The sequence below is a fragment of the Streptomyces sp. NPDC101191 genome (assembly GCF_044767915.1).
GTDB lineage: Bacteria > Actinomycetota > Actinomycetes > Streptomycetales > Streptomycetaceae > Streptomyces.
Genome location: NZ_JBIWOU010000002.1, coordinates 1,191,725 through 1,303,213 on the forward strand (window position 1 = coordinate 1,191,725; position 111,489 = coordinate 1,303,213).

At 73.7% G+C, this 111,489-nt stretch carries 103 protein-coding genes, 2 pseudogenes and 1 riboswitch (1 of these 106 running past the window's edge); of the genes and pseudogenes, 60 read left to right on the forward strand and 45 right to left on the reverse strand.

Features of this window, described 5'->3' with window-relative positions; genetic code table 11:
* The first annotated feature begins 75 nt into the window (after positions 1–75).
* Positions 76–1,176: an NAD(P)-binding domain-containing protein gene (locus ACIRQF_RS12200; protein ID WP_404091393.1), complete on the forward strand. Its 1,101-nt coding sequence runs from the start codon at positions 76–78 to the stop codon at positions 1,174–1,176.
* On the opposite strand, the gene mltG is transcribed toward ACIRQF_RS12200, so the two are convergent.
* Positions 1,142–2,002 carry an endolytic transglycosylase MltG gene (gene mltG / locus ACIRQF_RS12205; protein ID WP_404091395.1) on the reverse strand — a complete coding sequence of 287 codons (861 nt, stop codon included), beginning with the start codon at positions 2,000–2,002 and terminating at the stop codon, positions 1,142–1,144. The two genes, ACIRQF_RS12200 and mltG, sit on opposite strands and share 35 nt — an antisense overlap.
* A gap of 287 nt (positions 2,003–2,289) precedes the next feature.
* Entirely contained in the window at positions 2,290–4,125 is a 1,836-nt protein-coding gene (locus tag ACIRQF_RS12210; RefSeq protein ID WP_389753156.1) for an ABC transporter ATP-binding protein, read from the reverse strand.
* 92 nt (positions 4,126–4,217) lie between these two features.
* Between ACIRQF_RS12210 and ACIRQF_RS12215 the strand changes: the two genes are divergently transcribed.
* Together ACIRQF_RS12215 and ACIRQF_RS12220 are read left to right on the forward strand one after the other, a co-directional pair.
* Positions 4,218–4,679, forward strand: coding sequence for a MarR family winged helix-turn-helix transcriptional regulator (locus ACIRQF_RS12215; protein ID WP_376631656.1), 462 nt, complete (start codon positions 4,218–4,220; stop codon positions 4,677–4,679).
* A 52-nt stretch (positions 4,680–4,731) separates the two neighbouring features.
* Positions 4,732–7,656, forward strand: a complete 2,925-nt coding sequence (locus ACIRQF_RS12220) for an FAD-binding and (Fe-S)-binding domain-containing protein (protein ID WP_404091399.1) — start codon at positions 4,732–4,734, stop codon at positions 7,654–7,656.
* 75 nt (positions 7,657–7,731) lie between these two features.
* On the opposite strand, the gene ACIRQF_RS12225 is transcribed toward ACIRQF_RS12220, so the two are convergent.
* Positions 7,732–9,333: a peptide-N4-asparagine amidase gene (locus ACIRQF_RS12225; protein ID WP_404091402.1), complete on the reverse strand. Its 1,602-nt coding sequence runs from the start codon at positions 9,331–9,333 to the stop codon at positions 7,732–7,734.
* 196 nt (positions 9,334–9,529) lie between these two features.
* Here ACIRQF_RS12225 and ACIRQF_RS12230 point away from each other — a divergent pair.
* A pseudogene (locus ACIRQF_RS12230) lies at positions 9,530–11,299 on the forward strand (ABC transporter transmembrane domain-containing protein); the annotation flags it as partial.
* Positions 11,300–11,631: 332 nt separating this feature from the next.
* Positions 11,632–13,413, forward strand: a complete 1,782-nt coding sequence (locus ACIRQF_RS12235; RefSeq protein WP_404091404.1) for an ABC transporter ATP-binding protein — start codon at positions 11,632–11,634, stop codon at positions 13,411–13,413.
* A gap of 112 nt (positions 13,414–13,525) precedes the next feature.
* On the opposite strand, the gene ACIRQF_RS12240 is transcribed toward ACIRQF_RS12235, so the two are convergent.
* Positions 13,526–13,660 carry a hypothetical protein gene (locus tag ACIRQF_RS12240; RefSeq protein ID WP_404091407.1) on the reverse strand — a complete coding sequence of 45 codons (135 nt, stop codon included), beginning with the start codon at positions 13,658–13,660 and terminating at the stop codon, positions 13,526–13,528.
* A 95-nt stretch (positions 13,661–13,755) separates the two neighbouring features.
* Entirely contained in the window at positions 13,756–14,547 is a 792-nt protein-coding gene (locus tag ACIRQF_RS12245) for a metal-dependent hydrolase (protein ID WP_382479054.1), read from the reverse strand.
* A gap of 95 nt (positions 14,548–14,642) precedes the next feature.
* Here ACIRQF_RS12245 and ACIRQF_RS12250 point away from each other — a divergent pair, with 95 nt between their 5' ends.
* A complete protein-coding gene (locus tag ACIRQF_RS12250; RefSeq protein ID WP_404091410.1) occupies positions 14,643–17,216 on the forward strand; it encodes a DEAD/DEAH box helicase in 2,574 nt (857 codons plus the stop codon).
* 27 nt (positions 17,217–17,243) lie between these two features.
* A complete protein-coding gene (locus ACIRQF_RS12255; protein WP_404091413.1) occupies positions 17,244–18,107 on the forward strand; it encodes an acyl-CoA thioesterase in 864 nt (287 codons plus the stop codon).
* Positions 18,108–18,186: 79 nt separating this feature from the next.
* On the opposite strand, the gene ACIRQF_RS12260 is transcribed toward ACIRQF_RS12255, so the two are convergent.
* A complete protein-coding gene (locus ACIRQF_RS12260; RefSeq protein WP_376631672.1) occupies positions 18,187–18,405 on the reverse strand; it encodes a DUF6011 domain-containing protein in 219 nt (72 codons plus the stop codon).
* Between the two features lie 36 nt (positions 18,406–18,441).
* On the opposite strand from ACIRQF_RS12260, the gene ACIRQF_RS12265 reads away from it, so the two are divergent.
* The 5 genes from ACIRQF_RS12265 (at position 18,442) to ACIRQF_RS12285 (ending at position 23,891) form a co-directional block, all read left to right on the forward strand.
* Positions 18,442–18,924, forward strand: coding sequence for a glutathione peroxidase (locus ACIRQF_RS12265; protein WP_376631673.1), 483 nt, complete (start codon positions 18,442–18,444; stop codon positions 18,922–18,924).
* Complete coding sequence (locus ACIRQF_RS12270) at positions 18,917–19,690, forward strand: putative protein N(5)-glutamine methyltransferase (RefSeq protein WP_404091418.1); 774 nt, start codon at positions 18,917–18,919, stop codon at positions 19,688–19,690. The genes ACIRQF_RS12265 and ACIRQF_RS12270 overlap by 8 nt, the downstream gene beginning before the upstream one ends.
* Positions 19,691–20,028: 338 nt before the next feature.
* Entirely contained in the window at positions 20,029–20,700 is a 672-nt protein-coding gene (locus ACIRQF_RS12275) for a winged helix-turn-helix domain-containing protein (protein WP_404091421.1), read from the forward strand.
* Positions 20,701–20,750: 50 nt separating this feature from the next.
* Complete coding sequence (locus tag ACIRQF_RS12280; protein ID WP_404091424.1) at positions 20,751–22,013, forward strand: sensor histidine kinase; 1,263 nt, start codon at positions 20,751–20,753, stop codon at positions 22,011–22,013.
* 207 nt (positions 22,014–22,220) lie between these two features.
* Entirely contained in the window at positions 22,221–23,891 is a 1,671-nt protein-coding gene (locus tag ACIRQF_RS12285; RefSeq protein WP_404091426.1) for an alpha/beta hydrolase, read from the forward strand.
* A 42-nt stretch (positions 23,892–23,933) separates the two neighbouring features.
* On the opposite strand, the gene ACIRQF_RS12290 is transcribed toward ACIRQF_RS12285, so the two are convergent.
* Entirely contained in the window at positions 23,934–25,304 is a 1,371-nt protein-coding gene (locus ACIRQF_RS12290; RefSeq protein ID WP_404091429.1) for a cytochrome P450, read from the reverse strand.
* A gap of 212 nt (positions 25,305–25,516) precedes the next feature.
* On the opposite strand from ACIRQF_RS12290, the gene ACIRQF_RS12295 reads away from it, so the two are divergent.
* Entirely contained in the window at positions 25,517–25,984 is a 468-nt protein-coding gene (locus tag ACIRQF_RS12295) for a VOC family protein (protein ID WP_404091432.1), read from the forward strand.
* Positions 25,985–26,076: 92 nt separating this feature from the next.
* Here ACIRQF_RS12295 and ACIRQF_RS12300 read toward each other — a convergent pair whose 3' ends face one another.
* On the reverse strand, positions 26,077–27,309 hold the full coding sequence (locus ACIRQF_RS12300; protein WP_389752882.1) for an acyl-CoA dehydrogenase family protein: 1,233 nt from the start codon (positions 27,307–27,309) through the stop codon (positions 26,077–26,079).
* A 175-nt stretch (positions 27,310–27,484) separates the two neighbouring features.
* Here ACIRQF_RS12300 and ACIRQF_RS12305 point away from each other — a divergent pair, with 175 nt between their 5' ends.
* Positions 27,485–28,135, forward strand: a complete 651-nt coding sequence (locus tag ACIRQF_RS12305; RefSeq protein WP_376631688.1) for a TetR family transcriptional regulator — start codon at positions 27,485–27,487, stop codon at positions 28,133–28,135.
* A gap of 112 nt (positions 28,136–28,247) precedes the next feature.
* Here ACIRQF_RS12305 and def read toward each other — a convergent pair whose 3' ends face one another.
* Positions 28,248–28,808: a peptide deformylase gene (def, locus tag ACIRQF_RS12310; protein ID WP_404091436.1), complete on the reverse strand. Its 561-nt coding sequence runs from the start codon at positions 28,806–28,808 to the stop codon at positions 28,248–28,250.
* Between the two features lie 113 nt (positions 28,809–28,921).
* On the opposite strand from def, the gene ACIRQF_RS12315 reads away from it, so the two are divergent.
* The 5 genes from ACIRQF_RS12315 (at position 28,922) to ACIRQF_RS12335 (ending at position 33,501) form a co-directional block, all read left to right on the forward strand.
* On the forward strand, positions 28,922–30,163 hold the full coding sequence (locus ACIRQF_RS12315) for a MurT ligase domain-containing protein (protein WP_376631692.1): 1,242 nt from the start codon (positions 28,922–28,924) through the stop codon (positions 30,161–30,163).
* A 32-nt stretch (positions 30,164–30,195) separates the two neighbouring features.
* A complete protein-coding gene (locus tag ACIRQF_RS12320) occupies positions 30,196–30,924 on the forward strand; it encodes a type 1 glutamine amidotransferase (RefSeq protein WP_376631693.1) in 729 nt (242 codons plus the stop codon).
* A 176-nt stretch (positions 30,925–31,100) separates the two neighbouring features.
* Positions 31,101–32,126: a 6-phosphofructokinase gene (locus tag ACIRQF_RS12325; RefSeq protein WP_376631695.1), complete on the forward strand. Its 1,026-nt coding sequence runs from the start codon at positions 31,101–31,103 to the stop codon at positions 32,124–32,126.
* Between the two features lie 113 nt (positions 32,127–32,239).
* Positions 32,240–33,190 carry a cytochrome c oxidase assembly protein gene (locus tag ACIRQF_RS12330; RefSeq protein ID WP_376631696.1) on the forward strand — a complete coding sequence of 317 codons (951 nt, stop codon included), beginning with the start codon at positions 32,240–32,242 and terminating at the stop codon, positions 33,188–33,190.
* Positions 33,191–33,291: 101 nt separating this feature from the next.
* On the forward strand, positions 33,292–33,501 hold the full coding sequence (locus ACIRQF_RS12335) for a hypothetical protein (protein ID WP_404091817.1): 210 nt from the start codon (positions 33,292–33,294) through the stop codon (positions 33,499–33,501).
* 88 nt (positions 33,502–33,589) lie between these two features.
* Here the strand turns inward: ACIRQF_RS12335 and ACIRQF_RS12340 are convergent, their stop codons facing one another.
* Entirely contained in the window at positions 33,590–34,612 is a 1,023-nt protein-coding gene (locus ACIRQF_RS12340) for a DUF3048 domain-containing protein (RefSeq protein WP_404091441.1), read from the reverse strand.
* 84 nt (positions 34,613–34,696) lie between these two features.
* Here ACIRQF_RS12340 and ACIRQF_RS12345 point away from each other — a divergent pair, with 84 nt between their 5' ends.
* Both ACIRQF_RS12345 and ACIRQF_RS12350 read left to right on the forward strand, forming a co-directional pair.
* Positions 34,697–35,410, forward strand: a complete 714-nt coding sequence (locus ACIRQF_RS12345; protein WP_404091444.1) for a lysophospholipid acyltransferase family protein — start codon at positions 34,697–34,699, stop codon at positions 35,408–35,410.
* A gap of 64 nt (positions 35,411–35,474) precedes the next feature.
* Complete coding sequence (locus ACIRQF_RS12350; protein ID WP_376631702.1) at positions 35,475–36,512, forward strand: NAD-dependent epimerase/dehydratase family protein; 1,038 nt, start codon at positions 35,475–35,477, stop codon at positions 36,510–36,512.
* Positions 36,513–36,573: 61 nt separating this feature from the next.
* Here ACIRQF_RS12350 and ACIRQF_RS12355 read toward each other — a convergent pair whose 3' ends face one another.
* The 8 genes from ACIRQF_RS12355 to ACIRQF_RS12390 all read right to left on the reverse strand — a co-directional run bounded on the left by ACIRQF_RS12355 (position 36,574) and on the right by ACIRQF_RS12390 (position 43,597).
* A complete protein-coding gene (locus ACIRQF_RS12355) occupies positions 36,574–38,151 on the reverse strand; it encodes an alpha/beta hydrolase (protein WP_404091448.1) in 1,578 nt (525 codons plus the stop codon).
* 157 nt (positions 38,152–38,308) lie between these two features.
* Positions 38,309–39,055, reverse strand: a complete 747-nt coding sequence (locus tag ACIRQF_RS12360; protein ID WP_404091790.1) for an urease accessory protein UreD — start codon at positions 39,053–39,055, stop codon at positions 38,309–38,311.
* A gap of 14 nt (positions 39,056–39,069) precedes the next feature.
* Positions 39,070–39,747, reverse strand: a complete 678-nt coding sequence (gene ureG, locus ACIRQF_RS12365) for an urease accessory protein UreG (protein ID WP_404091450.1) — start codon at positions 39,745–39,747, stop codon at positions 39,070–39,072.
* Positions 39,748–39,772: 25 nt separating this feature from the next.
* Positions 39,773–40,450, reverse strand: coding sequence for an urease accessory protein UreF (locus ACIRQF_RS12370; protein WP_404091453.1), 678 nt, complete (start codon positions 40,448–40,450; stop codon positions 39,773–39,775).
* A 17-nt stretch (positions 40,451–40,467) separates the two neighbouring features.
* The gene (locus ACIRQF_RS12375) at positions 40,468–42,189 is read right to left on the reverse strand and encodes an urease subunit alpha (RefSeq protein WP_404091456.1); all 1,722 of its coding nucleotides are present in this window, start codon (positions 42,187–42,189) and stop codon (positions 40,468–40,470) included.
* On the reverse strand, positions 42,182–42,520 hold the full coding sequence (locus tag ACIRQF_RS12380; RefSeq protein WP_376631712.1) for an urease subunit beta: 339 nt from the start codon (positions 42,518–42,520) through the stop codon (positions 42,182–42,184). Before ACIRQF_RS12380 ends, ACIRQF_RS12375 begins: the two co-directional genes overlap by 8 nt.
* A 16-nt stretch (positions 42,521–42,536) precedes the next feature.
* The gene (locus ACIRQF_RS12385; RefSeq protein WP_376631714.1) at positions 42,537–42,839 is read right to left on the reverse strand and encodes an urease subunit gamma; all 303 of its coding nucleotides are present in this window, start codon (positions 42,837–42,839) and stop codon (positions 42,537–42,539) included.
* Between the two features lie 137 nt (positions 42,840–42,976).
* Positions 42,977–43,597: a TetR/AcrR family transcriptional regulator gene (locus tag ACIRQF_RS12390; RefSeq protein WP_376631716.1), complete on the reverse strand. Its 621-nt coding sequence runs from the start codon at positions 43,595–43,597 to the stop codon at positions 42,977–42,979.
* A gap of 118 nt (positions 43,598–43,715) precedes the next feature.
* Between ACIRQF_RS12390 and ACIRQF_RS12395 the strand changes: the two genes are divergently transcribed.
* Positions 43,716–44,708, forward strand: a complete 993-nt coding sequence (locus ACIRQF_RS12395) for an ABC transporter permease (RefSeq protein WP_404091461.1) — start codon at positions 43,716–43,718, stop codon at positions 44,706–44,708.
* A 394-nt stretch (positions 44,709–45,102) separates the two neighbouring features.
* On the opposite strand, the gene ACIRQF_RS12400 is transcribed toward ACIRQF_RS12395, so the two are convergent.
* Entirely contained in the window at positions 45,103–45,387 is a 285-nt protein-coding gene (locus tag ACIRQF_RS12400; RefSeq protein ID WP_376631720.1) for a type II toxin-antitoxin system Phd/YefM family antitoxin, read from the reverse strand.
* A 52-nt stretch (positions 45,388–45,439) separates the two neighbouring features.
* On the opposite strand from ACIRQF_RS12400, the gene ACIRQF_RS12405 reads away from it, so the two are divergent.
* From ACIRQF_RS12405 to ACIRQF_RS12415, 3 genes are all read left to right on the forward strand, one after another.
* Complete coding sequence (locus tag ACIRQF_RS12405) at positions 45,440–46,063, forward strand: ATP-dependent Clp protease proteolytic subunit (RefSeq protein ID WP_404091463.1); 624 nt, start codon at positions 45,440–45,442, stop codon at positions 46,061–46,063.
* A gap of 7 nt (positions 46,064–46,070) precedes the next feature.
* Positions 46,071–46,376: a hypothetical protein gene (locus ACIRQF_RS12410; protein WP_404091466.1), complete on the forward strand. Its 306-nt coding sequence runs from the start codon at positions 46,071–46,073 to the stop codon at positions 46,374–46,376.
* 315 nt (positions 46,377–46,691) lie between these two features.
* Positions 46,692–46,889: riboswitch (cyclic di-AMP (ydaO/yuaA leader) on the forward strand.
* Between the two features lie 3 nt (positions 46,890–46,892).
* Positions 46,893–47,369 (forward strand): C40 family peptidase, encoded by a 477-nt coding sequence (locus ACIRQF_RS12415; RefSeq protein WP_376631726.1) that lies wholly within the window; start codon positions 46,893–46,895, stop codon positions 47,367–47,369.
* A gap of 356 nt (positions 47,370–47,725) precedes the next feature.
* On the opposite strand, the gene ACIRQF_RS12420 is transcribed toward ACIRQF_RS12415, so the two are convergent.
* On the reverse strand, positions 47,726–48,163 hold the full coding sequence (locus tag ACIRQF_RS12420; protein ID WP_376631727.1) for an ATP-binding protein: 438 nt from the start codon (positions 48,161–48,163) through the stop codon (positions 47,726–47,728).
* 194 nt (positions 48,164–48,357) lie between these two features.
* On the opposite strand from ACIRQF_RS12420, the gene ACIRQF_RS12425 reads away from it, so the two are divergent.
* Together ACIRQF_RS12425 and ACIRQF_RS12430 are read left to right on the forward strand one after the other, a co-directional pair.
* Positions 48,358–48,771, forward strand: a complete 414-nt coding sequence (locus ACIRQF_RS12425; protein WP_376631729.1) for a VOC family protein — start codon at positions 48,358–48,360, stop codon at positions 48,769–48,771.
* A gap of 66 nt (positions 48,772–48,837) precedes the next feature.
* Entirely contained in the window at positions 48,838–49,074 is a 237-nt protein-coding gene (locus ACIRQF_RS12430; RefSeq protein WP_376631731.1) for a hypothetical protein, read from the forward strand.
* Here the strand turns inward: ACIRQF_RS12430 and ACIRQF_RS12435 are convergent.
* The gene (locus ACIRQF_RS12435; protein WP_404091472.1) at positions 49,071–49,943 is read right to left on the reverse strand and encodes a DUF817 domain-containing protein; all 873 of its coding nucleotides are present in this window, start codon (positions 49,941–49,943) and stop codon (positions 49,071–49,073) included. The genes ACIRQF_RS12430 and ACIRQF_RS12435 overlap by 4 nt on opposite strands.
* Positions 49,944–50,045: 102 nt before the next feature.
* The gene (locus tag ACIRQF_RS12440; protein ID WP_404091475.1) at positions 50,046–51,257 is read right to left on the reverse strand and encodes an 8-amino-7-oxononanoate synthase; all 1,212 of its coding nucleotides are present in this window, start codon (positions 51,255–51,257) and stop codon (positions 50,046–50,048) included.
* A gap of 142 nt (positions 51,258–51,399) precedes the next feature.
* On the opposite strand from ACIRQF_RS12440, the gene bioB reads away from it, so the two are divergent.
* The 11 genes from bioB (at position 51,400) to mug (ending at position 62,548) form a co-directional block, all read left to right on the forward strand.
* Positions 51,400–52,650: a biotin synthase BioB gene (gene bioB / locus ACIRQF_RS12445; RefSeq protein ID WP_376631736.1), complete on the forward strand. Its 1,251-nt coding sequence runs from the start codon at positions 51,400–51,402 to the stop codon at positions 52,648–52,650.
* Complete coding sequence (locus ACIRQF_RS12450; protein WP_376631738.1) at positions 52,643–53,923, forward strand: adenosylmethionine--8-amino-7-oxononanoate transaminase; 1,281 nt, start codon at positions 52,643–52,645, stop codon at positions 53,921–53,923. Before bioB ends, ACIRQF_RS12450 begins: the two co-directional genes overlap by 8 nt.
* Positions 53,924–54,143: 220 nt before the next feature.
* Complete coding sequence (gene bioD / locus ACIRQF_RS12455; RefSeq protein ID WP_404091479.1) at positions 54,144–54,866, forward strand: dethiobiotin synthase; 723 nt, start codon at positions 54,144–54,146, stop codon at positions 54,864–54,866.
* A 252-nt stretch (positions 54,867–55,118) separates the two neighbouring features.
* Entirely contained in the window at positions 55,119–55,463 is a 345-nt protein-coding gene (locus tag ACIRQF_RS12460) for a VOC family protein (protein WP_403522368.1), read from the forward strand.
* A 40-nt stretch (positions 55,464–55,503) separates the two neighbouring features.
* A complete protein-coding gene (locus ACIRQF_RS12465) occupies positions 55,504–56,394 on the forward strand; it encodes a TIGR03621 family F420-dependent LLM class oxidoreductase (protein ID WP_382479092.1) in 891 nt (296 codons plus the stop codon).
* A gap of 43 nt (positions 56,395–56,437) precedes the next feature.
* Complete coding sequence (locus ACIRQF_RS12470; RefSeq protein WP_376631746.1) at positions 56,438–56,896, forward strand: GNAT family N-acetyltransferase; 459 nt, start codon at positions 56,438–56,440, stop codon at positions 56,894–56,896.
* A 172-nt stretch (positions 56,897–57,068) separates the two neighbouring features.
* Complete coding sequence (locus tag ACIRQF_RS12475; RefSeq protein WP_376631747.1) at positions 57,069–58,400, forward strand: hemolysin family protein; 1,332 nt, start codon at positions 57,069–57,071, stop codon at positions 58,398–58,400.
* Entirely contained in the window at positions 58,397–59,413 is a 1,017-nt protein-coding gene (locus ACIRQF_RS12480; RefSeq protein ID WP_403522375.1) for a hemolysin family protein, read from the forward strand. Before ACIRQF_RS12475 ends, ACIRQF_RS12480 begins: the two co-directional genes overlap by 4 nt.
* Positions 59,414–59,657: 244 nt before the next feature.
* Positions 59,658–60,440, forward strand: coding sequence for an SGNH/GDSL hydrolase family protein (locus tag ACIRQF_RS12485; RefSeq protein ID WP_389752850.1), 783 nt, complete (start codon positions 59,658–59,660; stop codon positions 60,438–60,440).
* 90 nt (positions 60,441–60,530) lie between these two features.
* Entirely contained in the window at positions 60,531–61,970 is a 1,440-nt protein-coding gene (gene purB / locus ACIRQF_RS12490) for an adenylosuccinate lyase (protein WP_382479140.1), read from the forward strand.
* Positions 61,967–62,548 carry a G/U mismatch-specific DNA glycosylase gene (gene mug / locus ACIRQF_RS12495; RefSeq protein WP_389752909.1) on the forward strand — a complete coding sequence of 194 codons (582 nt, stop codon included), beginning with the start codon at positions 61,967–61,969 and terminating at the stop codon, positions 62,546–62,548. The genes purB and mug overlap by 4 nt, the downstream gene beginning before the upstream one ends.
* Before the next feature lie 14 nt (positions 62,549–62,562).
* Here the strand turns inward: mug and ACIRQF_RS12500 are convergent, their stop codons facing one another.
* Positions 62,563–63,000: a hypothetical protein gene (locus ACIRQF_RS12500; protein WP_376631755.1), complete on the reverse strand. Its 438-nt coding sequence runs from the start codon at positions 62,998–63,000 to the stop codon at positions 62,563–62,565.
* Between the two features lie 179 nt (positions 63,001–63,179).
* On the opposite strand from ACIRQF_RS12500, the gene ACIRQF_RS12505 reads away from it, so the two are divergent.
* A complete protein-coding gene (locus tag ACIRQF_RS12505) occupies positions 63,180–64,337 on the forward strand; it encodes an ROK family protein (protein ID WP_376631757.1) in 1,158 nt (385 codons plus the stop codon).
* Between the two features lie 87 nt (positions 64,338–64,424).
* On the opposite strand, the gene ACIRQF_RS12510 is transcribed toward ACIRQF_RS12505, so the two are convergent.
* Both ACIRQF_RS12510 and sigJ read right to left on the reverse strand, forming a co-directional pair.
* Positions 64,425–65,165: a GntR family transcriptional regulator gene (locus tag ACIRQF_RS12510; protein ID WP_376631759.1), complete on the reverse strand. Its 741-nt coding sequence runs from the start codon at positions 65,163–65,165 to the stop codon at positions 64,425–64,427.
* A gap of 254 nt (positions 65,166–65,419) precedes the next feature.
* Positions 65,420–66,313 (reverse strand): RNA polymerase sigma factor SigJ, encoded by an 894-nt coding sequence (gene sigJ / locus ACIRQF_RS12515; RefSeq protein WP_404091490.1) that lies wholly within the window; start codon positions 66,311–66,313, stop codon positions 65,420–65,422.
* A gap of 127 nt (positions 66,314–66,440) precedes the next feature.
* On the opposite strand from sigJ, the gene ACIRQF_RS12520 reads away from it, so the two are divergent.
* Positions 66,441–67,274, forward strand: coding sequence for an alpha/beta fold hydrolase (locus tag ACIRQF_RS12520; protein ID WP_389752842.1), 834 nt, complete (start codon positions 66,441–66,443; stop codon positions 67,272–67,274).
* Between the two features lie 99 nt (positions 67,275–67,373).
* On the opposite strand, the pseudogene ACIRQF_RS12525 reads toward ACIRQF_RS12520, so the two are convergent.
* A pseudogene (locus ACIRQF_RS12525) lies at positions 67,374–68,351 on the reverse strand (DMT family transporter); the annotation flags it as partial.
* 20 nt (positions 68,352–68,371) lie between these two features.
* On the opposite strand from ACIRQF_RS12525, the gene ACIRQF_RS12530 reads away from it, so the two are divergent.
* From ACIRQF_RS12530 to ACIRQF_RS12560, 7 genes are all read left to right on the forward strand, one after another.
* Entirely contained in the window at positions 68,372–69,772 is a 1,401-nt protein-coding gene (locus ACIRQF_RS12530) for a PLP-dependent aminotransferase family protein (RefSeq protein ID WP_404091494.1), read from the forward strand.
* A 213-nt stretch (positions 69,773–69,985) separates the two neighbouring features.
* Positions 69,986–71,581 (forward strand): alkaline phosphatase D family protein, encoded by a 1,596-nt coding sequence (locus tag ACIRQF_RS12535; protein WP_404091496.1) that lies wholly within the window; start codon positions 69,986–69,988, stop codon positions 71,579–71,581.
* Positions 71,582–71,662: 81 nt separating this feature from the next.
* Positions 71,663–73,078: an SWIM zinc finger family protein gene (locus ACIRQF_RS12540; RefSeq protein ID WP_404091499.1), complete on the forward strand. Its 1,416-nt coding sequence runs from the start codon at positions 71,663–71,665 to the stop codon at positions 73,076–73,078.
* On the forward strand, positions 73,075–75,921 hold the full coding sequence (locus tag ACIRQF_RS12545) for a DUF6493 family protein (RefSeq protein WP_404091502.1): 2,847 nt from the start codon (positions 73,075–73,077) through the stop codon (positions 75,919–75,921). Before ACIRQF_RS12540 ends, ACIRQF_RS12545 begins: the two co-directional genes overlap by 4 nt.
* An 85-nt stretch (positions 75,922–76,006) precedes the next feature.
* On the forward strand, positions 76,007–77,428 hold the full coding sequence (locus ACIRQF_RS12550; protein ID WP_404091794.1) for a GNAT family N-acetyltransferase: 1,422 nt from the start codon (positions 76,007–76,009) through the stop codon (positions 77,426–77,428).
* A gap of 680 nt (positions 77,429–78,108) precedes the next feature.
* Positions 78,109–79,836 (forward strand): DUF885 domain-containing protein, encoded by a 1,728-nt coding sequence (locus tag ACIRQF_RS12555; RefSeq protein WP_376631772.1) that lies wholly within the window; start codon positions 78,109–78,111, stop codon positions 79,834–79,836.
* A gap of 123 nt (positions 79,837–79,959) precedes the next feature.
* Complete coding sequence (locus ACIRQF_RS12560) at positions 79,960–80,409, forward strand: Lrp/AsnC family transcriptional regulator (RefSeq protein ID WP_376631774.1); 450 nt, start codon at positions 79,960–79,962, stop codon at positions 80,407–80,409.
* On the opposite strand, the gene ACIRQF_RS12565 is transcribed toward ACIRQF_RS12560, so the two are convergent.
* From ACIRQF_RS12565 to ACIRQF_RS12575, 3 genes are read right to left on the reverse strand one after another with little or no spacing between them, the layout of a single operon-like run.
* Positions 80,399–83,452 (reverse strand): AAA family ATPase, encoded by a 3,054-nt coding sequence (locus ACIRQF_RS12565; RefSeq protein WP_404091505.1) that lies wholly within the window; start codon positions 83,450–83,452, stop codon positions 80,399–80,401. The two genes, ACIRQF_RS12560 and ACIRQF_RS12565, sit on opposite strands and share 11 nt — an antisense overlap.
* Positions 83,449–84,621 carry an exonuclease SbcCD subunit D gene (locus ACIRQF_RS12570; protein WP_404091508.1) on the reverse strand — a complete coding sequence of 391 codons (1,173 nt, stop codon included), beginning with the start codon at positions 84,619–84,621 and terminating at the stop codon, positions 83,449–83,451. The genes ACIRQF_RS12565 and ACIRQF_RS12570 overlap by 4 nt, the downstream gene beginning before the upstream one ends.
* A gap of 54 nt (positions 84,622–84,675) precedes the next feature.
* Positions 84,676–85,302 (reverse strand): YigZ family protein, encoded by a 627-nt coding sequence (locus tag ACIRQF_RS12575; protein WP_389752826.1) that lies wholly within the window; start codon positions 85,300–85,302, stop codon positions 84,676–84,678.
* Between the two features lie 153 nt (positions 85,303–85,455).
* Here ACIRQF_RS12575 and ACIRQF_RS12580 point away from each other — a divergent pair, with 153 nt between their 5' ends.
* Complete coding sequence (locus tag ACIRQF_RS12580; RefSeq protein WP_382482282.1) at positions 85,456–85,884, forward strand: CoA-binding protein; 429 nt, start codon at positions 85,456–85,458, stop codon at positions 85,882–85,884.
* Here the strand turns inward: ACIRQF_RS12580 and ACIRQF_RS12585 are convergent.
* Complete coding sequence (locus ACIRQF_RS12585) at positions 85,877–86,467, reverse strand: YbaK/EbsC family protein (RefSeq protein ID WP_404091513.1); 591 nt, start codon at positions 86,465–86,467, stop codon at positions 85,877–85,879. The genes ACIRQF_RS12580 and ACIRQF_RS12585 overlap by 8 nt on opposite strands.
* A 198-nt stretch (positions 86,468–86,665) precedes the next feature.
* Complete coding sequence (locus ACIRQF_RS12590) at positions 86,666–87,238, reverse strand: helix-turn-helix domain-containing protein (protein ID WP_376631786.1); 573 nt, start codon at positions 87,236–87,238, stop codon at positions 86,666–86,668.
* Between the two features lie 104 nt (positions 87,239–87,342).
* Here ACIRQF_RS12590 and ACIRQF_RS12595 point away from each other — a divergent pair, with 104 nt between their 5' ends.
* Complete coding sequence (locus ACIRQF_RS12595) at positions 87,343–88,212, forward strand: EamA family transporter (RefSeq protein ID WP_382482426.1); 870 nt, start codon at positions 87,343–87,345, stop codon at positions 88,210–88,212.
* A 200-nt stretch (positions 88,213–88,412) separates the two neighbouring features.
* Here ACIRQF_RS12595 and ACIRQF_RS12600 read toward each other — a convergent pair whose 3' ends face one another.
* Positions 88,413–89,213 (reverse strand): acyltransferase, encoded by an 801-nt coding sequence (locus tag ACIRQF_RS12600; protein ID WP_382482286.1) that lies wholly within the window; start codon positions 89,211–89,213, stop codon positions 88,413–88,415.
* Positions 89,214–89,326: 113 nt separating this feature from the next.
* On the opposite strand from ACIRQF_RS12600, the gene ACIRQF_RS12605 reads away from it, so the two are divergent.
* A complete protein-coding gene (locus ACIRQF_RS12605; RefSeq protein ID WP_376631790.1) occupies positions 89,327–89,866 on the forward strand; it encodes a gamma carbonic anhydrase family protein in 540 nt (179 codons plus the stop codon).
* 78 nt (positions 89,867–89,944) lie between these two features.
* On the opposite strand, the gene ACIRQF_RS12610 is transcribed toward ACIRQF_RS12605, so the two are convergent.
* The 3 genes from ACIRQF_RS12610 to ACIRQF_RS12620 all read right to left on the reverse strand — a co-directional run bounded on the left by ACIRQF_RS12610 (position 89,945) and on the right by ACIRQF_RS12620 (position 93,797).
* Entirely contained in the window at positions 89,945–90,616 is a 672-nt protein-coding gene (locus ACIRQF_RS12610) for a DedA family protein (protein WP_403522410.1), read from the reverse strand.
* A 65-nt stretch (positions 90,617–90,681) separates the two neighbouring features.
* Complete coding sequence (locus ACIRQF_RS12615) at positions 90,682–93,216, reverse strand: glycoside hydrolase family 3 C-terminal domain-containing protein (protein ID WP_404091518.1); 2,535 nt, start codon at positions 93,214–93,216, stop codon at positions 90,682–90,684.
* A 143-nt stretch (positions 93,217–93,359) separates the two neighbouring features.
* Complete coding sequence (locus ACIRQF_RS12620) at positions 93,360–93,797, reverse strand: DUF4442 domain-containing protein (RefSeq protein WP_382482428.1); 438 nt, start codon at positions 93,795–93,797, stop codon at positions 93,360–93,362.
* 109 nt (positions 93,798–93,906) lie between these two features.
* Between ACIRQF_RS12620 and ACIRQF_RS12625 the strand changes: the two genes are divergently transcribed.
* Both ACIRQF_RS12625 and ACIRQF_RS12630 read left to right on the forward strand, forming a co-directional pair.
* Complete coding sequence (locus ACIRQF_RS12625) at positions 93,907–94,983, forward strand: hypothetical protein (protein ID WP_376631796.1); 1,077 nt, start codon at positions 93,907–93,909, stop codon at positions 94,981–94,983.
* A complete protein-coding gene (locus tag ACIRQF_RS12630; RefSeq protein WP_404091798.1) occupies positions 94,980–96,413 on the forward strand; it encodes an MFS transporter in 1,434 nt (477 codons plus the stop codon). The genes ACIRQF_RS12625 and ACIRQF_RS12630 overlap by 4 nt, the downstream gene beginning before the upstream one ends.
* Here ACIRQF_RS12630 and ACIRQF_RS12635 read toward each other — a convergent pair.
* From ACIRQF_RS12635 to ACIRQF_RS12650, 4 genes are all read right to left on the reverse strand, one after another.
* The gene (locus ACIRQF_RS12635; RefSeq protein WP_376631798.1) at positions 96,375–97,220 is read right to left on the reverse strand and encodes a spermidine synthase; all 846 of its coding nucleotides are present in this window, start codon (positions 97,218–97,220) and stop codon (positions 96,375–96,377) included. The two genes, ACIRQF_RS12630 and ACIRQF_RS12635, sit on opposite strands and share 39 nt — an antisense overlap.
* Positions 97,221–97,224: 4 nt before the next feature.
* Positions 97,225–97,425, reverse strand: coding sequence for a hypothetical protein (locus tag ACIRQF_RS12640; protein WP_404091523.1), 201 nt, complete (start codon positions 97,423–97,425; stop codon positions 97,225–97,227).
* A 259-nt stretch (positions 97,426–97,684) separates the two neighbouring features.
* A complete protein-coding gene (tuf, locus tag ACIRQF_RS12645) occupies positions 97,685–98,863 on the reverse strand; it encodes an elongation factor Tu (protein ID WP_404091526.1) in 1,179 nt (392 codons plus the stop codon).
* A 260-nt stretch (positions 98,864–99,123) separates the two neighbouring features.
* Positions 99,124–99,834, reverse strand: a complete 711-nt coding sequence (locus ACIRQF_RS12650) for a DNA alkylation repair protein (protein ID WP_404091529.1) — start codon at positions 99,832–99,834, stop codon at positions 99,124–99,126.
* A gap of 291 nt (positions 99,835–100,125) precedes the next feature.
* Between ACIRQF_RS12650 and ACIRQF_RS12655 the strand changes: the two genes are divergently transcribed.
* The gene (locus ACIRQF_RS12655; protein WP_376631804.1) at positions 100,126–100,845 is read left to right on the forward strand and encodes a TVP38/TMEM64 family protein; all 720 of its coding nucleotides are present in this window, start codon (positions 100,126–100,128) and stop codon (positions 100,843–100,845) included.
* An 83-nt stretch (positions 100,846–100,928) separates the two neighbouring features.
* Here ACIRQF_RS12655 and ACIRQF_RS12660 read toward each other — a convergent pair whose 3' ends face one another.
* A complete protein-coding gene (locus ACIRQF_RS12660) occupies positions 100,929–102,098 on the reverse strand; it encodes a thiolase family protein (RefSeq protein WP_404091532.1) in 1,170 nt (389 codons plus the stop codon).
* A gap of 112 nt (positions 102,099–102,210) precedes the next feature.
* On the opposite strand from ACIRQF_RS12660, the gene ACIRQF_RS12665 reads away from it, so the two are divergent.
* From ACIRQF_RS12665 to lnt, 4 genes are all read left to right on the forward strand, one after another.
* Positions 102,211–102,672, forward strand: coding sequence for a winged helix-turn-helix transcriptional regulator (locus tag ACIRQF_RS12665; protein WP_404091535.1), 462 nt, complete (start codon positions 102,211–102,213; stop codon positions 102,670–102,672).
* Between the two features lie 112 nt (positions 102,673–102,784).
* On the forward strand, positions 102,785–103,660 hold the full coding sequence (locus tag ACIRQF_RS12670; protein WP_376631809.1) for an undecaprenyl-diphosphate phosphatase: 876 nt from the start codon (positions 102,785–102,787) through the stop codon (positions 103,658–103,660).
* A gap of 88 nt (positions 103,661–103,748) precedes the next feature.
* A complete protein-coding gene (locus ACIRQF_RS12675) occupies positions 103,749–104,186 on the forward strand; it encodes a nuclear transport factor 2 family protein (protein WP_404091538.1) in 438 nt (145 codons plus the stop codon).
* A 65-nt stretch (positions 104,187–104,251) separates the two neighbouring features.
* Positions 104,252–105,823 (forward strand): apolipoprotein N-acyltransferase, encoded by a 1,572-nt coding sequence (lnt, locus tag ACIRQF_RS12680; protein ID WP_404091541.1) that lies wholly within the window; start codon positions 104,252–104,254, stop codon positions 105,821–105,823.
* On the opposite strand, the gene ACIRQF_RS12685 is transcribed toward lnt, so the two are convergent.
* A complete protein-coding gene (locus ACIRQF_RS12685; protein ID WP_389752804.1) occupies positions 105,747–106,652 on the reverse strand; it encodes a Gfo/Idh/MocA family protein in 906 nt (301 codons plus the stop codon). The two genes, lnt and ACIRQF_RS12685, sit on opposite strands and share 77 nt — an antisense overlap.
* Before the next feature lie 40 nt (positions 106,653–106,692).
* Positions 106,693–107,877, reverse strand: a complete 1,185-nt coding sequence (locus ACIRQF_RS12690; RefSeq protein ID WP_404091544.1) for an FAD-dependent monooxygenase — start codon at positions 107,875–107,877, stop codon at positions 106,693–106,695.
* 120 nt (positions 107,878–107,997) lie between these two features.
* Here ACIRQF_RS12690 and ACIRQF_RS12695 point away from each other — a divergent pair, with 120 nt between their 5' ends.
* The 3 genes from ACIRQF_RS12695 (at position 107,998) to ACIRQF_RS12705 (ending at position 109,746) form a co-directional block, all read left to right on the forward strand.
* On the forward strand, positions 107,998–108,603 hold the full coding sequence (locus tag ACIRQF_RS12695) for a TetR/AcrR family transcriptional regulator (protein ID WP_389752800.1): 606 nt from the start codon (positions 107,998–108,000) through the stop codon (positions 108,601–108,603).
* Between the two features lie 52 nt (positions 108,604–108,655).
* Positions 108,656–109,183, forward strand: coding sequence for a DinB family protein (locus ACIRQF_RS12700; protein ID WP_382482319.1), 528 nt, complete (start codon positions 108,656–108,658; stop codon positions 109,181–109,183).
* Positions 109,184–109,293: 110 nt separating this feature from the next.
* Positions 109,294–109,746: a hypothetical protein gene (locus tag ACIRQF_RS12705; protein WP_382482321.1), complete on the forward strand. Its 453-nt coding sequence runs from the start codon at positions 109,294–109,296 to the stop codon at positions 109,744–109,746.
* On the opposite strand, the gene ACIRQF_RS12710 is transcribed toward ACIRQF_RS12705, so the two are convergent.
* The 3 genes from ACIRQF_RS12710 to ACIRQF_RS12720 form a co-directional block, all read right to left on the reverse strand.
* The gene (locus tag ACIRQF_RS12710) at positions 109,734–110,177 is read right to left on the reverse strand and encodes a hypothetical protein (RefSeq protein ID WP_376632011.1); all 444 of its coding nucleotides are present in this window, start codon (positions 110,175–110,177) and stop codon (positions 109,734–109,736) included. The two genes, ACIRQF_RS12705 and ACIRQF_RS12710, sit on opposite strands and share 13 nt — an antisense overlap.
* A gap of 120 nt (positions 110,178–110,297) precedes the next feature.
* Entirely contained in the window at positions 110,298–110,981 is a 684-nt protein-coding gene (gene ung / locus ACIRQF_RS12715; RefSeq protein ID WP_376631820.1) for a uracil-DNA glycosylase, read from the reverse strand.
* Between the two features lie 93 nt (positions 110,982–111,074).
* A protein-coding gene (locus ACIRQF_RS12720) for an ABC transporter substrate-binding protein (protein ID WP_404091548.1) crosses the window boundary here: on the reverse strand, positions 111,075–111,489 show its final stretch. Its footprint extends 1,166 nt past the window's final position; only the last 415 of its 1,581 coding nucleotides appear in the window; its start codon lies beyond the right edge, outside the window — the gene reads right to left on this strand; it ends in the stop codon at positions 111,075–111,077.

Sequence of the window (111,489 nt, forward strand, 5' to 3'; positions counted from 1 at the left end):
GGGGGCGGGGCTCGAGGCCGACCGCCGGCCCGGCCGGCCGGGAAGATCCCCGCTCCGCCCACGGTTGGTGGAATCGTGAACGATTTCGGGGTACACGCGGCACGCGACGTGGACGTGGTGGTCATCGGTGCCGGACAGGCCGGGCTCTCCGCCGCGTACCACCTCCGGCGGAGCGGCTTCGAACCCGAGCGGGACTTCGTCGTGCTCGATCACGCCCCGCGGCCGGGCGGCGCCTGGCAGTTCCGGTGGGCGTCGCTCACGTACGGCAAGGTGCACGGGATCCACGCCCTGCCCGGCAAGGAACTGGTCGGGGCCGACCCCGCGCGGCCGTCCTCCGAGGTGATCGGTGACTACTTCGCCGACTACGAGGAGACCTTCGGCCTGCGGGTGCACCGGCCCGTCGACGTGACGGCGGTGCGCGAGGGCGAGGGCGGGCGGCTGCTCGTGGAGACCTCGGAGGGCGCGTACGCGGCGCGGGCGCTCGTGAACGCGACCGGGACCTGGGACCGGCCGTTCTGGCCGCGGTACCCGGGGCAGGAGACCTTCCGGGGGCGTCAGCTGCACACCGCCGGGTACCCGGGGCCCGAGGCCTTCGCGGGGCAGCGGGTGATCGTGGTCGGCGGCGGGGCCTCCGGGACCCAGCATCTGATGGAGATCGCGGACCGTGCCGCCGCGACGACCTGGGTCACGCGGCGCGAGCCCGTCTGGCGCGAGGGCCCGTTCGGCGAGGTCCAGGGGCGGGCGGCCGTGGCGCTCGTGGAGGAGCGGGTGCGGCAGGGGCTGCCTCCGCAGAGCGTGGTGTCGGTCACCGGGCTGCCGCTGAACGACGCCGTCCGCGCCGCCCGGGCGAGCGGGGTCCTGGACCGGCTCCCGATGTTCGACCGGATCACGCCGACCGGGGTGGCCTGGGACGACGGCCGGACCGTCGACGCGGACGTGATCCTGTGGGCGACGGGGTTCCGCGCCGCGATCGACCACCTCGCCCCGCTGCGGCTGCGCGAGCAGGGCGGCGGCATCCAGGTGGAAGGCACCCGGGCGGTGCGGGATCCGCGGGTCCATCTCGTCGGATACGGGCCCTCCGCCTCGACCATCGGTGCCAACCGGGCCGGCCGCGCGGCGGCCACCGAGATCCGCGATCTGCTCAGGAACTCGCCCCGGCCCGTCGCTGCTCGTTGAACTCGGCGACATTGGCCTGGTGTTCGGCGTAGTTCGCGGTGAAGCGGGTGTCGCCCTGCCGGACGGTGACGAAGTAGAGCCAGTCGCCCGGGGCGGGGGCGACGGCCGCGGCCATGGCCTCGTCGCCGGGGTTCCCGATGGGTGACGGGGGCAGCCCCGTGCGCTCGTAGGTGTTGTACGGGCTGTCGATGCGGGTGTCGGAGTGACTGGTGTCGACGGTGTCGCGGCCGAGGGCGTAGTTGATGGTCGAGTCCATCTGGAGCGGCATCCCCCGGGCCAGCCGGTTGTAGACGACGCGCGCCACCTTGCCCATGTCGGCGGCGGTGTCGGCCTCCGCCTGGACGATGCTGGCGACGATGACGGTCTGGTGGACGCTCAGCCCGTGGCTGCGGGCGCCTTCGGCGATGCGCGCCGTGCCGAAGCGCTTCCCCGCGGTGTCGACCATGTACCGCAGCAGCCCCTCGGCGGTGGTGGCCCTGCCGACCGGGTAGGTGGCCGGGAAGAGATACCCCTCCGGGTTGCCGCCGGCGGCCGCGGGGAGGGCGAGGTTCGTGGCGGGAGTCTGGGCGGCCTTTTGGGCGGTGCCGGCCGCCAGACCGAGTGAGCGGTCGACGGCCGCGTACACCTGTCCCCCGCGCCAGCCCTCGGGGATGAGGAGGGTGCGCTCCTTCTCGGGGGCCGGCTTCTCCGGTCCGCCGATCAGCAGCAGGGGAACGGCGACCGCGGCGGCCGCCGCCAGGACGGCGCCCACGAGGACGACGAGCTTGCCGCGCCGGGTGAGGCGGGGCCGGCGGCGGTGTTCGGGCTGCCAGGACCGGTACGTCATGGGCGCACGCTAACCCGGCGCAGTCGCGAAATCGCGGAGCGCACACGCGGCGGCGCCGTCGGTCCCCTGGGACGGGGGACCGACGGCGCCGGTGCACTGCGATCGTCAGACGAGCCAGCCCAGGAAGTGGAGGACGCCGGCGAGCAGGTTGGTGATGACGTTCATGGTGGTGCTTCTCCTCGTGCAGAGCTTTCTGTGGGACTGCGCAGTCGCGGTCTGCAGCCCGTCGCTTGCGCACCGTCATCATCAGCCGCCACACGGGAGCCGGGCAACGAAAACCGGCACGATCACACGTTCTGGGGAACAACCGCTCCCGCGTTCGTGTGTTCGTCCCGGCGCACCAGCGCCGCGTACCGCCCGTCGAGGGCGAGCAGCTCCTCGTGGGTGCCACGCTCGGCGATCCGGCCGGCCTCCAGGACGACGATCTGGTCGGCGTCGCGGACGGTGGAGAGCCGGTGGGCGATGGTGAGCGTGGTGCGTCCGGCGGAGAGCGCGTCGATGGCCTGCTGCACGGCGTGCTCGGTGCGCACGTCGAGGGCGCTGGTCGCCTCGTCGAGGATGAGCACCGGCGGGTCGCGCAGGATGGTGCGGGCGATCGCGAGGCGCTGCTTCTCGCCGCCCGAGAAGCGGTAGCCGCGCTCGCCGACGAGGGTGTCGTAGCCGTCGGGCAGCGAGGCGATGTGGTCGTGGATCTGGGCGGCGCGCGCGGCGGCCTCGATCTCCTCGTCGGTGGCGTCGGGCTTGGCGAAGCGCAGGTTGTCCGCCACGGAGGCGTGGAAGAGGTAGGTCTCCTGGGAGACCACGCCGACGGCGCGGGCGAGGCTGTCGAAGTCGAGGTCGCGCACGTCGACCCCGTCGAGGGTGACCCGGCCCTCGGTGACGTCGTAGAGCCGGGGCACGAGATAGCTGAGGGTGGACTTGCCGGATCCGGTCGGACCGACGACGGCGAGGCTGCCGCCTGCCGGGACGGTCAGGTCGACGCCGTCGAGGGTGGGGCGGCCCTCGCCCTCGGGGTCGTAGCGGAAGCCGACCTTCTCGAAGACGACCTCGCCGGCGGCCTTCGGCAGCCGGACGGGCTCGTCGGGCTCGGTGATGTCGACGGGCAGGTCGAGGTATTCGAAGATCCGCTGGAAGAGGGCGAGCGAGGTCTGGATCTGCACACCGGTCGACAGCAGGCTGACGGTGGGCCGGAAGAGGCCCTGCTGCAGGGAGACGAAGGCGACCAGGGTGCCGAGGGAGATGGCGGGGCCGCCGGCCTGGAGGGCGAGGCCCGCGGCCCAGTAGAGCAGGGCGGGCATGGCGGCCATGACGATGCCGATGGTGGACATCCGCCACCGTCCGGCCATGGAGGAGCGCACTTCGAGGTCGACGAGGCGCTCGGACTCCTCGGCGAAGGACCGGGTGAGGGAGTCGGCGCGGCCCATGGTGCGGCCGAGCAGGATGCCGCTGACGGACAGCGACTCGGTGACGGTGGCCGCCATGGCTGCCATCTGCTTCTGGCGCCGGGTGGTGATGCGCTTGCGCTCGCGGCCGACCCGGCGGCTGACCCAGACGAACAGCGGCAGCAGGAGCAGCGAGACCAGCGTGAGCCGCCAGTCGAGCGCGAGCATCGCGACGACGCTGGCGACGACGGCGGTCAGATTGGAGACCAGGGAGGTGGCGGTCGAGGTGACCGTGGCCTGCATGCCGCCGATGTCGTTGGCGATGCGGGACTGGACCTCGCCCGTGCGGGTGCGGGTGAAGAAGGCCAGCGGCATCCGCTGCAGCTGCGCGTAGACCGCGGTGCGCAGGTCGTGCATGACGCGCTGGCCGACGGTCGTGGAGATGAGCGTCTGGAGGACGCCGAAGACTCCGGAGACCACGGCGGTGACGATCATGCCGAGGGCGAGCAGGCTGAGCAGCCCGGTGCGGCCCTGCGGGATCGCGGTGTCGAGGATCTCCCGGAGGAGGAAGGGCGAGGCGACCGAGACCAGCGACGACGCCGCGACGAGCAGGCCGACGAGGGCGAGGCGGCCCCGGTAGGGGCGGAAGAGGTTCAGGATGCGCCGCAGCTGGGCGGGCTCCTCGGGGCGGGTGCGGTCACGGGCGGAGGGCGTCCACGTGGACTCGTCGTGCGGGTGCATGGGCTCCTACGAGGGTTCGCGGGTGTGGCGATGAGAGCATAGCTCATTGTTACCTATACTCACAATGAACATGGTCCTGATATTGTTCCGTCATGAACACCCCGGCCGTTCCCGGCAGCCCCGACCCCGACGGTCTCCTCGCCGAGCAGCTGCTCCGCCTCACCCGCCGGCTGCACCGCATCCAGAAGCGGCACCTGGAGCCGGTCGGCATCACGCCGGCGCAGTCCCGGCTGCTGCGCACGGTCGCGCACTGTCCGGAACCGCCCCGGATGGCCGACCTCGCCGCCCGGCTCGAAGTGGTCCCCCGCGCCGTCACCACGCTCGTCGACGGACTGGAGGCGGCCGGCCGGGTCCGCCGGGCGCCCGACCCGACCAACCGGCGGGTGGTGCGCATCGAGCTCACCGACACCGGCCGCGACACGCTGAGGGAGCTCCGCAGCGCGCGCCGTGCCGCCGCAGAGGACATGCTGGCCCCACTGACCGTCGAACAGCGTGAGGTGCTCGGAGGTCTGCTGTCCGCTCTGGTCGACCACGACCCGGAGCGCGTCTGCTGAGACCGGGCAGCTCGGACCGGGGCACGCCGCACACCGGAGGGGAGCCCTGGCCATGCCCGTACGGGAGCCGAATCCGCAGATCCTGCGCGCCGGTGGGAAGCGGCGACCCGCGCCCGACCGGGTGCCCGACCTGCAGGCCCGGGGCACCCCGAAGCCGCTGCGGGAGGAGCTGGTCGCCGTCCTCGGCCCGGACAAGGTGCTGTCCAGGGTCTCCGACCTGGTCCGCTACGCCTCCGACGCGAGCCCCTACCGCTTCGTGCCGCAGGTCGTGGTGGTGGCCGAGGACATCGACGACGTGTCCGCGGTCCTCTCGTACGCCCACGGCAAGGGCCGCGAGGTGGTGTTCCGGGCCGCCGGGACCAGCCTCAACGGGCAGGCGCAGGGCGAGGACATCCTGGTCGACGTGCGCCGCCACTGGGCGGGCGTCGAGGTCCTGGACGACGGGGCCCGCGCCAGGATCCGGCCGGGCACGACCGTCGTCCGCGCCAACGCGGCGCTCGCGCCGTACGGCCGGGTACTCGGCCCCGACCCGGCGAGCGCCATCGCCTGCACGATCGGCGGCGTGGTCGCCAACAACGCCTCAGGCATGACCGCGGGCACCACCCGCAACTCCTACCGCACGCTCGCCTCACTCACCTTCGTCCTGCCGAGCGGCACCGTCGTCGACACCGCGGACCCGGACGCCGACGTCGAACTGGCCCGCGCGGAGCCGCGGCTGTGCGCCGGGCTCCTGGCGCTGAAGGCCGAGATCGAGGCGGACCGGGAGCTGACGGCCCGGATCCGCGCCAAGTACGCGATCAAGAACACCAACGGCTACCGACTCGACGCCTTCCTCGACGGACGCACCCCGGTGGAGATCCTGCGCGGCCTGATGGTGGGCTCCGAGGGCACGTTCGGCTTCATCTCCGAGACCGTCTTCGACACCGTGCCCCTGGGCCGGCGGGTCTCCACGGCACTGCTCTTCTTCCCCTCCCTGCCCGCCGCCGCGGCCGCCGTGCCCGGCTTCAACGAGGCCGGCGCGCTGGCGGTCGAGCTCATGGACGGCAACACGCTCCGGGCCTCGGTCAGCGTGCCCGGCGTGCCCGCCGACTGGGCGGAGCTGCCCAAGGAGACGGCCGCCCTGCTCGTGGAGTTCCGGGCACCGGACGAGACCACGCAGGAGGCGTACGAGAAGGAGGCGGCCCGGGTCATGGAGGGCCTGGACCTCGTCGCGCCGGTCGCCTCCGTACGCAACGCCTTCACCCGCGACCCGAAGACGGTCGCCGGCTACTGGAAGGCCCGCAAGGCCTTCGTGACGGCGGTCGGCGGCGCGCGCCCGCCGGGCACGACCCTCATCACCGAGGACTTCGCCGTGCCGCCGGCGCTGCTCGCCGAGGCCTGCGCCGAACTGCTCGACCTCCAGGACCGGCACGGCTTCGACGCCGCCGTCGCCGGTCACGCCGCCCACGGCAACCTGCACTTCCTGCTCGCCTTCGACGCGGCCGACCCGGGTGACGTCGAGCGGTACGCGACGTTCATGGACGAGTTCTGCAAGCTGACCGTGGAGCGCTTCGACGGATCGCTCAAGGCCGAGCACGCGACCGGTCGCAACATCGCGCCCTTCCTGGAGCTGGAGTGGGGGCCGAAGGCGACCGAACTGATGTGGCGCACCAAGGAGGTCATCGATCCCGACGGGGTGCTCGCGCCCCGGATCGTCCTGGACCGCGACCCGCAGGCCCACCTGCGCGGCCTCAAGACCATTCCCACGGTGGAGCCGATCGCCGACCCGTGCATCGAGTGCGGCTTCTGCGAACCGACCTGCCCCAGCCGCGACCTGACCACCACACCGCGCCAACGCATCGCGCTGCGGCGGGAGATGATGCGGCAGGCCGACGGCGCCCCGGTCGAGACGCGGCTCCTGGAGTCGTACGGCTACGACGCCGTCGACACCTGCGCCGGCGACTCCACGTGCGGGCTGGACTGCCCGGTCGGCATCGACACGGGCGCCCTGATGAAGGAGTTCCGGCACCAGCGGCACTCTCCGCGCGAGGAGCGGATCGCCACCCTCGCCGCCAGGAACTTCCGGACCGTCGAGGCCTCCGCACGGCTCGCGCTGGGCGCCGGGGCGCGGCTCGGCGACGGGCTCATGGAGTCGGTGACCGGACTCGCCCGCAAGGTCGTGCGCTCCGGCCTCGTCCCGGAGTGGCTGCCCGAGATCCCCGGGCCCGCGAGCCGCCGCCTCCCCCGCACCCACCGGCCGGCCGCGGTCGCCGTCTACTACCCGTCCTGCGTGAACCGGATCTTCGGCAATCCCGCCGGCCTCGACGACCTGTCGCTCCCCGAGGCCGTGGTGGCCCTCTCCGCGCGTGCCGGGCGGCCGGTGTGGATCCCGGGCGACGTCGCGGGCACGTGCTGCGCGACGATCTGGCACTCCAAGGGGTACGAGCGGGGCAACGAGGTGATGGCCAACCGGATCGTCGAGGCCGCCTGGGGATGGACCGCGGGCGGGCGGCTGCCGCTGGTCGTCGACGCCTCCTCGTGCACCCTGGGCATCGCGCGGGACGTGGTGCCCTGGCTGACCGACGACAACCGGGAGTTGCACGCCGAACTGACCGTGCTCGACTCGCTCGTGTGGGCCGCGGACGAACTGCTGCCCCGCCTGGACGTACGCCACCGGGTGGCCGCGGCGGTCGTCCATCCGACGTGTTCCATGCGGCACTTGGGCGACGAGGACAGCCTGCTCGCCCTCGCCGAGGCCTGCGCCGAGGAGGTGGTCGTCCCGTCCGACGCGGGCTGCTGCGCCTTCGCCGGCGACCGGGGCATGCTGCACCCGGAACTGACCGCGTCCGCCACGGCGCGGGAGGCCGCCGAGGTCACCGCCCGGCCCTTCGACGCGCATCTCTCGGCCAACCGCATGTGCGAGATCGGCATGGACCGCGCCACCGGTCGCACGTACTACTCGGCCCTGCTGGAACTGGAGCGCGCGACAAGGCCGTAGCGGGAGGTGTGCCGGCCGGGGCAACCGTGCGGCGCCCGGGCCGGCCCAGGCACGGACACCGCACGGTTCACGGGGTCAGCAGCGCCGCAGGTCCTCGACGAGGGTGCCCTGGACGGTCTTCAGCGAACGGTCGTAGCAGCCGTCGGATCCGTACGCGCGATAGCGCTCGGTGCTGGTGCCGATCGCGTGGCGCTGCTCGCGCGGCACGCCGAGGGTGAAGGAGGCGTCGCCGGTGTAGGTGTCGTCGAGGCGGGACCAGGACAGGCGCCGGCCGTCGCGGACGACGTCCACGGAGGAGCGGTCGCCGACGGTGAGGACGGTCCTCAGCCGGTTGCCCGCGTCCACGGTGATCTCGCCGTCCATGGTGTAGCGGCGGTGGGTGCGGGTCGCGGTCCTGCCGGCGGTCACCGTCTCGTCGTCGGTCCAGTACGCGGTGAGGGCGTCCGGGTTCTCGTCGGCGCCCCAGCGGTGGCTGGAGAGGTGGTCGACGGTGCGGGTGACGGTGGTGACGACCCGGCCGTGCGAGGTGTTCAGGTGGCCGGAGACGGTGAGCGTGTGCCCGCCCGTGGTGTCGAGCCGGTCGGGCGAACCGGGCGTGTGGACCGTGGAGTTGCGCGGGGTCCCGGCCTCGTGGCGGTCGACGGCGCCGGTGACGACCTGACGGCCCGCGTCCTGCCAGAGGAGCACGTTGGCGGGGACGCTCCATCCGGACCGGCCGGCCGGGACGCCGCCCACGGAGACCTCGACGCGGTGCGCGCGCCCGTCGTTGAGGACACCCGCGAACGGGGTGAGGTCATAGACGATCGGCTGGACGTCGAAGGCGCGCGGAGCGGGGGTCACGTACCAGAGGAAGGGGTTCGACCAGCCGCCGGTCCACACGTGCGGGAAGGGGGCGGCGATGCCCGCGAGCTGTCCGTCGACGGATATCCGCACCTCGCGGTACGGGCCGTCGGTGGCCTTGCACGAGTAGGGCGCGGCGTCGGGGACGGTGAGGTACCAGAACTCCTCGCAGCCACCGCCCGAACCGGTGGCGTACACCTCGGCGAGGATCCGCTCGGTGTTGCGCGGGGTGGTGAGGGTCGCGTCGTCGAGCGGCAGGACCCGGTCGGGGGTCCCGGCGGCGGGCCGCACCGCGCCCTGGGCGGTGTGGAAGGTGAGGGTGACGCGGACGTCGAGGACCCCGGTGTACGTCTCGTCGACGACGTTGCCGATGAGCATCTCGACGGACTGCGGGCGGCTGAGCGTGTCGCGGTAGCGGGTGACGTCCTTCTCGACCGACCAGGCGATGCCTTCGGGCGAGGGTTCGGGGGTGGAGGTGCGGAGGATCTCGACGCCGCCGACGGTGAGGTAGCCGAGGCGGTCGTACTGACGCCCCTTCACCTTGCCCTCCAGGCGCAGGACCACCTTGTTCCAGCGGGTGCCGCACTCCTTGGGAGGCGCGTAACTCCCCTTGTACGGGGTGAAGTCGCGGAACTGGACCTGAGCGAGGGTCACTTCGCAGCTGCGGGTGCCGGGGGTGGCGACCGGTGGTGCTGCGGTGACCGGGTCGTGCCAGTCGGTGGTGAACTCGGCCGGCGGGGTGGGGGCCTCGTCCGCGTGGGCCGCCGGGGCGGCGAGCAGCAGTCCGGCGGCCAGGGTGAGGCCGCCGATCACGCTCATGATCTTCCGTTGTCTCATGGGTCGTGAGTGAAGCGCGGGGCGGCTGACGCGGTCCAGAGGGCCTGGGCCCGGCTTGGCGGGATCTGTTCCCGGTTGCCGGAAATCCCGTGCGCCGGAAAATCGATTGCCGACGACGGCCCGGCGGGGCGAGCCTGGACCGGTTCGAGACATCACCGGACCGGTCCGGGACATCGGCCGAAAGCGCTGGGACAGCATGCAGATTCGCGATCTTCCGTTCGCCGACCCGGGAGACCCGGACGTACGCTCGGGCCCCCGGTTCCTGCTCTGGCTCGGCCGGTCACAGCTGGGCGGCCAGGTGAAGTGCCTGCTGTGGGGCCTGCTGCTGCAACTGGGCATCGCCGGGCTGCCGCTGGGCGTCGGCGTCGCCGTACAGGCGGTCGTGGACCACGACGCGGGCCGGCTCGGTCTCGGCATCGGGCTGCTCGTCGCCTTCGGTCTGGCCATCGCGGCCGGCGACATGATGGTCCACCGGGTGGCCGTCACCAACTGGATCACCGCGGCCGCACGCGTCCAGCAGCTGCTCGCGCGCAAGACCGCCGAGCTCGGTTCCGTTCTGACCCGGCGGGTCGCGGCCGGTGAGGTCGTGGCCGTGTCGACCTCCGACGTGGAGAAGATCGGCTGGTTCGTCGAGGCGGCCTCCCGCTTCGCGTCCGCCGCCGTCGCGCTGGTGCTGGTCTGCGTCGGGCTCGTGCTCTACCAGCCGGAACTCGGCCTGGTCGTCGCACTCGCCGCCCCCGTCCTCGCCCTCGCCGCCCTGCCACTGCTCCCCCGCGCCACCCGCCGGGCCGACGCCCAGCGCGAGAAGGCCGGCCGGGCCACCGAACTGGCCTCCGACACCGTCGCCGGACTGCGCGTCCTGCGCGGCATCGGCGGCGAGGAGCTGTTCCTCGGGCGCTACCGGGCCGCCTCCCAGGAGGTGCGCCGGGCGGCCGTGCACAGCGCCCGGATGTGGGCCCTCATCGCGGCGGTCCAGGTGCTGCTGCCGGGCGTGCTGCTCGTCGGCGTGATCGTCTACGGCGCCCGGCTCGCGCTCGACGGACGCGTCTCGGTCGGCGAACTCGTCACGGTCTACGGCGCGGTGGCGCTCACCCATCACCCGTTGCGCACGTTCGAGGAGATCGCCATGGCGTACTCCTTCTCGCGCCCGTCCGCCCGGCGCGCCGCCCGGGTGCTCGCCCTGTCCCGTACGACGAGTCCGGCGGCCGGGGCTCCCCGGGAGGTGCCGGACGGCGACCTGTACGACCCGGTGACCGGGGTGCGCGCGCCCGCCGGCGGCTTCACCGCGGTGGTCTGCGGCGACCCGGACGCGGCCGGTCGGCTCGCCGACCGGCTCGGCGGGCACCCGCCGGAGCCCGGTGAGGACCACTCCTCGGTGCTCGTGGGCGACGTGGCCCTCGACGAGCTGGCGCTCGACACCGCACGAGCCGCGGTCCTCGTCCAGGACAAGGACCCGGTGCTGCTCTCCGGCACCCTCGCGGAGCTGCTCGACGTGCCGGCCTCCGGGAAGGTGGCGGCGGCCGAGGCACTGGAGGCGGCCCGGTGCGGGGACGTGCTCGACGCCCTCGCGCAGGCCTCGGTGGACACCGGTGGCGACCCGATGCGGACCCGGATCACCGAGCGCGGCCGGTCGCTGTCCGGCGGCCAGCGCCAGCGGCTCGCCCTCGCCCGCTCCCTGGTCACCGACCCCGGGGTGCTGGTCCTGGACGAGCCCACCTCGGCGGTCGACTCGCACACCGAAGCACGCGTGGCGGCCGGGATCAGGCGCCTGCGGGCCGGCCGGACGACCGTCGTCCTCACCTCCTCGCCGCTGCTGCTCGACCTGGCCGACCGGGTCGTCCTCGTCGACGGCGGCAAGGCGGTCGCCGTCGGCACCCATCGCGAGCTGCTGGCAGGCGAGCCCCGCTACCGTGCCGTCGTCACCCGCGAGACGCAGGACGAACTCGCGCGCGGGGCGGAGAGCGAGCCCACGCGCGGGACGGAGGACGAACCGGCCCGGGGGACGAAGGCCGACCCCGCCCCCGGGTCGGGGGACGAACCGACCCGGGGAACGGGGGACGAACCGACCGGCGGGACGGAGGCCGAACCGACCCCCGGGACGGAGGCCGACCCCGCCCCCGGGCGGGAGGCCGGTGTCGCCCCCGGGCGGGAGGCCGGTGTCGCCCCGGCGCCGGAGGGCGAGGTCGTGCGCCGGACCGACGAGAAGAGCGCTCGCGGGGCGGACGTCACGAAACCCGGCCTCGACGCCGAGTGGCGCGAGCTGGAGGAACGCGAGGACGAGCTGGAAGGAGAGACCGCATGATCGCCGTGACGCCGCCGTCGTACGACCCGGCGGCCCCCCGGTCGGCGACGACGCTGCCGGTCGGCGGCGCCGGCACGGTCCGGCGGTACGTCCGGGACCTGCTGCGCCGTCACCGGGGCGCGTTCGCGGCCCTCGTCGCGGTCAACGCGATCGCCGTGACGGCCTCGATGGCGGGCCCGTATCTGCTCGGCTCCGTCGTCGACGCGCTCACGGACGGCGCCCGGGAGCTCCACCTGGAGCGCACGGCCGCCCTGTTCGCCGTCGCCCTGCTGATCCAGACGCTCTTCACCCGCATGGTCCGGCTGCGCGGCGCGATGCTCGGCGAGGAGATGCTGGCCGACCTGCGCGAGGACTTCCTCGTGCGCTCGGTGGCGCTGCCGCCGGGCGTCCTGGAGCGGGCCGGGACCGGCGACCTGCTGTCCCGGATCACGACGGACGTCGACCGGCTGGCCAACGCGATGCGCGAGGCCGTCCCGCAGCTCGTCATCGGCGTGGTGTGGGCCGGGCTGCTGATCGGCGGCGTCGCGGTGACCGCGCCCCCGCTGGCGGTGGCGCTCCTGTGCGCCGCGCCCCTGCTGATCGTCGGCTGCCGCTGGTACTTCCGGCGCGCCCCCGCCGCCTACCGCTCGGAGGCCGCCGGGTACGCGGCGGTGGCCGCGTCCCTGGCGGAGACCGTGGACGCGGGCCGCACCGTGGAGGCGCACCGCCTCGGACGGCGCCGGATCGAGCTGTCGGACCGGCGGGTGCGCGAGTGGACCGCCTGGGAGCGGTACACCCTGTATCTGCGCTCGGTGCTGTTCCCGGTCGTCACCCTCACCCACACGCTCGTGATCACCGCGGTCCTGCTGGTGGGCGGGGTGTGCGTGTTCCGCGGCTGGATGGACGTGGGCCAGCTGACCACCGGCGCCCTGCTCGCCCAGATGCTCGTCGACCCGATCGGGATCATCCTGCGCTGGTACGACGAACTGCAGGTCGCCCAGGTGTCGCTGGCCCGGCTGGTGGGCGTCCGGGAGATCGAGCCGGAGGCCGGGGACGGCACCGTACGGCCCGAGGGGCGGGCGGTCCGCGCCGACGAGGTGCACTTCGGCTACCGGGAGGGCGTCGACGTGCTGCACCGCGTGTCGATGGACGTCGCCCCGGGCACCCGGCTCGCCCTGGTGGGCCCGTCCGGCGCCGGGAAGTCGACCCTCGGCCGGCTGCTCGCGGGCATCTACGCCCCGCGCACCGGCACGGTCACCCTCGGCTCGGCCGAGCTGGCGCGGATGCCCGCCGAGCGCGTCCGCGAGCACGTGGCGCTGGTCAACCAGGAGCACCATGTCTTCGTCGGCTCGCTCCGCGACAACCTGCTGCTCGCCCGGGCCGGCGCCGGGGACGCCGAGCTGTGGGCGGCCCTGGCGGCGGTCGACGCGGAGGGCTGGGCCCGCGCCCTCGACGGAGGCCTGGACACCGAGGTCGGCTCGGGCGGCCACGTGCTCACCCCGGCGCAGGCGCAGCAGGTGGCCCTGGCCCGGCTCGTCCTGGCCGACCCGCACACGCTGGTCCTCGACGAGGCGACCTCGCTGCTCGACCCGCGCGCGGCCCGGCACCTGGAACGCTCCCTGGCCCGTGTCCTGGACGGCCGCACGGTCGTCGCCATCGCCCACCGGCTGCACACGGCCCACGACGCCGACCTCATCGCGGTGGTCGAGGACGGCCGCATCAGCGAACTGGGCAGCCACGACGCGCTCGTGGCGGCGGACGGGGCGTACGCGGCGCTGTGGCGGTCCTGGCACGGGTAGGCGACACCGGCCGCCCCGGCCCGCCGCGGGGCTCGGCGTCGACCCGAGGGCCGCGGCGCGCCGGGGCGGGCCGCGGGTCGGCCCGGGGTACGCGAGTCCGGCGCGCGGCGGGTCACCACTCGGTGACGACGACCCGGTGCTCGGGGGCGACGGCGGTGACAAGGCCCAGTCGCAGCCGTATCCCCGTGTCCGCCAAGGCGTCGGAGAGCTGCGGGGCCCCGATCTCCAGGCGTGTGACGTGGGTCATGGATCAGCGGACGGCGGTGGACCCGAGCCCCGTCCTCCGCGTCCCAAGCCCCGCCGGCAGCTACCGGAACCCGCGTCCCCAGCCCCGGCCGGCAGCTACAGGAACCCGAGCGCCGAGGCCCCGCCCACCCCGCCGAGCAGCATGAACGCCGGCATCAGGACCTTCAGCTCGACCCAGCTGCCCGCGCGGAAACGCAGGCCCTTCGGCGGCCCGACCGGGTACCAGCGCTTGCGGCCGACCGGGATGGGCCACAGGATCGGGCAGCCCGAGACGGTCAGGGCGTCGCCGATGTCGTGGACGAGTGCGCCCAGGACGATGGGCAGTCCGAGCCACAGGTACTCCTGGCCGGGCTCGGTGAAGAGCCAGCCGGCACCCTGGCCCGGCTGGTCGAGGACACCCGCCAGGATCCACGCGCTGGTTGCGCCGAGCAGCCACACCAGGACGTCGCTGGACATCCGGGCGGCGCGCCACAGCAGGCCCTCGACCGCGAGGACCAGGTGGACGAAGAGGATCGCGAGGACCGCCCAGCGGCCGCCGGTCACGGCGGCGACGGAGCAGCCGGCGCCGATCAGGACCGCCCACAGCCAGGTGTGGGTGAGGGTGCGGTGGCCGCCGGAGCGGCGCGGGTCCTGCGAGGAGCGGGTCGCCTTGTAGACGGCGTACGACAGCTTGTCGACGATCTCGCAGAGGCCCCGCGAGACCGGTCCGAAGGCTCGCGAGATGGTGGCCGACTTGTGGTCCAGGTCGGGGGCGAGCGCCGCGCCCGCGCAGATGAGCGCGCCAACGACCAGAACCGGCCACGGCATGGGGTGGTCGAAGGCTGCCGCGGCCGCTCCGACGCCCAGCCAGGCCGCCGCTCCGGACAGCGAGTGCGCCGGTCCCATCATGGTCGTTCCCGCCCCGTTCCTCTTGCGCCGGCGCCCAGTTGACGCCCGGTCGGCCGACCGGTCGCGCGACCGGTCGACGGGCCAGCCTATCCTCCGTGATCTTCGATCCGATGGCCGGTTCCCTCATCCGTGCGGAATCCAGGCAAGATGGGGACGTGACCCTTATCGATCAGCTGCCGCCGACCGCCGACCCCGACGCCCTCTTCGAGGCCTTCTCCTCATGGGCGGAGGACCGGGGCATCACGCTCTACCCGGCCCAGGAGGAGGCGCTGATCGAGGTGGTCTCGGGGGCGAACGTCATCCTGTCGACCCCGACCGGCTCGGGAAAGTCGCTGGTCGCGGCGGGTGCGCACTTCACGGCGCTGGCCAATGACCAGGTCACGTTCTACACGGCGCCGATCAAGGCGCTGGTGTCGGAGAAGTTCTTCGACCTGTGCAAGATCTTCGGCACCGAGAACGTCGGCATGCTCACCGGCGACGCGTCCGTGAACGCGGACGCTCCGGTCATCTGCTGCACGGCCGAGGTGCTCGCCTCGATCGCGCTGCGCGACGGCCGTAACGCCGACATCGGCCAGGTCGTGATGGACGAGTTCCACTTCTACGCGGAGCAGGACCGCGGCTGGGCCTGGCAGATCCCGCTCCTTGAGCTGCCGCAGGCACAGTTCGTCCTCATGTCGGCCACGCTCGGCGACGTCTCGATGTTCGAGCAGGACCTGACCCGGCGGACCGGGCGCCCGACCTCGGTGGTCCGCTCGGCGACCCGGCCGGTCCCGCTGTCGTACGAGTACCGGCTCACCCCGATCACGGACACCCTGACCGAGCTCCTGGAGACGAAGCAGGCGCCCGTCTACATCGTCCACTTCACGCAGGCGCAGGCGGTGGAACGCGCCCAGTCGCTGATGAGCATCAACATGTGCTCGCGCGAGGAGAAGGACGCCATCGCCGAGATGATCGGCAACTTCCGCTTCACCACGAAGTTCGGCAAGAACCTCTCCCGCTACGTCCGGCACGGCATCGGCGTGCACCACGCGGGCATGCTGCCGAAGTACCGGCGTCTGGTGGAGAAGCTGGCGCAGGCCGGCCTGCTGAAGGTCATCTGCGGTACGGACACCCTCGGTGTGGGCGTCAACGTGCCGATCCGCACGGTGCTCTTCACCGCGCTCACGAAGTACGACGGCAACCGGGTGCGCACGCTGCGGGCGCGGGAGTTCCACCAGATCGCGGGCCGGGCCGGCCGGGCCGGCTTCGACACCGCGGGCCTTGTGGTGGCGCAGGCGCCCGAGCACGTCATCGAGAACGAGAAGGCGCTCGCCAAGGCCGGCGACGATCCGAAGAAGCGCCGCAAGGTGGTCCGGAAGAAGGCCCCGGAGGGCTTCGTCGGCTGGACCGAGACCAGCTTCGAGAAGCTGATCGCCGCCGAGCCGGAGCCGCTGACCTCCCGCTTCCGGGTCACCCACACCATGCTGCTCTCGGTGATCGCCCGCCCCGGCAACGCCTTCGAGGCGATGCGCAAGCTCCTGGAGGACAACCACGAGCCGCGCCGGAACCAGCTCAAGCACATCCGCCGGGCCATCGCGATCTACCGTTCGCTGCTGGACGGCGGGGTCGTGGAACAGCTGGACACCCCGGACGCCGAGGGCCGCACGATCCGCCTGACGGTCGACCTGCAGCAGGACTTCGCGCTCAACCAGCCCCTGTCGACGTTCGCGCTCGCCGCCTTCGACCTGCTCGACCCGCAGTCCCCGTCGTACGCGCTCGACATGGTGTCGGTCGTCGAGTCGACGCTCGACGACCCGCGGCAGATCCTGCACGCCCAGCAGAACAAGGCGCGCGGCGAGGCGGTCGGCGCGATGAAGGCCGACGGCGTCGAGTACGAGGAGCGCATGGAGCGGCTCCAGGAGATCTCGTACCCGAAGCCGCTCGAAGAGCTGCTGTGGCACGCGTACAACGTCTACCGCACGTCGCACCCGTGGGTCGGCGACCACCCTGTGTCGCCGAAGTCCGTCATCCGCGACATGTACGAACGGGCCCTGACCTTCACCGAGTTCACCTCCTTCTACGAGCTGGCGCGTACCGAGGGGATCGTCCTGCGGTACCTCGCGAGCGCCTACAAGACGCTCGACCACACCATCCCGGACGACCTGAAGACGGAGGACCTGGAGGACCTGATCGCCTGGCTGGGCGAGATGGTGCGGCAGGTCGACTCCTCGCTGCTCGACGAGTGGGAGCAGCTGGCCAATCCGGAGGTGGAGTCCGCGGAGGAGGCCCAGGAGAAGGCCGACCAGGTCAAGCCGGTCACCGCGAACGCCCGCGCCTTCCGAGTGCTGGTGCGCAACGCGATGTTCCGCCGGGTGGAGCTGGCGGCGCTGGACAACGTGGACGAGCTCGGCGGGATGGACGCGGAGTCCGGCTGGGACGCGGACGCGTGGGGCGAGGCGATGGACGCGTACTGGGACGAGTACGACGACCTCGGGACGGGTCCGGACGCGCGCGGACCGAAGCTGCTGTCCATCGAGGAGGACCCGGCGCACGGCGTCTGGCGCGTACGGCAGACCTTCGCCGACCCGAACGGCGACCATGACTGGGGCATCAGCGCGGAGGTGGACCTGGCGGCCTCCGACGAGGAGGGCCGGGCGGTCGTCCGCGTGACCTCCGTCGGACAGCTGTAGCGCCACAGGCGCCTGGAGAGGAGCACGGTGACGAACCCCGCCGAGAGACTCGTGGATCTGCTCGATCTGGAGCGGATCGAGGTGAACATCTTCCGCGGCCGCAGCCCACAGGAGTCGTTGCAGCGCGTCTTCGGCGGACAGGTCGCCGGTCAGGCGCTGGTGGCGGCCGGCCGCACCGTGGACGACGAGCGCCCGGTGCACTCGCTGCACGCGTACTTCCTGCGCCCGGGCCGGCCCGGGGTACCGATCGTCTACCAGGTGGAGCGGGTGCGCGACGGGCGCTCGTTCACCACCCGCAGGGTCACCGCGGTGCAGGACGGCCGGACGATCTTCAATCTGACGGCCTCCTTCCACCTCCGCGAGGAGGGCGCCTTCGAGCACCAGCTGCCGCCCCGGCACCTGGTGGACCCGGAGAGCCTGCCGAAGCTCGCGGACGAGGTCCGCGACCACCTCGGGGACCTTCCGGAGGCGCTGGAGCGGATGGCACGGCGCATGCCCTTCGACATCCGCTACGTGGACCGCCTGCGCTGGACGAAGGAGGAGGTCACGGACGCGGACCCGCGCAGCGCGGTGTGGATGCGCGCGGTCGGCCCGCTGGGCGACGACCCCCTGGTGCACACCTGCGCCCTCACCTACGCCTCGGACATGACGCTGCTCGACGCGGTCCGGATCCCGGTCGAACCGCTGTGGGGCCCCCGCGGCTTCGACATGGCGTCCCTGGACCACGCGATGTGGTTCCACCGCCCCTTCCGCGCCGACGAGTGGTTCCTCTACGACCAGGAGTCCCCGGTCGCGACGGGGGGCCGGGGCCTCGCGCGCGGCCGGATCTACGACCTGGAGGGGCGGCTGCTGGTGTCGGTGGTCCAGGAGGGACTGTTCCGGAAGCTCTAGGACGCCGGGAAGGGCGCTGGGGACGCCGGGCAGGGTGCCGTGCGCCGGGCCGGGATTCCTCGACGCCGGGCCGGGACTCCTAGACGCCCGGCAGGGTGTCCTGCTCGACCTCGTGCCGCCGGGTCCGGATCTCCGGGCCCGGCGGGTGCAGTTTGGCATCGCAGGACGGGCCGAGGCCGGTGCGACGGGACGAGGCGCCGGTCAGCGGGCGGCCGCACAGCCGGCACCGCACCGGGTGCGGTCCGGTCCGCTCCCCCGGTGCGGAATCGATGTCGATTGCCAGCGGTTCATCTCCCATGCTGAGATCAAACCTCATTCCGACGAGGAGCAGTACATGAGCCTGTACGACATTCCGCTGAAGACCCTGGGCGGCGACCCCCTCTCGCTGGCCGACTACCGGGACCGCGCGGTCCTGGTAGTGAACGTGGCCTCGAAGTGCGGTCTCACCCCGCAGTACGCCGGTCTGGAGCGGCTGCAGAAGGAGTACGGGGAGCGCGGCCTCACCGTGCTCGGCGTGCCCTGCAACCAGTTCGCGGGCCAGGAGCCGGGCAGCGCCGAGGAGATCGAGACCTTCTGCTCGACGACGTACGGCGTGAGCTTCCCGCTTCTGGAGAAGACGGACGTCAACGGCGACGGGCGCCACCCGCTGTACGCCGAGCTGACCAAGGTCGCGGACGCCGAGGGCGAGGCCGGCGACGTGCAGTGGAACTTCGAGAAGTTCCTGGTCGGCCGGGACGGCGCGGTCACCCGCTTCCGTCCGCGCACCGAGCCGGAGGCCCCGGAGGTCGTCGCCGCGATCGAGGCCCAGCTTGCCTGACCCGGGGGTGGTGGAGCGGCTGCGGGCCGCGGGCTGTGTCTTCGCCGAGGAAGAGGCGGAGCTGCTGCACGCGGCGGCGGCCGGTCCGGCCGAGCTCGACGCGATGGTCGAGCGGCGGGCCGCGGGCCTGCCCCTCGAGCACGTCGTGGGCTGGGCCGAGTTCGGGGGGTTGCGGATCGAGGTCGACGCCGGGGTGTTCGTACCGCGTCGGCGTACGGAGTTCCTGGTCGCCCAGGCGGTGTCCCTGGCCCGGCCGGGGGCTGTCTGCGTGGATCTGTGCTGCGGCTCCGGCGCCGCGGGCGCGGTGCTGCTCGCTTCCGTCGAGGGCGTGGAGGTGTACGCCTCCGACATCGAGCCGGCGGCGGTGCGCTGCGCCCGCCGCAACGTGGAGCCGCGCGGCGGCCGCGTGTACGAGGGAGACCTCTTCGCGCCGCTGCCGGCGGGACTCCGGGGCCGGATCGAGGTCCTGGTAGCCAACGTCCCCTACGTCCCGAGCGCGGACGTGGCACTGCTGCCGGCCGAGGCCCGCGAGCACGAGCCGCTGGTCGCCCTGGACGGCGGCACGGACGGCCTGGACGTCCTGCGCCGGGTCGCGGCCGGGGCCGTGGAGTGGCTGGCCCCGGGCGGGCACCTCCTGGTGGAGACCAGCGAGCGCCAGACCGCCCGGGCGGTCGCCGCGGTCACCGAACGCGGACTGACGGCCAGGGTCCTGGAGGACGAAGAGCTGTACGCGACGGTGATCGTGGCGGCGCGCGGCGCGGTCTAGGGGTCCGTCCGGTCCCATGCGCCGTACGGACCCCTGGCGCCCGTGCGCCGTACGGACCCTGGCGCCCATGCGCCGTGCGGACCCGGGCGCCCCTCCGCGCCCCCTCGCCCCACCGGCGAGTCGGGCTCGGCGGCGCTGGTCAGGGCGCGGCCGAGGAGGTCGAGCAGGCGCTCCTCGTGCCGCTTCGTCCCGGAGGCGCTGCAGGCGTCGGCGTAGGACAGCGGGAGGCCGTGGGCGGTGCGCCACGATTTCGGCCATCCCTCCGGCGGCGTCTCCCCGGTCCGACGGTTCGATCCCGCCGAGATCCCCCGTGGAGGACACCGCCTAAGGTGTCCGGCGTGCGTGTACTGCTCGTCGAGGACGACGAAGACCTCCGGTTCGGTGTGGCCGCCGCCCTGCGGGCCGCCGGGCTCGCCGTCGACGAGGCGGCGGACCTGCCGCAGGCGGACGAGGCGCTGTTCGTCACCGCGTACGCCTGCGCCGTCTTCGACCGGATGCTGCCGTCCGGCGACGCCGCCGCCTACGTCGAGGGCCTGCGGCGCGCCGGGCGCGACGTGCCCGTGCTGTTCCTGACCGCGCGCGACACCGTGGCCGACCGGGTGGCGGGCTTCGCGAGCGGCGGTGACGACTACCTGGTCAAGCCCTTCGCGGTGCCCGAGCTGGTCGCCCGGGTGCGCAGCCTGTGCCGCCGCGCCGCGGTGGTGCGGCCGCCGGTGCACGTGGTCGGCGACCTGGAGATCGACACGGCGCGCCGGCAGGTTCGCCGCAGCGGCGTGCTGCTGACGCCGACGAGCAGGGAGTTCGCGGTCCTGGAGGCCCTGGCGGCCCGGGCCGACCAGGCGGTCCCCCGCGCCGAGCTCATCGAGAGCTGCTGGGACGAGATGGCCGAGCCGCAGTCCAACGTCCTGGAAGTCCTCGTCTCCCAGCTCCGCCGCAAGCTGGGCGACCCGCCGCTGATCCACACGGTGCGCGGGGTCGGCTACCGGCTCGCGCCCGACGCCGCCCGGTGAGCCGCGTCCTCTCGCGCCGGTCGCGGCCGCTGACGCCGACGGAGCGGGTGATGCGCCTGCGGCGCAGGATCAGCCTGCTGTTCGCGCTGACCAGCGCCGTGGGGCTGATCGCGATGGCGGTGCTCGCCGTGCGCAGCGACAGCGGGCGCTGGCGGGAGCAGCTCGACCACACGATGGACGCCGACAGCAGCTGGGCGCTCGGGCTCCTGGAGACCGACGCGGACGGGCGTCTGGACACGGCCGTCCTCGCGGACACCATGGACGTCGACTGCCCGCCGCTGACCGTTCTGCTCGTCGACGGCGCCGCCCCCGGCGACCTGGCCGTCCAGCACGCCCCGGCGAAACCCTGTCTGGTCGTGAGCCGCGACGTCGTGCTGGAGGCCGGCCGGGCGGCGGTGCGGGCCGAGGAGCCGCGCGGCTTCGACCGGCGCACCGCGACCGGCGCACCGGTCCGGGTCTTCGCGCTGCCCTTCTACGCCGCCGAGGCCGCGGACGACGAAGGGCCTCAGGGCGTGCTGGTGACGACGGCCGACGCGAGCGCCCCGCAGGACGACCACCGGCGCCTGGTGTGGCTGGTGACGGGCGGCTGCGCCGTGCTCGTGCTGCTGTCCGCGGGCGTCGGGCACGCCCTCTCGGGGCGGGCGGTCCGGCCCGCGCTCACCGCTCTGGGCCAGCAGGAGGCCTTCCTCGCGGACGCGGCGCACGACCTGCGCACCCCGGCCGCCGCACTGCGCACCCTCGCCGAGACGGCGCTGCGCGGTGAGACGGACGGCGCGGACGTGCACCGGCGCACCCTGCGGCTCGCGGAGGGCATGGGGCGGCTCGTCGACGGGCTGCTCACGCGGGCCCGTCTGATGTCAGGGACGGCTGCCCCGGACCGTCGGCCGCTGCGCCTCGACCAGCTGGTGGAGGCGGTCGCCGAGGAGGCCGGCGAGAGCACCGCGGAGGCGCATCGGATGCGGGTCGACGCCGAGGAGACGGTCGTGTCCGCCGACCCCGACCTGCTGCGCCGGGCCGTGGGCAACCTCCTGGGCAACGCGCTCACGCACGGGCACGCGCCGGGAGCCTTGGCGGATGTCCTCGTCACGGTCACCCGCGACGGCACGGTGACGGTCGAGGACGCCGGGCCCGGGCTTCCCCCGGAGGTCGCGGGGGCGCTCTTCGAACGCTTCCGCAGCGGCTCGGGCTCCACCGGCCTCGGCCTCTCCATCGCCTCCTGGGTCGCCCACGCGCATGGCGGCACCCTCACAGCGGGATGCTCGGAGCACGGCGGGGCGCGGTTCGTGCTGCGGCTGCCGGCGCGGGAGGGCTGACGGCAGCACGCGGTGCCCCGACCCGGGTCACCCGCCGGGCCCCAGGCCGCGGTCAGGCGCCAGGAGCCACCGCGGGCCCGTGCCCCAGCCCGAGCCCGGCGCCGTCCCGTGCCCCGGCCCCGCCGCGGTGCCGCGCACCCGCTTCAGCAAATCCTCAGCATCGGCACGTGATCCTTTCCCCGACCGACCGTCCCAGGGGAGCTTCTCGTGATCCGCGCCACCGCCCGCCGCCGCCGTCCGGCCCTCGTCCTCGCCCTCGCCGTCCTCGGTGCCACCTCCCTGACCGCCTGCACGGCCGGCCCGGCGCCCGACCCGGACCGGCCGGGGGGCGCGTCCGCCGGCGCCGACCCGGCCGGCCGGCCGGAACTGCGCCGGTTCTACGGGCAGAAGCTCGCCTGGCGGCCCTGCGGCGACCTCAGGTGCGCCTCGCTCACCGTGCCCATGGACTACTCCCGCCCCGGCAACGGCAAGACCTTCGTCCTCCCCGTGGCCAAGGCCGCCACGGCCACGGCGGACCGGCGGCTGGGCTCGCTCGTCTACAACCCCGGGGGTCCCGGCGAGCGGGGCGTCCAGGCCCTCCGGGACGGCCTGGCCGACGACCTCGGCCGGGGTGTGCGCGAGCGCTTCGACGTGGTCGCCTTCGATCCGCGCGGGGTCGGGGAGAGCAGGCCGGCGCTCACGTGCGCCGCCCCGGGGCGGTCGGAGGAGGACTCGGCGGCGCCGGCCGCCGCCGTTCCGCTCCACCCGCGTACCGCGGCCGAACGCGCCGCCGCCCTCGCCGACGCGCGGGCGACGGCCGAGGCCTGCCGCGAGGCCAGCGGTCCGCTGCTCCCGCACGTGGGCACCGCCGACGCGGCCAGGGACCTGGACGTGCTGCGGGCGGCGCTGGGCGAGCGGCGTCTGACGTACGTCGGCTGGTCGTACGGCACGAGTCTGGGCACCTCGTACGCCGAGCAGTTCCCGCACCGGGTGCGGGCGATGGTCCTGGACGGGGCCGTCGACCCGGCGCTCGACTGGCGGCAGCGGATGCTGAACCAGGCGAAGGGCTTCCGGGACGCCGTCGACACGTACGCACGCACCTGTGCCGACGTGGTCGGCAAGGGCTGTCCCGGAACCGGCCCCGAGGAGATACGCGGGCTGATCGACCGGCTCGTGGAGCGGACGCAGCACGAACCGCTGCCCGTCCAGGGCTCCGGGGACGGAATCGACGCGGCCGGGGTGATCTCGGCGCTCAGCATGGCCATGTACACGCCGGAGGCGCAGTGGGAGGGCCTGTCCGCGGCCCTGCGCGCCGCGGACGGGGGCGACGGCACGAAGCTGGCGGCCCTGGCCACGGAGGGGGACGAGGGGGACGAGGAGGACGAGGAGCTGCCGGACGGTGCCGGGACCTCCGACCCGTCCGACGCGTCCGGGACGTCCGACGGCTCGGCGGACTCCCGGGACGCCGCCCCCGACGTGCCCGAGGACAACTCCGAGGCCGCCCTGATCGCCGTCAACTGCCTCGACGTCCCGCACCCGCGCGACGAACGGGCCTACTGGGACGCCCTCGACCCCGCCGAGCGTGCCGCCGGGGTCTACGGCAGCACCGGGCTGACCGGCGAACTGGTCTGCAAGGACTGGCCCGCCGGTCCGGACCGCCCGCACCGGGTGAACGCCGCCGGCGTCCCGCCGGTGCTCGTGGTCGGCACGGCGGGCGACCCGGCGACGCCGTACCAGGAAGCGGTGAGCCTGGCCCGGCAGTTCCCGGGCGGCATGCTGCTGTCCTTCCGGGCGCCGGGCCACACCGGGTACGGCCGCGACGCCTGTGTCGACAGGAAGGTCGAGGACTATCTGATCGCCCTCACGAAGGTCCGTCCCGGTACGACGTGCACGCCGTGACGAGGCTCCTTCGCAGACTCCGTGGGTCCCTGCCCGGCAGCCTCAGCGGGCCCGGGGCCTGATGCGGCAGCGGGCCGGGCCGAGGGCCTGGAGGGTGATCGCGGAGCCGAGCGGCACCTGGGTGTCGATCGCCTCCAGTTCGTAGTCCCGGAGGACCATCGCGAGGGCGATCACGGACTCCAGCATCGAGAAGTGCTGCCCGATGCAGGCCCGCGGGCCGCCGCCGAACGGGAACCAGGCGTAGCGGGGGCGGGCGGCCTCGGCCTCGGGGGTGAACCGGTCCGGGTCGAAGCGCTCCGGGTCGTCCCAGTAGCGGGGATGCCGGTGGGTGACCCACGACGAGACGATCACGTCGGCCCCGGCGGGGATGGCGTATCCGTCGATCTCGGTGGCCTCGACGGCCCGCCGTCCGATGGCCGGGGCGGCCGGGAAGAGCCGCATGGCCTCCTTCAGGACCCGGGTCAGGTACGGCAGCGCGTCGAGGTCCGCGGCGTCGGGCGTGCGGCCGGCGAGGACGCGGTCCACCTCCTCGTGGGCGCGCTTCTGCTCCTCGGGGTGGCGGGCGAGCAGGTGCAGTGCGAAGCCGAGCGAGGTGGCGGTGGTCTCGTGGCCGGCGAGGAGGAACACCAGGACCTGCTCCCGGAGTTCGGCCGCGTCGAAGCCGCCGTCCTCGTCGCTTCCGGCGGCGACCAGGAGGGTCAGCAGGTCCCTTTCCGCTCGGGCACTTCCGGCCGTGCGCCGCTCGGCGATGATGCGGTCGCAGACGGCGTAGAGCTCCTCGTGGGCGGCGGCGGCCCGGCGGTTGCCGGGGGTGGGCCAGTCGCGCGGGAACTTGCGGGGCGAGTAGCCGCGGCGGGAGACGTAGGCGCCCATCACGGGGAAGCAGCGCTCGACGATGCCGACGGCGGCCTCGACGTCGGTGCCGAAGAGGATGCGGGCGACCGCGCGCAGGGCGAGCCCGGTCATCTCGTGGACGACGTCGACGGACTCCTTGCCGCCGGCCCGCCAGGTGTCGGTGAGCCGGGTGACCTCGGCGGCGATGGCGGAGGCGTACGTGTCGACGCTGCGACGCGTGAACAGCGGCTGGACGAGACGCCGTTGGCGCAGGTAGTCGTCGTCCTGGCTGGTGAGCAGTCCGTTGCCGAAGGACTCGCGGATCTCCTGGTAGAAGGCGTTGTCCTTGCGGAAGTTGGCGGCGTCACCGGCCAGGACCTGCTGGGCGCCCTCGGCGGAGAACACGCAGTGGACGGTGGCCCGGGCGCCGGGCGGCCCGGCGCTGATCCGGACCACGTCGCCGTGGTCGCGGCGGGCCTTGAGGAAGGTGCCGAGCGCGTCGTTCTTGAGGTCGAGCAGTGAGCCGAGCAGCGGGATTCCGGTGAGTTCGGGTATCGCCCGCGCGGTGGTCGTCGCCATCGTGCCGTTCCCCCCTGAGAGCTTCGGTGGCGTGGTCGGTGCTCGTGACCGGAGCGTCCGGCCGACGGGTCTCCCGGTCGACGGGCCTTCCGGTAGGCGAGCCTCCGGTCGAATCGCGTGATCGATTCTTGTGATCGATTCTGCCGCACGAGGTGACCGGCCGGTAGTCTGCGCGGCGGGCCGTTGTCAGTGGTCTCTGGAACGCTTTCCCCATGGACGCACCCGAGATGACCCTGCAGCTCACCGTCGACTGCGCCGAGCCTCAGCGCCTGGTCGCCTTCTGGACCGAGGCCCTGCGGTACGTGCCGGAGCCGCCGCCGGAGGGCCACGCGAGCTGGAACGCGTACTGGCGGACGGTCGGCGTCCCCGAGGAGGAGCTCGGGGACGGTGCCGAGGCGCTGCCGGAGTCGATCGTCGATCCGCGGGGCACGGGCCCCCGGGTCTGGTTCCAGCGGGTCCCGGAGCCGAAGACGGTCAAGAACCGGCTGCATCTGGACCTGAAGATCGGCGGCGGGCGCACCGTCCCGCTCGCCGTGCGCCGCGAGCGGGTGGACGCCGAGGTGGCGCGGCTGACCGCGCTCGGCGCGTCCGTGCTGTACACGATGGACGAGCCGGACGGGATGGACCACTACGCGGTGGTGCTCCAGGACCCGGAGGGCAACGAGTTCTGCGTCGTCTGACCCTCCCGGCCCGGGCTCCCGGGGCCTGGACTCCCCGGGGGCGGGGCCGCCGGCACCGCGAGCCGGCGGCCGTGGACCGCCGGGCCGGCGCGTCAGCGGATCGGCATGCCCGAAAGCGTGCGGGCGATGACGAGGCGCTGGATCTCGCTCGTGCCCTCGAAGATCGTGTAGATCGCGGCGTCACGGTGCATCCGCTCGACCGGGTACTCACGGGTGTAGCCGTTGCCGCCGAGGATCTGGATGGCCTGGGCCGTGACCTTCTTGGCGACCTCGCTCGCGTACAGCTTGGACATCGAGCCCTCGGCGGAGGTGAAGGGCTTGCCGGCGGTCGCCATCCAGGAGGCGCGCCAGACCAGCAGGCGGGCCGCGTCGATCTGGGTGCGCATGTCGGCCAGCTGGAAGGCCACGCCCTGGTTGTCGATGATCGGGCGGCCGAACTGCTCGCGGGTCCTGGCGTAGTCGAGGGCGACCTCGTACGCGGCGCGGGCGGTGCCGACGGCCATGGCGCCGACGGCGGGGCGGGAGGCCTCGAAGGTGGCCATGGCGGCGTTCTTCACGCGCTCGCCGCTGCCGGCCTGCCTGGCCTTCTCGCGGGCCCGGGCGAGGCGCTCGTCGAGCTTCTCCTTGCCTCCGAGGAGGCAGTGCCCGGGGACGCGGACGTTCTCGAGGACGACCTCGGCGGTGTGGGAGGCGCGGATGCCGTGCTTCTGGAACTTCTGGCCCTGGGAGAGACCGGGGGTGTTCGGCGGCACGATGAAGGAGGCGTGGCCCTTGGAGCCGAGTTCCGGGTCGACGACCGCGACGACGACGTGGACGTTGGCGATGCCGCCGTTGGTCGCCCAGGTCTTCGTGCCGTTGATCACCCACTCGTCCTTGGCCTCGTCGTAGACGGCGCGGGTACGCATGGAGGCCACGTCGGAGCCGGCGTCCGGCTCGGAGGAGCAGAAGGCGGCGACCTTGACGTCGGCGGCGTCGCCGTACATCTGCGGCACCCACGTCCCGATCTGCTCCTCGGTACCGTTGGCGAGGACGCCGACGGCGGCGAGGCCGGTGCCCACGATGGAGAGGGCGATGCCGGCGTCGCCCCAGAAGAGCTCCTCCATGGCCATCGGGATGCCGAGGCCGGTCGGGTCGAAGAACTGCTGGGCGTAGAAGTCGAGGGAGTAGATTCCGAGCTTGGCCGCCTCCTGGATGATCGGCCAGGGGGTCTCCTCACGCTCGTCCCACTCGGCCGCCGCGGGGCGCATCACGTCTGCGGCGAAGCCGTGGAGCCAGTCGCGCACCTGCTTCTGGTCGTCGTTGAGTTCGAGCGTGAACTCGGCCATGGTCCCTCCCGGCGGTATGTTACTTGCGGTAACAGTAGTCTGTTACCGACCGGTAGGGGCTGTCAACCAGCAGCGGAGCGCTTCCCGGCGAGCGCAGCCCGAACGGCACCGAGTGCCGTTCGGGTGTTACGTTGCGGACAGCCTCAGGAATTCGTACGGGCGGGGAGAGACTCTTATGGACACCACACACCGGACCACCACCGACCAGCAGAAGCCGGCCGACCAACGGCGCCGGGAGCTGCTGGAGGCGGCGGACCGCGTGGTGCTCCGCGACGGGCCGAAGGCCTCCATGAACGCGATCGCGGCCGAGGCCGGGATCACCAAGCCGATCCTCTACCGCCACTTCGGCGACAAGGGCGGCCTCTACCGGGCCCTCGCCACCCGTCACACCGACGCCCTGCTCTCGGCGCTCCGGGCCGCGCTCGACGCGCCGGCCGAGCGGCGGCAGCGGGTCGAGTCCACCCTGGACACCTACCTGGCCTCGATCGAGGCCATGCCGCAGGTCTACCGCTTCCTCATGCACCCGGCCGAGGAGTCCCACCAGTCGGAGCAGGGCTTCGACGTGGGCCGCCACTCCGCACCGCTGCTCCGCCGCATGGGCGAGGAGCTCGGCCAGGTCATCGCGGAGCGGGTCGACCTCGGCGCGGGCAGCGAGGCGCAGGCCCGTATCTGGGGTCACGGGATCGTCGGCATGATGCATGCCGCGGGCGACTGGTGGCTGGGCGAACGCCCGTGCTCCCGCGCAGAGTTGGTACGGAGCCTCGCAGATCTTCTGTGGGGCCGGCTGGCGGCGGCGGGTGACCGGGCGGACGGGCCGGGGTTCTGACCCGGGCGGCGGGCGGAGGACCGCGCCCCCTCCCCCGGACGTCGCCCCGGAGGCCCCCCGGACGGAGCCCACGCGCTCCGTCCCGTCACGCCGGCGCGGCCGGGCCGGCGCCTCAGCCCTCCAGTGCGGCCACGCCCCCGCCCCACGGCTCCTTTCGGATCGCCCGCAGCAGGCGGCGCCGGAACCGTCCCGTGACGTGGTCCGCGTACACCCCGCCCTCCAGGTGGTCGCACTCGTGCTGGAGGCACCGGGCGAAGAAGCCCGTGCCCTCGACGCGGACCGGGGTGCCGTCGAGGCGGACGCCCTCGACGACCGCGCGGTCGTGGCGCGGGGTCGGGGCCTCCAGGCCGGGCAGGGAGAGACAGCCCTCGGGGCCGCGGAAGACGTCGCCGTCGGCCTCGACCAGCCGAGGGTTCACCACGTGGCCCAGGTGCCGCACGTCCTCGTCGTCCGGGCAGTCGTAGACGAAGACGCGCAGCCCGACCCCCACCTGGTTCGCGGCGAGGCCCACGCCGTTCGCCGCGTACATCGTCGCGAACATGTCCTCGACGAGGCGGGCCAGCCCGGGGCCGAAGTCGGTGACGGGCTCGCAGGGGGTGTGCAGCACCGGATCGCCGAGCAGGGTCATCGCTCGGACATGGCCGGAACTGCCGGGGATCAGGCGGTTTCGCATGGGCGCAAGGGTACGTTCAGGGGTCAGCCCGTCTCGCCACGGTGCCGCGGTTCGGGCTGCTGGCCGGATCTCGATAGGCTGAGGCCGGACCGACGCAAGGAGGAACAAGGACGATGTCAGGCAGCAACTCGGAGCCGCTGACGCCGCGCGCCAAGCTGGCCGTGACGGCGGGCAAGGCCGCAGCCGCGGTGTCGCGGGCAGCGGGACGCGGCAGCGGATCGGTGATCGGCGGCCGGGTCGCGCTCAAGCTCGACCCCGATCTGCTGGGGCGGCTCGCGCAGCACCTGGACGTGGTCCTCGTGTCGGCGACCAACGGAAAGACCACCACGACCCGGCTGATCGCCGAGGCCCTGCGGGCCAGCGGTCCGGTCGTGTCGAACGCGCTCGGCGCGAACATGCCCGCGGGCATCACCTCCGCCCTGGCCGGCGGATCGGACGCCAAGTTCGGCGTCATCGAGGTGGACGAGAAGTACCTGGCGGGCGTCGCCCGGGACACCACCCCGAAGGCGATCGCGCTGCTCAACCTGTCGCGCGACCAGCTCGACCGCGCGGCCGAGACCCGGATGCTGGCCGAGAAGTGGCGCGAGGGCCTCAACGGCACCAAGGCCGTGGTCATCGCCAACGCGGACGACCCGCTGATCGTCTGGGCCGCGTCCTCCTCCCCCAACGTGGTGTGGGTCGCGGTCGGCCAGGAGTGGAAGGACGACGCCTGGTCCTGCCCCGCCTGCGGCGGTGTGCTGCAGCGCCCCGGCGACGACTGGTTCTGCGGCGAGTGCGGCTTCCGCCGCCCCGCGCCGAGCTGGGCGCTCAACGGCGACCACGTGCTCGACCCGCACGGTTCGGCCTGGCCGATCCACCTCCAGCTCCCCGGGCGCGCCAACAAGGCGAACGCCGCCACCTCGGCCGCGGTCGCCGCGGTCTTCGGGGTGCCGCCGCAGGTCGCCCTGGAGCGCATGTACCAGGTGCAGGCCGTCGCCGGCCGCTACGACGTGGTCTCCTTCCAGGGCCGTGACCTGCGGCTCCTGCTGGCGAAGAACCCGGCGGGCTGGCTCGAAACGTTTTCCCTGATCGACCAGCCGCCGACGCCGGTGATCCTCTCGGTCAACGCGCGCGGCGCCGACGGCACGGACACGTCCTGGCTGTGGGACGTCGACTACGGCCGCCTGGCCGGCCACCCGATCATGGTGATCGGCGACCGCAAGCTGGACCTCGCGGTCCGCCTGGAGGTCGCGGGTGTGGACTTCCGCGTCTGCGAGACGCTCGACGAGGCCGTCACGGTGGCCCCGCCCGGGCAGATCGAGCTGATCGCGAACTACACCGCGTTCCAGGACGTCCGCCGCCGCGTCGGCAACTGACCGCGCCTCGACCCCGCAGAAGGACTTGCAGCATGAGTGACAGCAGCCTGCGTCTGGTCTGGGTCTACCCCGACCTGCTCAGCACCTACGGCGACCAGGGCAACGTCCTCGTCGTCGAGCGCCGCGCCCACCAGCGCGGACTCAGCGTCGAGCGCGTCGACGTGCGCAGCGACCAGCCCGTCCCGACCTCCGGCGACATCTACCTGATCGGCGGTGGCGAGGACCGGCCGCAGCGGCTCGCGGCCGAGCGGCTGAACCGCGACGGCGGCCTGAGCCGGGCCGCGGCCAACGGCGCGATCATCTTCTCGGTGTGCGCCGGTTACCAGATCCTGGGCCACGAGTTCGTCAACGACGTCGGCGAGCGCCAGCCGGGCCTCGGCCTGCTCGACGTGACGACGGTCCGCGGCGAGGGTGCCCGCTGCGTCGGCGACGTGCTCGGCGACATCGACCCCCAGCTGGGCCTGCCCCAGCTCACCGGGTTCGAGAACCACCAGGGCGTCACGCACCTCGGCCCGACCGCCCGCCCGTTCGCCCGGACCGTGTTCGGCAACGGCAACGGCACCGGCGACGGCACCGAGGGCGCGTACAACGACACCGTGTTCGGCACGTACATGCACGGCCCGGTCATGGCGCGGAACCCGCAGATCGCGGACCTGCTCCTGAAGCTGGCGCTCGACGTGAACGCGCTGCCCCCCACGGACGACCGCTGGTACGAGGCGCTGCGCAACGAGCGCATCGCCGCCGCCACGCAGCCGTCCTGACGGCTCGGCAGACTGCACGTCTGAGCACCCTGGCGCACATGGGATTCGTAAGTGAATACGGTGTCCAATCTGCGGACATTCGGTTCGGCCCCGCCACTCGGCACCGATAGGGTGGCGGGGATCCAGCCGGACGACGTGGTCCGGGAGTCGGCCCACGTTGCAAAGGTTTTTGGGCTATGCGCATTGGTGTGCTCACCTCCGGCGGAGACTGCCCCGGTCTGAACGCCGTCATCCGTTCCGTCGTGCACCGCGCCGTCGTCGACCACGGTGACGAGGTCATCGGCTTCCTCGACGGCTGGAAGGGTCTCCTGGAGGCCGACTACCGCAAGCTGGACCTGGACGCCGTGAACGGCATCCTGGCCCGCGGCGGCACCATCCTCGGCTCCTCCCGGGTCCAGCCCGCCCATCTGGTCGACGGCGTCGAGCGGGCCAGGGGCCACGTGGCCGACCTGGGCCTCGACGCGATCATCCCGATCGGCGGCGAGGGCACCCTGAAGGCCGCGAACCTGCTGTCGGAGGCGGGCCTGCCGATCGTCGGCGTGCCGAAGACCATCGACAACGACATCGCCTCGACCGATGTCACCTTCGGCTTCGACACCGCCGTCACCGTGGCGACCGAGGCCCTGGACCGGCTGAAGACCACCGCCGAGTCCCACCAGCGCGTCCTGATCGTCGAGGTCATGGGCCGGCACACCGGCTGGATCGCGCTGCACTCCGGCATGGCGGCCGGCGCCCACGCCATCGTCGTGCCGGAACGCCCCTTCGACATGGACGAGCTGGCGGCCCGGGTCGGCGCGCGCTTCGAGGACGGCAAGCGCTTCGCGATCGTCGTGGTCGCCGAGGGCGCGAAGCCGCGCGAGGGCTCGATGGACTTCAAGACCGCCGGCACGGACATCTACGGCCACGAGCGCTTCACCGGCGTGGCCAACCAGCTCTCCGTCGAGCTGGAGCGACGCCTCGGCAAGGAGGCCCGCCCGGTGATCCTCGGTCACGTCCAGCGCGGCGGCACCCCGACCGCGTACGACCGCGTCCTCGCGACCCGCTTCGGCTGGCACGCGGTGGAGGCGGCGCACCGCGGCGAGTTCGGGATGCTGACGGCGCTGCGCGGCACCGACATCGTGCTCGTCCCGCTGGCGCAGGCCGTGGAGACCCTGAAGACGGTCCCCGAGGACCGCTACGCCGAGGCCGAGAACGTGCTCTGACCGCCTTCCCGCGCGGGCCTGGCGCCACGAACCGCCCCCGGTCGCGATCGCGACCGGGGGCGGTTCTAGTCTGGTGCGGACAACAAGCGCGAATCGGGCTCCAGGAGTAATACATGGATCACAGCGGGCACGGCATGACGATGGACATGCCGCCGTTCACGCTGGGGCGGGCCCTGGAGTTCTCCCCCGACCTGTTCTTCCTCTTCGGCTGTCTCGCCGCCCTCGGCCTGTACGGCTGGGGCGTGGCGCGGCTGCGCCGCCGCGGGGACGCGTGGCCGGTGAGCCGGACGGTGTTCTTCGCGGTGGGTGTGCTGACGATCGCACTCGTCATGTGCACCCGGCTCAACGACTACGGCATGGTCATGTTCAGCGTGCACATGGTGCAGCACATGGTGATCTCCATGCTGTCGCCGATCCTGCTGCTGCTCGGCGCGCCCGTGACGCTGGCACTGCGGGCACTGCCGGTGGCCGGGCGCGGCTCGACGGGCCCGCGCGAGCTGCTGCTCAAGCTGCTGCACAGCAGGTACATGCGGATCGTCACGCATCCGGCGTTCACGATCTCCATGTTCATCGCGAGCCTGTACGCGCTCTACTTCACGTCGCTCTTCGACTTCCTGATGGGTTCGCAGGCGGGTCACGTCGCGATGATGGTGCACTTCCTCATGGTGGGCCTGGTCTTCTTCTGGCCGATCATGGGCGTCGACCCGGGACCGCACCGGCCGGGCTACGTGATGCGGATGCTGGAGCTCTTCGCGGGCATGCCGTTCCACGCCTTCTTCGGCATCGCGATGATGATGGCGACCGAGCCGCTGGTGAAGGTGTACGAGAACCCGCCGGCCTCGCTCGGCATCGACGCGCTGACCGACCAGCACGCCGCGGGCGGCATCGCGTGGGCGTTCAGCGAGATCCCGTCGGTGCTGGTGCTGATCGCGCTGGTCTACCAGTGGTACCACTCCGAGCAGCGCCAGGCGGTCCGCAAGGACCGGGCCGCGGACCGGGACGGCGACAAGGAGCTGGAGGCGTACAACGCGTACCTCGCCTCGCTCCAGGGCCGCGGACGGTAACCCTCCGTACCGGCGCACAACGGCGCGTCGCAGGTCTGGCGCGCGCGCCCCTTCCGGGGTCACGATGGCAAGGTCGTCATGACTTCGAGGAGGGCGGAGCGATGATGTCCGGTCCCACGAAGACGATGGGTGTGATCACCCTCGCCGCGCTCGTGCTGATCACGACCTACACGGTGGCGCTCGGCAGCAGCGGCTGGCTCTGGTTCGGCTGGGTGGTGCTCAGTGTGGCCACCATCGGGATGGCGGCCGCCGACGCCGGCGAGCCGTACGCCCGGTCGGCGCGGCCCGATCGCCCCGGCCGTCGGCCCTGAACCGCGCCGGGTCCCGGTGAGGAGCGGGGTCCTGGCTCGGTGTCTCATCCGGTCCCGGTGAGGAGCGGGGGCCTGGCTCGGACCGGTCTCATCCGGTCCCGGTGAGGAGCACCCACACCTTGCCGGGCGCGAAGGACAGCGGCGCGCCCGCCGGGGTGGTGAAGGTGGTGCCGGAGTCGGCGTCCGGCCGGTTCCAGCGGGCCTCGTGGACCCTCCCGTCACGCAGCACCTCCGCGCGCCCGGAGCCGGTCGTGACGGTGTACGGCGACACGGCGCCGAGGAAGTCGTGGAAGCGGGAGGGCCGTACCGAGACGTGCTGCACCACGACGGTGGCCGGCTTCAGCGGCCCGTCGGGCCGGCCGTCCATGGCCACGCGCCAGGCGTGCTCCGCGGGCACCCAGGTGAAGGTGTAGCGGGCGGCGGGGAAGCGCACGGTCCGGCTGTTGAGGGGGGTGCCGTCCCCCGGCGCGGGGCCGAAGCGGAAGCCGATGTCCTTGGCGTGCGTGGCACCGGGTGCGGTCGCGAGCGCGCGGACGGGCTTCAGGTAGAGGTTGTGCGGGGGGGCCCGGCCGGGGTCGCGGACGAAGGCGCCCGGGGCACTGCTCTCGCTGGCGAGGTGGAGCGGGGCGGCCCGCAGCAGCGGGGTGAGGGCGGTCTGGGCGCCGGAGTAGGCCAGGACCGGGCGCCCGAACTGGCGGAGCAGGGCGAGGTCGGACTCGCGGGCGCTGCGGACCGGGCCGACCCGCGCCGGCAGGTGGGACGAGTACACGGCCATGAGCCGGGTCTGGCCGGACTCGACCTGTTCGACGTAGACGAGGTCGGCGTCGGCGAGGCCGGTGTGCGGCCGGGCCGGCGGCACGTTGTCGATCTTGACGGCGAGGACCGGCGCGGAGCGGGCCGGCAGTCCGGTGAGCGGGGAGATCCCGGCACCGGGCGGCGAGGTGACGGGCGGCGGAGTGGCCGGGGGCGGGGTGACGGGCGCGGGCGTCGGCGTCGGGGCCGGCTCCGACGGGCCCGAGCCGGAGCAGCCGTGGAGGCCGGCGGCCGCCACGGCGCACAGTACGGCGGTGGCGACGACGCCGGGACGCCTGTGCCCGCGCGCGCCTGTCATCGGACCCGTTCCCTCCCCACCAGTGGACCACGGGGGCGCCCTTGGTTACAAAGGGAGCTGCCGCTGAGTGAACGGGGGTTGTCGGTGTTCTACTACGTCCTGAAGCACGTCCTGCTCGGGCCGCTCCTCAAGTTGCTGTTCCGGCCGCGGGTGGAGGGCCTGGAGCACGTTCCCGAGGAGGGCGCGGCGATCGTCGCCGGGAACCATCTGTCCTTCTCCGACCACTTCCTGATGCCCGTGGTGCTGAGCCGCCGCATCACCTTCCTCGCCAAGCAGGAGTACTTCACCGGTCCCGGTCTGAAGGGGCGGCTGACCGCGGGGTTCTTCCGCAGCGCGGGCCAGATTCCGGTGGACCGCTCGGGCAAGGAGGCGGGGCAGGCCGCGATCCGCGAGGGGCTCGGCGTGCTCGGCCGGGGCGAGTTGCTGGGGATCTACCCGGAGGGCACCCGCTCGCACGACGGACGCCTGTACAAGGGCAAGGTCGGGGTCGCGGTGATGGCGCTCACGGCGGGCGTGAAGGTGGTGCCGTGCGCGATGGTCGGCACCTTCGAGATCCAGCCGCCGGGACGGGTCCTGCCCCGGCTCCGCCGGGTCACCATCCGCTTCGGCGAGCCGCTGGACTTCTCCCGCTACGCGGGTCTCGCGGGCGAGAAGGCGGCGGTCCGCGCGGTCACGGACGAGATCATGTACGAGATCCTGAGGCTGTCCGGGCAGGAGTACGTGGACGAGTACGCGGTGAAGGTGAAGGCGGCGGAGACCGACGAGGGGCCCGGGAAGTTCCCCGGACCGGGACGCTGAGGGCGAATCCGCGCACGGCGAAAGGTCCTGGGCCGCCCGGCCCGGGGCCCGTAGCGTCCCTTCCATGACCAAGGGAAGCGCGTTTGTGCTGGGAGCGACGGGACAGATCGGACGGGCGGCCGTACGGGCGCTCGTCGCGGACGGGTGGGAGGTGACCGCCGCCTCGCGCCGGGGCGGCCGGGACGAGAAGTGGCCGGCGGAGGTCCGGTCGGTGGCGGTGGACCGCGCCGAGGACGGGGCGCTGGCGGCGGCGCTCGGCACCGGCACGGACGTGCTGGTGGACGTCGTGGCCTACGACGCCGGGCACGGGGCGCAGTTGACGGGGCTGGCGGACCGCATCGGGTCGGCCGTGGTGATCTCCAGCTGTTCCGTCTACGAGGACGACCGGGGGCGGAACTTCGACACGCAGGAGGAGCCGGACGGCTTCCCCCGGTATCCGCTGCCGATCCCGGAGACCTGGCGCACGATCGCGCCGGGCCCCGGCTCTTACAGCACCAGGAAGGCGGCGCTGGAGCGCGAACTGCTCGCGGCGGGCGAGCGGCTGCCCGCCACGGTGCTGCGGGCGGCGGCCGTGCACGGCCCGCACTGCCCGGGGCCGCGTGAGCTGTGGTTCGTGAAGCGGGCGCTCGACGGGCGCCCGGTGCGGATCCTGGCGGAGGGCGGTCGGTCGGTCTTCCACCCGGTGCACGTCGACAACCTGGCCGAGCTGATCCGTCTGGCCGCGGCGCAGCCGGGCACGCGCGTGCTCAACGCCGGTGACCCCGTGGCGCCGACGGTCGCGGAGATCGGGGCGGCGATCGACGCGGCGATGGGGGTGACGAGCGAGACGGTCCTCTTCGACGGTCCGCCCGGGAAGGACCGGGTCGGCGCCACACCGTGGACGGCGCCGCATCCGCTGGTCTGTGACATGACTGCGGCGGAGCGGGAGCTGGGCTACCGGCCGGTGGTGACGTACGAGGAGTCCCTGCCGCGCACGATCGAGTTCCTGACCGCGGCGGTGGCGCGGCAGGACTGGCGCGAGGCCTTCCCCGGCCTGGTGAAGTACGGGGTGGACTTCTTCGACTACGCGGCGGAGGACGCCTGGCTGGCCGCGCGCGGCTGACCGGGGGACGGCGGAGGGGCGGCCGCCGTGCGGCGACCGCCCCTCGCTGGTGCTGCGGGTGTTACGGCTGCGGCGTGGCGTGCGGCTCGCACGTCACGTCACTGCTGTCCACCTTGCCGGTGAGCAGGTACGTCTCGACCTTCGGGTTGATGCAGGCGTTCACCAGGCCGGTGACACCGTGCGAACCCGCGTTCTTCTCGGTGATGAGACGTGAGCCCTTGAAGCGCTTGTGCAGCTCGACCGCGCCGGCGTACGGCGTGGCCGCGTCACGCTCGGACTGGACGATGAGCACCGGCGGCAGGCCCTTGCCGGTCTTGACCTCGGTCGGCTTCTGGCGGGGCGCGGACCAGGTGGCGCACGGCAGGTTCATCCAGGCGTTGGCCCAGGTCATGAACGGGTACTGCTCGTGGAGGCGGGAGTTGTCCCGGTCCCACTTCTTCCAGCTGGTCGGCCAGGGCGCGTCGGCGCACTCGACGGCGGTGTAGACGGCGTTGCCGTTCTCCGACGCGATGTTGCCGGCGGTGTCGGTGAGGTCCGCGGCGGCCCCGTCGATGAGGGGCTGCGGGTCACCGGCCGCGTACGCGCTCCAGGCCTCGGCGACCGGGGCCCAGGAGGAGTCGTAGTACGGGGCGCTCTGGAAGAAGCCGATGAGCTCGGCCGGTCCGACCTTGCCGCCCAGGGGCTCCTTCTTGGCGGCGGCGCGCAGGGTCACCCACTGCTGCTGCACCTTCGCCAGGGTGTCGCCGAGGTGGTAGGTGGCGTCGTTCTTGGCGACCCAGTTCATCCAGTCCGTGAGGCGACCCTCGAAGGCGATGTCCTGCTCGAGGTTGGCCTGGTACCAGATGTTGCTCTTCTCCGGGTTGACCACGCTGTCGACGACCATGCGTCGCACGTGGCCCGGGTAGAGCGTGCCGTAGACGGCGCCGAGGTAGGTGCCGTAGGAGACGCCGACGAAGTTGAGCTTCTTCTCGCCGAGCGCGGCCCGGACGACGTCGAGGTCGCGGGCGGTGTTGCGCGTCGTCATGTAGGGCAGCATGTCGCCGCTCTTCTCGGCGCAGCCCTTGGCGTACTCGGCGGCCAGCTTGCGCTGGGCGAGCTTGTCCGCCTCGCTGTCCGGGACCGGGTCGGCCTTCGGACCCTTGACGAACTCGGTCGGGTCGACGCAGGAGATGGGCGCCGAGTGGCCGACACCGCGCGGGTCGAAGCCCACGAAGTCGTAGGCCTTGGCGGTGTTCGCCCAGATCTTGTTCTTGGTGGTGACCCGGCGCGGGAAGCGCAGACCCGAGCCGCCGGGGCCGCCCGGGTTGTAGAGCAGCGCGCCCTGCCGCTCGGCCGGGGTGCCGGTGGCACCGATCCGGTCGACGGCGATCTTGATCTGCTTGCCGTTGGGCCGCGCGTAGTCGAGCGGGACGGTGACGAAGCCGCACTGGATCGGCTTCTCCAGGCCCCAGTCGGCGGGGCAGTCCTGCCAGTCGATGCCCGCCTTCGCGGCGCGGGCGGCGGCGACGGTGGCGCCGCGCGCCTCGTCGTCACGGTTGTGGCTGCTCTGGGCGCTGGCCGTCGGTGCGGCCATGGCGCCGGCTATGAGCGTGGCCGTGACCAGCGTGCCGGCAGAGCCGAACACAGCTGTACGTCTCAAGTGGTCCCTCCCCCTTACGGGCGCAGCCCCCGTGGCAGCGCCGTGTTCCTGTGCTGTCCGGGGGATCCTTTCGTCAAGGTGGCCACGGGTGAAAGGGCGTACACCTGTTTCTTTACCGAACCAATAACCGGAGACCGGTGTACCGCTGAGCGGAACGTCACCAGGGGCAGGTGAGCAGCCCCAGCGCCTCGTCGAGTACGCGCCGCAGGGCGAGGGCGTCGGGGGCCGCGGCGGTGAGCAGGGCGGCGGGACCGGCGAGCGGGGCGAGCACGGCATGCTCGCCGAGCAGCCGGGCCTCGACCGGCTTGTCCGCGAAACCCGCGTCGACGACCAGGAGTTGACCGGTGGCCCGGCAGTCCGCGAGGACCGCGGGACCGTCCCAGCCGGCGGGCGCTCCGGGGCCGTAGCGCAGCTCCTGGTCGAGCAGCGGGCGCCCGGCACGGCGCACGGTGAGCCGGGTGGCGAGGGTGCCGGACGGCTCCCCGTGCCGGCCGAGGATCTGCTCTTCTCGAAGGACGAGACGCGCGGTCGGGGCGAGTTCGACCGTCGTGCGCATGCTGAGCGTGGATCCGGCGGCGGAGACCAGCTGTTCGGGCAGCCAGCGCAGCTCGGCGTCCGCGCCGACGGTGAGCGTGACGTCGTACGTCGCCGGGGCGGCGGACCGCCCGGGCAGGGCGACGGTCGCCGCGGCGGCGTCGACGAGCAGCCGTGCCCCGTCCCGGACGTCCGCGCGCAGGGCGAGCCGGTCGCCGCCGAGCGGTGCGCTCATCGCGCCGACGACGGTGACGCGGGCGTACGGGCCGGCGGCGCGGGTGCGGCGCAGCGCGAGGGGGCCGTCGCTCTCCAGGACCGGAAGGCTGCCGTCCGCCGCGGCGGTGATGCGGGCGGTGGCGGCGAGGCTCATGCGGTCGGGCAGGCTCATGCGGTCCAGTCCGTGAGGCGGGCCCGGACCCAGCCGGCGACGGGCGCGACGCCCTCCTCCGAGCGCAGGGAGGTGAAGGCGACGGGCAGTTCGCCGCGCTGCGCCTTGGCGTCCCGGGCCATCCGCTCCAGGTCGGAGCCGACGTACGGGGCGAGGTCGGTCTTGTTGATCACGAGCAGGTCGGCGGTGGTGACACCGGGGCCGCCCTTGCGCGGGATGTCGTCGCCGCCGGCGACGTCGATGACGAAGATCTGGGCGTCGACGAGACCCTTGGAGAAGGTGGCGGTGAGGTTGTCGCCGCCGGACTCGACGAGGACCAGGTCGAGCGGGCCCACCGCGTGCTCCAGGTCCTCGACGGCTTCGAGGTTGGCGGAGATGTCGTCGCGGATCGCGGTGTGGGGGCAGGCGCCGGTCTCGACGGCCTGGATGCGCTCGGGCGGCAGGACGGCCTCGCGGAGCAGGAACTCGGCATCCTCGCGGGTGTAGATGTCGTTGGTGACGACGGCGAGGGAGAGGGAGTCGCGCAGGGCGCGGCAGAGGGCGGCGACGGTGGCGGTCTTGCCGGAGCCGACGGGGCCGCCGAGGCCGATGCGCAGGGCGCGGCGGGTGCCGTCGGGACGGTGGGCGTCGGCGGAGACGGCGGGGCCGTGGTCGTGGCCGTGGTCGAGGTGCACGGGAACTCCTTGCGGGGCGAGGGGATCAGGAGGCGAAGAGGCGGACGGGCCAGGCCGCGTGCTGCTCGGCGGTGAGGTCGAGCAGCGGGGCGGAGGCCGCGGGCAGCTCGTCCAGGCCCTCCACGAGTGCGAGGGCGGCGCGTTCGGCGGCCTCGGAGGCCACCTCGTCCATGGCGGGGGCGAGGCGGGCGAGGACCGCCGTGGCCTGGAAGGGGTCCAGGCCGAGCAGACGCACGGCCGCGGTCGCGGGACCGCCGACCGTCTCGTACGCGACGCAGTGGGCGGCGTCCTCGGGGCCGAGTCCGGCCGAGCGGGCGGCGGTCCCGAGCACGACCGGCTGGTGGGCGCCGCGGGGGAACGCGGCGGCCAACCGGTCGAGTTCGGGCCCGGGCCAGGCGGTGCGGGCGGCCCGCATCATCTGTCGGCCGAGCCGCCGGGCGGCGGCGCGCAGGGCGGGCGACGGGGTGCGGGCGTCAGCGGCGGCGTCGAGTTCGTGGGGGTCCGCGCCGAGGGCCGCGGCGGCGGCGAGGCCGGCCGAGGTGAGACCGGTGGTGTGCAGCCGGCCGCGGCAGAACGCCTCCAGGTCGCCGGCGTTCCGGAGCCGGCCGGCCTTGACGGCGGCCTCGGCGCCGCCCGAGTGGGCGTGCCCGCCGGCGGGGAACCGCCCGTCGGCGAGCACGAGGAGTGCGGATCGGGTCGTCATCTCGGGTTCTTCGCGGCTCAGAAGAGGAAGTAGCGCTGGGCCATGGGCAGTTCGACGGCGGGGTCCGGTTCGACGTGCTCGCCGTCGATGGTCACCGAGAAGGTGTCGGCGTCGACCTCCACCCGGGGCAGGGCGTCGTTCTCCCGCATGTCGGCCTTGGTGACCCGCCGGGTGGAGCCGATGGCGGTGAACTCCTTGTGCAGGCCGAGCCGCTGCGGCAGGTCGTCCTCGATCGCCGCCTGGGCGACGAAGTTGACCGAGCCCGCCGCGGCGGCCCGCCCGAGCGCGCCGAACATCGGCCGGGGCAGCACCGGCTGGGGGGTCGGGATGGAGGCGTTGGCGTCGCCCATCTGCGCGTAGGCGATCTGGCCGCCCTTGACGACGACGAGTGGCTTGACGCCGAAGAAGGCGGGCTCCCACAGCACCAGGTCGGCGAGCTTGCCGGGTTCGACGGAGCCGACGAGGTGGCCCATGCCCTGGGCGACGGCCGGGTTGATCGTGTACTTGGCGACGTAGCGCCGGGCCCGGTGGTTGTCGGCCGGCCCGTCGCCGGGCAGCGCACCGCGCCGCTTCTTCATGACGTGGGCGGTCTGCCAGGTCCTCATGATCACCTCGCCGATCCGGCCCATGGCCTGGGAGTCGGAGGAGATGATCGAGATGGCGCCGAGGTCGTGCAGGACGTCCTCGGCGGCGATCGTGGAGGGCCGGATGCGGGACTCGGCGAAGGCGAGGTCCTCGGGCACCGCCGGGTTGAGGTGGTGACAGACCATCAGCATGTCGAGGTGTTCCTCGATGGTGTTGACGGTGTGCGGCCGGGTGGGGTTGGTGGAGCTGGGGAGCACGTACGGCTCGGAGACCACGGTGATGATGTCCGGCGCGTGCCCGCCGCCCGCCCCCTCGGTGTGGTACGCGTGGATGCTGCGTCCGGCGATGGCGGCGAGGGTGTCGTCGACGAAGCCCGCCTCGTTGAGCGTGTCGGTGTGGATGGCCAGCTGGGCGCCGGTCTCCTCGCAGACGTCCAGACAGGCGTCGATGACGGCGGGGGTCGCTCCCCAGTCCTCGTGGATCTTGAATCCGAGGGCGCCGCCACGCAGTTGGGAGTGCATGGCCTCGCGGGACGTCGTGTTGCCCTTGCCGAGCAGGCCGATGTTCACGGGGAAGGTGTCCAGGGCCTCGAACATCCGGGCCATGTGCCAGGGGCCGGGGGTGATCGTGGTCGCCTTGGTGCCCTCGGCGGGTCCGGTTCCGCCGCCGACGAGGGTGGTCACGCCGGTGGCGAGGGCCTGTTCGACGACGGTGGGCGAGATGAAGTGCACATGGGTGTCGACGGCGCCGGCCGTGACGATCCGGCCGTTGCCGACGATCACCTCGGTCTCGGGGCCGATGACGAGGTCGGGGTGGACCCCGTCCATGGTGTCGGGGTTGCCGGCCTTGCCCAGGGCGGTGATCCGGCCGTCGCGGATGCCGATGTCGGCCTTGACGATCCCCCAGTGGTCGATGACCACCGCCCCGGTGATGACGGTGTCGGGCGCGCCTTCGGCACGGGTGGTGCGGGACTGGCCCATCGACTCGCGGATGACCTTGCCGCCGCCGAAGACGGCCTCCTCGCCGGCCCGGCCGGGGCCGCCGGAGCGGTCCTCCTCGATCTCGACGAGCAGATCGGTGTCGGCGAGCCGGATGCGGTCGCCGGTGGTGGGGCCGAACAGGTCGGCGTAGACGGCGCGGTGCAGCTCAGGCACGCTCGCCCCCCTTGGTCTCGTCGTGGTCGAGGGGTCCCGCGGTCTCGCCGCGCAGGCCGGGCACGATCCGGCGGCCGGCGATCGGCACGAGCTCGACCTCGACGGGGATGCCGGGTTCGAAGCGGACGGCGGTGCCCGCCGCGATGTTCAGGCGCAGTCCGCGGGCGCCGGCGCGGTCGAAGTCGAGACCCGGGTTGGCCTCGGCGAAGTGGTAGTGGGAGCCGACCTGGACGGGCCGGTCGGCGGCGTTGAGAACGGTGAGGCGGGTGACGGGGCGGCCCTCGTTGAGGGTCACCGGCCCGTCCCCGTAAAGGATCTCTCCGGGGATCATCGGTGACGGCCCGCCTTCACACGATCGGGTCATGGACGGTGACGAGCTTGGTCCCGTCGGGGAAGGTGGCCTCGACCTGCACGTCGTGGATCATCTCGGGGATGCCGTCCATGACCTCGTCGCGGGTGATCACCTTGCGCCCGGAGGCCATCAGCTCGGCGACGGTGCGGCCGTCCCTGGCTCCTTCGAGGACGTGCGAGGTGATGAGCGCGACGGCCTCGGGATGGTTGAGCCGCACACCGCGCGCCCGGCGCTTCTCGGCCACGTCGGCCGCGACATGAATGAGCAGGCGCTCCTGCTCGTGGGGGCTGAGTTGCACGCTTCCACCTCACTGTCTTCCACCGGGTGAGTCACCCGGACAGCAGCGGACCATAGCGATCTTCAACACTCTGTTGAGCCACGAGACGGGCCGCTGGGCCAGACATTGCAGGTTAGGGCGGAAGTTTTTCCGGCTCGTTAACTAGGGCTTTGCATGTGCATGGACATGAGTCCGCGCAGGCCGTCCTCCAGCATCCCGGCCTCGACGTCTCCGAAGAGCGCCTGCTGGGCGATGAATCCCTGGGCGAGCGCGATGAGGGTTCTGGCCATGTGGTCGGGTGCCACGTCGGCCGCCATGAGCCCGTTCTCGCGGTACGCCACGACGAGCTCGGCCCAGAGCTCGCGCATGCCGTGGAAGCCGGCGCCGAGCGTGGCGGCGAGCCGCTCGTCGCGCAGGGTCTCGCTCCAGACCTGGAGGATCAGCCGGCCGAAGGCCGTCCGGTCGGCGCCCGGGATCCGCTCCTCCAGGAAGAGCCGCAGGACCGCGCCCAGCAGCACGTCGGGGGTGGGCGGCGGCACGGCCCGCGAGGCCTCCTCGAAGGCACTGCGGATACCCGCGAAGGCTTCGTCGGCGATGGCGGCGATCAGCTCGTCCTTGCCGCGGAAGTAGCGGTAGACGGCCCCCGCCGACAGGCCCGCCTCGGCCAGGACGTCCTGCATGGAGGTGGCGTGGAAACCGTTACGGGCGAAGCAGCGCGCGGCGCCGTCCAGGATCTGGCGGCGGCGGGCGTCGAGGTGTTCCTGCGAGACGCGAGCCATGCCCCCAAAGTAAAACGAACATTCATTCTTGACAAGCGACGAGCCCGGCGGGACAGTGACCGCGAACGTAAAACGAACGATCCTTCTCTTTAATCGTCCCCTGGAATCGAGCTGCGACATGCCCGCCTCAGAGACCCGCAAGACCGTCGCGGTGATCCTGCTGATCCCCGCCGTCGTGGCGTTCGCCCTCTGGGCCTTCGCCTGGCCCGCCGCCCGGACGGCCCCGCGCGACCTGCCCGTCGGGCTGGCCGGGCCCGCCACCGCCACCGCACCCATGGAGCAGCGGCTCACCGCCCACGAGGGCGCGTTCGCGGTGCACCGCTACGACACGGCCGCCGCCGCCCGCGAGGCGATCGAGGACCGGACCGTATACGGCGCGATCGTCGCCGGCCCGCAGGGCCCCGAGCTCCTGACCGCCTCCGCCGCGAGCCCGGTCGTCGCCGGGATGCTGCGCGAGGCCGTCGCCGGACAGCTGCCGCCCGGAACCCCCCTCAAGGTCACCGACGTCGTCGCGGCGCCGGCGGCCGATCCGCGGGGCGCCGTCCTCTCCGCCGGCCTGCTGCCGCTCGCCCTCGCCGGGGCCGCGTCCGGCATCGTCACCACCCTGCTCGGCCTGCGCGGAGGCCGCGCGGTCGCGGCACTCGCCGGGGCCGCCACCCTCGCCGGCCTGGCCGGCACGGCCCTCGCACACAGTTGGCTCGGGGCGCTCACGGGGTCCTGGTGGGCCGAGGCCGGCGTCCTCGCCCTCACCGTCCTGGCCATCGGCTCGACGATCGCCGGGCTCGCCGCCCTTTTGGGCAAGCCGGGCATCGGCGTCGGCGCCGTCCTCATGATCCTGCTCGGCAACCCCTACTCCGGCGTTTCCGGCGCGCCGGAACTCCTCCCCTCCCCCGTGGGCACGCTCGGCCAGTGGCTCGTGCCGGGCGCGGCCGGTACGGCGCTGCGCTCGGTGTCGTCCTTCGGCGGCGCCGGCGCGGGGTCCGCGCTCCTGGTCCTGGCGGCGTGGGCGGTGGCCGGACTGACCGCCGTCCTGATCGGCGCCCGCCGCGCGAAGGCCCAGCCCGCCGCGTCCGCGCCGGAGGCAGCGTCGCTGGAGGTGGCGCCGGCCTGAGGCCCGCGCGTCGAGAGGCGGGCGCCACGGAGGTCCACCGGACCGCCGGATCGGCAGACCGGCCGGCACGAGGGCCGGCAGCCCGGCAACGGACAACCGGACAGCCGGGCGACCGGGCGACCGGGCGACCGGGCGACCGGCAGGAAGGAAGGCCGGCTGCCCGGCAACGGACAACCGGCTGGAAGGAAGTCCGGCGGCCCGGCGGACACGGAAACCGGCGGCCCGGCAACGGATACGGAAACCGGCGGCCCGGCGACACGAAGGCCGGCGGTCCGGCACGCACGGAAGGAAGGCCGCGCGCCTGCGTCCCGCGAGGGACGGGGCGCGCGGCCTTCTCGCGTGTCCGTCAGCCCTTGCCGGCCATCAGCCCGCGCCGTCCGTCAACCGCCGCGCGTCACGCCTCGGGTGCGCCCGGATCGCGGTGGTGGGCGGCGATACCGAAGCGGCGCTGTTCACCCGCAGCGGACGTGATGCTGCGGACGGAGGAGACGGAGCTGATCACCTGCTCCTCGGCGGGCACCTCCGCCGCCTCGAGTCGTTCCAGGTCAGCGGCGGAAACGAGGGCGACGAGGGGCTTGCCGTGCCGGGTCACGACCACGCGCTCACCGCCGTAGACGACGCGGTTGATGAGGTCCGCGAGCTCTGCGCGCGCTTGCGTCACCGGAATCTCATAAGCCATGCTCCTCATCTTACGGGCTGTACGTCCTGTACATTTTTTACAGAGGAGCGTCATGCGTCACGCCATGCGATACGTCCTTCCGGAGTTCACCGAGCGCACGAGCTTCGGGACCCGCACCCTCGACCCGTACTCGAAGCTGCTCCAGGAGCGGATCGTCTTCCTGGGCACACCGGTCGACGAGACCTCGGCCAACGACGTCATCGCCCAGTTCCTGCATCTCGACCACTCCGCCCCGGAGCAGGTGATCAGCCTCTACATCAACTCCCCCGGCGGTTCGATCAGCGCGATGACGTCGATCTACGACACGATCCGCACGGTCTCGTGCGAGGTGGAGACCATCTGCCTCGGCCAGGCCGTCGGGCCCGCCGCGGTACTGCTCACGGCCGGTTCGCCGGGGCGCCGGCTCGCCCTGCCGGGAGCCAGGATCGTCCTCCAGCAGCCCACGCTCGACGAGCCGTTGCAGGGGCAGCCCAGCGATCTCGACATCCACGCACGGGAATTGCTGCGCCAGCGCGCACTCGTGGCCGGACTGCTCGCGGAGCACACCGGGCAGGACCTCGACCGGATCGAGGCCGACATCGACCGGACGACGGTGCTCGACGCGGCCGGCGCCCTGGAGTACGGGCTGGTGGACCACGTGGTGAAGAGCCGTCGCTCGTCCGCCGGCGAGAGGTGACGCCGCCATGGTCCCGGAGCTGCCGCCGCTGCCCTCGCTGACGCGCGCCGAGGGCGAGTTCGTGGACGCGTACCTCGAAGTCATCGACCTCCTGGGGAGGATCAATCCATCCAGGTCCTCGCATACTTATGGGGCCCTGAGGGCCGCTCAGGCCCTGGTGGGACGGGCGACGGCGCTCCGGGACGCCGTGACGCTCATGCATATGCGGGGCGAGAGCGAGGTCCACGCGGCCACATTGGCGCGTGCCCTACGGGTGTTGGACGGAGAGCGGCGCTCGGGGCGCGTCACCGTCCCCGGAGAGCAGACGAGTTGACAGTGTCGCGTGTCGTGTCGAGGTCCACTCGGGGCACACGGACCGCAGAATCGCTCCCTCGTTCGGCGTAGTCGATGAATCGACATGGAGCTCAGGTAAGTTGCGCAACAGGTGTACGCATCTGGCGGAATCAGGCATTCCATGCCTGGTGAAGGGCTCGTCGGGCAAACCTCCGAAGATCGCGAAACCTGACTGTCCACTCGAATGGATCAGTCGTGAGGAGCCTCACATATCGCTGTTTCAGCTCGGATTTCGACCCGACTGTGAGTCAAGATCCCTGTCGACGACAAGCCCCCGCCACCCGAGGCGGGGCGGTCCGGGCGGACGCCGAGTCCTGCCGCTGTCCCGGACGTCTGGTCGACAGGAGTGGATCGGCAGGAGTGGAGGACCCGAGCAACACGGGACGTGCCCGCAAGGGTGACGTCCCTCGGGGTGAAGCCGCAGCCGCGGCCGGGCATCTTCGCCTGCCCGAACCCGACAGGTCATCCTTCACAGGCGGCTGACGAAGGGTTGCGCATGACTGCGCAGATTCATGTCCCGTCCCTGCTGTCCCGGGCCGGAGCCGTCTCGGCTCTCACCCTCGCCGCCGTCGGCGGCACGCTGCTCGCCCCAGGAGCGGCGCCGGAGGCCCAGGCCGCGAGCTCCTACGCCAACACGGCACTGGGCATCGCCGCCTCGAAGAAGGGATCGCCTTACAAGTACGGTGCTGCGGGCCCCAGCAGGTTCGACTGCTCGGGTCTCACGCTCTACTCGTTCAAGAAGGCGGGCAAGACGCTGCCCCGCACCGCGCAGCAGCAGTACAACAAGACGCGTCACATCACGGCGTCCAGCCGCCAGAAGGGGGACCTCGTCTTCTTCCATTCCGGCGGAAGGGTCTACCACGTCGGAATCTACGCGGGTAACAACAAGATCTGGCACTCCCCGAAGACCGGCTCGTGGGTGAAGCTCGACCGGATCTGGACCTCGAAGGTGCTGTACGGCCGCGTCCGCTGACCCGCCGACCCCGCCGACCCCCGCGGATCCCTCCGGCCCTCACCGGCCCGCGGATCGCGCCGGGTCCCCCAGGATCCGTGCGGGCCCTCACCGGCCCGCGGATTCCGCCGGACCCGCCCAGCGGCCGCCCGGCCCCGCGCCCCGTCCGTCCCCGCGCCCCCCGTCCCAGGGGGCGTCGTCCCGGGGACGGGCGGTCGCGGGGCGGGACCCGGGGAGGCCGTCCGGCCGGGACGCCGTGGACGACGGCGTCCGTCGGATGGCCGACCGGGCCGCCCGGGGGTACGGTCACCCCATATCCGCCCGGTGCGACGCCGACCGGGCGGAGCGGGCTCACGGCGCGCCGGTCCGGGTCCGCTCTACCGGGGCGTCAGCGCCGCCGCCGTCCAGGGCAGTCGGATCCAGACCGTCTTGCCGCCGTCCGGTGTCGGCTGCACCGAGAGGCGGCCGCCGGCCTCCGCGGCGAGCCAGCGGATGATGACCATGCCGCGTCCGTTGTCCTGCTGCACGGCCGCCGGGAGGCGCCGGGGCCAGCGCGGGTGGCTGTCGGTCACGCCGATGTGCAGCTGCTCGTCGCGTTCGAGGCGGATGTCGACGGTGAAGGTGGGCGACTGACCGAAGGTGTGCTGCACGGCGTTGGTCGCCAGCTCGGAGACGATCAGCCGGACCGAGTCCGCCGCGTCGGTCGAGCTCCCGAGGCCCCAGGAGGTGAGGACCTCGGCGACGTACCTCCGCGCGGCGGACACCGAGGCGGGATCGCTCGGCAGCGTGACGGTTGCTTCCTGGTGGTCTGCCATGGCGACGCTGTCCCTTTCCCACCGGGCCCCGCCCGGATTGCACTTCGCGTCAGGGTGCCACCGATCGTGCCGCCCTGCCCGGCGATCCACCGAGACGGAGGGGTATCTGTCGCCCGAAGCGGTGAACCGTGCGACGGGCGAGCGGATCCCGACTCGGCGTGCCTGTAAGGCCCTTGAGCGGGCACACGGGCCCCATGACCGTGTCCAAGAGCACCGTTCTCGTCCTCGACAGCAGCGATCCCGAACCCCTCGCCCGCTTCTACGCCACCCTGCTGGGCGGCACCGTCGAACCGGCTGCGGGCGATCCCGATTTGCTCCTGATCTCCTCTCCCACCGGCATCGTCCTCGGCATCCAGCGCGACCTGGGCCAGGCGCCGCCCAGCTGGCCCAGGCCGGAGGACTCCCAGCAGGCCCACCTGCGGATCCTGGTCGCACCCGAAGCCCTCGACGAGGCCGAACGGGAGGCCATCACCCTGGGCGCCCGGCCGGTGGCGGCGGAGCTCGACGGCACCCGCCTCGACCGGCGCTCCGCCCTGCGGCGCTGCACCGATCCGGCCGGCCATCCCTTCGTCATCGCCGCGGCCGTGGCGCCGGATGTTTCCCCGTGAGCCGAGCGGGCAGCCGCCCACGCAGCCCGATGTCCCTCGTCCGAGCAGAAGCACGGAAGGACGATCATGAGCCACCACGAGCGCCGGCGAACCCTCCCCCCGGACAGGCCCCCGCGCACCACACCGTCGGAAGCCGTCGGCGAGGCCGGTGACGAGGCGGCCCGCCGGGAGGCCGAAGAGGCGGTACGCGGCAGGCCCGACACCGACGCGGGCGGCATGGACGCCAAGCGCCAGTCGCCCGGCACAGGCCGTGAGGAACAGCGCCGTCCGCACGCAGACGACGCCGGAGAGGTACCGGACTAGGCCGCCTCGTACGGTCCGGGCCTGGTCTGTCCGGGCTCGGCCCGGGCCGGACCGGGGCGCGGAGGTGCGCCGCGGACGGCGGGCGCGCGCTTGTGCCGGCCGACCGCCACCAGGACGACGGTGATGCTGATCAGCAGGGACCAGGCGCCGAACTTCTCCACGCCGACGGGCTGCCACCCGTGGAGCTGGTACGGGTAGCGCCAGGCGCCCACGTACGTGGCGAGGTTCTCCGCCAGCCACAGGAAGAAGCCGATCAGGACGAACGACAGGGCCAACGGCATCCGCAGGCGGGCACCGCGCACCGTGAACCGCGCGGAGGTGCCCGCCGTGACGCCCACCAGCATGACGGCCAGGGGCCAGCGCACGTCCGGCAGCCAGTGATGGGTGAAGAAGTTCAGGTAGACCGCCGCGGCCACCACCGCCGTCGACCTGGGCCGGTAGCGGACCAGCTCCAGGTCGAAGAGGTGCCAGGCCCGGCAGACGTAACTGCCGACGGCGGCGTAGAGGAACCCCCCGTACAAGGGGACGCCGGCGAACTTCAGCACGGCCGGCTCGGGATAGCTCCACGAGCCGAGCGACACCTTCACCAGCTCGAAGGCCAGGCCGATGACATGGCAGACGCCGATGACGGCGATGTCCCGCCCGGACTCCCAGCCGCGCACCCAGAAGAGCAGCGTGAGCAGCACGCCGTACACGACGAGCAGGTCGTAACGCGCCACCGGAAGACCGGGCAGCAGGGTGGAGGCCGCCACCCCGGACAGCAGCGCGATCGCGAAGGCGCAGGCCCGGGTCTGCGTCCAGGCGAACACGAGCAGGCGGCGGGAGGACGAGGTCAGGAAGCCTGTGAAGGGAGCGGGGAAGGTCGGCATGGTGCGCTCTAGGACGAGCGCGCAGGGGCGTGCGGTTGCGGCGCGCCCGCCACCGCTACGGACCGGGCGCGCGGGCGCGCGCCCGGTCGCGGGCGGCCGGTCTCAGACGGCCGCGCCCTTGGGGGCCGTGCGGACGATCGTCGCGACCGCGCGCTCGATCTCGTGGTCCGTGAGGTCCGCGCGGGCGGTCAGACGGAGCCGGGAGATGCCGTCCGGGACCGACGGAGGTCGGAAACAGCCGACGGCGAGACCGAGTTCACGGCAGTCGGCGGCCCAGCGGAGCGCCTCATTCGGGCCCGGGGCGCGGACCGAGACCACGGCCGCATCGGGGCGTACGGCGGTCAGGCCGGCCTCGGTGAGGAGCCGGTGCAGCGTGCCCGCGACGGTACGGGCCCGGTCGGCGAGGGCCGGCTCGGCGGCGATCAGCCGCAGGCTCGCGAGGGCGGCACCCGTGGCGGCCGGGGCGAGTCCCGTGTCGAAGATGAAGGTGCGGGCGGCGTTCACCAGGTGCTCGATCACCCGGGCCGGGCCGAGCACGGCACCGCCCTGGCTGCCCAGCGACTTGGAGAGCGTGAGGGTCGCGACGACGTCCGGGGCGCCCGCGAGCCCCGCCTCGTGGAGGGCGCCGCGCCCGCCGGCGCCGAGCACGCCGAGCCCGTGCGCGTCGTCGACGACCAGGCCCGCGCCGTGCGCCCGGCAGGCCGTCGCGAGCGCCGCGAGCGGTGCCTTGTCGCCGTCGACCGAGAAGACGGAGTCGCTGACCACGAGTGCCGGGCGGTCCGGGTGCGCGCCGAGCGTCTTGGCGACGGCCTCGGGGTCGGCGTGCGGGACGACCGCCGTCTCGGCCCGGGAGAGCCGGCAGCCGTCGACGATCGACGCGTGGTTGCCCGCGTCCGAGACGATCAGCCCGTCCCGGGCGGACAGCGCGGTGAGCGCGGCCAGGTTCGCGGTGTATCCGGAGGAGAAGACGAGCGCCGCCTCGAAACCGGTGAACTCGGCGAGTTCACGCTCCAGCCGGGCGTGCAGCCGGGTCGAGCCGGTGACGAGCCGCGAGCCGGTGGAACCCGCGCCCCAGCGGCGGGCCGCCGCGGCCGCCGCCTCGGTGATCTCCGCGCGGCGGGTGAGACCGAGGTAGTCGTTGCTCGCGAGGTCGAGCAGCTCCGACTCGGCCGCTCGCGGCCGCAGCGTCCGCACGAGACCCGCGTCCGCGCGCTGCCGGGCCGCGGTCTCGGTCCAGGCGAAGGCGGCCCTGCGGGGGTCCGGGCCCTCCCTCGGCTCCGGCACGTCCTGCGGGTCCTCGGCGTACGGCGGCATGGCAGATCCTTTTGTAGGCAGCCCACAGACCCTAACGGTCCGGGCCCGGGGACATGGTGTGGCCATACACACACATCAAACCGGTCTGTTTGTTCTTCTCTTCCTTGGCCCCGGGGTCTGCCGTAGGTAAGGATCAGCCCTTATGGACCTGCTGAACACCCTGGTGGAGAAGGGGCTGCGGCGCGAGCTGCCGACCCGCGAAGAAGCCCTCGCCGTCCTGGCGACATCCGACGACGACCTGCTCGATGTGGTGACCGCTGCCGGCAAGGTGCGCCGTCAGTGGTTCGGGCGGCGGGTGAAGCTCAACTATCTGGTCAACCTGAAGTCGGGGCTGTGCCCCGAGGACTGCTCCTACTGTTCGCAGCGGCTCGGCTCGACCGCGGGCATCCTCAAGTACACGTGGCTCAAGCCCGACGAGGCCTCGGCCGCCGCGGCGGCCGGTGTCGCGGGCGGCGCGAAGCGGGTGTGTCTGGTGGCGAGCGGTCGCGGTCCGACGGACCGTGACGTCGAGCGCGTCGGCAAGACCATCGAGGCGATCAAGGAGCAGAACGAGGGCGTGGAGGTCTGCGCCTGTCTCGGTCTGCTGTCCGACGGCCAGGCCGAGCGGCTCAAGGACGCCGGCGCCGACGCGTACAACCACAACCTCAACACGTCCGAGGGGACGTACGGGGACATCACGACCACCCACACCTACGCGGACCGCGTGGACACCGTGCAGAAGGCGCACGGCGCCGGCCTGTCCGCCTGCTCGGGCCTGATCGCGGGCATGGGCGAGAGTGACGAGGACCTGGTCGACGTCGTGTTCGCGCTGCGCGAGCTGGACTCCGACTCGGTGCCGGTCAACTTCCTCATCCCGTTCGAGGGCACGCCGCTCGCCAAGGAGTGGAACCTGACCCCGCAGCGCTGCCTGCGGATCCTGGCGATGGTGCGGTTCGTGTGCCCGGACGTCGAGGTCCGGATCGCCGGCGGCCGCGAGGTGCACCTGCGGTCGATGCAGCCGCTGGCGCTGAACATCGCCAACTCGATCTTCCTCGGTGACTACCTCACCAGCGAGGGCCAGGCCGGCCAGGCGGACCTCGACATGATCGCGGACGCGGGCTTCGAGGTGGAGGGCGCGGGCACGACGACGCTCCCGGCGCACCGGGCGGACGCCCTGGCCGCGGCGGCGGGCGGCGGCTGCGGCTCGCACGCGGAGGCCGGTGGTGCCTGCGGTTCCGGCGCGTCGGCCGGTGCGGGCTGTGGCTCGCACGCCGAGGCGGGCGGCGGCTGCGGTCCCTGCGGCGGGCACGCCGAGGTGCCGGCGGCGGCCACGGCGCCGGCCTCGGACGCCCGCACGGACCTGGTGGCCGTGCGCCGCCGGGGCGCCGGTACGGACCTCGCCCCGAATGCGTAACGACGAACTCCTCGCCCTGGACCGGGCGCACGTCTGGCACCCGTACGGCCCGATGCCGGGCCGTACGGATCCGCTGGTCGTCGCGTCCGCGTCCGGGGTGCGGCTCAGGCTGGCCGAACCCAGCGAGGGCCGGACCGAGTTGATCGACGGCATGTCCTCCTGGTGGTCGGCCATCCACGGCTACAACCACCCCGTGCTCAACGAGGCGGCCCGCGGCCAGCTCGACCGGATGAGCCACGTCATGTTCGGCGGCCTCACCCACGAGCCGGCCGTCCGCCTCGCCTCGCGTCTCGTCGAGATCACGCCCGAGCCGCTGCGGCACGTCTTCCTCAGCGACTCCGGATCGGTCGCGGTCGAGGTCGCGGCCAAGATGTGCCTGCAGTACTGGCGCTCGGTCGGGCGTCCCGGCAAGCGCCGTCTCCTCACCTGGCGCGGCGGTTACCACGGCGACACCTGGCAGCCGATGTCCGTGTGCGACCCCGAGGGCGGCATGCACGAACTGTGGTCGGGGGTGCTCCAGCGGCAGGTGTTCGTGGAGGCGCCGCCGGCCGCGTACGAGGAGGCGTACGCGGAGCTGCTGCGCGAGGCGATCGGCCGGCACGCGGACGAGCTCGCCGCGGTGGTCGTCGAGCCGGTCGTGCAGGGCGCGGGTGGCATGCGTTTCCACAGCGCCGAGTACCTGCGGGTGCTGCGGGAGGCGTGCGACGCCCACGACGTACTGCTGATCTTCGACGAGATCGCGACCGGGTTCGGGCGCACGGGCGCGCTGTTCGCCGCCGATCACGCCGGGGTCTCCCCCGATGTGATGTGCGTCGGCAAGGCGCTGACCGGCGGCTATCTGTCGATGGCCGCGACGCTCTGCACGAGCAGGGTCGCCGACGGCATCTCGCGCGGCGAGGTCCCCGTGCTCGCTCACGGGCCGACCTTCATGGGCAATCCGCTCGCCTCGGCGGTCGCCCTCGCCTCCCTCGACCTGCTGCTCGGGCAGGACTGGCAGGTCGAGGTGAAGCGCATCGAGTCGGGTCTGCGGGAGGGGCTCGCCGGTGCCGCCGACCTGCCGGGCGTCCGTGACGTCCGCGTCCTGGGGGCGATCGGCGTGGTCCAGCTCGACCACGACGTCGACATGGCCGCCGCCACGAGCGCGGCGGTACGCGCCGGGGTCTGGCTGCGTCCGTTCCGCGACCTCATCTACACGATGCCGCCGTTCGTGACGGGTGACGAGGACGTGGCGCGTATCTGCGCGGCGGTACGAGCGGCAGCAGCCGCGGGCTGACACGGAGCGCTGCGGGGCGGGCGGGGCGCCGCGGGGCGCGGCCGTACCGCCCCGCCGCCCCGCCGCGGGGCGCGCCGCCCACCCCGAGGGGGGAACGCCCGCACGGGCCCGGCGGCAGGACGGCCCCCCGCTGTATGGGGGGCCGGCGCACGCGTGTGGGGGGCCGGGTTCTGCGGGGTGCGGGGCCCGGATCGGAAACAGTCGAGAGGACATCAGCTTCATGAGCGTCATCGTCGTCAGCGGCACCGGAACCGAGATCGGCAAGACCGTCGTCACCGCCGCCCTCGCCGCCGTCGCCACCGCCTCCGGGCGGTCCGTCGCCATGCTCAAGCCCGCGCAGACGGGCGTCGGACCCGACGAGCCGGGGGACGTGGCCGACGTGCTGCGGCTGTCGGGGGCCGTGACCGGCGAGGAACTGGCCCGATTCCCCGAGCCGTTGGCCCCCGGGACCGCGGCGCGCCGCGCCGGCCTGGACCCCGTCCGGCCGGACGCCGTCGCGGCGGCGGCGCGTGAGCTGGCGGCCACGCACGACCTGGTGCTCGTGGAGGGCGCGGGCGGCCTCCTCGTGCGGTTCGACGAGGAGGGCGGGACGCTCGCGGACGCGGCCCGGCTGCTCGGCGCGCCGGTGCTCGTGGTGGTCCCGGCCGGGCTCGGCACGCTCAACACCGCGACCCTGACGGCGGAGGCGCTCCGGGCGCGCGGCATCGAACAGCTGGGGGTCGTGGTCGGCAGCTGGCCGGAGGAGCCGGATCTGGCCGCCCGGTGCAATCTGGCGGACCTCCCCGAGGCGGCGGGCGCGCCGCTGCTCGGGGCCGTGCCGGCGGGCGCGGGAGCGCTCGCGGCGGAGGAGTTCCGGTCCGGAGCGGCCTCGTGGCTGGCGCCCGCGCTGGGCGGTGCCTGGGACGCGACGGCGTTCGCCGCGGCCGCGGGAGCGGGCGCCTGAGCCCGGCCCCGGATGCCCGACCACGGCGCGGGAGCGGGCGCCTGAGCCCGGCCCCCGATGCCCGACCACGGCGCGGGAGCGGGCGCCTGAGCCCCGCCCCGGATGCCCGACCACAGCGCGGGAGCGGGCGCCTGAGCCCCGCCCCGGATGCCCGACCACAGCGCGGGAGCGGGCGCCTGAGCCCCGCCCCTGATGCCCGACCACAGCGCGGGAGCGGGCCTCCGCCCCGACCACCCGCCGTACCCTGACCGCATGCGTGCTCGTGTTCAGGAGATCGTGTTCGACTGTGCCGAACCGGCCGTCCTCGTGCGGTTCTGGGCGGCGGTCCTCGGCGGGGCTCCGGTCGACCGGAGCCCCGACTGGTCGTACGTCGACCCGCCCGGCTTCGTGCGGATCGCCTTCCAGCAGGTGCCGGAGGGCAAGGCGGTGAAGAACCGGGTCCATCTGGACGTGGAGGTGGCCGATCCGACGGCGGCTGCCGACGAGGTGGCACCCCTGGGCGCCCGCCGCTCGGGTGGTCTCGTGACCGACGAGCAGGGTTCCTTCCAGGTGATGCTCGATCCGGAGGGAAACGAGTTCTGCTTCGTGACAGGGTGAGGGCCGGTCGTCCGGGGTCCGTCGGTCAGGAGGATTCGTCGTGGTGCTGCCCTTCCGCTTCTCCGTCAGCATGCTCACTCCCGGCACCGGAGGCGAATGGCGGTCCCGCTGCCGCCGCGCCGAGGAACTCGGGTACGACCTGATCCAGGTCGCCGATCACCTGGGGATGCCCGCCCCGTTCCCGTCGCTCGTCGCCGCGGCCGAGGCCACCACCCGCCCGCGGGTGGGCACGTTCGTCCTCAACGCGGCTTTCTGGAACCCGGTGTTGCTCGCGCGCGAGGTGACGACGACGGCCGCGCTGACCGAAGGACGGCTCGAACTCGGGCTCGGTACGGGATACGTCCGGTCCGAGCACGAGCAGGCCGGGGTCCCTTTCCTGCCGCCGCGCGAGCGGGTCGATCATCTGGCGCGTACGGTCGAGGGGTTGACCGGGGCGCTGAAGGGCGGCGAGGGATCCCCGCGCGTGCGGCTGCTGATCGGCGGCAACGGTGATCGCGTGCTGCGCCTGGCGGCCCGCCACGCGGACGTGGCGGCGTTCTCCGGCGGCCGGTTCGACGGCGCCGCGTCGACCTTGCTCACCGCCGAGGAGATGACCGCGCGGGTCTCCGCGTACGAGCGCTTCGAGGACGAGGCCGGCCGCCGGACGCCCGCGGAGCGCAATCTGCTGCTCCAGCGCGTGCTCGTGACCGACGACCCCTCCGCGGCCGTGGCGGAGTTCCTGCCGCTCGTGCCGTATCTCTCCGAGGAGCAGGTGCTCGGTCTGCCGGTCCTCGCGATCGGGACGGTGCGGGAGATCGCCGACCGGCTGACCGCACTGCGGGAGCGGCTGGGGATCTCGTACTTCACGGTGCTCGACCACTCCATGGAGGCCTTCGGCCCGGTGATCGCGCGGCTGCGCGCGGCCGAGGCTTCCGACACGTCTGAGGGGTGAAACACGCTCGACGCGCGGGACGGACCGGTGGTGGGATTCCGGCATGGACGATCTTCGGATACGGGCCGCGGTGGCGGCCGACATCGATGCCGTGCTCGCCTTCTGGAAGGCGGCGGCCGAGGGGACCAGCATCAGCGACGACCGGGCCGGGGTGGCACGGCTGGTCGAGCGCGACCCGGAGGCGCTGCTGCTCGCGGAGCGGGTCGGGGCGGCGGCCGGCGGGACGGACGGGGCGGAGGCGGAACTCGTGGGGACGGTGATCGCCGGTTTCGACGGATGGCGCTGCCATCTGTACCGGCTGGCGGTCGACCCCGGCCACCGCCGTCGCGGGATCGGCGGCGCACTGCTCGCGGCGGCGGAGGAGCGTTTCGTCCGGCTCGGGGGCCGGCGCGCGGATGCGATGGTGCTGGACGGGAACGCGCTGGGACAGGCCGCGTGGCAGGCGGCGGCGTACGGGCCGCAGGAGCAGTGGACGCGCTGGGTGAAGCCGCTGGCCGACTGAAGGGAGCCGCTTTGCCGATCCTTTACCATGGTGTGCAGAATCGATCATCTAGCGAAAGGTGTGAGCGTCCGCCCATGGGCGAGCCTCCCAGTCCCCGTTCCCCGAACCGACACCGCGCGGTCCTCCCGTCCCTGAGTGATCATGGGACTCGTCGAGGGACGGAGGTGAACCGATGATCGAGGTGCTGCTGCTCCTGGTGGCGCTGCTCCTCGCCCTCGCCTGTGGCGCCTTCGTGGCGGCCGAGTTCTCGCTGACCACCGTCGAACGCTCCGAACTCGAAGCCGCCGCCGAACGGGGCGAGCGCGGCGCGTCCGGCGCCCTCAAGGCGGTCAAGTCGCTCACCTTCCAGCTCTCCGGCGCCCAGCTCGGCATCACCGTGACCAACTTGGTCGTCGGCATGCTCTCCGAGCCGTCGATCGCCGCGCTGATCCGCGGCCCGATCGAGGCCCTCGGTCTGTCGCCCTCGGTCGCCTCCTCGGTTGCCCTGGTGCTCGGCACCGCCCTGTCGACCGTCGTCCTGATGGTCGTCGGCGAGCTGGTGCCGAAGAACTGGGCGATCTCCTCCCCCCTGGCCGTCGCCAAGGTGGTGGGGACCCCGCAGCGCATCTTCAGCGCCGCGTTCAAGCCGCTGATCAGCCACCTCAACAACACGGCCAACCGTTCCGTGCGCCGCCTCGGCCTGGAGCCCACCGAGGAGCTGGCGTCCGCCCGCTCCCCGAAGGAGCTGGTGGCGCTGGCCCGGCACTCCGCCAAGGAGGGCGCCCTGGAGGCGGACACCGCCGAGCTGTTCGTCCGCACCCTCAACCTGGCCGAGCTCACCGCGGAGAACGTCATGACCCCGCGCGTCCAGGTCACCGCCCTGGAGGTGCAGGCCACCGCCGAGGACGTCGCCAACGCGACCCGGGCGACCGGCCTCAGCCGGTTCCCCGTCTACCGCGGCAACCTGGACTCGGTCGTCGGCATCGCGCACATCAAGGACGTGCTCGCGATACCGGCCGAGGAGAGGCCGCGCCGGAGCGTGGGCGACCTGTTGCGCGAACCGCTGCTGGTCCCCGAGAGCCTGACCGTGGACAAGCTGCTCGACCGCCTGTCCGGGAAGCAGACCATGGCCGTCGTCATCGACGAGTACGGCGGCACGGCCGGCGTCGTGACCCTGGAGGACATCGTCGAGGAGGTCGTCGGCGAGGTGCGCGACGAGCACGACCCGCACGAGACCCCGGACCTGGCGCGGGCGGGCGAGGACGCCGACGGGCGCGCGCTGTGGTCCGCGGACGGCGCGGCCCGTACCGACCAGCTGGAGGCCATCGGCCTGCGCGTGCCCGAGGGGCCCTACGAGACCCTGGCCGGTGTGCTGGCCACGGCGCTCGGCCGGATCCCGGTCCGCGGTGACCACGTGGAGCTGGCCGGCTGGCGCCTCGACGTGGTCGACGACACCGGGCGGCGGGCGGCCCGGGTGCTGCTGCACGCCCCGCTCCCCGACTCCGGCGAGGAGGCCGGCCGATGACCGTCGTCCAGCTGCTGATCGGCCTGGCGACCCTGCTCGTCAACGCCTTCTTCGTCGGCGCGGAGTTCGCGCTGATCTCCGTGCGCCGCAGTCAGGTCGAGCCGCTCGCGGAGGCCGGCGACCGCCGGGCCCGCAGCGTCATCTGGGGTCTGGAGCACGTCTCGGCGCTGCTCGCGGCCGCCCAGCTCGGCATCACGCTGTCCACCCTGGTCCTCGGCATCGTCGCCGAGCCGGCCATGGCCCACCTCCTGGAGCCGCTCTTCGACGCCGTCGGCGTGCCGCACGGCCTCGTGCACCCGATCTCGTTCGTGATCGCGCTCACCGTGGCCACCTATCTGCACATGCTGCTCGGCGAGATGGTCCCGAAGAACGTCGCGCTGGCCGAACCGGCCCGCGTGGCGCTCCTCCTCGGCCCCCCGCTGGTGGCCGTGACCCGGGCGCTGCGCCCGGTGATCTTCACCATCAACGCCTTCGCCAACGGCATCCTGAAGTTGCTGCGGGTGGACGTGAAGGACGAGGTCTCGGCGACCTTCTCGGACGACGAGCTGGCCCGTCTGGTCACCGACGCCGGTGACGCCGGCCTGCTCGACGACCGGGCGGCCGAGCGGCTGCACGACGCCCTGGAGCTGGGCCGGCGCCCGGTGCGCGACGTGGTGATGCCGGCGGAGAAGGTCGTGTACGCGCAGGTCGACACGACTCCGGAGCAGTTGGAGGCCCTGGCGGCCCGGTCCGGCTTCTCCCGCTTCCCGGTCGTCGACGCGGAGCACCGCATCCTGGGCTATCTGCACGTGAAGGACGCCCTGGACGTCACCCCGCGCGACCTGCCGTTCCCGGTGGCCGCGCTGCGGCCGATCGCCCGCGTGCGGGCGGTGACGCCGCTGGACGACGTCCTGACGGCGATGCGGCGCAGCCGGACCCATCTGGCGGCGGTCCTCGACGAGGACGGCAGGCTGGCGGGCCTGGTGACGATGGAGGACGTCCTGCGCGAGCTGGTGGGCCGCCCCGCCGTGTAGTCCCGACCACGCGAAGGGCCCCGGGACCCCGTCCCGGGGCCCTTCGTCGTGCCGGGGCCGGGGAGGCGCGCCAGCCGGGGTACGGCGAGAGCGCGGCGAGGCGGGGGCGGTCGGCCGGATCGTCGGGGTCGGGGCGGGCCACGACCGGATCCCGGCCGAGACCCAGGGGAGGGGCCGCTCGGAGCGTCCCCTGCCGGGTCTCCGCGGGCCGGAGCGCCATACCGGACGGTATGATCGCTGGGCCATGGAGATCAATGCCACGTACACCAGTCTCGTCGCCGTGGGCGACAGCTTCACCGAGGGCATGTCGGATCTGACGCCCGACGGTTCCTACCGCGGCTGGGCCGACGTCCTCGCGGGCCGCCTCGCCGCCCGTACCCCCGGCTTCCGGTACGCGAACCTGGCCGTGCGCGGCAAGCTGATCGGCCAGATCGTCGAGGAGCAGGTGGACGCGGCGGCGGCCATGAAGGCCGACGTCGTCACCCTCGTCGGGGGCCTCAACGACACCTTGCGCCCCAAGTGCGACATGGGCCGGGTGCGCGGTCTGCTCGGCGAGGCCGTGGAGCGGCTCGCCCCGTCGTGCGGACAACTGGTCCTGATGCGCAGCCCGGGCCGCCAGGGGCCGGTCATGGAGCGCTTCCGGCCGCGCATGGAGGAGCTCTTCGCGTACGTGGACGAGCTCGCCGCCCGGCACGGCGCCGTGGTCGTCGACCTGTACGGCGCTCCGGCGCTCGGCGACCCGCGCATGTGGGACGTGGACCGGTTGCACCTGACCGGGGAGGGGCACCGCCGGGTGGCCGAGGCGGTCTGGCAGGCCCTGGGCCTGCCGGCCGAGGAGGACTGGCGCACCCCGCTCGCGCCGACCCCGCTCCCGGGCTGGGCCGCCCGGCGGATCGCGGACGCCCGTTTCGCCAGGGAGCACCTGGGCCCGTGGATAGGGCGCCGGCTCACCGGCCGCTCCTCGGGCGACGGCCGCGCGCCGAAGCGCCCGGAGCTGCTGCCGTACGAGCTGCCGGAGACCGGCTGACCGGCGCGGTGACGTGACGCGCGTCTCGTAGCAAGCTCCAGCCGGGACCGTGGCGCTGGCCTGCAGAAACCGCCAGTAGAATCTGGACACGTGACTGCTGCTGCGAAGCCCCGCATCCCCAACGTCCTGGCCGGCCGCTACGCCTCCGCGGAGCTCGCCGTCCTCTGGTCCCCCGAGCAGAAGGTGAAGCTGGAGCGCCGGCTGTGGCTCGCGGTGCTGCGTGCCCAGAAGGACCTCGGGATCGAGGTCCCGGAGGCTGCGCTCGCCGACTACGAGCGTGTGCTCGACCAGGTCGACCTCGGCTCCATCGCCGAGCGCGAGAAGGTCACCCGGCACGACGTGAAGGCCCGGATCGAGGAGTTCAACGCCCTCGCCGGCCACGAGCACGTCCACAAGGGCATGACCTCCCGCGACCTGACCGAGAACGTCGAGCAGCTGCAGATCCGGCTCTCGCTGGAGCTGATGCGGGACCGTACGGTCGCCGTCCTCGCCCGTCTCGGCAAGCTGTCCGGCGAGTACGCGGAGCTGGTCATGGCCGGCCGCTCGCACAACGTCGCCGCCCAGGCCACCACCCTCGGCAAGCGTTTCGCGACCGCGGCCGACGAGCTCCTCGTGGCGTACGCGCGTCTGGAGGAGCTGCTCGGCCGCTACCCGCTGCGCGGCATCAAGGGCCCGGTCGGCACCGCCCAGGACATGCTCGACCTGCTCGGCGGCGACGCCTCGAAGCTGGCGGACCTGGAGCAGCGGATCGCCGGTCACCTCGGCTTCGCGCACGCCTTCACCTCGGTCGGCCAGGTCTACCCGCGCTCGCTCGACTACGACGTGGTCACCACGCTCGTGCAGCTGGCCGCGGCCCCGTCCTCGATCGCCAAGACGATCCGCCTGATGGCCGGTCACGAGCTGGTCACCGAGGGCTTCAAGCCGGGGCAGGTCGGCTCCTCGGCGATGCCGCACAAGATGAACACCCGCTCCTGCGAGCGCGTGAACGGCCTCATGGTCATCCTGCGCGGCTACGCCTCGATGACCGGCGAGCTCGCCGGCGACCAGTGGAACGAGGGCGACGTGTCCTGCTCCGTGGTCCGCCGCGTGGCCCTGCCCGACGCCTTCTTCGCCCTGGACGGTCTCCTGGAGACCTTCCTCACCGTGCTCGACGAGTTCGGCGCCTTCCCCGCCGTCGTCGCCCGCGAGCTGGACCGCTACCTGCCCTTCCTGGCGACCACCAAGGTCCTCATGGGCGCGGTCCGCGCCGGGGTCGGCCGCGAGCTCGCCCACGAGGCCATCAAGGAGAACGCCGTCGCCTCCGCCCTCGCCATGCGCGAGCAGGGCGCCGAGCGCAACGAGCTGCTCGACAAGCTGGCCGCCGACGAGCGGATCCCGCTGGACCGCGCGCAGCTCGACGAGCTGATGGCGGACAAGCTGTCCTTCACCGGTGCCGCCGCCGGCCAGGTCGCGGCCGTGGTGTCCCGTATCGAGGAGATCGTGAAGCAGCACCCGGAGGCCGCCGGCTACACCCCCGGGGCGATCCTCTGACCGGAACCCCCCGGTTCTCCGCGCAGGAGCTCCAGGCCGCCCGTGACCGCCTCGTTCCCGATGTGGTCGCGGGCGGCCTTTCGGTCCTCTTCTGCGGGATCAACCCGGGTCTGATGACGGCTGCGACCGGCCACCACTTCGCGCGGCCCGGCAACCGCTTCTGGCCGGTCCTGCACCTGTCCGGTTTCACCCCGCGCCTGATCGCGCCGGCCGAGCAGGAGGAGCTCCTCGCGTACGGCCTCGGCATCACCAACGTGGTGGCACGGGCCACCGCGCGGGCGGACGAGCTGAGCGCGGAGGAGTACCGGGAGGGCGGCCGGATCCTCACCGAGAAGGTGCGGCGGCTGGCCCCGGGCTGGCTCGCGGTGGTCGGCGTGACCGCGTACCGCACGGCGTTCGGCGAGCGGAAGGCCGCGATCGGACCGCAGGAGCGCACGATCGCCGGACCTTCGGGAACGACCCGCGTCTGGGCGCTGCCCAACCCCAGCGGACTGAACGCGCACTGGACGGCGCAGACGATGGCGGAGGAGTACGCCCGGCTCCGGGAGGCCGCGGGACTGCCGGACCGGCGTGCCTAGGGGGTGTCTGCCGGTCAGGGCGGGTCGACCGTGGTGACGACGACGAGGAGCTGGAAGGGCAGCTCCTTGTCCCACTGGGACACGCCCAGGCCGATCCACCTCCCGCGCGCCCGCCACAGGTGCAGGTCCGGGACGTGGCAGCTCAGCACGCCCCACGGCTCGGGTATCCGCTCGCCGGACATGCTGCGGTCGAGGACCGACCAGAGGCTGAAGACCTGGGGCGGGCCCCAGCGGGCGCCCAACAGCGTCGAGAGGCCATCCCGGTCCGCCTCGTACTGTTCCTCGACGTCTAACCGGTGGGTGGCGTCGCACTCCCAGAACTCCTCGCTGGTGGCGAGCGCGTCGACGTGGTGGCCCGGGCCGCTGTCGCGGTACCCGGAGCTCTCGGCACGCTCCGGGAAGGCCCGGCCGACCAGGTCGTCGATCGCCGCAAGGTGCTGTCTCGTCTCCATGAAGCCAGTAAACCGCTCCGGTCCGACAGCAGTTGGTGCTCCGTCAGTCCCGGCCGGGGTGCCTGGGGCGGGCCCGGCCTCGGAGCCGGTCCCGGACCCGCTTCCGGACGGCGCTCGCCGCCCACCCGTCCATTGAGTAACATCCGGCCAAAGAGGCGCACGAGCTGGGAGGACACACGGTGGGGCGGCTGACCGGCGGGGACCCGTCGCTGTTGCGGCGGATCAACTCCGCGGTGGTACTCCATGCGCTGCGGAGCTCCGACGCGCTCACGCTCACGGACCTGACCCGGATCACGGGCCTGTCCCGCCCGACGGTCGAGGGCGTGACCGAGGGCCTGATCGAGGGCGGTCTGGTCATGGAGGCCGCGCCCGAGGAGGGCGAGACCCGTCGGCAGGGCCGGCCGGCCCGGAGGTTCCGATTCCGCGCGGAGGCGGGGCACCTGCTCGGTGTCGAGATCGGTCCGCACCGGGTCGCCGCGCTGATCTCGGGTCTGGACGGGCGGATCATCGGCGCCGGTTCGCGTGAGGTGTCGGAGACGGCCCCGGAGGACGAGCGGCTCGACCGGGTGCGCACCGTGGTGGCCGACGTACTGCGCAGGACCGGGGTGCCCCGGTCGAATCTGCGGGCGGTCGGCGTCGGCACGCCGGGCATCGTGGAGACGGACGGGACGGTCCGGCTCGGCACGGCGCTGCCCGGCTGGACGGGTCTGGCGCTCGGCGAGCGGCTCCGGCGCTCGTTCCGCTGCCCGGTGATCGTGGAGAACGACGCCAACGCGGCGGCGGTGGCCGAGCACTGGAAGGGTGCGGCGACCGACTCCGACGACATCGTGTTCGTCCTCGCGGGTCTCAGCCCCGGCGCCGGTTCGCTCATCGGCGGGCGGCTGCACCGGGGTTACGGCGGGGCGGCCGGCGAGATCGGCGCGCTGCACCTGCTGGGCCGGGGTGTCACGCCCGAACATCTGCTGTCGACGACCGACGAGCCCTTGCATCCGCTGGACGAGCAGGCGGTCGCCGAGGTGTTCGCGCTGGCCCGGCAGGGCGACGCGCGGGCCCAGGCGGCGGTGGAGCGGTTCATCCAGCGCCTCGTGCACGACGTGGCGGCGCTGGTGCTGGCCATCGACCCGGAGTTGGTGGTGATCGGCGGCTGGGCGGCGGGGCTCGACGGGGTGCTGCAGCCGCTGCGTGACGAGCTGGCCCGGTTCTGTCTGCGGCCGCCGCGGGTGGTGCTCTCGCTGCTGGGCGAGGCGGCGGTGGGCACGGGCGCGCTGCGGCTCGCGCTCGACCACGTGGAGGAGCAGCTGTTCGCGGTGGACGGCACGGCGACGGCCCGCCGCTGAAGGCTCCTGCCGTGCCCGGGTCCTGGGAACGGCGACGGCCCCGGGCGGTGTGCCCGGGGCCGTAGTCGTACGCGGAGGTCGCTCCGGTCAGGAGGCGATGGCCAGGTCGCCGGAGTCGCCGAAGGTGAGGCGGCAGGTGTCGGCACGGTAGGTGGCCACGGACACGGCGGCGGTGCGTCCCCCGGAGAGGTAGCGGGTGGTGACCACGAGGACGGGCGCACCGGGCAGGCGGTCGAGTTCCTTGGCGTCGTCGGCGCGGGCGGAGCCCAGCTCGACGGAGCGGTCCTGGCCGTCCAGGGCGAGCCGCTGGAGCTCACGGAGGACGGCGCGGGCGCGGTCCGTCCCGGCGGCGGCGTCGGTCCCGGTGAGGCCGGGCACGGAGCCGGCGGGGACGTAGAGGAGTTCGGCCGCGACGGGCTGGCCCTCGGTGACACGGAGCCGGCGCACGATGTGCACGTGCTCGCCGGGTTCGACGTCGAGGAGGCGGGTGACGGCGGCGGGCGCCTTGTCGGCGGCCGGGTCGACGGACTGCCAGCTGTCCTCGCCGACGCCGGGCCAGGTGTGCTGGGTGGTGGAGACGTCGACGCCGACGCGCGGCGGGGCGACGGTGGTGCCGACACCGCGGCGGCGCTGCAGGCGGCCCTCCAGCTCCAGCTGCTCCAGCGCCTGCCGGAGCGTGGCGCGCGCGACGCCGAAACGGGCGGCCAGTTCGCGCTCGTTGGGCAGGATCTCCCCTACCGCGAAGTCCGAGTCGAGCGCTTCGCCGAGCACGGTCTTGAGGTGCCAGTACTTCGGCTCCGGTACTGCTTCGAGCTGCGTGGTCCCCACCCTGATCCTCCGCACATTCGCCGTGTCCCGCGGCGTTTTCCGCGCCCTTGTTTATTAAAGGTTCCTGCACTAACTCTGCGACCATAAAGCGCGGCACACCCTTGGTCAAGACCAATCCTCCGTCGAACGCCCCTGAATGTGACCCTCTGACCTAGATCGTTCACAGGACGTTCGCGTCCTCGTGAAGCGCGCGCAGCACGACGCCCCGCCGCGGAACGCTGGAGTCCGGGCGGGGCGTGCGATGCGGGGCGGGGTCAGCCGAGGGCGAGGCCCTGGAGTTTGTCGGGATTGCGCTGGACGTAGACGCAGGCGATCCGGCCGTCGCGGACGTCGACCTGGAAGACCGAGTCGACGCGGTCGCCGACGAGGGCGATGAGCGCAGGGCCGCCGTTGACCTCCGCGAAGCGGTAGCCGAAGGTCGCGTCGGCGCCCTCGGCGACGGCGACCAGGAAGCGGCCGATCTTGTCGGCGGTCTCCATGATCCGCAGCGGGGCCTTGGACTTGCCGCCGGAGTCCCCGACGAGGCGCGCGTCGGGGGCGAGCAGGGCGAGCAGGCCTTCCAGGTCGCCGCTCGCGGCGGCGGTGAGGAACCGCTCCGTGAGGTCGCGCCGTTGGACCGGGTCGACGTCGTAGCGGGGACGCCCCTCGTCGACGTGCTTGCGGGCGCGGCCGGCCAGTTGCCGGACGGCGGCCTCGCTGCGGTCGAGGGCGGTGGCGATCTCGGCGAAGGGGAAGCCGAAGGCCTCCCGGAGCACGAAGACCGCGCGCTCCAGCGGGGAGAGGGACTCGAGCACGACGAGGACGGCGAGCGAGACGGAGTCGGAGAGCAGGGCGCGCTCGGCGGTGTCGGGCACGGCCGGCCCGAAGTCGGTGACGATCGGCTCGGGCAGCCAGGGTCCGACGTAGGACTCGCGGCGGGACTGCGCCTGGCGCAGCCGGTCGAGGGAGAGCCGGGTGGTGATCCGTACCAGGTAGGCGCGGGGTTCGCGCACGTCGCCGCGGTCGTCGGCGGTCCAGCGCAGCCAGGCGTCCTGCACCACGTCCTCGGCGTCGGCGGCGCGGCCGAGCATGCGGTACGCGACGCCGGTGAGCAGGGCGCGGTGTTCTTCGAACAGGTCGGTGAGGTCGATCGGCGTCTCGGTCGGCACTCCCCCATCCCAACGGACCGCACGGGTCCCTGTCCAGTTCCGGCCGGAGGTCTTGAACTTGACTCTACTCACCGGTAATTCTTGCTGACAGGGTGTCTCGGAAGTGTCCGTCCGACAGGGAGCAGCCATGCCCGCACAGATCTCGTTCGCCGTGGAGTCCCCCGGCGGACCGCGCACGGTCACCGTGACGTACGAGCGGCGGGGCAGCGGCGCGCCCCTGCTGCTGCTCCACGGCATCGGACACCTCTGGCAGGCCTGGGAGCCGGTGATCGACGTGCTGGCGACGGAACGGGACGTCATCGCCGTGGACCTGCCGGGCTTCGGCACCTCCCCCGCGCTGCCCGAGCCGCTGGCGTACGACCTGAACACGGTGGTCCCGGTGCTCGACGCGTTCTGCGCGGCCCTCGGCGTCGAACGGCCGCACGTGGCGGGCAACTCGCTCGGCGGTCTCCTCGCCCTCCGGCTCGGCCGCGAGAAGCTGGTGCGCTCCGTGACGGCCCTCTCCCCCGCCGGGTTCTGGTCCGAGGCCGAACGGCGGTACGCGTTCACGACCCTGCGCGCGATGCGGGGCGCGGCGCTCGCGATGCCCGTCCCCCTCATCGAGCGGCTCTCCCGCAGCGCGGCCGGCCGCACCGTCCTCACCAGCAGCATCTACGCACGGCCCGGGCGCCTGTCACCCGAGGCGGCGGTCGCCGAGACCCTGTCCCTGCGCGCCGCCACCGGCTTCCACCAGACCCTCGCGGCCGGCCGCACCGTGACCTTCACCGACGACGTCCCCGCCGTCCCGGTCACGATCGCCTGGGGCAGCCGGGACCGGCTGCTCCTGCGCCGGCAGGGCGTCCGCGCCAAGCGCGCCATTCCCGGAGCCCGTCTGGTCCGGCTGCCCGGCTGCGGCCACGTCCCCATGAACGACGACCCCGCGCTGGTGGCCCGGGTCATCCTGGACGGCAGCGCCGGCTGACGCGCCGTCGGCCCGGCCGCCCCCGAACAGGCCCGTGCCCAGGGCCGCCCCCGCCCCCACGAGAAGGCCGCCGGCGGCCTGCGCGGGACCGAAGGAGCCGTGTGCGACAGCGGCGGCGGTCAGCGCGGCGGCCACCGGGATGGCACCGGTGAACAGCGTGGCCCGTTCCATGCCCATGCGCTGCACGCCCATGTAGAAGAGCACGAATCCGACGACGGTCGCGAGCGCGGCCTGCCACACCAGCGCCCCGGTCTCCACGGCCGTCGGCACGCGCAGGGCGCGCGTCCCGTCGACGAGCAGCCCGATCACCGCCGACTCGACGGCCGCGAGCCCGCACACCACGGCCGTCAGCAGCTTGGGTCCGAGCGGCCGCAGCACCGGCACCGCGAGCACCGTGAAGCCGACCTCGCCGGCGAGCGCGACCACCGACCAGCCGAGGCCGGCGGCGTCGGTACGGCCCCAGCCCTGCACCGTGAACGCGCCCGCGGCGACCAGCACCGCCCCGTACAGCACGGCCCGGGTGGGCCTGCGACCGTCGGCCAACGGCACCAGAACGGCGACGACCACGGGGGCGCAGCCGACCAGGACGCCGGGGACGGCGGGCTCGGCGGTGCGTTCGGCGGCGAGGACGGTGAGGTTGAAGCCGACCATGCCGACGGCGGCGAGCAGGGCGAGCCGGAGCCACTGGCGCGCGGTCAGGGCGCGCAGCGGGGCCAGGCCGGCGCGGCCGAGCAGCGGCAGCAGGAGCAGACAGGCGGCGCCGTAGCGCAGCGCCTGACCGCCCGCGTACGGATAGTCGCCGAGCAGGCTGTTGGCGGTGAAGGAGGCGCCGACGAGGGCGTAGGCGACGGTCACGAGGAGCGCGCCGCGCAGGGTGTTCGCGTTCATGCTCACGACGCTAGGAACCCGACGGGTCCGGTTCGGGGTCCACTCGCCTCGCGTCATCGGGGACCACTTCGCGGGGGTAGGCTCCGCGCCGGACGCTTCGTCCGAGTGGCAGAGGGGACGAGGGGACCGGGGAACGAAGACCCAGGGGGCGAAGACCCAGGGGGCGGAGGCCCGGGGTCGGGGGCCCATGGGGACGAGGGGGGCGGGCTATGCGCGGGCATCCGGCCTGGGAGCTGTTGCTCCCCGCGGCCGCGGCACCGGCGCGGCAGCGCGGCCGGTCGCTGCAGGAGGCACTGCGGGAGGCCGTGCGCACGGGCCGGCTGGCACCCGGCACACGACTGCCGTCGAGCCGGGCGCTCGCCGGCGACCTAGGCGTCTCCCGGGGCCTGGTGACCGAGGCGTACGAGCAGCTGACCGCCGAGGGGTACCTGCGGAGCGACCACGGGTCGGGCACCTGGGTCGGCGGGGCCGCCCGGGCGGCCGCGCCGGGCGTACGGGACCTGGCGCCGCGCGCGCCGGGCATGCGGGTCGACTTCCACCCGGGGACGCCCGACCTGTCGCTGTTCCCGAGGTCCGCGTGGGGCGCCGCCCAGCGGGCCGTCCTGGCGGAGCTGGAGCACCGGCAGCTGGGGTATCCCGATCCGCGCGGGCTGCCCGGGCTGCGGAGCGCGGTCGCGGCGCTGCTGGCGCGGCGGCGCGGGGTGGTGGCCGATCCCGAACGGCTGGTGGTGTGTTCGGGGGTGGCGCAGGCGGCGACGCTGCTCGGTTTCGCACTGCGGGCGCGCGGCCTGCGGACGGTGGGTGTGGAGGATCCGGGGAGCCCGGAGCACGCCAAGCTGTTCGCGGCGACCGGCCTGGACGCGGTGGGGCTCCCCGTCGACACGGACGGCCTCGTGCCGGGACCGCTGGCGGCCTCCGGGGTGCGGGCGGTGGTGGTGACGCCGTCCCACCAGTTCCCTTCGGGGATCGCGTACACGGCGGGGCGCCGGGCGGAACTCCTCGACTGGGCCCGGTCGGTGGACGGCTTCCTGCTGGAGGACGACTACGACGGGGACTTCCGCTACGACCGGGCGCCGGTGGGCGCGCTCCAGGGGCTCGATCCGGAGCGGGTCGCGTACGCGGGCTCGGTGAGCAAGTCCCTCGCGCCCGGGCTGCGGCTCGGCTGGATGCTGGTGCCGGAGGCGCTGCTCGACGAGGTCGTGGAGCGCAAGCGGACCATGGACCTCGGCAATCCGGCCCTCGACCAGGCGGTGCTCGCCCGCTTCGTGACCGACGGCGGCTACGACCGTCAGCTGCGCCGCTGCCAACGCGCCTACCGCGAACGGCGGGACGCCCTGGTCACGGCCCTGGAGCGGCACTTCCCCGGCACGGAGGTCACCGGGATCGCCGCCGGACTGCACGTCATCGCGCGTGTGCCTCCCGCGTACGGCCCGACCCGCCGCTTCCTGGACCGGGCGAGGGCGGTGGGCGTGACCCTGCGCGCCGCGGAGGACTACGGAACGGCCCGGTTCGACGACGGCGCGGTCCGCCTGGTGATCGGCTACGCCCACCTCACGCCCAAGGAGATCGCCCTGGGGGTGGGGCTGGTGGCCGGGGCGTACGGGGGCTGAGCGGTCGACGGGGGCCGCGCCGGTCCGAGGGGCCGCGGGTCCGGGCCGCGCACGGGGCGTGGGCTCCGGGCCTGTCGGCGGCGCGTGCCGCCCGCGGGTTCGTGTGAACATCCGGGCGGGGGCGCCGTGTTGTTCACGTGGGGTTCGGTTCCCGGCCGTCCCCGGGCGTTAGGCATGGGGCGGCCCCTGTTCGCCGTCCTTGGAGGCGCTTCGATGTCCCAGCCCACCCCCGGTCCGCCGCCCGCCCGCCGTACGGTCCTGCGTGGATCGCTCGCCGCCTCGGCCGCCGCCCTCACGGTCGGCGGCGGCGCGTTCACGAGCCCGGCGTTCGCGCTCTCGGGGCGCCCGTCGGCCGCGTGGGGCGTGCAGACCGGTGACGTCACCGCGCACTCGGGTCTGGTGTGGGTCCGCTCGGACCGGCCCGCCCGGATGATCGTGGAGACCTCGTCCAGCGAATCGTTCCGCCGCGTGCGCCGGCACCACGGGCCGCTCCTCGGCCCCGGTACGGACTTCACCGGCACCACGGCCCTGCGCGACCTGCCCGCCGGCGAGCAGATCCACTACCGGGTCACGCTCGCCGACCCGGACGACCCGCGCCGCACCGGAGAGCCGGTCGTCGGCACCTTCCGGACGGCCCCCGCGCGGCGTCGGGACGGCGTGCGGTTCCTGTGGTCGGGCGACATCGCGGGGCAGGGCTGGGGCATCAACCCGGACATCGGCGGCTTCCGCGCGTACGAGGAGATGCGCCGGCTCGACCCGGACTTCTTCCTGTGCAGCGGTGACACCATCTACGCGGACGGGGTCATCCAGCCCAGCGTGACGCTGCCCGACGGGCGGGTCTGGCGGAACGTCACGACGCCCGAGAAGGCGAAGGTCGCCGAGACCCTGGACGAGTACCGCGGCAACTTCCGCTACAACCTGCTCGACCACAACGTGCGCGCCTTCAACTCCCAGGTGCCGTCGATCGTGCAGTGGGACGACCACGAGGTCCGCAACAACTGGTACCCGGGGCAGATCCTCGACGACGTCCGGTACACCGAGAAGGACGTCGACGTCCTCGCGGCCCGCGCCTCCCGCGCCTTCGCCGAGTACTTCCCGGTCTCCACACTGCAGGCGCGTGCGGGCGAGGTACGGTCCGAGGGCCGGATGCACCGGGTGGTGCGCTACGGGCCGCTGCTCGACGTCTTCGTGCTGGACATGCGCTCGTACCGCGACGCCAACTCGCCCGGCCGGCAGGCCGACGACACCGTGGGCATCCTGGGTACGGAGCAGCTGGAGTGGCTCAAGCGCGAGCTGAGCCGGTCGCGTGCGGTGTGGAAGGTCCTCGCGGCGGACATGCCGCTGGGGCTCGTCGTCACCGACGGCGCCACCGACTTCGAGGCCGTCGCCCAGGGCGACCCGGGCGCCCCGCTCGGCCGCGAGCTGCAGATCGCCGAACTGCTGCGCTTCATCAAGCACCGGCGCATCACCGGCACGCTGTGGCTCACGGCCGACGTGCACTACACCTCGGCGCAGCACTACGCGCCGGAGCGCGCCGCCTTCCAGGACTTCGCGCCCTTCTGGGAGTTCGTGTCCGGTCCGCTGGCCGCGGGCGGCTTCCCCGCCAACCGGCTGGACGCCACCTTCGGCCCCGAGCGGGTCTTCGTCCGGGCGCCCGAGCGGGCCAACCTGTCGCCGATGGAGAGCCCGCAGTACTTCGGCGAGGTGGACATCGACGGCGACAGCGGAGAGCTGACGGTCCGGCTGCGTGCCGAGGGGGGCACGGTGCTGTTCTCCCAGGTGCTCCAGCCGGGGCGGGTCGGGCAGTAGTCGGGGGCGCGGTCCGGACGAACGGGCCTGTTGGGAGGCGGTCCGGACGGATTGTCAGTGCCGGGACCTACGGTCGTTTCCATGACGCGATCCGTACAGGCGCTCGCCTACGCCCGCCCCTCCGCCCTCGAGCCCGCCGGCTCCGGGCGGCTGCTCGGTCTGGAGACCTCGGGGGGCCTCACGCCGCGCGGCGCCGAGGCCCATCCCCGGTTCTTCTCCGGATTCCTCACCTCGCCGCAGGTGGCGGCGCGCGGGCTGCTCGCCGTGGCCGACGTGGCGGCCGCGCGCTACCACCAGCGGATACGGCCGGGTTCCCTGGACCCCGTGGTGACCGGCAACGGCGACCGACTGCGCTTCGAGTCCTTCTCGGGCTGCGGCGGGGTGTACGCACGGCTGGACGTGCTGAGTGCGGGACTGGACGGCTCCACGACGGGCCACGGCACGACGAACGTGGATGTGAACAATCCCCTGCGGGAGGCGCTGTCGCGGCTCACCGGGGACGACCCGCTGCATCTGCGGGTCGGACCGGAGGAGTTGGCGGTCACCACCCTCGACGGCCCGGTCGTGGAGAAGAAGGTGCCGCTGCCGGACCGCTGGCTGCGCGGCTTCGCCGAGGCGCAGGTCTCCTCCTCGGGCTTCGACCTGCGGGCAGAGCTCTCCGCTGCGGAGGCGGTCCGCTTCCTGCGCTCGCTGCCGCGTTCCCCGGGGCGGGGCCGGGGCCCGCTGTGGGTCGTCCCGTCCGGCCGGACGCTGCGGCCGACCCCCCGCCCGGTCGCGGGGGCGGTCTGCCTGGCGGGGCCCGACCGGCTGATCGCGCTCGAACGCGTGCTGCGGCACGCGACGGCGCTGCGGGTCTACGGGCCGGTGCCGGACGGCGGGTCCGCGCCGAGCGCCTGGGAGGTACGGCTGCCGGGCATGCGGCTGACGCTGACCCTGTCCCCCGACCCGGCGCGCGGCTTCTCCGGCGAGGGCGGTGTCCTGGAGGCGCTCGCCACGGAGGAGGCGGCGCAGGACGCGGAGCTGATCTCGGTGCTGCTGGCCTGGGAGCCGCGGATCGACCCGGCCGATCTGGCCGAGCAGTCCGGCCTCCCGGTCGAACGGGTGCGGGCGGCGCTGACCCGGCTCGGCACGGCGGGGCGCGTGGGGTACGACGTGGCGGACGCGGCCTACTTCCACCGCGAGCTCCCCTACGACGCGGACCGCGCCGAGCGGCACAACCCGCGCCTGCTCTCCGCCCGGGCGCTGCTCGCGGAGGGCGCGGTGACGCTGGACGGCGCGCTGGCCACGGTGGGCTCCGGCGAACGGCGCTATCAGGTGCGGGAGTCGGAGACAGGGCGGCTGAGCTGCACCTGCGCGTGGTGGGCGGAGTACCGCGGCCGGCGCGGGCCGTGCAAGCACGCACTCGCGGTGCGGATGGCACGGCGCGGGGCGTCGGCTGGTGCGGCGGCCGGTGTGGCCGTCGGTGCGGTGGTCGGCGCGGCGGGGGGCGCGCGATGACGGAGACGACGCACACGGGGGCGACGGGCCCGGGCGCGAGCGCGACGGTGACGGAGACGGGCCCGGGCGCGAGCGCGACGGTGACGGGGACGGGAACGGCGGGGGCGGGGACGGTGACGGGAACGACGGTGACGGGGGCCGGGACGGTGACGGGGACGACGGTGGAATCGGCCGGGACGGCGACCGAGGTGCAGGAGCTCCTCCGGGCGGTCCGCTCCGGTGCTCGTCCCTCGGTGGAGCAGATCCTCGCGCGGCTGGACGCGGGCGGGCGCAAGGCGGCGCTGCCGCTGCTCAAGGAGCTGCGCAAGGAAGTGCGCGGCTGGAGCTGGGACCGGTGGGACGCGCAGCAGAAGGTGCAGCGGGCGCTGCGGGTGGCGGGGGCCGGGTGTCACACGGGTGCCGCCGCGGCGGCCGCCTGGATCGGCTCACGCGATCTGACGGACTGGGGCCGGAAGACGACCGACGAGGTCCTCTCGGTGCTCGCCGACCGTGAGCCGGCCTGGCTCGCGGACGTGGCGCGGCGGCTCGCCGAGCGACCGGCGGTCGCCGAGGAGGAGTACCGGCTGGTGCACGCCCTGGTGGTCCGCTCCGGCTGTGCGGCGCCGACCAACGAGGCCTATCTGCGGGGGTGGACGCAGGAGATGGGGAGCGGGCGGCTCGTGGAGCGGTTGCGTGCCGATCCGCAGACGCCGGTGCTCGTGCCGTACGTCATCGCCCTGGCCGAGACGCCGGACCGGCTGACCTGGTCGGCGGGGCCGGGGGACGACGGGCACTGGCCGACCGCGCTGAAGCAGCTCGCCGACGAGGGGGTGCTCGACCGGGCCGCTCTCGTCGACGGCTGCGCGGCCAGGCTGCTGCGCGGCGGGCGGCCGCGCGATCTCCGCTTCCCGCTGGCGCTGCTGCAGCGGCTCGGGACGACGGACGAGGAGCGGCGCGCGCGGATACCCGACTGGCTGGGCATGGTGGCGGACGCGCCGTCGCCGGTGGCGGCGCACGCGCAGGAGATCCTCGCGGAGCTGGCGCTGGCCGGCGGGCTCACGGTGCCGCAGGTGGCGGAGATGTCCGGCGCGGTGCTGTTCCGCCCGGAGAAGAAGCTGGTACGGGCGCAGCTGACGCTGCTCGGCAAGGTGCTGCGGCGGGAGCCGGAGGCGGCCGGGGAGCTGCTGCCGGTGGTCACGGACGCGTTCGGGCACGAGGACACGGCGATCCAGGAGCGGGCCCTCGCCCTGGTCGGCCGTCACCTGGCGCGGGTGGACGAGCGGGTACGGGTGGAACTGGGCGGCGCGGCGGAGCTGCTGAGCCCGGTGCACCGGCCGGCCGCCGTGGAGCTGTTCGGCGGGTCCGCGGTGGCCGACACCGGTCCGTACGAGGAGGTCCTGCCGCCCGTTCCGGAGCCGCGCCCGCTGGCGCCCGCGGCCGAGACGGTCGCGGAGCTGATGGAGGACCTGGTCCCGTTCGCGCGGAATCCGTACGAGTCGGTCGAGGACTTCGAACGGGTCCTGGACGGTGTCGTCCGGCACGCGTACCGGGACCGGGAGGCACTGGCGGCGGCGGTGCGGGAGACGTTCGCGGGGGCGTACTGGCTGGAGGACCGGGACCATGTCTCCCGAAGCTCGGAGGGCGTGCTCACCGTGCTCGCCGCTCTCGTCGGCGCGGTGCGGCCGGCCCGGCTCGACATCGCCCGCAGGCGCCCGGCCGGCACGCCGGGCTGTGCGCACGAGGCGCTGACCCGGGCGATCGACGTCCGCTCGTGGGAGGCCGCGTGGCTGATGGCGACAGGGGCGCCGGTGCCGTTCCTCCTGGCCACCCCCACCCGGCACACCGGGTCCGTCGATCCGCTGGTGCTGGTGGACAGGCTGCGGGAGTACCGGGACTCCGGGGTCGAGCCCTTGCCGGTGGATCTCGCGCAGGCGCTGCTGCGGGTGCGGAAGGCCGATCCTTCGGCGGCGGAGGCCGCCGAGCGGGCGGCGGGGCTGGGCACCCGGGCGGGTGCGCGACTCGCGGACCTGCTGACGGCGGCCGAGCCGTTCGCGCCGGGGCTGCGGCTCCTGCCCAAGGGCAAGGACAGCCGGTCGGGGGCGTGGTGGCTCGCGGACCGGCTGGTGCTCGCGGTCCGGGAGCACCGGGCGATCAGGAAGGAGTTCCCGTCCGCGTTCCACTGGCTAGGTGCGGAACCGATGGAGATCGCCCGCGGGTGCAACGGGTACCACTGGTCGGGAATGCGACCGCTGTGGCCTGGGGTGCTGCCGGACGACCGGGAGACCCTCGCGGCCTGGCTGCTGCCGACGCTGGCGGGCGGGGCCGAGTGGGAAGAGCGGGGAGCGGCCTGGGGTCTCACGGCGCTCGCGGAGGGCGACGGCCCGGTCGGTCCGGCCGTGCACATGGCGCTGGCCCTGGGTCTCGGCTGCCGGCACGCCGAGGACCGACTGACGGCGGTGGACGCGCTGCTCGTCCTCGCGTCCCGGGGCGAGCTGGATCCGTCGCTCCTCGCCGCGCGGCTCGCCGAGCTGATCGCGGACGGGACGGTGAAGCCGAACCGGCTCGCGGACGCGGTCCGTACGGCAGCGGCGACGGGGGCGTACGCGACGGTGCACGCGGTGCTCGCCGAGCTGCTGCCGGGGCTGCTCACGGCACCGAAGCCGGTGCGCGGGGCCGGGGAGCTGGTGGCCGTGGCCGCCGAGTGCGTCGAGCGGTGCGGGGCTTCGGGTGAACCGGCGGGTCTCGCCGAGACGGCGGCGCGGCCGGGCTCCTCGCAGCTGGTGACGCAGGCACGCCGGCTGCTCGCCGCACTCGGACAGGGGAGCGATCGGACTCCTTCAGAAGCGGTCCAAACCGGTCACTAGGCCCCCAGATCGGCGCTTAACCCGTCAGTCACAAAGCGTTCGTGATCACGCAACACCGCTGGGTCACAGTGAGGTCATGACCGACATGACGCCCACCAAGAACGCCCGCCGCTCCCACCACTGGCGGCACGACCTGATCGAGCTCGCGGCCCTGTTCACCGCCGTGGTGGTGGCCGACACGATCGCCAAGACCATCGCCAAGGGGCCGGACGGCCCCTACCTGCTGGTGTTCTCGGCGATCGCCCTGGTCGCCACGGCCGCCTTCCACACCTGGTGGGCCCGGCGGCACAGTCATGCCCCTCCCGTGGACGATCCCGGCGGCAGCGGGCCGGCCCCGCTGCCGCCCGCCGTCCGTTCCGGGGCCGCCCCCGACGGGGACCCCGGCGGCACGGTCCTGTGGCGGATGCGGACCACGGTCCGGGACACCCCCGGCAGCCTCGCCGCGCTCTGCACGGTGCTCGCCCGGCACGGCGTCGACATCCTGACCCTGCAGACGCATCCGCTCGCCGAGGGCACCGTCGACGAGTTCCTGCTCCGCGCGCCCGCCGCCCTCCAGACGAGCGAGCTGACCCGGGCCGTCGCCGCCGCGGGCGGCAGGGACACCTGGACCGAGCGGGCCGACGCGCACGACCTCGTCGACACCCCGACCCGGGTGCTGGGGCTCGCCACCCGCACCGCGCTCGACGCGGCCGAACTGCCGCTCGCCCTGCGCCAGCTGCTCGGCCGGTCCACCATCCACTCGGTGCCGCCGGTCTCCCTCACCGGGCGGCCGACCGGCGAACCCGCCCCCGTGGAAGGGGTTCTGGAGGAGACGGTTATGCGGCTGCGCGACCCGAACGGCGGCACGATCGTCGTCGAGCGGCCCCATCTGCCGTTCACGCCGACGGAGTTCGCCAGGGCCCGCGCCCTCGTCGAGCTCGATGCCCGGCTCGGGTCACGCATCCCCCGCAGCCGTGACGTCTTCACCCTGCCCGAGGGCAACGAGATCACCGTCCGCCGCGCCGACCAGCGCGACCTGACCGCCGCCCGGGCCATGCACGACCGCTGCTCCAGCCGCACCCTCGGCCTGCGCTACCACGGTCCGGTCGGTGACGCCGACCGGTACCTCGACCATCTGCTGAGCCCCCGCTTCGGCCGCACCCTCGCCGTGCAGACCGCCTCCGGCCGGGTCGTCGCCCTCGGCCACCTGCTGTGGGACGGCGACGAGACCGAGGTCGCCCTCCTGGTCGAGGACGACTGGCAGCGCCGCGGCATCGGATCCGAACTCCTGGGCAGGCTCGTGGCCCTGGCCGTGGAGGCCGGCTGCGACAGCGTCTACGCGGTCACCCAGTCCTCCAACACCGGCATGGTGGCCGCCATGCGAGCGCTGAACCTGCCCCTCGACTACCAGATCGAGGAGGGCACCCTGGTCATCACCGCCCGCCTGGACGGCCGCCAGGCCAAGGCCCCGGAGACGACCCCGGACGCGGCCGCGGACGCGCCGACCGCGCGCCGGGCCCGGCGCTGACCTCTGCCGGGACGATGGTGCGGACGCCCGGCGCTGACCTCTGCCGGGACGATGGTGCGGACGGCCGGCGAACCGCCCGGGCGGCACCCCGGGCGGTTACCGGGCGGTAGCGGAATATCGCCCTGCGGAGTTCGGCCAATGGCCGATTCCGGCAGGGCGTGCGCGGCCCGTCCCGCCGGGCCCCACGGCCGGGGACGCCACCCGGACGACCTGCCGGGAGCTCCCCGCCGAGGCCGGGGCGGCTCCTTCCGCCGGCCTGGCGCGGACGTCTCGGCCCAGCCGTACCGGCACCGCGTTCCGACGACGGCACCGTCTGAATCCGGCCAAAGTCGACCGGGGCACTGACGCCCCGCTGCCGACCCCGGACGGTCCGCACCGGCGGGAACCGATCGGGTCGCACGTCAAGCGCGGGCGGGGTGTGCCGGAGTCCCTGGCGCGCTCCCTCGCACCTGGCCCGAGGCCCGCTCGGCGGGCCCGGCCGGTGCGGACCCTGCCGACCTGCGGCGACGCACCGGGACGGCACCGCCCCGCCGCACGGGGCGCCCCCGGCGGACATCGGTCCGATCCTCCGGAAGGGGGCGCGCCGAGCGCCCCGCGCGCCGGTTCCGGGCGCTCACTTGTCAGCCGAGTGAGCTCGGTTGAGGTGACGCGAGGACCACGAACGGGCGAGGATGAGCGTCATGCCAGAGACTTCCAGCGCCGCACTGCCCCGCCAGGTCGCCGACGACTACGTCGACGCACTCATCGAACTCGACCCGATCGCCGGTACCTTCCTGGGAGTCCACGAGAGCGCGGGACGCCTGCCCGACTTCTCCCCCGCCGGCCAGGAGGCCGTCGCCGAGCTGGCCCGGCGCACCCTCGCCCGGCTCGACGGGGCCGAGCGGCTGCCCGGGGCCGAGGACGAGGCGGAGCGGCGCTGCGCGCGGCTGCTGAGGGAGCGCCTGTCCGCCCAACTCCTCGTGCACGAGGCGGACGAGGGCCTGTGCACGGTCAGCAACCTGCGTTCGCCCGCACACAGCGTGCGGATCTCCTTCACGATGCTGCCCACGGCGACCGCCGCCCACTGGACGGACGTCGCCGCCCGGCTGCGCGCGGTCCCGGCGGCCCTGGAGGGCTACCGCGCCTCGCTCACGCTCGGTCTCGAACGCGGGATGCGGGGCGGCCCCCGGGCCACCGCCACCTTCGTCGGCCAGCTCACCGAGTGGGCCGGCGCGGGCGGCGCGGGCCAGGACGGCGAGACCCGCGGCTGGTTCGAGGGATTCACCGACGGCGCCGAGAAGGCGGACGGCACGGTGCCGGAGGAGCTGCGGACCGAGCTGGCGGAGGCGGGCGCCGCCGCGGACCGGGCCGTGGTGGCGCTGCGGGACTGGATGCGTGACGTGTACGCCCCCGCGGTGGCCGACGCGCCCGACACGGTGGGGCGCGAGCGCTACCGCCGTTGGTCGCGCTTCTTCAACGGCACCGACCTGGACCTCGACCAGGCCTACGCGTACGGCTGGTCCGAGTACCACCGGCTGCTCGGCGAGATGCGGCGCGAGGCCGACCGGATCCTGCCGGGCGCCGACCCGTGGGAGGCACTGGCCCACCTCGACGAGCACGGCACCCACATCGAGGGCGTGGACGAGGTCCAGGCATGGCTGCAGCAGCTGATGGACGAGGCCGTCAAGGCCCTCGACGGCACCCACTTCGAACTCGCCGACCGGGTACGGCGGGTGGAGTCCCGGATCGCACCGCCGGGCGGCGCCGCCGCCCCGTACTACACGGGGCCGTCGGAGGACTTCTCGCGGCCCGGCCGCACCTGGCTGCCGGTGGACGGACAGACCCGGTTCCCCGTCTACGACCTGGTGTCCACCTGGTACCACGAGGGTGTGCCCGGCCACCACCTGCAGATCGCGCAGTGGGTGCACGTCGCGGACCGGCTCTCCCGCTACCAGGCGACCGTCGGCAAGGTCAGCGCCAACTCGGAGGGCTGGGCGCTGTACGCGGAGCGGCTGATGGACGAGCTGGGCTTCCTGCCCGACGCGGAGCGGCGGCTCGGCTACCTGGACGGCCAGATGATGCGGGCCTGCCGGGTGATCGTGGACATCGGCATGCACCTGGAGCTGGAGATCCCGGCCGACGCGCCGTTCCACCCCGGCGAGCGCTGGACTCCCGAGCTGGCCCAGGAGTTCTTCCAGCGGCACAGCAGCCGCCCGCCGGCCTTCGTGGAGAGCGAGATGACCCGCTACCTCTCGGTCCCGGCCCAGGCCATCGGCTACAAGCTGGGCGAGCGTGCCTGGCTGCTCGGCCGCGCCAACGCGCGGGCGGCGCACGGGGACGCGTTCGACGCGAAGGCCTGGCACATGGCGGCCCTGTCGCAGGGCCCGCTCGGCCTCGACGACCTGGTGGACGAGATCTCCCGTCTCTGAGGGCGCGGCGGGAGGGTTTCGTAAGGGATGATCCCCCTTTGGCGCCCTTCCGCCCGATCCGGATGGTGGGCGAACCCCGGGAGGCGCTTGCGCTCCCGGGGTTTTCCCTGCAGGGTCACGCCCATGACCAGCGGATATCTCCCGGACGCCACGGACTGGCGGATCCTCGCGGCCCTCCAGGACCAGGGGCGGGCCAGCTTCGCCGACCTCGCCCGCACCGTGTCCATGTCGCCGTCGGCGGTGACCGAGCGGGTGCGGCGCATGGAGGAGGCCGGGGTGATCGCGGGATACACCGCGGTCGTCGACCAGGAGCGGCTCGGTCTGCCGATCCTCGCCTTCGTCCGGCTGCGCTACCCGAACGGCAACTACAAGCCCTTCCACGACCTCCTCGACACCACGCCCGAGGTCCTGGAGGCGCACCACGTGACCGGCGACGACTGCTTCGTCCTGAAGGTCGCCGCGCGGTCCATGAAGCACCTGGAGGAGATCTCCGGGAAGGTCGGCGCGCTCGGCTCGGTCACCACCAGCGTCGTCTACTCGTCCCCGCTCCCCCGGCGGCCGATCAGCCGCTGAGCGCCTCCCCGCCGGTCCGCAGCCGCACCGCGGAACCGTGCCGGGCCTTGACCACCTCCAGCTGGGCCGGGATGCGGCGGCGCAGGTCGCCGACGTGGCTGACGATGCCGACGCTGCGGTCGCGCTCGCGCAGCGAGTCCAGGACGTCGAGGACCTCGTCCAGGGTCTGGTCGTCCAGGCTCCCGAATCCCTCGTCGATGAAGAGGGTGTCGAGCCGGACCCCGCCGGCCTCGTCGGTGACGACGTCGGCGAGGCCGAGGGCGAGCGCCAGGGACGCGAAGAAGGTCTCGCCACCCGACAGCGTCGCGGTGTCCCGCTCGTTGCCCGTCCAGGCGTCGACCACGTGCAGGCCGAGGCCGGCACGGCGGCCGCCGCTCCTGGCATCGGAGTGGACGAGCGTGTAGCGACCCGAGGACATGCGCTGGAGGCGGGCGGTGGCCGCGGCGGCGACCTGTTCCAGGCGGGCCGCGAGGACGTACGACTCCAGGCGCATCTTGCGCTCGTTCTCGGCGGAGGTGCCGGCCGTGAGTCCGGCGAGCCGTGCCACCCGCTCGTACTCCTCGCGGAGCGGGCCGAGCCGGCGCACCTCGGCGTCGACCTGCCGGGACAGGCCGTCCAGGGCGTCGGCCCGTTCCCGTACGGCGGCGAGCGCCGTGTCGGCGTCGCGCAGTGCCCGCGCGGCGGCGGCGTGCTCGGCCTCGGCGGCGGCCGGGTCGGCGGGCGGGAGGGTGGCGGCGGCCGCGGTGGCGGCTTCCCGGAGCCGGTCCGCGACGGCGGCGGCCTCGGCCTGCCAGGCGTCCACGCGCTGCTGGTAGCCGCGGCGCTCCCGCTCGTCGAGGAGGGCGGCGGCGGCCTCGGCGGGGGTGTCGAAGCCCGCCTTGAAGGCGGCGTCGGCGAGCCGGTCGTCGGCCTCCTTCAGGCCGCGCGCCGCGGCCTCGGCGGCGCGCACGGTCTCGGCAGCCTCCGTGAGCAGGGCGATCCGTCGCTCCAGGAGCGTCGCGTGCGCGGCCACGCTGCCGGCCTCCCCCCGCGAACGTGCCAGTTCTTCTTCGAGCGCGGCGTGCTGCTGCTCCAGCGCCTCCCGCCGCGAAGTCCGCGCGGCCACCCGCGTCTCGGCCTCCCGCTGCGCGCCGACCCGCTCCTCGTACTCCCGCTCGGCCCGCGCGAGCGCCTCGCGCGCGGCATGCGTCTGCGCGGCGAGCGCGTGCGCCCCGGCGTGCTCGCGAGCGAGCTCGTCGACGACGCGGGAGAGCTCGTCGACGGTCGGTTCGCCGGCGCCGTCGGCGTCCGGCCCCTCCTCGCCGGGCCCGCGCACCGCGGACGTCTCCTGGCGGGCGGCCTCCCAGGCCTCCGCCGTCGCGGCGACGGAGGTCTCGGCGGCCGTGCGGGACTCGTCCGCGTCCGTGTAGGCCGCGTAGGCGGCGTCCTCCGCGGCCCGGTCGACGTGGTCGGCGGTGGTGCGGGCCGGATGCGGGTGGCTGGCCGAGCCGCAGACCTGGCAGGGGGCCCCGGGTTCGAGGGCCGCGGCGAGTTCGGCCGCGATGCCCTGCAGGCGCCGCGACTTGACGTCGAGCCAGAACTCGTGGGCCTCGTTGCGGCGTTCGCGGGCCTCGGTCAACCGGGTGCGCGCGGCGCCGAGTTCGGCGGCGAGTGCGTCGCGGCGGTGGGCGGCGGCGAGCCGGCGGCGGGCCGGTTCGAGGCGGCCGCCGAGCTGTTCGGCGCGGGCGGTGGCCTCCTGGGCGTCCTCGACGCGGCGCTGGAGACCGGCCCGGTGCGGTTCCCAGTCGGCCAGCCAGGCGGCGGCGTCCTGGAGGAACTCCTCGTCGGCGCGCGCCTCACGGTCCAGGGCGGCGCGCTCGGCGGCGATCTCCGCGCTGCGCCGCTCGGCGCGGCGGGCGGACTCCAGGCCGCCGAGTTCCTCACGGAGCCGGCGCTCCACGGTGGAGAGGTGTTCCGCGCCCGCCTCCGCGAGGTCGGGGGGCAGCACGGCGCGGGCGCGGTCGCGGGCGGCGTTCGCGGTGCGGTGGGTGCGCTCGGCGTGCTCGCGCAGGCCGAGCGCGGGGGCGACCCGGTCGGCCTTGAGGGAGCGGTCCAGGGCGGTCTGCCACGCGTCGCGCTGCGGGCGCCGGGCGGCGAGGTCGTCCTGCCGGCGCAGTGCGTCGGCGTGCCGGCCCTGCCGGTCGGCGAGCTCCCGTTCGGCGTCGAGCGCGATGCGGGCGGCGATTTGGCGCCGTTCGGCGGCGGCCAGGCGCAGCCGGGCGATGTCGTGGGCCTCGCGGGCGTCCGTGCGGGCGAGGGCGGCGGCGGTCTGGACGGCTTCTGCGAGGCCGGGTTCGCCGGGGCGCTGCTGAGGAGGCGTGCCGCCCGTCCCGGCGGCCTGGGCCATCCGGTGGGCGAGGGCGAGGAGCCGCTCGTCGCCCTCGCGGACCTCGTGCTCGGCGGCCCGGCGCAGCTCGGCCAGGCGGTCCTCGACGGCGGCGAAGCGCCGGGTGTCGAAGAGCCGGCCGAGGAGCTTGCCGCGGGCCTCTGCGTCGGCGCGGAGGAAGCGGGCGAAGTCGCCCTGCGGCAGCAGCACGACCTGGCAGAACTGGTCGCGGCTCATGCCGAGGAGCTGGGTGATCTCCTCGCCGATCTCCTGGTGGGAGCGGCTGAGCCCCTTCCAGGTGCCGGTCTCCGGGTCGTACGCGCGCAGCGTGCTCTGGGCCTTCTCCGTGGTGAAGCCGCCACCGCGCTTCTTGGGACGCAGCTGGGCCGGGCTCCTGGTGATCTCCAGACGCCGGTCCCCCACGGTGAGTTCGAGGGTGACCTCGGTGGTGGTGCCGGCGGGCGCGTGGTCGCTGCGCAGGACGGTTCCGGGGCTCTGGCGGGCGCCGGGGACGGCGCCGTACAGGGCGAAGCAGACGGCGTCGAGGACGGAGGTCTTGCCGGCGCCGGTGGGTCCGTGGAGCAGGAAGAGACCGGCCGACGACAGGGCGTCGAAGTCGATCTCCTGGGGTGCTCCGAAGGGCCCGAAGGCGGAGATCGTCAGACGGTGGAGCCTCATCGGTCGCTCACCTCGCGCTCGGTGGCGTCGACCCGCACGGCGTCGAAGGCGCCGTGCAGGACGGCGCGCTCCTCGCCGTCGGGGCCGGCGCCGCCGCGTACGTGGGCCACGAAGTCCTCCGCGATCTGCCGGTCGCTGCGGTCGCGCAGCCGGGTGGCGTAGGAGACGAGCGGCTCGTCGTCGGTGCGCTCGGGGTCGAAGACCAGATGGAGGGTGTGCGGGAAGCGTTCGGTGAGCCGGGCCATGGGCTCCGCGGGTCGCACCGGATCGGTGAGGGTGGCCTCGACCCAGGCCTCCTCGTGGCGGGCGAGTCCGGGGTCGGCGAGCAGGTCGTCGAGCCGGCCGCGGATCCGGGCGAGCGGGCGGGGCACGGGGCAGTCGATCCGCTCGGCGGTGTCGATCGCGCCGTCCGGTCCGAGCTCGATCAGCCACATCGTCTTGCGGTGGGTGGTCTCGGAGAAGGAGTACGCGAGGGGCGAGCCGGAGTAGCGGATCCGGGGGGTGAGGGTCTGGCTGCCGTGGAGGTGCCCGAGAGCCACGTAGTCGACGCCGTCGAAGACTCCGGCGGGCACGGCGGCGACGCCGCCGACGGTGATGTCGCGCTCGCTGTCGCTGGCCTCGCCGCCGGCCACGAACGCGTGGGCGAGGACGACGGAGCGGGTGCCGTCGGGCCGGGTCGCGAGGTCGGCGCGGACGCGGTCCATGGCGGCGCCGAGCACGGCCTCATGCGCCGCCTTCTCGGCGGCGAACTGCTCGCGGACCAGGGCGGGTTCGAGGTAGGGCAGGCCGTAGAGGGCGACATCGCCGTGGGCGTCGGGGAGGACGACGGGGGTGCCGATGCCGGCGGGGTCGGTGCGCAGGTGGATGCCGGCGCGACCGATGAGGCCGGCGGCGACACCGAGGCGGCGGGCCGAGTCGTGGTTGCCGGAGATCATGACGGTGGGCACCCCGGCGTCGGCGAGCCGGTGCAGGGCGGTGTCGAAGAGCTCGACGGCGGTGAGCGGGGGCACGGCCCGGTCGTAGACGTCACCCGCCACGAGGACCGCGTCCACCTCGCGCTCGCGCACCGTCGCCACCAGGTGGTCGAGGAACGCGGCCTGGGCGTCGAGCAGGGCGACCCGGTGGAACGAGCGTCCCAGGTGCCAGTCCGACGTGTGCAGAAGCCTCATGAGCCGTGAGGGTATCGGTGGGGTACGACAGCGCGGGGGGCCGTCGGCGCCTGCTCAGGCATCGCCGTAGGCCTCCCCGCCCAGTTCGAGGGTCGCCTCGCCGGCCGTGGCGTCGGCGAGCCAGGCCGTGAAGTCCGTCACGTCGGCGTCGGGCAGCCCGATCTCGATGGTGACGGCGGCGCCGTAGGTGACCTCGCGCACGGTCCGGCCGGTGGACCGCAGGTCGTTCTCGAGCTTGCCGGCGCGGTGGTGGGCGACGGTGACGGTGGCGAGCCGGTAGCGGCGCCGGGTGACCGTGCCCAGCGCGTCCAGGGCCTCGCCGACGACTCCGCCGTACGCGCGGATGAGGCCGCCCGCGCCGAGCTTCACGCCGCCGTAGTAGCGGGTGACGACGGCGGCGACGTACCGCATGTCGCGCCGCATCAGCATCTGGAGCATGGGGACGCCCGCCGTCCCGCCGGGCTCGCCGTCGTCGGAGGCCTTCTGGACGGAGGCGTCCGCGCCGACGACGTAGGCGAAGCAGTTGTGGGTGGCGGTGGGGTGCTCGCGGCGGATCCGGGCGACGAACGCCTGCGCCTCCTCCTCGGTGGCGACGGGCGCCAGCGCGCAGAGGAAACGCGATCGGTTGATCTCGGACTCGTGGACGCCCTCGCCGGCGAGCGTGCGGTACTGCTCCTGCATCCGGCCAGCCTATGCGCCCGGGGGACCCGCCCCGTGCGCGGGCGGCTCCCGCCCCTCCCGGTCCGGGCCCGGGAATGACCGAGGGTCATGGATCGTTCACCAGGACGACCCGGCGATTCGCCCGAGTACGGAAGTGACGGAAGGCAGCGGCACATGAGCGTCGAGACCAGGTCGGCCGAGACGGAGTCGGAGACCGTCCGCAGGATCCTCACCGAGAGCGGCGACACGTGGGCGATCGTGGGGCTGTCCAACAACAGGGCCCGGGACGCCTACAAGATCGCCGCCCTGCTCCAGCGCTTCGGGAAGCGGATCGTGCCCGTGCACCCGAAGGCGGAGACGGTGCACGGCGAGCAGGGGTACGCGACCCTGGCCGACATCCCGTTCCCCGTCGACGTGGTCGACGTGTTCGTCAACAGCGGCCTGGCGGGCGCCGTCGCGGACGAGGCGGTCGCGATCGGCGCCGAGGCGGTCTGGTTCCAGCTCGGCGTGATCGACGCCGCGGCGTACGCCCGGACCCGCGAGGCCGGCCTGGACATGGTCATGAACCGCTGCCCGGCCATCGAGATACCGAAGCTCAGCTGACGACGGGCCGCTCCGGCGCGGGCTCGGGCTCCACACCGAGCCCCTCCAGGACGACGGCGCCCGGCAGCTCGGCGAAGGCCTTGCCCGGCAGGATGAGCTTGCCGCGCCGCCGTCCGCTGCCGACGAGCACCCACTCGGTGTCCACGACGGTGGCGTCCACCAGGACCGGCCAGCCCTCGGGCAGGCCGAGGGGCGTGATGCCGCCGTATTCCATGCCGGTGTCGCCGGTGGCGACGTCGGCCGGCGCGAAGCGGACCTTGCGGGAGCCGAGCTCCTTGCGGACGACCCCGTTGACGTCGACCCGGGTGGCCGAGCGCACCACACAGGCGGCCAGGGTCGTGGTCTCGCCGCGCCGGCCGGCGACGATCACACAGTTCGCGGACGCGTCGAGCAGCTCCGGCCCGTGGTGCTCGACGAAGACGGACGTGTCGGCGACGGCCGGGTCGGAGTCCACGTAGAGGATCGAGTCGGCGGGGACGGTGCCCCGCCAGGCACGGACGGCCGCGGCGACGGGTTCGGGCAGCAGGTCCAGGCAGTCGGTGGCGGGTCGGACGTCGGCGAAGTCTCCGATGGGTGCGCGCATACCGGACACGCTAACAAGTGGGCGCCCTGGCACGGCTGTTCGTCTCACCGTACGGGCGGAGCCGGGCCGCGCCGGCTCGGCGCACGGGCTCACCGTGCGGGCGGAGCCGGGAACGTACGGGCGGAGCCGGGCGCGGGAACGCACCGTACGGGCGGAGCCGGGTGCGGGAACGCACCGTACGGGCCGGGGCGCGCGGGCTCAGCGTGCGGGCGGGATGGAGACGGCCATGGTCATCTCGACCGTCTCCTCGCCCTCGTTGCGATAGGCGTGCGGCACGTTGCTCTCGAAGACCGCGGAGGTACCGGCCGGGATGAGGTGTTCCTCGCCGTCCACGACGAGGGTGAGCGTGCCCGCCGTGACGTGGAGCAGTTCGGTGGTGCCGTCCGGGTGCGGGTCGGAGGCGCTGCCGTCGCCCGGCATCAGGGTCCAGTGCCACAGCTCCAGCGGGCCGCGGGCCTCGGTACCGGCGAGCAGTGTGGTGTGGCTGCCGGTGGACGTGGACCACATGCGGACGGCCTGGTCCGGCGGGACGAGGCGGACATGGGGGCCCTGCTCGTAGTCGAGGAGGGTGGTGATGGAGACGCCGAGCGCGTCGGCCAGCTTGACCGTGGTGCCGACGCTCGGGTTCGTGCGGGCCTGCTCGATCTGGATGATCATGCCGCGACTGACCCCGGCCCGGGCCGCGAGCGCGTCGAGAGTGAAGCCGCGCTCGTTGCGCCAGCGCTTCAGGTTCCGGGCGAGCGACTGGGTGAGCTGGTCGAGGTCCGACACATTCCGTCCAATATTTTGAATGACAGAGTCCAACAAGCTGTACTACCGTGTGGTGCACCCGATTGTTCATTGCACTGTACTGCGAGGCACCACCGATGACGGCACTGACGGCGATGTTCGCCCTGGCCACCAGCCTGCTCTGGGGCCTGGCCGACTTCGGCGGGGGCCTCCTCACCCGACGCTTCCCCGCGCTGACCGTCGTCGTGGTCTCCCAGAGCATCGCCGTCGTCGTCCTCGGCACCCTCGTCCTCGCCACCGGCGCCCTGGGCGAGGCCGGCCCCCGGCTCTGGTACGCGGTCGCCGCGGGCGCGGTCGGCCCGGCCGCGATGCTCGCCTTCTACCGCGCCCTCGCGCTCGGCCCGATGGGCGTGGTCTCACCGCTCGGGTCCCTGGGTGTCGTCGTGCCCGTCGGCGTCGGACTCCTCCTGGGCGACCGCCCGGGCCTGCTGCAGTTCGCCGGGATCGCGGTGGCGGTCATCGGCGTGGTCCTCGCCGGCGGACCCGAGCTGCGCGGCGCTCCGGTGCAGCGCCAGGCGGTACTGCTCACCCTCGTCGCTGCCTTCGGCTTCGGCGCGGTGATGGCCCTGATCTCCGAGGCGTCCACGAGCCTGACCGGGCTCGTCCTCGCGCTGTTCGTACAGCGCGTCACCAACGTGGCGGTGGGCGGCGGCGCCCTGTGGCTCTCCGTCCGGCGCGGCGGCCGGGTGCTGCCGGAGGACGGCGGCGGCGTGCGGGCCGTGGTGGCCGCGCTCCCGGCGCTCGCCTTCGTCGGCCTGGCGGACGTCGCCGCCAACGGCACCTACGCCCTGGCCGCACAACGCGGCCCGGTGACGGTCGCCGCGGTCCTCGCGAGCCTCTACCCGGTGGTGACGGCGCTGGCCGCCCGCGGGGTGCTCAAGGAACGCCTGCGGGCCGTGCAGGCGGCGGGCGCGGGACTGGCCCTGGTGGGAACGGTCCTCCTGGCCACGGGCTGACCCGGCCGGCGGCCGCGTACGCCTCCGGCCGGCGCTCCGACGGATCCCGACCCGCCGGACATCCCTGCCCGGCACGCCTGCGGTCGGCGCTCACGCCCGGGCGCTCACCTGCTCGACGCTCCTGCTCCGGCCGCTCGCGTCCCCGGCGCGCCTGCCCGGGTGCGCCTGCCCCGGCCCCACCCTCCAGGGCGCCGATCGGCTCAACTCTCCCGCGCGGCCAGGTCGGTCACGTCGTCGAGGCGGTCGTCGAGCGCGTCGAGCGCGTCCAGGTCGTCCAGGGCCGCGAGCGCGGCCAGCTGCTCCGGCGTGATGCCGTCGGGGATCGGCTTGGGCGCCGGGGTCCGCAGCGGCGGCTGCCAGCCCTTCTCCGGGTCGTAGGAGCGGACCACCTTCGCCGGTGCGCCCGCCACCACGGAGTGGTCGGGCACCTCGCCCCGCACGACCGCTCCGGCCGCCACCACGACGTTCCGGCCGAGCCGGGCGCCGGGCAGGATCACCGCCCCGGTGCCGAGCCAGCAGCCGGGGCCTATCTCGACGGGCGCGGAGCGCGGCCACTGCCGGCCGATGGGCTCGTCCGGGTCGTCGTAGCTGTGATTGGTCGAGGTGATGTAGACGTACGGACCGCAGTAGACGTCCGAGCCGATCGTGATCGGGGCGTCGGCGATGACGTGGCTGCCCCGGCCGAGGACGACCCCGTCACCGAGGGTCAGCACGGTGTCCCTGCCGAGGTCGAGGTCCGGCAGCATGCCGGCGGTCAGTGTGACCTGCTCGGCGATGATGCAGCAGGCACCGATCTCGATCCACTGCTCACCGAAGACGGACCCCTGCGGGAAGGCGAGCCGCGTGCCCTCGCCGATCCGGCGGAACCGCAGCCGCCCCGGGTGCTCGGCGGTGACCGCGCCCGCCTGCTGGATCCGGCGCCACCCGCTCTGCAGGGCGTTGGCGACGACGCGGCGGCGCCAGGCGGTCAGCGAGGAGAACGTGTTTCTGTTCCGGGGCACCCGGCCACCGTAGTCGGCGGCGTCCTGGCCGATCGGCCCGGTGCGCTGTGATGTCCGTCATGGGCCCGGACTAGTCTTCCGCCCGAGGCGTGACGGAGCGAAGGAGCGGAACGATGGCAGAAGCAGTGCCGGGGGCATTGATCAAGGGTGTCGGCGGCAAGGAGCCGAAGGTCGACCCGACCGCCTTCACGGCGCCCACCTCGGTCGTGCTCGGCGAGGTCACCCTCGGGCCGCGCGCCAGCGTCTGGTATCACGCGGTGCTGCGGGCGGACTGCGGTCCGATCGAGATCGGCGAGGACGCCAACGTCCAGGACAACTGCACGGTCCACGTGGACCCGGGCTTCCCGGTGTCGATCGGCGCGCGCGTCACGATCGGTCACAACGCGACCGTCCACGGCTGCACGATCGAGGACGACGTCCTCGTCGGCATGGGCGCCACGGTCCTCAACGGTGCCCGGATCGGCGCCGGTTCCCTGGTGGCCGCGCAGGCGCTGGTCCCGCAGGGGATGGAGGTGCCGCCGGGCTCGCTGGTCGCGGGCGTGCCCGCGAAGGTGCGCCGGCCGCTGACCGAGGAGGAGCAGGCGGGCATCCGGCTCAATGCCGAGATGTACCTGCTCCTCGCCAAGGGCCACGCCGAGGCCTTCGAGGACTGATCCCCGGGGCGGGGCCGCGGAGGTCGGGTCGGACCCGGGATGATCCGCAGGGCCCGGCCTGGTCGGCCGGGACCCGGCCTAGTCGACCGCGGCCTCGGCGGTCGCCGGGGCCGCGGTCCGCGCCTCGGCCCGTGCCTCCTGCGCCGCCACGGCCTTCTTGGCGCGGCTCTTCAGGACCAGCATCGAGGTGAGTCCGATGAGCACCGCGAGCACCAGGCCCAGCCACGAGAAGCGCTTGAGCCAGGCCTCGGCGACGACGCCCACCGAGTAGATGACGGCCGTGGTGCCGCCGGCCCAGAGGATGCCGCCGAAGACGTTGGCGATCAGGAACTTCCAGTACGGCATGCGCAGCACGCCCGCGAGCGGACCGGCGAAGATCCGCAGCAGGGCGACGAAGCGGCCGAAGAAGACCGCCCACATGCCCCACTTCTCGAAGGAACGCTCGGCGAGGCCGATGTTGGCCTCGCTGAAGTGTTTCGGGAACCTCTTGCCCAGCTTGGTGAGCAGCGGCCGCCCGCCCTTGCGGCCGATCGCGTAGCCGATCGAGTCGCCGACGATCGCCCCGACGCTGGCGCAGGCGCCGAGGACGTACGGGTCGATGTCGCCGTGCTGGGAGGCGAGCAGCGCCGAGCTCACGAGGACGATCTCGCCGGGCAGCGGGATGCCCAGGCTCTCGACCCCGATCACCACCCCGACCAGTGCGTAGACGGCGACCGCGGGGATCGTCTCCAGCCATTCCTGGACGTGCACGCGGGTTCCTCTCCCGGGTCGGCGATCGAATGCGGGCAGGGTACCGCGAAGTCGGTAAGCCGCCGCTAAGCGGCCACCCAGGTCCGGGCCCGCAGCCGGAGGTCGCGGGAGGAGGCCCCGACCCAGACCTCGCGCGCGCCGGTGCCGAGCACCCAGTCGTGCCGGGCCACGTCCCAGGAGGACAGGACCCGCGCGGCCACCGGGACGGTGATCCGGCGGCGCTCGCCGGGGGCGAGCGGGAGGCGACGGTAGCCGGCGAGAAGGCGGAGCGGCTGGTCGATCCCGCGGGCGGCGAGGTCCGGCGAGGGCCCCGCGTAGACCTGGGCCACCTCGACGCCCGCGCGGGTCCCGGTGTTGGTGACGGTGAAGGTGACCTGCAGCCCGTCGGCGTCGGGCACGACGGTCAGGCGCTCGTAGGCGAAGCGCGTGTACGACAGGCCGTGGCCGAAGGGGAAGAGCGGAGTGACGTCCTCGGCGTCGTACCAGCGGTGCCCGACGTGGACGCCCTCGCCGTACTCCTCGACGCCGCCCTGCCCGGGATAGCGGAAGGGGTCGCCGGCGGTGGGGTGGGCGGTCTCGGAGCGCGGGAAGGTCTGGGTGAGCCGGCCGCCGGGATCGACGTCGCCGAAGAGGACGGCCGCGGTGGCGGGGCCGCCCTCCTGGCCCGGGTAGTACATCTGGAGCACTGCTCCGGTGTGGTCCAGCCACGGCATGGTGACGGCCGACGAGGTGTTGAGGACCACGGTGGTGCGGGGGTTGGCGGCGGTCACGGCCCGGATGAGGGCGTCCTGCCGGCCGGGCAGGGCGAGGTGGGTGCGGTCGCGGCCCTCGGTGGCGTCCTCGTAGGCGAAGAGCACGACGCTGTCCGCGGCGCGGGCGGCGGTGACCGCCTCGGCGAGGTCGGTGGCCCGATCGGCTCCGCCGGCGGCGCGCAGCCGGATCCGCTGCCCCGCGGTGCCGCCCTGGGCGGTGACGGTGACGCGGTGGGTGCCGGCCGTGAGGCGGCGGTCGGCGCGGCGCACCTGCAGTCCGTCCGCGGCCCGCCCGCCGAGCCCGCCGTTGACGTACCCGGCGGCGAAGAGTTCGTCGCCGTCGAGGGTCACGCGGGGACGCCGCCCGCTGTAGTGGACGAAGAAGCTCCAGTCGTCGTCGGCCGTGGTGGTCAGGGTGCCCTCGTAGGAGAAGCTCGCGCCGGCGGCGACACGGACGTCGTCCAGCCGGTCGGCGGGTTCGGTGCGCGCCAGCGGCTTGCCGTAGACGTCCTCGCCGAGGGCGTACGTCACGGTGGCGCCGGCGCCCGCGCGGGCGCGCAGGGCGTCGAGGGGGCTGACGGCGGCTTCGGGGACGACATGGGCGCTGCCGCCGCCGCTGACGAAGGGCACGGAGCCCGTGGGCCCGACGACGGCGATCGAGCGGACCGCCCGCCCGGTGAGCGGCAGCGTGCCGCGCTCGTTGCGGAGCAGGGTGGCCCCGGCGGTGGCGACGCGGAACGCGAGGCGGGCCCCGGCCCGGGGGTCGCGCTCAGGGCGGGGCGCGACGTCGCTCGGGTCCTCGAGGAGGCCGAAGCGTTCGCGTACGGAGAGGACGCGGCGGACGGCGGTGTCGACGGCGGCCTCGTCGATCCGTCCGTCGCGCACGGCGCGGCTCAGGGCCGCCCCGTAGTAGGCGCCGCCGGGCATCTCCATGTCGCAGCCGGCGGTGAGGGCGGGCGTGGTGGAGTGGACGGCGCCCCAGTCGCTCATGACCCAGCCGTCGAAGCCCCAGCGCTCGCGGAGGACATGGGTGAGCAGTGTGCGGCTCTCGGTGGCGTGGACGCCGTCGACCTTGTTGTACGCGGCCATCACGGCGCCCGCGCCGGCGGCGACGGCGGCTTCGAAGCCGCGGAGTTCGGTCTCGTGGAGGGTCTGTTCGCCCGCCCGGACGTCGACGGACATCCGGTCGCGTTCCTGGTTGTTGAGGGCGAGGTGTTTGACGGTGGCGATCAGGCCCTCGGCCTGGATGCCGCGGATCTCCTCGGCGACGAGGTCGGCGGAGAGCAGCGGGTCCTCGGAGAAGGTCTCGAAGTTGCGTCCCGCGTACGGGGTGCGGATGAGGTTGACCATCGGCGAGAGCAGCACGTCCTGGCCGAGGGCGCGGCCCTCGTGGCCGATGACGCGGCCGTAGGCGCGGGCGAGTCCCGGGTCGAAGGCGGCGGCGAGCATGACGGGCGCGGGGAGCGCGGTCGCGGCCTTGCGGACGCGGACCCCGGCGGGCCCGTCGGCGAGGCGGAGTGCGGGGATGCCGAGGCGGGGGACGCCGGGCACGTAGCCGGCCTGCCCGAGTGCGTCGGGGTCGGTGGCGCCGTGCAGCAGTGCGGTCTTCTCGTCGAGGGTGAGCTGGGCGAGCAGGGCGGCGACCCGCTCGGCGGCCCGGGTGGCGGTGCGTCGGGCGGCCCGCTCGGCGGCCCGGGTGGGTGCGGCGCCGGCCGGGGTGACGCCCAGGGGGACGGCGGTGAGGGCGGCCGCGCCGGCGAGGGCGAGCAGCAGCCGGCGCCGGGAGACCCGGCGCGGCGCGGGAGCGGTGGTGGGCTCGTCGTGGTCCGGGGTGGGGACGTGGGGCACGGCGGCGCTCCTTCGAACCGGCACGATTCCAGCGATCATGCGCTGATCGCACTATGCGTGACGGTTCGTCCGTTTCCGCGTCGCCGTGCCGAGAGCCGTGCCCGCGCCGCGAAGGCGTCGCGCGACCCGCCCCCGAATCCGCGTCAGGAGTTGGGGCGCAGGGTCCAGACGACGGTCATCTCGCCGGTGACGGCGCCGTCCGCGCGGGTGATGTCGATCTTGACCGGGAACTCCGGGCGCTGGCCGGCGTCGAGTTCGGCCACGACCTCGGCGGCCGGGCGGCCCAGGGTCGCGGTGGCGGTGACGACACCCATCGCGAGCTTCTTGTAGCCGATCTCGGCCTTGACGGCGAGGGGCACCGCGCGGCCCAGCTGGTCGCCGAAGGCGGCCAGGACGATGGCGCCGCTGGCGGACTCGGCGAGGGTGAACATGGCGCCGGCGTGCGGGCCGCCCACGTGGTTGTGGTAGTCGGCCTGGTCCGGAAGCTCCACGACCGCACGCTCGGCGGTGGTCTCCAGGAACTTCAGTCCGAGGGTCCGGGCCATCGGCACGGTGGCGGCGAGCATCTCGCCGACGTTCATCTGGTCTGCGCTCATGGGCCGAGATGTTACCCACCAGTAGCAGTCTTCGCCATCCCCGCACGGGGGCGGGCGTGGCAGGGCCGGGGCCGCACCTCTATCGTTACTGGCCATGTGGCCAGGACAGCAGCCGCCCGGGGGCGAGCAGAACCCGCAGGACCAGAACCAGAACCCGTATGCGCAGCCGGGGCAGCAGCCCGGCTACGGACAGCCGAATCCGTATCAGCAGCCGCCGACGCAGCCGGGGTACGGACAGCCGAACCCGTACCAGCAGCAGCCGACGCAGGCCGGCTACGGACAGCCGAACCCGTACCAGCAGCCGACGGTGCCGCAGTACGCGGTGCCGGGGCCCGTGCAGCCGGGCGGCGGTGACGGGGGCAGGAAGAAGCAGACGACGCTGGTGGCGATCGTCGCCGCCGTGGCCGTGCTCGCGGCGGCCGGTGTCGCCGGCTACCTGGTGCTCGGCAAGGACGACGACAAGAACGACCAGGCGGACGACCCGAAGCCGACGCAGTCGGCGCCGACCGCGCCCAGCACCTCCTCGTCGCCGCTCGACAACCCGCGCGACGCGGCCTCGCACCAGCCGACGATCCCCGGCTGGAAGGTCGTCTACAACCCCAAGTACGGCACGCTCTTCGACGTGCCGCCGGACTGGGAGCTGTCGAAGCCGGGCGTCGTCACGTACTTCGAGGACGAGAAGAAGGGCGACGGCTCCCCCGTCGTCACGATGTCCGCGCCCGCGCACCTGAAGAGCAACTGGTGCGCGTACGACACCGACAAGAACGGCACCGAGGAGACCTGGGGCCTGAGCACCGCCGGCACCAAGGGCGGCCAGGGCGCCAAGGACACCGCCGAGGCGGCGTACAACGAGGCCGGCAACTGGGTGTGGGCGGGCTACGCCCAGCACATGCCCAAGGGCACCATCAAGATCACCAAGGCCGTGCCCTACACCACCAAGTCCGGCCTCCAGGGGAGCATGGCCACGGCCGTCGCCCCGAACATCAAGAAGCGCAACAGGTGCGAGTCGGACGGCAAGTCCGTCGCCTTCTCCTTCAAGAACGCCAAGGGCGACTTCTCGTCCTTCGTGCTCTACGCCGCCAAGGGCGTGAAGGAAGAACTGTCCGACGCCACCATCAAGCAGGTCGTCTCCACCGTGCGCCTTGCTCCCGAGGCCCCGGAGTCGTCCTGATCCGCGCCCGCACACCCGGCTGGGCCGGTCGGAACTACCTGCTGCTGACCGCCGCCGCGATCGTCACCAACCTGGGCACCCACGGCGCCCTGATCGCGGCGGCGTTCGCCGTCATCCAGTCCGGCGGGGACGGCGGGGACGTCGGCCTGGTGGCGATGGCCCGCACCCTGCCGCTCGTGCTCTTCCTGCTCATCGGGGGCGCCATCGCCGACCGGGTGCCCCGGCACCGGGTGATGGTCGCCGCCAACGCCCTCAACTGCGTCTCGCAGGCGGTGTTCGCCGTCCTGGTCCTCACCGGCGAGGCACGGCTGTGGCACATGATGCTGCTCACCGCGCTGTGCGGCACCGGGCAGGCCTTCTTCAGCCCCGCCGCCGAGGGCATGCTGATGTCCAGCGTCGACGGCGAACAGGCCAGCCGCGCCTTCGCCGTCTTCCGCATGGCGATGAACGGCGCCGGCATCGGCGGGGCCGCGCTCGGCGGCGCCCTGATCGCGGCCTTCGGCCCGGGCTGGGTGCTCGCCATCGACGCGGCCGCCTTCGCCGCGGCGGGCGGCCTGCGCGCCTTCCTCGACGTCCGGCACGTCGCCGAGCGCGCGCCGGGCGGCGGGCTGCTCGCCGATCTGCGCGAGGGCTGGGACGAGTTCGTCGGCCGCTCGTGGCTCTGGGCGATCGTGGCCCAGTTCGCCGTCGTCGTCGCGCTGGTCGGCGCGGCGGAGTCGGTGTACGGACCGCTGGTCGCCCGCGACGAACTGGGCGGCGCCCGGCCCTGGGGCCTGGCGCTCGCCGCGTTCGGCGTGGGCACGCTGGGCGGCGCGATCCTGATGGCCCGCTGGAAGCCGCGCCGGATGCTCCTCGTGGGCACCCTGGGCGTCTTCCCCATCGCCCTGCCCTCGGCGGCCCTCGCCGTTCCGCTCGACGTGGTCGGCCTCTCCGTGGCGATGTTCGTGAGCGGTGTGGCGATCGAGGTCTTCGGCGTGTGCTGGATGACGACGCTGCACCAGGAGATCCCGGAGGAGAAGCTGTCGCGGGTCTCGGCCTACGACTGGTTCGGCTCGACGGCCATGCTGCCGCTGTCCACGGCCCTCGCGGGCCCGGCGGAGAGCGTCTTCGGCCGGAGCAACGCGCTGTGGGGCTCGGCGACGGTCATCGTGCTCGTGACGGCGCTGGTGCTGCTGGTGCCGGACGTACGCAACCTGACCCGGCGTACGAAGCAGGTGACGGGTTCCGAACCGGATGCGGCCGGCGTGACGGCGGCCGCCGGGGCGCCGACGGTCGGAGCGCCGACGGTCGCGGCGATGCACGCCGGAGGGGCGGCCTCGCCCGGAGCGCTGTCCGTCGGCGGAGCCTCGCCGGCCGGTTCGCCGCAGCCCGAGGCGGTGGAGGGTGCCGGCTCAGCCGATGCCGAAGGCACCGTCCGGGGGCACGGGTGACGGCACGGCCTCCGTGTCCCGCACCGGCCGTGCGGAGCCGGTGAGCCGGGCCAGGGCCGTGCCCCACTCCACGCGGGCCGGGAAGGCGTCCCCGGCCGCGCGGCGGGCGAGGCCCGCGGTGTCGATCTCCCGGTCGGAGGCGACCAGGACCGCGTTGCCGAAGCGGCGTCCGCGCAGCACCGCCGGCTCGGCGATCAGCGCGAGTTCGGGGAAGACCGTCGCGAAGGTGGCGAGTTGGGAGCCGAGGAACGCGAAGGGCGCCCCGTCCGCGAGGTTCGCCGCGTAGGTGCCGCCCGGGCGCAGGACCCTGCGGGCCTCCCGGGCGTACTCGACGGACGTGATGTGCGCCGGCACCCGCGAGCCGCCGAAGACATCGGCGACGATCAGGTCGGCGGAGGCGTCCGGCGCCGCTTCCAGCCACTCCCGGGCGTCCGCTCCGTGCACCGCGACCCCCGCGTCCGCCGGCAGCGGCAGGTGCTCGCCCACCAGGGCGAGCAGCCCCCGGTCGGCCTCGACCACCTGCTGCCGGGAGCCGGGCCGGGTGGCGGCGACGTAGCGGGGCAGGGTGAGCGCCCCGCCGCCGAGGTGCAGGACGTCCAGCGGGGCGCCCTCCTCCGCGGCGTGGTCGACGACATGGGCGAGCCGCTGGACGTACTCGAACTCCAGGTGCGTCGGGTCGTCGAGGTCGACGTACGACTGGGGCGCGCCGTCGACCGTGAGCAGCCAGCCCCGCTCGGTGTCCACGTCGGGCATGAGCCGGGCGGTGCCCCGGTCGACGTCACGGATGACGGGAATCTGCTCGTTCACGTCCTCATTGTGCCCACAGGGCGGCGACCGCCCGCGCGTGGGCCGCGGCCTGTGCCCGTCCGGCCCGGGCCGCCGGGACGCGGCGGGTGCGGTCCAGCGGATTGCGCCCGAAGGCCTTCCTGGACCCGGCGTCGGGGGTGATGACCTCGACCCGCGCGCCGGCGGCGGCGAGGGCGGCGCCCTGGGCGGCCGGGGAGAGGATCACCCTGTTGCCGGTGCCGGTGGGCGCGATGACGACGACGCGACCGTACCCGGCGGCGAGGTGGGCGTTGGCGGCCGGCGGCCGGCGAGCTCGACGACCGGCCAGACGCCGGGAATCGCGCAGCTCGCGGTGACGGCGTCGACGAGCGGGACGCCGGCCGTCCGGTCGAAGGCGGCATTCGAGCGCCCACCGGGCGGCCTGACGACGCCCGGTGGGGCCCGCGACGCACCGGGACGGGCCCGGCCCCGGGAGCCGTGGGCGGTCAGAGGACCTCCGTCACCGTCCCCGCGCCGACCGTCCGGCCGCCCTCGCGGATCGCGAAGCCGAGGCCCGGCTCCAGCGGCACAGTGCGGCCGAGCTCGACGGTCATGGTGACCGTCTCGCCGGGGCGGGCTACGGCCGGCGCGCCGAGGTCGACGGCCCCGACCACGTCCGCCGTGCGGAGGTAGAACTGCGGCCGATAGCCGGTCGTGACCGGGGTACTGCGACCGCCCTCGCGGGCGGACAGCACGTACACCCGCGCCGTGAAGCGCCTGCGTGGCACGACCGTGCCGGGCGCCGCCACGATGTGCCCGCGGCGGACCGCGCCGCGCGGCACCCCGCGCAGCAGCAGGGCCACGTTGTCGCCGGCCTGGGCCGACTCCATCGGGCGGCCGAAGGTCTCGACGCCGGTGACGACCGTCTCGGTGTCCGGACCGAGCAGCTCGACCCGGTCGCCGACCCGGACGGTGCCGCGCTCGATGGCGCCGGTGACGACGGTGCCGCGGCCGGTGATGGTGAGCACGCTCTCGACCGGCAGCAGGAACGGCGCCTCGACGTAGCGCTCGGGCACCGGCACGTACGTGTCCACCGCGTCGAGCAGCGCCTCCACGGACGCCGTCCAGCGCGGGTCGCCCGCCAGGGCGCGCAGCCCGGAGACCCGGACCACGGGCACGCCGTCGCCGCCGTAGCCGTGCGCCGTGAGCAGCTCCCTGACCTCCAGTTCGACCAGGTCGGCCAGTTCGTCGTCGGCGCCGTCCGCCTTGTTGAGGGCGACGACGATGTGGTCGACGCCGACCTGGCGGGCCAGCAGCACGTGCTCGGCGGTCTGCGGCATGATCCCGTCGAGCGCGGAGACGACGAGGATCGCCCCGTCGAGCTGGGCGGCGCCGGTGACCATGTTCTTGATGTAGTCCGCGTGGCCGGGCATGTCGACGTGCACGTAGTGCCGCGTGTCGGTCTCGTACTCGACGTGGGCGGCGTTGATCGTGATGCCGCGCCGCGCCTCCTCCGGGGCCCTGTCGATCCGGTCGAAGGGCACGTAGGTGGTGGGGCCGCCGGTGCCCCGCTCGCTCAGGACCTTGGTGATGGCGGCGGTGAGGGTGGTCTTGCCGTGGTCGACGTGGCCCATGGTGCCGATGTTGAGGTGCGGCTTGGTGCGCGCGTACGCCTGCTTGGGCATGGCTGCATCGCTCGTTTCGGTGCTCGAAGCGTGTGTGGGGACCCCGGGGCCGGACCGACCCTCCCCCTGTGGGGTCCGCCGGACGGTCCGGGAAGGGTCAGCTTCGGTCGCCGCAGAGCCTCGCGAGAACGGCGAGAGCCGTCGGGACGGCAGCCTCCGGCGCGTCCGCGACTGCGGACGGCGCTGCGGGGAAGGCGTACCGGGACATGCCCCCGATCATGGCCGCCCGGACCGCCGCCGTCGACCGAATTTCGGGGCGCTCAGAGGTTCTTGAGGGCCTCGCGCACGGAGAGCGGGGAGAGCCGGGAGGCGTGCTCCGCGACGAAGGCGCGTACCTCGTCGGGGGCGGTCTTGCCGTACTCGCGCAGGCTCCAGCCGATCGCCTTGCGGATGAAGAAGTCCGGGTGCCCGGAGCGCAGCAGGCAGTACGCGAAGAGCCGGTCGGCGTCCGTGGCGGACTTGAAGCGGAGTTGGTGGAGCAGGGCGGTGCGCGCGACCCACAGGTCCTCGTCGGCGATCCACTCGTCCATGCGGGCCACGAGCACCGGATCGGCGGCGACGAGCGCGCCGACGACGTGGGCGGCGAGGTGGTCGACCGTGTCCCACCACGAGACCGTGGTGACCAGCGTGTGGGCGACCGGCAGGAAGTCCTGGGAGCAGCGCTTCACATGGCGGCGCAGGTAGTCGACGGCGAAGTAGTGGTACTCGCGCTCGGGCAGGGCGAAGCAGCGCAGGGCGACGGCCGCGCAGTCGGTCTCGTCGGGGGCGGGCAGGCCGTCGAGGACGGTGCGGGACAGGGTGCGCCGCTCGGGGGTGCGCAGCCCGAGGAAGGGGGCGACGCCCTTCATGTAGGCGATCATCTCCTGAGCCCGGAAGGGGTCGCCGGCGGCCGGGTACACGTCCGTGAGCCGGGCGAGCACGGTGTCCGCGAGGGCGCTCTCGGGGACGGCGGGGGGCGCGGAGGGTTTCACGGCCCCACTGTAGGCGCGGGGCGACCGCGGGCCGCGCGGTCGGCGTCGGCGGATTCCCTGCCCGCAGTTGCGCGGGGCGCATTCTCCGACTCTCGGCGGGCGCGAGGGCACTCCGGCCTCCGCGGTGGGCGCGGGGCGCAGCCCCGAACTCACGGCGGGCGCGAGCGCACTCCCGGACTCGCAGTGGGCGCGGGGCGCAGTCCCGAACTCACGGCGGGCGCGAGTGGTTCCCGGCCTTGGGCATGGCGCACGTTACGGCGATCACCCGCGGTTGTCGGTTAATCTCCCCGAATGCTCCTCTCGCCCAAGGCCCGGCTGACGTATCTCGCCGTGATCCTGCTCTCCGCGGGCGTGTCGGTGCTGCTCTTCGAGCCGCAGCGGCTGCTGTCGGCCGGGTGGCCGCCCCAGTTGAGCGGTGCGGGCGCCGTGCTGGTCTTCGGGCTCGCGTACGGGGTGTGCACGGCGGCGCTGGTGCCGCGGCCGATCCTCAACCTGGCGGCGGGAGCGCTCTTCGGCACCCAGGCGGGCTTCGCCGCGGCCCTCGGCGGGACGGTCCTGGGCGCGGGCCTGTCCTTCGCGCTGGGCAGGGCACTCGGCCAGGAGGCGCTGCGCCCGTACGTCCGGGGCCGCTGGCTGGAGGCGGCGGACGGGCAGCTGAGCCGGCACGGATTCCGTTCGATGCTGGCGATCCGACTGTTCCCGGGGATGCCGTTCGTGGTGGCGAACTACGCGGCCGCCGTGTCCCGGATGCGGTGCCTCCCCTTCCTTCTCGCGACCGCCCTCGGCTCGGTACCGAACACGGTGGCCTACGTGGTCGCGGGCAGCCGGGCCACTTCGCCGACCTCCCCCGCCTTCCTGATCTCGACGGGCTTCATCGTCGTGTCGGCCCTGGTCGCCGCGGTGGTGGGCTGGCGCAAACGGCATCACCTCCGCGGAGCCGTGAAGGCGTCCCGGGCGAGGGAGGCGGCGGGGACGGTGCAGGCCGTGGAGCCGGCGGCCGCCGGGCGGTAGGGCTGCCTCGGCGCGAACCCGCCCTGGCGGGACCGCCGCGAGCAGTCGCCCTCACCGCGCGCACGGGCCGCCCGCCGGCCTTCTCACAGCGCCTCGACGATCATCGCGTTCGCCAGTCCCCCGGCCTCGCACATCGCCTGCAGCCCGTACCGGCCGCCGCGGGCCCGCAGCGCGTGCAGCAGGGTCGTCGTGAGGCGGGTGCCGCTCGCGCCGAGCGGGTGGCCGAGGGCGATGGCACCGCCGTGGACGTTGACCCTCGCCGGGTCGGCGCCGGTCTCCTGCTGCCAGGCGAGGACGACGCTCGCGAAAGCCTCGTTGATCTCGAAGAGGTCGATGTCGGCGAGGGACAGACCGGCGCGGCGCAGCACCTTCTCGGTGGCGGGGATGACGCCGCTGAGCATGAGCAGCGGGTCGGAGCCGGTGACGGCGAAGGAGTGCAGCCGGGCGAGCGGGCGCAGTCCGAGGGCGCGGGCGGTCTCCGCGGCCATGACGAGGACCGCCGAGGCTCCGTCGTTGATCGGGCTGCTGTTCCCGGCGGTGACCGACCAGTCGATCTGGGGGAAGCGTTCGGCGAAGCCGGGGTCCTCGAAGGCGGGTCGCAGGCCGGCGAGGATCCCGGGCGTGGTCGCGGGCCGTACGGACTCGTCGCGGCGCACGTCCCCGTAGGGCACGACCTCGTCGTCGAAGAGACCGTCCGCCCAGCTGCGGGCGGCCTTGGCGTGCGAGGCGGCGGAGAACTCGTCCATGGCCTCGCGGCCGATGGACCACTTGGCGGCGATGAGCTCGGCGCTGATGCCCTGCGGTACCAGGCCCTCGGGGTAGCGGGCGGCCACGCCGGGGCCGAAGGGGTCGGCGCCGGGCGGCACGTTGGACCACATGGGGACGCGGCTCATGGACTCGACGCCGCAGGCCACGGCGATGTCGTACGCACCGGACAGGACGCCCTGGGCGGCGAAGTGGACGGCCTGCTGGGAGGAGCCGCACTGCCGGTCGACGGTGGTGGCGGGCACGGTCTCGGGCAGGCCCGCGCCGAGCCAGGCGTAACGGGTGGTGTTCATGGCCTGCTCGCCGACCTGGTCCACGGTGCCGCCGATGACGTCGTCCACGAGGGCCGGGTCGATGCCGGAGCGGTCGACGAGGGCGCGCAGGGTGTGCGAGAGGAGGGCGACGGGATGCACGTCGGAGAGCGAGCCACCCGGCTTGCCCTTCCCGATCGGTGTACGGACTGCTTCGACGATGACGGCGTCACGCATGACAATGCTCCGACCTGGAGAGTTGGAAAACTGGACCAACACTTGTCGGTAACATATCCCAGTGGGTTGGATTCTCAAACCCTCTCCGGTGCGCGTGCCTTAGTCTTGGCCCATGAAGGCCGCGCCCCGCCCCTGCTCGATCGCCGACACCCTCGCGCTCGTCGGCGAGAAGTACTCGCTGCTCGTGCTGCGCGAGATCTCCCTCGGCGTGCGCCGCTTCGACCGGATCGCCCGCAACACCGGGGCCCCGCGCGACATCCTCACCGCCCGCCTCAAGCGGCTCGTCGAGGCCGGGATCCTGGAGAAGGTCGCCTACAGCGAGCGGCCCAAGCGATACGAGTACCGGACCACCCCGGCCGGCGAGGAGCTGGCCCCGGTCCTGGTGACCCTGATGGCGTGGGGCGACCGCCACCTCAACGCGGACGCCCGGCCGGTGGTCCTCGAGCACAGCTGCGGAGAGACCCTGACCCCGCGGGTGGTCTGCGCGAGCTGCGGCGAGACGGCCGACCGCACGAACCTGAAGTACCACGTGCACGCGCCCGGCTGGACCACCACCGGCCCCGTGGAGAGCTGACCCTCCCGCGGAACCCGCCCCGGAACCCTGCGGACGATCTTGTAACGTCGGGACGGTACGCTGCGCACCGACCTTATGACCGCACACGTACATTCGGGACGGCCCTGGCCCCATGAGTTGGTTCGAATCATTCATCCTCGGACTCGTCCAGGGGCTTACGGAGTTCCTTCCCATCTCCTCCAGCGCGCATCTGCGGCTCACCGCCGCGTTCGCCGGCTGGGAGGACCCGGGAGCGGCGTTCACGGCCATCACGCAGATCGGTACCGAGGCCGCCGTCCTCATCTACTTCCGCAAGGACATCGCACGGATCGTCTCGGCGTGGTTCCGGTCGCTCTTCGACAAGGAGATGCGCCAGGACCACGACGCGCAGATGGGCTGGCTGGTCATCGTCGGCTCGATCCCGATCGGCGTCCTCGGCGTCACGTTCAAGGACCAGATCGAGGGCCCGTTCCGCGATCTGCGGCTGACCGCGACCACCCTCATCGTCATGGGCATCGTCCTCGGCGTCGCGGACCGGCTGGCCGCCCGTGACGAGATCGGCGGCCGCCACCGCGCCATCCGCGAGCGCAAGTCGCTCAAGGACCTCGGCGTGCGGGACGGCCTGATCTTCGGCGTCTGCCAGGCGATGGCCCTGGTCCCGGGCGTCTCCCGGTCCGGCGCCACCATCTCCGGCGGTCTGCTCATGGGCTACACCCGCGAGGCCGCCGCCCGCTACTCCTTCCTCCTCGCCATCCCGGCCGTGCTCGCCTCCGGCGTGTTCGAGCTCAAGGACGCGACCGAGGGCGGCCACGTCTCCTGGGGACCGACGATCTTCGCGACGATCATCGCCTTCGGCGTCGGCTACGCGGTGATCGCCTGGTTCATGAAGTTCATCACCACGAAGTCCTTCATGCCCTTCGTCATCTACCGGATCGTGCTGGGCATCCTGCTCTTCATCCTGGTCGGCACCGACGTCCTGAGCCCCCACGCGGGCGAGTCCGGCAGCTGACCCCACCTCCACCACCACCGCGGCCCGTTCCTGAACAGGCGTACGCACGCCCCTTGGCCCCGCGCCCGTGCTGCCCGACACTGATCCGATGACGCAGCGTGTGGACCTCGCCACCGTGATGGACCGGCTCGCCATCGACGATCTGGTCACCGGGTACGCGGTGGCCGTGGACGACTCCGACTGGGCCGCGTACCGGGAGCTGTTCGCCCCGGAGGGCCGCGCCGACTACCGCGGGTCCGGCGGGATCGAGGGGCCGGCCGGCGCGGTCGCCGACTGGCTCGCGGAGACGATGCGGCTGTTCCCGGTGCGGCAGCACCTCATCGTCAACCGCCGGGTCCGCATCCAGGACCTCGGCGGTTACCCGGGCGACACCGCGACCGTGGGCGCCGACTACGTGAACCCGATGCGCTTCGAGTCCGGCGAGGACTTCGTGTGCGGCGGGCGGTACACCTTCGCCCTGCGCCGCACGGACGCCGGCTGGCGGCTGCGCTCGGTCGTGGTCGAGGAGAAGTGGCGCCGGGTGTGAGCCGCGTCGGTCCGGCCCCCGGGGCCGGTCGCGCGCACACTGGAGGCGACCCCAGGAGGCAGGGCATGCGCCACTCGTCCTTCGCCCGCTCCGCGCTCGCCGTCGGCCTCGGCGCGCTGCCCGCGCTCGCCTTCCCCGCCCCCGGCCTGTGGTGGTGGGCGTGGCTCGCGCTCGTCCCCTGGCTGCTGCTGATCCGCGCGGCGCCCGGCCCGCGCCGGGCCGGTCTGGACGGCTGGTGCGGGGGCACCGGCTTCATGCTGGCCGTGCACCACTGGCTGCTGCCGAGCCTCCATGTCTTCCTGCTCCTCCTCTCCGTGCTCCTCGGCCTGCTGTGGCTGCCGTGGGGACGCCTGGTGCACGCGATGCTGGGCGGCACGCCCTCCGCGCGGCGGGCCGCCGCCGCTCTCGTCGTCATCCCCTCCGGCTGGCTGCTCGTCGAGCTGGTGCGCTCCTGGCAGGGCCTGGGCGGGCCGTGGGGCCTGCTCGGGGCAGCCCAGTGGCAGGTGCCGGCCGCCCTGCGGCTGGCCTCGGTCGGCGGCGTCTGGCTGTTGTCCCTGCTCGTGGTCGCCGTGAACACGGGCGTCGTCCTGCTGCTCGCGCTGCCCCCGCTGCGCCGGACCGCCGTCGTCGGCCTGACCGGGTGCGCCCTGGTCGTGGGGCTCGCCTGGTGGGGCGCCGCACCGCCGTCCGCCTCGGGCACGGTGCGGATCGCCGTGGTCCAGCCCGGCGTGTACGACGGCCCCGACGGCGTCGCACGGCGCTTCGACCGGGCCGAGGAGCTGACCCGGGCGCTCGCCGGGCAACGGCTCGACCTGGTGGTGTGGGGCGAGAGCAGCGTCGGCGCGGACCTGGGCGCCCGCCCGGACCTCGCGGCCCGGCTCACCGCGCTCGCCCGGGCCGTCCACGCGCCGCTGCTCGTGAACGTGGACGCGCGCCGCTCCGACCGTCCCGGAATCTTCAAGAGCGCGATCCTGGTCGGCCCCGAGGGCCCGACCGGGGAGCGCTACGACAAGACGCGGCTCGTGCCGTTCGGCGAGTACGTGCCCGCGCGGGCCGTGCTGGGCTGGGTCACCTCGGTCGGCAAAGCGGCCGGCGAGGACCGCCGGCGCGGCGCCGGACCGGTGGTGCTGTCGCTTCCCGACGCCGCCGGGCCCGCCGGGCCGGGCCTGCGGATCGGGCCGCTGATCTGCTTCGAGACGGCGTTCCCCGACATGAGCCGGTGGCTCGCCCGGGACGGCGCGGACGTGCTGGTCGCGCAGTCCTCGACCTCCACCTTCCAGGACAGCTGGGCGCCGGCCCAGCACGCCTCGCTCGGCGCGCTGCGGGCAGCGGAGACCGGGCGGCCGACGGTGCACGCGACACTGACCGGGATCAGCGCCGCGTTCGGGCCGGACGGGCGGCGGGTCGGCCCGGTGCTCGGCACCGGCGCGAGTGCCTCCGCCGTCTACTCGCTGCCGCTCGCGACCGGCCGGACGCCGTACGACCGCGTCGGTGCGTGGCCGCTGTACGGGGCGCTCCTGGTGGTCGCCGCCGTGTGCGTCGCGGCGTTCCGGGAACGGCTCAGGACGCCTGGGCGAGGGCCTCGCGGACCACGTGCTCGCACATCTCGTGGGTCAGCAGCGCGTCCCGGGCACTGAGCCGCTCCCCGTCGCGTACGGCGTCGAGGAAGGCCAGGACGGCCTGTTCGATGCCTCGCTGACGGGCCACGGGCACCCAGTCACCGCGGCGGCGCACGCTCGGCTGGCCCTTGTGGTCGATGATCTCGGCGATGTTGAGCACCTGACGCTTGGAGTCCTGGCCGGAGACCTCCAGGATCTCCTCGGTGGAGCCGCAGCGGCGGTTCATCATGCCGATGGCGGTGAAGCCGTCTCCGGACAGCTGCAGCACGACGTGCTCCAGCAGCCCGTCGCGGACCCTGGCCCGTACGTCGGTGTGGTCGACGTCGCCGGGGAGCAGGAAGCGGAGGGTGTCGACGACGTGGATGAAGTCGTCGAGGACGAAGGTGCGCGGGTCCTCGGGCAGTCCGATCCGGTTCTTCTGCATGAGGATCAGTTCGCGGGGGTGGTCGAGGCACTGGGCGTAGCCGGGCGCGAGCCGCCGGTTGAAGCCGACGGCGAGGCTCACGGCCTGCTTCTCGGCGAGTTCCACGAGGGCTTCGGACTCGGCGTAGTGATAGGCCAGCGGCTTGTCGACGTACGTGGCGACGCCGGCTTCGAGGAGTCGGGTGACGATGCCGGCGTGCGCCGAGGTCGAGGCGTGCACGAAGGCGGCGTCGAGCCCGGCGGAGAGCAGGGAGTCGAGGTCGCCGTGCCGGCGGGCGGCGGGCACGTGGTGGCTGTCGCCGACCTCGTCGAGGGTGGCGGGGGTACGGGTGTGGAGGTGGAGTTCGACCCCGGGAAGGGTGGACAGGACGGGCAGATAGGCCTTGCGCGCGATGTCGCCGAGTCCGATGCAGCCGACCTTCACGGGGTCTCCTTCTGGTTCGTGGTGCGGGCGTTCGCGCCGGTCAGCTTACGCGGGCGGTCGCGTCGGAGATCGGCGGGCGCCAGTCGGCGATGCCGTCGAAGCCGCGCAGGACCAGTCCGGGGCCGAAGCGGGAGACGGCGGTCACGGCCGCGTCGCGCAGGGCGACGGCGGGCCGGGCGGAGAGCAGCGCGAGGCGGCCGGTGCGGGCGGCCTTGCGGACGATCGCGGTGGTGCGCGGCAGCCGGTCGGCGGTGTAGGCGGCGAGTGCGGCGGGCACGGGCCGGCAGGCCGTGTGGTGGGCGAGCACGACGGCGTCCTCGATGGCCTGGTTGCCGCCCTGGCCGAGGGTGGGCTGCATGGCGTGGGCGGCGTCGCCGACGAGGGCGGTGCGGCCGCGGTGGAAGGCGGGCAGCGGGTCGATCAGGTGGTGCACGTCGTGGCGCAGGACGGCACGGTCGTCGGCGGCGTCGAGGATCGCCGGCACGGGGGCGTGCCAGTCGCCGAAGAGCCGCAGGAGTTCGGCCTTCTCGCCGTCGGCGGAGTGGGCTCCGGCGGGCGCCGCGGCCATGGCGTAGGCGTAGACCCGGCCGTCCTTGAGGGGCTGGCTGCCCCACAGGCGGGCGGGGCCCCAGGTCTCGTGGGGGGCGAAGGGCCGCTCGGGGGCGGGGATGACGACCCGCCAGGTGGTGAAGCCCGAGTAGCGGGGGCCGGGGTGGCCGGGGAAGAGGTCGGTGCGGACGGCGGAGCGGATGCCGTCGGCGGCGACGACGAGTTCGGCCTCCAGGTCTCCGTCCGGGGTGGTGACGCGGGCGGGGCGGCGGGTGTCGCCGGGATCGGTGAGGGCGGCCGGGGCCGCGGTGCGGACGGTGCCGTCGGGCAGGGCGGAGGTGAGGAGTTCGACGAGGGTGGCCCGGTGCAGCAGGACGAGCGGTCCGCCGAACCGCTCGGCGGCGGCCCGGGCGTCGGTGCGGCAGAGCCAGCGGCCGTCGGGGCGGCGCATGCCGCCGTCGCCCTGCCAGGCGGCGAGGGCCCGGACCCGGTCGCCGAGGCCGAGGACGTCGAGGGCGCGCAGGGCGTTGGGCGCAAGGCCGATGCCGGCGCCGACCGGGGCGAGTCCGGTGGCGCGTTCGAGGACGGTGACGTCCCAGCCGCGGTCGCGCAGGGCGACGGCGGCGGTGAGGCCGCCGATACCGGCTCCGACGACGACGGCGCGGTGCTGTTCCATGACTCCCCCTCGGGGACGACGGGATCGTGACTGCGACTCGCGACTACAGGTGTAGTTACCCTCCGAGCGTACTACATCTGTAGTTCCAGGAGGGAGGGGAGGGCTCGGTAGGTTGTCCCCATGACCGCAGCAGCCGCCGACGTCCCCCTCCCCCGCGCCGACCGCATCGGTGACGCCGCCCTCGACCTGCTCGTCGAACGGGGGATGCGCGGCCTGACCCATCGCGCGGTCGACGAACGGGCCGGACTCCCGCAGGGCTCCACCTCCAACCACGCCCGCACCCGCCAGGCCCTCCTGGAGACCGCGGTGCGGCGCCAGGTCCAGCACGAGGCGGCGGTCCTCGCCCCGCACGAGCTGCCCGCCGCCGACGCCGGGCCCGAGGCACTGACGGATGCCCTCGCGCTGGCTCTGCACCGCTATCTGACGGACCACCGGGCGCTGCTCGTCTCCCGCTACGAACTCGCTCTGGAGGCCACCCGCCGCCCGGAACTGCGCGCCTTCTTCGACTCCGCCGGCGCCGTCTTCCACGGCCCGCTGATCGCGATGATGCGCGAGGCCGGCTCCCCCGCGCCCGAGCGGCACGCGCTCTCCCTCATCGCCTGGTGCGAGGGGCTGATGTTCTCCTGCGCGGCCGGCTCCTTCCACGCGTCCGTGCCGAGCCGCGCGGACCTGCGCACCGGCTTCGACGAGCTGCTGCGCGGCATGCTGGGCGGCGCCGGCGGCTGAACCGGCGTCAATTCCCTGGCCAGGCACGCGGAGGATCGGCGACGATGCGGGCATGACTGCCGAACGCATCGCATCCACCCCCCGCGTCGACCCGGGCACCCTCACCGGAGAGCGCGCGGCCCTCGAGGAATGGCTCGACTTCCACCGGGCGACCCTGGCCATGAAGTGCGAGGGCCTCGACGAGACCCAGCTGCGCACCGCCTCCGCCCCGCCCTCGAACCTCACGCTGCTGGGCCTCGTCCGGCACATGGCCGAGGTCGAACGCGGCTGGTTCCGCAGGGTTCTCGCAGGCGAGGAGGCCGGCTGGATCTTCTCCACCGCGGAGGACCCCGACCGGGACTTCCACGTCACCGAGGAGGACACCTGGCAGGAGGCCTACGCCGCCTGGCAGGGCGAGATCGCCGCGGCCCGGGTCAACGCCGCCGGGCGCGGCCTCGACGACGTGGGCGTCGGGAAGCACCGCACCGGCGAGACCTTCAACCTGCGGTGGATCTATCTGCACATGATCGAGGAGTACGCCCGCCACAACGGCCACGCGGACCTCGTCCGCGAGCGGGTCGACGGCGCCACCGGGGACTGATCCGGAGCCCGGTGCGGGCGGGTCAGCCCGCACCGGGGTGATCACTCGTGCGGGGCATTCCCCGCGAGTAGGGGCGCGCGGAACACCTCCCGAGCAGCAGAGTTGCGCGGGTGCATGGAACCCGAACCACTGTGACGCTGCTCGCCGGGGTGGCCATGGCCGCCCTCACGGGCTGTGTCGCGGTCGAACCGCCGCCGACGGCCCCCGCGCCCACCCCGGGCCGGGCCGCCGGCCCCGCCGGCCAGGACGTCGCGCCCCAGATCGTCCAGGGCCCCGCCCGCGAGGCCCTGGAGGCGGCGATGCCCGATCCGCCGGCCCCCGAACCCCGCGCGACCCCCGAGCGGCACGGTCCCGGCGGGGCCGACCCCGCCCGCCCGCACCGGACCGAGCGCCCGCGCCCGTCCGCCGTACCGCGGCAGCGGCCGTATCCGGACGTGGTCCTGCCCGTGCTGCCGAAGGTGCCCCGCGACCGGGCCGACGTGTGCGCGCTCGGCGAGTCCTACGGCGGCTGGAGCCCGGGCAGCGACCAGGCCCGGATCTGCCGGGGCACCTACGGGCGCTGACCGCGCAGCCGCAGCTCCAGGCGCTCGATGGCGGCCCGCACCCCGTTGCCGTACCCGTCGTCGTCCAGGCCCTCGGCGGCGAGACGGGCCCGGTCCAGATGGACCCGGGCCGCGTCGGGGCGGGCCAGCTTCACGTAGTCGGCGGCCAGGTTGAGGTGCAGCGAGGGGTACAGGGCACGCAGTGCCGCCGTGGAGTCGTGCAGGGCGAGCCGGTCCTCGTCGAGGCCCTCGGCGGCCGTCAGGGCGCGCAGGTCCCAGGCGAGCTCGACGTCGGGGTCGTCCTGGGCGTCGGCCATGTAGTGGGCGAGCGTGCAGCGGTGCAGCGGGTCGCCGTCCGGCCCGAGCTGGTCCCAGATCGCACCGAAGCGATTGCGGGCCTCTTCCCGGTCGCCGCCGTGGAGCAGCATCATCGCCTGCCCGATCCTGGTCATGACGGCGTCGTCCGACACCTGCTGCCCGGTCACTACGGCCTCCACGTGCTGGCTCCCCGGCCCCCGGTGCGAGGGACCGGATCCGACGCTAGCTCCCGCCGCGCCGGATCCGGGCGAGGCTCAGCCGAGGTCGGGGATGCGCCAGTCGATCGGCTCGTGCCCCTGGGCCGCGACGGCCTCGTCGATCTGGGTGAACGGGCGGGAGCCGAAGAACTTCTTCGCCGACAGCGGCGAGGGGTGCGCGCCCTTGACGACCACGTGCCGCTCCTCGTCGATGAGCGGGAGCTTCTTCTGGGCGTAGTTGCCCCACAGGACGAAGACCGCCGGGTCGGGGCGGGAGGCGACGGCCGAGATCACCGCGTCGGTGAACTTCTCCCAGCCCTTGCCCTTGTGCGAGTTGGCCTCGCCGGCCCGGACCGTGAGGACCGCGTTGAGCAGCAGCACGCCCTGCTCGGCCCACGGCATCAGATAGCCGTTGTCGGGGATGTCGTGGCCGAGCTCGGCCTGCATCTCCTTGTAGATGTTGCGCAGCGAGGGCGGGGTCCTGACGCCCGGCCGGACCGAGAAGCACAGTCCGTGCCCCTGACCCTCGCCGTGGTACGGGTCCTGGCCGAGCACCAGGACCTTCACCTTGTCGAACGGGGTGGCGGCGAGGGCGGCGAAGACCTCGTCGCGCGGGGGGTAGACCGGCCCCTTCGCCCGCTCCTCCTCGACGAACTCGGTGAGCTGCTTGAAGTAGGGCTTCTGCAGCTCCTCGCCGAGGACGCCGCGCCAGGACTCGGGCAGCATGTCGGTGTCGGTCACGTCAACAACCTCCGGTGGGCTTTCGTATTACTCCGAACGAGAACCTACCGGGGGCCACTGACAACGCCGTCCGCCGCCCGGGTCCCGCGCCCGCTACCAGCTGGTGCGACGCTGGAGCTCCCACATCTGCATGACGGTCTGCGGGTCGAGCGCCCGCTCACCGCCGGCGATGTCCTCGCTCGCGGCGATGTAGAGCTTGCCCTGCCACAGGGGTAGCAGCCGCACGTCCTGGACCATGATCTCCTGCGCCTCGGAGAACTCGTCCGTGACGGACGCACGGTCGCTCTCCCGCCGGGACTTGGGGATCAGCTCGTCCGTGATCCGGGGGCTGACGTACGGGGTGCCGAGGACGTTCTCCTTGCCCACGAACGGGGCGATGAAGTTGTCCGGGTCCGGGAAGTCGGGGAACCAGCCGCGGCCGAAGACCGGGTACTCGCCCTTCTGGTAGCCCGCCTGGAACTCCTTCCACGGCTTGCCGTGCAGGGTGACCTCGAAGAGCCCGGACTCC

Excerpts from the sequence above, each read along its gene's own strand:
- ACIRQF_RS12470 (WP_376631746.1), top strand. The coding sequence starts at position 56,438 with ATGGACGATCTTCGGATACGGGCCGCGGTGGCGGCCGACATCGATGCC.
- ACIRQF_RS12555 (WP_376631772.1), top strand. The coding sequence starts at position 78,109 with ATGCCAGAGACTTCCAGCGCCGCACTGCCCCGCCAGGTCGCCGACGAC.
- ACIRQF_RS12225 (WP_404091402.1), bottom strand. The coding sequence starts at position 9,333 with ATGAGACAACGGAAGATCATGAGCGTGATCGGCGGCCTCACCCTGGCC.
- ACIRQF_RS12450 (WP_376631738.1), top strand. The coding sequence starts at position 52,643 with ATGCGTAACGACGAACTCCTCGCCCTGGACCGGGCGCACGTCTGGCAC.
- ACIRQF_RS12435 (WP_404091472.1), bottom strand. The coding sequence starts at position 49,943 with ATGCCGACCTTCCCCGCTCCCTTCACAGGCTTCCTGACCTCGTCCTCC.
- ACIRQF_RS12335 (WP_404091817.1), top strand. The coding sequence starts at position 33,292 with ATGATGTCCGGTCCCACGAAGACGATGGGTGTGATCACCCTCGCCGCG.
- ACIRQF_RS12540 (WP_404091499.1), top strand. The coding sequence starts at position 71,663 with ATGACGCGATCCGTACAGGCGCTCGCCTACGCCCGCCCCTCCGCCCTC.
- ACIRQF_RS12280 (WP_404091424.1), top strand. The coding sequence starts at position 20,751 with ATGCGCCTGCGGCGCAGGATCAGCCTGCTGTTCGCGCTGACCAGCGCC.
- ACIRQF_RS12415 (WP_376631726.1), top strand. The coding sequence starts at position 46,893 with ATGACTGCGCAGATTCATGTCCCGTCCCTGCTGTCCCGGGCCGGAGCC.
- mltG (WP_404091395.1), bottom strand. The coding sequence starts at position 2,002 with ATGACGTACCGGTCCTGGCAGCCCGAACACCGCCGCCGGCCCCGCCTC.
- ACIRQF_RS12295 (WP_404091432.1), top strand. The coding sequence starts at position 25,517 with ATGGACGCACCCGAGATGACCCTGCAGCTCACCGTCGACTGCGCCGAG.
- bioD (WP_404091479.1), top strand. The coding sequence starts at position 54,144 with ATGAGCGTCATCGTCGTCAGCGGCACCGGAACCGAGATCGGCAAGACC.
- ACIRQF_RS12410 (WP_404091466.1), top strand. The coding sequence starts at position 46,071 with ATGGTCCCGGAGCTGCCGCCGCTGCCCTCGCTGACGCGCGCCGAGGGC.
- ACIRQF_RS12215 (WP_376631656.1), top strand. The coding sequence starts at position 4,218 with ATGAACACCCCGGCCGTTCCCGGCAGCCCCGACCCCGACGGTCTCCTC.
- ACIRQF_RS12530 (WP_404091494.1), top strand. The coding sequence starts at position 68,372 with ATGCGCGGGCATCCGGCCTGGGAGCTGTTGCTCCCCGCGGCCGCGGCA.
- lnt (WP_404091541.1), top strand. The coding sequence starts at position 104,252 with ATGCGCCACTCGTCCTTCGCCCGCTCCGCGCTCGCCGTCGGCCTCGGC.
- ACIRQF_RS12420 (WP_376631727.1), bottom strand. The coding sequence starts at position 48,163 with ATGGCAGACCACCAGGAAGCAACCGTCACGCTGCCGAGCGATCCCGCC.
- ACIRQF_RS12290 (WP_404091429.1), bottom strand. The coding sequence starts at position 25,304 with ATGGCGACGACCACCGCGCGGGCGATACCCGAACTCACCGGAATCCCG.
- ACIRQF_RS12535 (WP_404091496.1), top strand. The coding sequence starts at position 69,986 with ATGTCCCAGCCCACCCCCGGTCCGCCGCCCGCCCGCCGTACGGTCCTG.
- ACIRQF_RS12340 (WP_404091441.1), bottom strand. The coding sequence starts at position 34,612 with ATGACAGGCGCGCGCGGGCACAGGCGTCCCGGCGTCGTCGCCACCGCC.
- ACIRQF_RS12245 (WP_382479054.1), bottom strand. The coding sequence starts at position 14,547 with ATGATGGGACCGGCGCACTCGCTGTCCGGAGCGGCGGCCTGGCTGGGC.
- ACIRQF_RS12350 (WP_376631702.1), top strand. The coding sequence starts at position 35,475 with ATGACCAAGGGAAGCGCGTTTGTGCTGGGAGCGACGGGACAGATCGGA.
- ACIRQF_RS12655 (WP_376631804.1), top strand. The coding sequence starts at position 100,126 with ATGCTCCTCTCGCCCAAGGCCCGGCTGACGTATCTCGCCGTGATCCTG.
- ACIRQF_RS12620 (WP_382482428.1), bottom strand. The coding sequence starts at position 93,797 with ATGAACGTCGGCGAGATGCTCGCCGCCACCGTGCCGATGGCCCGGACC.
- ACIRQF_RS12580 (WP_382482282.1), top strand. The coding sequence starts at position 85,456 with ATGAGCGTCGAGACCAGGTCGGCCGAGACGGAGTCGGAGACCGTCCGC.
- ACIRQF_RS12520 (WP_389752842.1), top strand. The coding sequence starts at position 66,441 with ATGCCCGCACAGATCTCGTTCGCCGTGGAGTCCCCCGGCGGACCGCGC.
- ACIRQF_RS12480 (WP_403522375.1), top strand. The coding sequence starts at position 58,397 with ATGACCGTCGTCCAGCTGCTGATCGGCCTGGCGACCCTGCTCGTCAAC.
- ACIRQF_RS12560 (WP_376631774.1), top strand. The coding sequence starts at position 79,960 with ATGACCAGCGGATATCTCCCGGACGCCACGGACTGGCGGATCCTCGCG.
- ACIRQF_RS12430 (WP_376631731.1), top strand. The coding sequence starts at position 48,838 with ATGAGCCACCACGAGCGCCGGCGAACCCTCCCCCCGGACAGGCCCCCG.
- ACIRQF_RS12570 (WP_404091508.1), bottom strand. The coding sequence starts at position 84,621 with ATGAGGCTTCTGCACACGTCGGACTGGCACCTGGGACGCTCGTTCCAC.
- ACIRQF_RS12545 (WP_404091502.1), top strand. The coding sequence starts at position 73,075 with ATGACGGAGACGACGCACACGGGGGCGACGGGCCCGGGCGCGAGCGCG.
- ACIRQF_RS12690 (WP_404091544.1), bottom strand. The coding sequence starts at position 107,877 with ATGGAACAGCACCGCGCCGTCGTCGTCGGAGCCGGTATCGGCGGCCTC.
- ACIRQF_RS12665 (WP_404091535.1), top strand. The coding sequence starts at position 102,211 with ATGAAGGCCGCGCCCCGCCCCTGCTCGATCGCCGACACCCTCGCGCTC.
- ACIRQF_RS12700 (WP_382482319.1), top strand. The coding sequence starts at position 108,656 with ATGACTGCCGAACGCATCGCATCCACCCCCCGCGTCGACCCGGGCACC.
- ACIRQF_RS12210 (WP_389753156.1), bottom strand. The coding sequence starts at position 4,125 with ATGCACCCGCACGACGAGTCCACGTGGACGCCCTCCGCCCGTGACCGC.
- ACIRQF_RS12300 (WP_389752882.1), bottom strand. The coding sequence starts at position 27,309 with ATGGCCGAGTTCACGCTCGAACTCAACGACGACCAGAAGCAGGTGCGC.
- ACIRQF_RS12565 (WP_404091505.1), bottom strand. The coding sequence starts at position 83,452 with ATGAGGCTCCACCGTCTGACGATCTCCGCCTTCGGGCCCTTCGGAGCA.
- ACIRQF_RS12395 (WP_404091461.1), top strand. The coding sequence starts at position 43,716 with ATGCCCGCCTCAGAGACCCGCAAGACCGTCGCGGTGATCCTGCTGATC.
- ACIRQF_RS12550 (WP_404091794.1), top strand. The coding sequence starts at position 76,007 with ATGACGCCCACCAAGAACGCCCGCCGCTCCCACCACTGGCGGCACGAC.
- ACIRQF_RS12405 (WP_404091463.1), top strand. The coding sequence starts at position 45,440 with ATGCGTCACGCCATGCGATACGTCCTTCCGGAGTTCACCGAGCGCACG.
- ACIRQF_RS12305 (WP_376631688.1), top strand. The coding sequence starts at position 27,485 with ATGGACACCACACACCGGACCACCACCGACCAGCAGAAGCCGGCCGAC.
- ACIRQF_RS12360 (WP_404091790.1), bottom strand. The coding sequence starts at position 39,055 with ATGAGCCTCGCCGCCACCGCCCGCATCACCGCCGCGGCGGACGGCAGC.
- ACIRQF_RS12235 (WP_404091404.1), top strand. The coding sequence starts at position 11,632 with ATGATCGCCGTGACGCCGCCGTCGTACGACCCGGCGGCCCCCCGGTCG.
- ACIRQF_RS12670 (WP_376631809.1), top strand. The coding sequence starts at position 102,785 with ATGAGTTGGTTCGAATCATTCATCCTCGGACTCGTCCAGGGGCTTACG.
- ACIRQF_RS12475 (WP_376631747.1), top strand. The coding sequence starts at position 57,069 with ATGATCGAGGTGCTGCTGCTCCTGGTGGCGCTGCTCCTCGCCCTCGCC.
- ACIRQF_RS12400 (WP_376631720.1), bottom strand. The coding sequence starts at position 45,387 with ATGGCTTATGAGATTCCGGTGACGCAAGCGCGCGCAGAGCTCGCGGAC.
- ACIRQF_RS12440 (WP_404091475.1), bottom strand. The coding sequence starts at position 51,257 with ATGCCGCCGTACGCCGAGGACCCGCAGGACGTGCCGGAGCCGAGGGAG.
- ACIRQF_RS12330 (WP_376631696.1), top strand. The coding sequence starts at position 32,240 with ATGGATCACAGCGGGCACGGCATGACGATGGACATGCCGCCGTTCACG.
- ACIRQF_RS12265 (WP_376631673.1), top strand. The coding sequence starts at position 18,442 with ATGAGCCTGTACGACATTCCGCTGAAGACCCTGGGCGGCGACCCCCTC.
- ACIRQF_RS12485 (WP_389752850.1), top strand. The coding sequence starts at position 59,658 with ATGGAGATCAATGCCACGTACACCAGTCTCGTCGCCGTGGGCGACAGC.
- ACIRQF_RS12320 (WP_376631693.1), top strand. The coding sequence starts at position 30,196 with ATGAGTGACAGCAGCCTGCGTCTGGTCTGGGTCTACCCCGACCTGCTC.
- ACIRQF_RS12390 (WP_376631716.1), bottom strand. The coding sequence starts at position 43,597 with ATGGCTCGCGTCTCGCAGGAACACCTCGACGCCCGCCGCCGCCAGATC.
- ACIRQF_RS12260 (WP_376631672.1), bottom strand. The coding sequence starts at position 18,405 with ATGGGAGATGAACCGCTGGCAATCGACATCGATTCCGCACCGGGGGAG.
- ACIRQF_RS12425 (WP_376631729.1), top strand. The coding sequence starts at position 48,358 with ATGACCGTGTCCAAGAGCACCGTTCTCGTCCTCGACAGCAGCGATCCC.
- ACIRQF_RS12660 (WP_404091532.1), bottom strand. The coding sequence starts at position 102,098 with ATGCGTGACGCCGTCATCGTCGAAGCAGTCCGTACACCGATCGGGAAG.
- ACIRQF_RS12625 (WP_376631796.1), top strand. The coding sequence starts at position 93,907 with ATGTGGCCAGGACAGCAGCCGCCCGGGGGCGAGCAGAACCCGCAGGAC.
- ACIRQF_RS12370 (WP_404091453.1), bottom strand. The coding sequence starts at position 40,450 with ATGACGACCCGATCCGCACTCCTCGTGCTCGCCGACGGGCGGTTCCCC.
- ACIRQF_RS12500 (WP_376631755.1), bottom strand. The coding sequence starts at position 63,000 with ATGGAGACGAGACAGCACCTTGCGGCGATCGACGACCTGGTCGGCCGG.
- bioB (WP_376631736.1), top strand. The coding sequence starts at position 51,400 with ATGGACCTGCTGAACACCCTGGTGGAGAAGGGGCTGCGGCGCGAGCTG.
- tuf (WP_404091526.1), bottom strand. The coding sequence starts at position 98,863 with ATGCCCAAGCAGGCGTACGCGCGCACCAAGCCGCACCTCAACATCGGC.
- ACIRQF_RS12460 (WP_403522368.1), top strand. The coding sequence starts at position 55,119 with ATGCGTGCTCGTGTTCAGGAGATCGTGTTCGACTGTGCCGAACCGGCC.
- ACIRQF_RS12710 (WP_376632011.1), bottom strand. The coding sequence starts at position 110,177 with ATGACCAGGATCGGGCAGGCGATGATGCTGCTCCACGGCGGCGACCGG.
- ACIRQF_RS12325 (WP_376631695.1), top strand. The coding sequence starts at position 31,101 with ATGCGCATTGGTGTGCTCACCTCCGGCGGAGACTGCCCCGGTCTGAAC.
- def (WP_404091436.1), bottom strand. The coding sequence starts at position 28,808 with ATGCGAAACCGCCTGATCCCCGGCAGTTCCGGCCATGTCCGAGCGATG.
- ACIRQF_RS12675 (WP_404091538.1), top strand. The coding sequence starts at position 103,749 with ATGACGCAGCGTGTGGACCTCGCCACCGTGATGGACCGGCTCGCCATC.
- ACIRQF_RS12575 (WP_389752826.1), bottom strand. The coding sequence starts at position 85,302 with ATGCAGGAGCAGTACCGCACGCTCGCCGGCGAGGGCGTCCACGAGTCC.
- ACIRQF_RS12695 (WP_389752800.1), top strand. The coding sequence starts at position 107,998 with ATGACCGCAGCAGCCGCCGACGTCCCCCTCCCCCGCGCCGACCGCATC.
- ACIRQF_RS12220 (WP_404091399.1), top strand. The coding sequence starts at position 4,732 with ATGCCCGTACGGGAGCCGAATCCGCAGATCCTGCGCGCCGGTGGGAAG.
- ACIRQF_RS12240 (WP_404091407.1), bottom strand. The coding sequence starts at position 13,660 with ATGACCCACGTCACACGCCTGGAGATCGGGGCCCCGCAGCTCTCCGAC.
- ACIRQF_RS12585 (WP_404091513.1), bottom strand. The coding sequence starts at position 86,467 with ATGCGCGCACCCATCGGAGACTTCGCCGACGTCCGACCCGCCACCGAC.
- ACIRQF_RS12605 (WP_376631790.1), top strand. The coding sequence starts at position 89,327 with ATGGCAGAAGCAGTGCCGGGGGCATTGATCAAGGGTGTCGGCGGCAAG.
- ACIRQF_RS12380 (WP_376631712.1), bottom strand. The coding sequence starts at position 42,520 with ATGATCCCCGGAGAGATCCTTTACGGGGACGGGCCGGTGACCCTCAAC.
- ACIRQF_RS12315 (WP_376631692.1), top strand. The coding sequence starts at position 28,922 with ATGTCAGGCAGCAACTCGGAGCCGCTGACGCCGCGCGCCAAGCTGGCC.